We start from the raw sequence: 105,575 nt of genomic DNA, 5'->3' as shown, positions 1-105,575 counted from the left end.
GCGTCAACGTCGCCGCCCGCGCCTGCGGCATCTCGATCCGCGCCTTCGAGCTCGCCGTCGCCTACGCCCAGCAGCGCAAAACGTTCGGCAAGCAGATCGCCGACCACCAGGCCATCGCGTTCAAGCTCGCCGAGATGGCCACCAAGGTCGAGGCCGCGCACCTGATGATGGTCAACGCGGCCCGGCTGAAGGACGCTGGCGCGCGCAACGACGTCGAGGCCGGCATGGCCAAGCTGATCGCCTCGGAGTACTGCGCCGAGGTGACGCAGGATTCCTTCCGCATCCACGGCGGCTACGGCTACTCGAAGGAGTACGAGATCGAGCGGCTCATGCGCGAGGCGCCGTTCCTGCTCATCGGCGAGGGCACCTCCGAGATCCAGAAGACGATCATCAGCCGCGGCCTGCTGCGCGAGTACAAGATCGCCCAGTAGCCGCAGTGCGCGTGCCGGTCCTCGAGGTCGGCGGCACGCACGTGTCCGCCGCCCTGGTCGATCCCGACGGCTGGACGGTGTCTGGAGCGGTCCGCCGCCCGCTCGACGCCAACGCCGACGCCGACGAACTCGTGGGCGCGTTCGTGGCCGCCGCCCGGGCGGTCGCTGCTCCGCCCGGCATGCCGTGGGGCGTGGCCATGCCCGACCCGTTCGACTATCGGCGCGGGGTGGCGCTGTTCGACGCCGCGGTGGCGAAGTTCGGCGCGCTGCACGGGGTCGACGTCGGCGCGGCCTTGCGGGCCGACCTCGACGCCGACGTCTTCTTTCTCAACGATGCCGACGCGTTCACGCTCGGCGAGTGGACGGCTGGGGTCGGCCGGGGCGCGCAGCGGCTGGCCGGCATCACCCTCGGCACCGGCGTCGGCTCGGGTTGGGTGGTCGACGGGCAGGTGGTCGACCCGGGCTTCCCACCCGGCGGACGGATCCACCAGGTCGGGATCTCGGACGAGCTCCTCGGGATCTGGGACGAGCCCCTCGAGGACCTCTTTTCCCGACGTGCGATCCGCGCCTCGTTCGCCGCTGCCGGCGGCGACCCGGCCGCCGATGTCCGGGAGGTCGCCGCGCTGGCCCGTGCCGGGGACGGGCGGGCCACCCGGACGCTCACGCGCGCGCTTCGCTTCCTCGGCATGGCCGTGGGGCGTGCGGTTGCCGAGTTCCGCGCCGACGTGCTGGTGATCGGCGGCTCGATGGCGGCGTCGTGGGACCTGTTCGAACCGTGGTTTCGCACCGGCGCGGAACCGCCGGGCCGGAACGCGCGCCCCTTGCCGGAGATCCGCGTCTCGGTCGACGCCGAACGCAGCGGCTTCGTCGGCGCAGCCGTGTACGGCCAATCACCGCATGGTCCGGAGGTCGCGACCGGATGAATCTCGCTTGGCACCCCATCGGGCCGGCTACGGAGATCAACTAGCCGGTCGAACGCGGTGCCGAGCGAGCCTCAGCGGGTGCCGACCTCGCAGTAGTCCCAGAGCCGTTCGGCGTCCTCGGCGCTCGCTCGGGTGAACGGCAGGTAGGACGTCGGCCGCGGCCGGCGGTCGTGCCAGAACAGCCCGGTGCTCGCGCTGGCCGCCGGCGCGGCCACGAGCCACACGGCGGTGTCCGCGCCTTGGGCGGCGGTGCGCAGGATCGGCCCGACGGCGCGGGCGAAGCGTGGCAGTGAGTCGAGCAGGCCCGGCGTCTGCGCCCAGCCCGGGTGCATGGCGTGCACGGCGATGTGCTGCTCGGCCAGGCGCTTGGCCCACAGCTGCGCGAGCACCACCTGCATCCGTTTCGTCCGCGCGTAGGCCGCGGCGCCGCTGTAGTCGCCCTCGTGGAACTCCGGGTCGTCGACGCGCAGCGGCTGGGCGTACATGCCGCCGGAGGACACGAACGCGACGCGGGCGTCGCCGTCGGCGGCCAGGGCGTCGCGCAGCTCGCCGGTGAGCAGGTGCGGGCCGAGCACGTGGGTGGCGACGGTCAGCTCGTGGCCCTCCGACGTCTCGGCTCGCTGCGGCGGCAGCACGCCGGCGTTGTGCACGAGCGCGTGCAGGCCAGGCAGCTCGTCGCGCAGCCGGGCGGCGCAGGCGCGCACGGACTTCAGCTCGCTGAGATCGCACTGCTCGACGACGACGTGCGCGCCGGGCGTAGCGGCCCGCACCCGGGCGGCAGCCGATTCTCCGCGCGCCTCGTCGCGGCACAGCATGCGCACCGCCGCGCCGAGCCTCGCTGCGCCCATCGTGATCGCGAGGCCGAGGCCGGAGTTGGCGCCGGTGATCGCGACCGTGCGGCCGGTCAGGGCGCCGGCGGGGACGTCGTCCGACCACCAGGTCCGACGCAGCGCGTAACCGACCCGCGAGTATCCGGGCACGATCGTCCGATCCAGCAGCGTGTCGAGCGCCCGCGTGAGCGACATGAGCCGACCCTACGGGGGGACAAACTTTCGGGTGACCTGGAAGTTGTCCTCGCCAGGTCGGCGTGGGGCCCGGTAGAGCGAGGACAAGTTTCGGGCGGGGGGACGGTCAGCGGGCGGCGCGGCGGCGGCGGCGCGCCGCGGCGCCGACGAGCCAGGCCGCCGCGCCGAGGCCCAGCAGGCTGCTCATGATGATCGCCATGCGCTGCCAGGCGGCCGGCGTCGAGGCGTCTGCGGTTGCGCCGTCGGCCGCCGGGCGCGCTGCCGCGACCTTCCCGACACTCGCGCCCGCGGCGCCAGTCATCCCCGACATGCCGGACATGCCGGACAGCGCGGACCCGCTGGAGATGGCTGCCACGTCGGAGGTCGGGGTGATCGCCGCCACCGCCAACGCCACGCCCATGCCGCCTGAGTACGCGGTCGCGGGCTTCGTCCCGGCCAGGTAATAGCCGACGGGCAACTTCTTGTGCCCACGCCTGTACACGGCGAACTGCCCCATCAGGCCGTCGTCCTCGTGGTCGAGCATATGGCAGTGGAACATGAAGACGCCGGTGTAGTCGGTGAACTTCGCCGCGATCTTCACCGATTCCCCGGGCGCGAGGCGCCAGGTGTCCTCGAGCCCGCGTTCCCAGGGCGGCGGCCTCTTCCCGTCCCGGGCGAGGGTGTGCCACTCCTCTTCGTGCACGTGCACGTAGTGGACCATCGTGCTCTTGTTCCGAAGCAGCCACACGCGAGTCGAGTTCAGCGGCACCTCGATGTCGACCCGGCGCGGGTCGAAGGTGCGGCCGTTGATGGTCCACGCCGGCGAGCTACCCGTGCGCAACCTGAAGGTGAGCGTGCTCGACACCTTCTTGGGCGCCTTGATCGACGCCGGCTTGACGAGCTTCGTCCGCTCTTTCGCCTTGTCCGCGGCCCTCCGGACGACCCGGAACTGCATGATCGCGGTGCCGCCGCTGCGCAGGACCACGTTCTTGTGCAGCTCGCCGCGGAAATTGACGACGACGTCCGCGCGCTGGCCCGGGCCGAGCGGGATCGACGAGCGGCGCACGGCCTTCGGCAGCAGGGCGTCACCGGTGCCGATCTGGGTGAACTTGCGGTGGTTGGACAACTTGAAGGTGTAATTGGTGAAGTTCGAGCCATTCACCAGCCGCAGCCGGTACCGGTGCGCGCGGACCTTCGCATACGGCGCGTACCGCCCGTTGACGAGGTCCAGGTTGCCGACGGTCGCGTCATTCGGCGCCGCGTGATGCAGGCTCACCGAGCTGATCAGCTGGTTGGCGCTGTCGACGCTGCGGTTGCTGAACATCAGCGGCAGGTCGTAGCGCCCGGTCGGCAGGCCGAGCCGCTTCGCCTGCGCGGTGTTGTCGACGATGAACATGCCTTCGAGGCCGTTCCACACGTTGCGATTCGTCAGCCCCATGCGGTGGTCGTGGTAGAAGTCCGTCGCCGCCGGCGACCGGCGCTTGGCGTTCTTCAGCTTGTAGTCGTAGGTGCGCGACTTGCCGATGGCGATCAGCCCGCTGTCTGGCCGACCGTCGTTCGCCGCCGAGTGGTGGTCCCCGTGCAGGTGGACGGTGATCGCGCCGGCGGCCGCCGGCAGCCTGTTGGTGAAGGTGAGCTTGGTGTCGTGCCCGGCGGGGCGGCGGATCGTGGGGCCGGGGTAGGTCCCGTTGTAGGTCCACATCAGCGTCTTCGGGCCGGTGGGCAGCAGTCGGACGTATGCCTGCTTCACGACGATGTGCGGGTGCGCGCCGCGCAGCACCTTCGGGAAGGTCAGCCGCTGCCGGAAGCGGGTCGGCGCGGGCTTAATCCCGCCGCCCGTGCCGGTGACGACCAGCGCTCCGTGCATCGACGTGTGGATCTTGCAGTGGTACCGGTAGGTCCCGGCTGCCAATCTGGCGGCGACCGGGATCGCGACGGTCCCGCCGGCGGGCACATTGACGTCGAACAGCGGCGTGCCATTGGCGGCGGCCGCATCCGAGGTGAACGTGTGCAGCGTGGTGTCCGTGTTGTGGACGGCAAGCGTGTCGCCGTGGCCGATCGTCGTCGTGTTCGGATTGAACTTTGCGAGGAAGCCCGAGCCGGTGATCGTGATCGTGTGCGAACTCGCGGCGGTGGCTGGAGCGGCGGTGGCCGGAGCGGCGGACAGGACCGGCACGCCGACAGCCACGCCCATCGTGAGCGCGGCGACTGCCAGCAGGGCCGGGCGGCGACTGTATCGAAATACCACGGCCGAAAAGCTAACATGCCGAGCGCGTCGCGGCAGGGGTGTCTAATACTCTCCACGGCGTATTGCCAGCGGTCGCTATGGCCGCGCTAAGCTCGGCGACCGTCGAGACCGACCGTGGGGAAAGGGAACGAATGACGACAATGCGGAAGAAAACCGCGACGGCGCTGGGGCTCGCCGGCGCGCTGGTGGGGGCGTCGGCCGTCGTGGCCGCCGGTTCCGGCGCCGTGAGCGCTGCTCCGGCCGCGCGCAAAGTGATCACCTACCGGGTCGACCACGACGGCGACATTCACGGGCCGACCCACCTCCGCCCCGGCAAGGCGGTCATCAAGTTGAAGGGCTTCGCCTCCCAGGCTTTCCAGCTCATCAAGCCGCACAGCAAGAAGGACACCACGGCCGTGGCGCTGCACGACCTCGGCGAGGTCAACGCCGGCCACACGGCGGACCTGCTCCGCCACTTCTCGCTGGTGGGCGGCGCGTCCCCGCACGACAGGTTCTACGTCTCGCTGGAGAAGGGCACCTACTACGCCGTCGACTCGAACAACGCGAGCCCTACCGTCGGGCAGATTCTCACGATCACTGTCTCCGGCAAGAAGCAGGACGCGACGTTCCCGACCGCGAGCAGGATCGTCGCGAGCGGCGAGCACAACTGGAGCAAGAACCCGAAGACCATTCCGGCAAAGGGAGTGCTGAGGTTCTCGAATGAGGCGCACGACGCGCACTTCGTCAGCCTTGCGAAGCTCAAGAAGGGCAAGACGCTCGCGGACGTGAAGAAGGCGTTCGCGGGCAGCGAAGACCCGAACAAGGTGTTCGTCTCGAAGGGCAAGCACATTGCCCTCAATCTCGGCGTCGTCAGTCCGGGCCGCGGCGAGAGGGGGAGCTACACGCTGTCCAGGGGCACGTATCTCCTCGCCTGCTTCTGGCCGGACCGCAAGACCGGCATGCCGCACGCGCTCATGGGCATGATCCGGCTGCTGAAGGTCACGTAGTCCCGCGATTTTCGCGCGACCTCGAGAAAGGGGCGTCCAGCCGACCGGCTGGACGCCCCTTTCCGTGCCGCCTCATGCGCGGCTGAGGATCTCTGACCGGCCGGTCCGCACGACGCGTTTCGCGCTCACTGCAGGCTCGTGTCCCGGCGTCGCGACGAAGAGGAACACCACGCGCTTCGCTTGCCTCACGCGCGTCGTCGGCGTCATGCGGTTTGACGGACCCAAGCCACGGTCGTGCCGCGCAGCTGCTAGTCGTCGGGGCCAGTGACCGGTCCGCGTATGACCAGCAAGAGCTGGCCGTCTCGGACCTCGTGCGTCATGGTCGGCGTGCCCGCCGGTTCGTATCCACGCACTTTGGCAACGCCTTCCCATGCGGCAAGCGCGCCCTGTTGTGTGCTTTCAACTGACCCGACGATCGTGAGTTCGGAGACGACGGGCTCGCGGCGCGCGAAATAGTTGAGGGCGCCGCTGCCGTCGGTCGCGTATTGCATCGCCGTCTTCTTCCAGACAACACCCTCGCGCTCGATTGATGGAGGCGGGTTCAGCGCATCGAAGTCACTTTCGGTCCACTCCGCGATGACGTCGTCGGTGTCGTGCTCGATAAGTCGGATTTTCGTCGGGGTGCCCATTCGTTCAGTGTGGCTTGAACTACACGCTTGTAATATCTCGGTTTGGTATCGAGACCTCTCCAGCCTCAACTGTCACTTTAGAGTTTCCCCGGGCGTTGGCCCGCAGTCGCACGCCGGGAGGGTCGGTCCATGCCGCAAGCCATCGACACAGGCGTCCTGTACTGCGACGACAATTTGGCCCGCATGGCCACACTACCGAGTGAGTCCATTGATCTCGTCTACCTCGATCCGCCGTTTTTTAGCAATCGCGTTTACGAACTGATTTGGGGCGACGAGGCGGAAGTCAGGTCGTTCGAAGATCGATGGGAAGGCGGTATCCAGTGGTACGCGGAGTGGATGCGTGACCGGCTCATTGAGATCCGGCGCTTGCTGAAGCCCACTGGAACGGTATATCTGCACTGCGATTTTCACGCAAGCCACTATCTCAAAGTCATGATGGACGAGTTCTTCGGCTCGCAGTGGTTTCGAAACGAGATAGTGTGGCAGCGGACGATTGCGAAAAGCCTTAGCACCGTCCGCCTGCCGAATAACCATGACGTTATCCTCGTCTACAGCAAGAGTAAGCGCCCCACATGGAACGCTGACGAGATGTTCCAAAAGTATGACGAGCAAAACTTGGACGCGCGAACCGCCTCCAAGTACACCCATCGAGACCCAGACGGCCGGCTGTACCGTCTGGACAGTCTGATAAATCCCAACGCGGACCGCCCGAACCTGACCTACGAATTCCTAGGTGTCACGCGCGTTTGGCGCTGGACACGCGACCGGATGCAACGCGCCTACGAGGACGGCCTTGTGGTGCAGTCCCGAGATGGACGCGTACCTCAACTCAAGCGATACCTGGACGAGCAGCGTGGGCGGCCCATCGGTGACGTATGGACTGATATTCCACCACTCAACAGCAGGGCAGCCGAAAGACTGGGCTATCCGACCCAAAAGCCAGAAGCGTTGCTCGAAAGGATTATCCGGGCCAGCTCCAATCCGGGCGATGTCGTCCTGGACCCTTTCTGCGGTTGCGGAACTACCGTCACCGTTGCACAGAAGACCGGGCGGCAGTGGGTGGGGATCGATATAAGCCCGACCGCGGTCCATATAATGGACCGGCGAATCAGGCGTATTGCAGGCGTCGCGGCCCCTAAATTGATCGGCCTTCCCTCGACCGTCGAGAGTTTGCGGGCATTGAGACCGTTCGAGTTTCAAAACTGGGTCATCCAACAGTTCTACGGCGTGGGCTCGCCTCGTAAGACAGGGGACATGGGTATCGATGGGTACACCTTCCTCACCCACGACCCGATCCAGGTAAAGCAGTCCGAACATGTTGGAAGAAACGTCGTAGACAATTTCGAGACCGCGGTGAAACGCGATCGCTCATCGACGGGCTGGGTTGTGGCATTCAGCTTCACTAAGGGCGCCAGGGAAGAAGCGGCCCGCGCGCGCTGGCACGAGCATCTAGATATCAAGCTCGTGGCCGTTGACGAGCTGCTTAAGCCGAAAACGGAACGGCGCGGGCCGTTATGGCCCGAGCCGGCGACCGTGACAGAGATCCCGCTTGCCCCGCCGCGCGATCCGTCCGAATACACGGCGGACGAGCTTATTGCCAGCGACCGCGGAGCTCGGGTGTCGTGACGATCCCCCGTGTTCCGCTGATCGACCGCTAGTCGAGTGGCGGTTCGCTACTGGGAACCGGCTGATCCCGTCTCGACCGCTTACGCGCGGCGTCGCGCGCGCGTTCCGCGTCGGCGGGAGACATGCGAAGCAGCCCCCGCAATACCTCCACGGGGTCGACGCCGTCCGGGACCTCGGGCTCGGCCATGCGGCCGAGGTTACGCGGGCTCAGGCTCCGATGAGGGGTTTGTAGGCGAGACGGCGTCCGGTCATGTTGCCGAACAGCAGGCGCATCCGCTGCGAGTCGGTCGACCGGCAGTGCGTGTAGAGGAACGCGAACTGGGTGAGGTAGCGGTCCAGGTGGTCGACGCTGACGAAGTGGTGCGTGCCGTCGATCGACCGCTTCAGCTGGGAGAAAAATCCTTCCACGAGGTTCGTGGACACGTTGCCGCGCGTGTACTGCCCGGCCTTGTGGTCGACGTACTCGTGGGCGCGGAACTGGCCGGCGATGTTCTTGTAGCCGGAGCCACCGTCGGTGTGCAGGTGGGTCCGCTTGAGGTCCATGACGTGCTCGATGGCGGGCAGCAGGCTCGCGCCGGTCACGTCCGGAACCGCCACAGCGTGGACTGAGCGGGTCTCGTAGTGGACTAGCGCCGCGACGGGCTGCTTGTCGCTGGCCGAGTAGCCGTCGCGGCCCGGACGGGCCTTGCGGGCAGCTTCGCGGGGGTCGCTGGCGTGGCGGTTCTTCGGGTCGCCACCGATCCGCGTCTCATCGACCTGGACCGCGCCGCCAAGCAGACCGGCGACCGGGTCCAGCTTCATGGCCTCGCGGATGCGGTGCAGAAGGAACCACGCCGACTCGTTGTGGATGCCGTACTTGCGGCTGATTTCCCATGCGCTGACAGAGTTCTTCGAGGCGACGACCTCGAATGTCACCATCACCCACGTGCGGATGCTGAGCTTCGTGCCGTGCATGGGGGTGCCGGTCAGCACCGAGAACTTCTTGCGGCACTCGGCGCACTTCCAGAGCCGCCGCTGCGTGTTCGCGCCCGTGCGCGTCGTTCGGCCCTCGGTGCCGTCTTTCGGCGTGAGGAAGTAGAACTTCCGGGTCGACTCGCAGTGCGGGCAGGCGTCGGGGGTGCCGTCGGTCCAGCGGAGCTGCTCAAGGAAGCGGTAGGCGGATTCTTCGTCGGGGACGAGCGTCGCCAGCTTCGGAAGGCTGAACTCCTGTTGCATACGCGTAATGTATACCCCTCCCTTGACATACGTCAAGGGGTACCTTTACATGGTGACCGTGAACTCTGACGCCTACCTCGCAGCCGTCGCCTCGCAGCTGAACGACGTTGACGACGCCGTGGCCCGCGCGCGTGTCGTGAACGACGAGATCGCCGCCGTTGCGACGGTGCTGGAGAAGTTGGGCGAGCTGCGCGCCGACGCTGTCCGCGCCGCGCGCGAGACGATGAGCGTTCAGACCATCGCGGCGGCGATGGGGGTTACACGCGCGAGGGTGTACCAGCTCATCCAGTGACGGCACGCCGAACACCGGGCGCGCAAATGTCCCTGCGGCACCCGGTGTTCGGTTATCATCGAAGTGTTGTTTCGGTAGGGGGCCAGGAGAGAGAGCCGGCAAAGCTGCTCTCCTGGCCGCCCTCTTTTAAGGGACCTCCTGACGACTGTTTGCCGCAGCAGTCAGGCAGACCATGCAACTCTCCTCATAACGCACCCCCCTCAACCTCGCTGCGGAAGTTCCCCGACTCGGAATCGTCGGGGCGGTTCTGGGTGCCCGAGGCAACGAAGCCAGGCCACTTGCTGGACACGATCGCGTCGCCGTCGTTGACGCGGATCGCGTCACCCTTTGTCGTCAGACTCCACACGGCCGACCGCACACTGTTGCTGATCGCTGACGGCGCCTTATTGACCGTCAGATGTTCAGGCAACATCTCGCGCAGTTCGGTTGAGGTGTACGGGCGTCGCTCCGAGTCAAGAATGTCTTTCACGGCCGCGCGGATCGACCGCGGTTCGACGCCGCTGCTCGCGAGTTCGCTGAGGGTTGCCGATCCCACGTCCGCCAGGACCTGGGCGACAAACGCTTGGCCGTTCAGGCTGCGCAACGCCGCCGTTACGGCCTCGATCTCGTCCGTCAGCTGCTGCGCCTCAGCCGTCAGTTGGTCACGTCGCGCGGTTGCCTCAGCGAGCCGTCCCTTGAGAAGGTCAACGGCCTGCTGGATGACTGCGGGCTTACTCACTCCTTCAAGATAACACGCTCAAGCGGCGTGTGACGGTTTGTCAACACGCAGGGCGTTCAGATCGTCGGCGAGCCGAAGAACACCGATGGGATTCGTCCACGGCAGCCCGTGTCAAAGTCATCTTGGGTCCGTCATCCCGCATGACGCCGCGTCGTCCACAGGGTGTGCGGCCGATTCGCGAAGTGACTCAACTTTCTTTAAGCTTTGTTCGACTTACTCAACTTGCGCGGCCACTGGGGGGTGCCACGTGGGTCCATCTGCGCATGCCTTGGTCGAGACCGAGGTGCGCGAACTCGTCCGGCGCCGCGGCATCGATCCGATCGCGGAGCCGGAGGTGGTGGCGCGCCTGATCGAGGACGTCATCGGCGACTACCGCGATCGGTCGATCAACTCGACGTTGCCGCCGATGGGCGATGTGGCCGCGGCGAGCCGGGCGGTGCTGGACGCGGTGGCCGGCTTCGGCCCGTTGCAGCCGCTGCTCGACGATCCCGGCGTCGAGGAGATCTGGATCAACGAGCCGGGCCGGGTGTTCCTCGCCCGCAACGGCCGCTCGGAGCTGACCACGCTGATCCTCTCGGCTGAGCAGGTCGCCGAGCTGGTCGAGCGGATGCTGCGCCCGACCGGGCGCCGCATCGACCTGTCGACGCCGTTCGTGGACGCGATGCTGCCCGACGGGTCGCGGCTGCATGTCGTCATCCCGAACATCACCCGCCGGCACATGGCCGTGAACATCCGCAAGTTCGCGGTGAACCTGCGCTCGCTGGACGAGCTGAGCGCGGCCGGGTCGTTGACCGAGCACGCGGCCCGGTTCCTCGAGGCGAGCGTCGTCGCCGGGCTGAACGTCCTCGTCGCGGGCGGCACCCAGGCTGGCAAGACCACCATGCTCAACGCCCTTTGCGGCGCCATTCCCGGCCGCGAGCGGGTCGTCACCGTCGAAGAGGTCTTCGAGCTGTCGCTGCGCAGTCCGGACGTCGTCGCCATGCAGACGCGCCAGGCCAACCTCGAGGGCACCGGCGAAATCCCGCTGCGCCGGCTGGTCAAGGAGGCGCTGCGGATGCGCCCGTCCCGGCTGATCGTGGGCGAGGTCCGGCAGGAGGAGTGCCTCGACCTGCTGATCGCGCTGAACAGCGGGCTGCCGGGCATGTGCTCCCTGCACGCGAACTCTGCCCGCGAGGCGCTGGTCAAGATGTGCACGCTGCCGTTGCTCGCGGGCGAGAACGTCTCAGCGGCCTTTGTAGTCCCGACGGTCGCCGCGAGCGTCGACCTGGTCGTGCACCTCGGCATCGACGGGGACGGCCGGCGGCGCGTGCGCGAGATCGCCGGCGTCACCGGCCGGGTCGAGCGCGACGTCATCGAGACGACGGAGATCTTCACCTCGCGTCGCGGCCGGTTGGACCGGGCTGACGGCTACCCGCCGCATACCGAAAGGTACGCAGCGGCCGGCATCGATCTGGTCGAGGTGCTCGCCGCCCGTGGCGAGCGCGCCGACCGCGTCGGGGCGCACTGAGATGGGCGCGTTTCTGGGTCTGCTGCTCGGTCTCGGCCTGTTGCTGATCTGGCGCAGCGGACCGCGCGCGCCGGTCCGCACAGCGGCCGGCGCGAGTTGGTCCGCCCGCCGTCGGGACGTCCTCAAGCAGGCCGGCATCGACGGCGTCGGGCCGAATCAACTGCTCGCGACTCAGGCGTTGTGCGCGGCGATCGCGTTCGTGCTTGTCTTCGCGATCACCCGCACCGTGACCGTCGCGGCCTGCTTCGGCGTGTTCGCCCTGTTCGGGCCGGCGTTGATCGTGCGCAGCATGCGGCGCCGGCGGCAGACGGCCCTGCGCGAGCTGTGGCCCGAGGCGATCGACAACCTCGCCTCCGCTGTGCGCGCCGGCTTGTCGCTGCCCGAGGGCCTCGCCGCGCTGGCGGTGCGGGGGCCGGCGGAGCTGCGGCCGCCGTTCGCCCGGTTCGGCGCGGCGTACCGCGCCACCGGACGGTTCGCCGACTGCCTCGACGCGTTGAAGGACGACCTCGCCGACCCCGTGGGCGACCGCGTGTGCGAGACGATGCGCGTCGCCCGCGAAGTCGGCGGCAGCGACCTCGGCACGGTGCTGCGCACGCTGTCCGAGCTGTTGCGCGCCGACGCCCGCACCCGCTCGGAGCTGGAGACCAGGCAAGGCTGGGTGATCAACGCCGCGCGGCTCGCGGTGGCCGCGCCGTGGGCGGTCCTGCTGCTGCTCGGGACGCAGTCCAGCACGCTGCGCGCCTACGACTCGCCGGGCGGCACGCTGCTGCTCGCGATCGGCGCCGCGGTGTGTGTCGCGGCCTACCGGATCATGCTGTTGATCGGCCGGTTGCCCGAGGACGAACGGGTGCTGCGGTGAGCGGGGCCTGGCTGATCGGTGCGGGGGTCGGACTGCTCGGCGCCGCCGGTGTGCTGATCGCGGTCCGCGCGACGCCGCCGATGCGGCCGATCCGGCTGGCCGACCGGCTCGCGCCCTATCTGGGCGACACGCCGCAGCCCTCGAAGCTGCTGGGCCGGCCGGCCGCCACATCCGCGCCGTTCACCGTCGCCCGGCGGCTGTTCGGCCCCGCCCTCGGCGAGCTGGTGCGCGGGGTCGACCGCGTCGTCGGCGGCGCGCCGTCGGTGCGCCGCCGGCTGAACGGCCTCGGCGCGACGATGACGGTCGAGGAGTTCCGGGTCGAGCAGGTGCTCTGGTCGGTCGCGGCGGCGGGCGTCGCCGCGGTGCTGATGGTCCTCGGCGGCCTGCTGCGCGACGGCGTCGACCCCGTGCTGGTCGTGCTCGCCGCGCTGGGCGGGGCGGTGGGCGGCGTCCTGGGCCGGGACTGGCGCCTGACCCGCCAGCTCGCCAACCGGGAGCGGGCGATGCTGTCGGAGTTCCCGGTCGTGGCCGACCTGCTCGCGCTGTCGGTGGTGGCGGGGGAGTCGCCGATCGACGCGCTCGAGCGGGTGTGCCGGCTCACCCGCGGCGAGTTGGCCGCTGACCTCAGCCGGGCGCTCGCCCGGGCGCGGGCCGGCGCGCCGATGACGAGAGCGTTGTCCGACCTCGCCGACCAGACGACGCTCGACGCGTTCGCGCGATTCCTGCAGGGCCTGGTCGTCGCGATCGAGCGGGGCACCCCGCTGGCCGACGTGCTGCGCGCCCAGGCCGTCGACGTCCGCGAGGTCGGCAAACGCGCGCTGCTGGAGGCGGGCGGTCGCAAGGAGATTTCCATGATGCTGCCGGTGGTGTTTCTCATCCTGCCGGTCACCGTGCTGTTCGCGCTGTTCCCCGGGTTATTGACATTGACGTCGCTGGCCCGGTGACGACGAGTGGGGAGATACCTATGAGTATGTTCGACGCCGTGCGAGCCTGGTTGCTCGTGCGCTTGCCCGACCGCGACGACGATCGCGGCGATGTGCCCGGGTGGGTGATGGTGACCGTGATGACCGCGATCTTGGTCGTCGCCATTCTCGGCATCTTCGAGCCGCAGATCCGCAGCGCGCTGTCCGGGATCATCGACTCGGTCAGCGGCAAGTAGCCGCCGTGCGCGCCCGGCAAGCCCGGCGGCGCCTGCGTCTGGACCGGCGTCTGGACCGGCGTCTGGACCGGCGTCTGGACCGGCGTCGGCTGGTCGCGACGCGGCGGCTGCGCGCCGACGACGCGGGCGCGGCGGTCGTCGACTTCGTGCTGGTGTCGGTGCTCTTGCTCATGCTGCTGTTCGCCGTGCTGCAGGTGGCGGTCTACTTCTACGCGCGCAACGTCGCCGCGTCCTCAGCCGCGGACGCCGCGCGGTTCGCCGCCGCTGAAGGCGTCCGCCCGGGCGCCGGCGCGGCCCGCGCCGAACAGCTGATCCGCCAGGGGCTCGACGACGCCGACGCGGCGGCCGTGCACTGCGCGGCGAGCGCTGGTGTGGACGGCGCCTCAGGGCTGCCGATCACGACTGTGCGGTGCACCGGCCGGCTGCGGCTGCTGTTCTCGCCGCTCGGCCTGCCGCTGACGATCGACGTCCGCTCCTCGGTGCTCCGCGAGCAGGCGCCATGACGCCGCTGCGCGCGCGCTGCCTTCGCCGGCTTCGCGACCTGCGCCCGGCTTCGCGAGCTGCGTGAAGACGAAGGCAGCGCGATCATCGAGTTCGTCTTCGTCGCGATCGTCGTCCTGGTGCCGCTCGTCTACCTGATCGCCGCGGTGGCGACCGTCCAGCGCGCGCAGCTCGCCGTCACGCAGGCGGCGCGGGACGCCGGTCGGGCCTTCGCCACCAGCGACACCGCGGACGAGGCGAGCATCCGGGTTCGCGCCGCGGTGCGGCTCGCGCTGCGCGATCAGGGCCTGCCCGACGACGCCGCCGTGCGGTTCGTCCGGTACGGCGCTGAATGCGGCTCCCCGGCAGTCGCGCCGCGACTCGCGCCGGGCGCCGAATTCACCGTCTGCGTCTCCCGGCAGGTCGCGCTGCCCGCGGTGCCCTCCGTGGTCGCCGGCCGCGGCATCCACGTCGTCGGTCAGTACGTGGTGCACGTCGACGATTTCCGGACCGTCGGGTGATCCGCCGGCTGCGGGCTGACGACGGCTCGACCATCCCGCTGATCCTCGGCTTCTTCCTGCTGGCGCTGCTGCTCGTCGCCGGATCGGTCGCGCTCGGCCAGGCGTTCGTGCAGCAACGCGGCCTGCAGGACGTCTGCGACGGCGCGGCCGCGGCGGCCGCGGCCAGCTCGGCGGACCTCGACCGAGACGTCTCGGTCGGCGCCGCGTCCTCGCTGCGCTTCGTCGACGTGGACCGCTCGGTCGCGGACTACCTCGCCCGCGACCCCGAACGCCGCGCGGTGCAGGTGCGCGCGCAGCTGTCTCCCGACCGCGAGCGGATCACGCTGCGCTGCGCCCAGACCATGCCGCTGGCCTTCGGGGCGCTGTTCGGCCGGGCCCGGGTGCGGCACACCGCGACTGCCACCGCCCGCGCCGCCGTCGTCGTCGGCTGACCAGCGCCCGTCAGTTGAGTGGTGCGCTATCAGCTGAGTGGCGCGATATACCGCACCACGCAGGCCTTAACGCACCACTCATTGTGACGATCAGGCAGCGGGAGCAGGAAGGTCGAGGTCGACGGCCACCGGAGCGTGGTCGGACGGGCCCTTCCCCTTGCGCGCGTCGCGGTCGACGTAGGCGTCGGCCACCGCGTCGGCGACCGGCGCCGCGGCATACACCAGGTCGATCCGCATGCCCATGTTCTTGTGGAACATCCCGGCCCGGTAGTCCCAGTACGTGTACGGGGTGTCGTGCTTGAGCGCCCGCGGCAACACGTCGCGCAAACCGAGGTCGCGCAAGGCCGTCAGCGCCGCCCGCTCCGGCGCGGTCACGTGCGTCGACGTCGCGAACGCGGCCGGATCCCAGACGTCGGCGTCGCCCGGCGCGATGTTGAAGTCGCCGAGCACCGCGAACGCCGGCCACGTCGCCAGCTCGGCCGCAGCCGTCTCTCGCAGCGCGGCCAGCCACTCCAGCTTGTAGGCGTAGTGCGGGTGGCCGACCTCGCGCCCGTTCGGCACGTACACCGACCACACCCGCAGCCCGCCGCACGTGGCGCCGACCGCGCGGGCTTCGGTGGCGGCGAGCATGGCGTCCGCCGGCTGGAAGCCCGGCTCGTCGACCAGACCTCGACGGATGTCGGCGACGCCGACGCGCGACAGGATGGCCACGCCGTTCCACCGGCCGGCGCTGTGCGTGGCCACCTCGTAGCCGAGCGCCGCGACCTCGTCGACGGGGAAGTCGCCGGTCTTCAGCTCCTGCAGGCACACCACGTCCGGCTCGACGGCGCCCAGCCAGTCGATCAGGCGCGGCAGCCGGGCGACGACGGAGTTCACGTTCCAGGTGGCGATGCGCACCCGCCCAGCGTCGCAGAGCCGGCGACACGCGTCGGCACAACCCAACGGGGGCCAAACTAGCCGGCTCGAAGACGCTGGACTCGCTGTCGGCCGGCGACCGGTCGACGCTGACCGGCCACGCGTTCTGCCCGGACCTGATCTCCGGGCCGTTCCACGACGGCCTGGTGATCGTCTTCTCGATGGCGATCGCGATGTCGTTGATCGGCGCGTTCGCGTCGCTGTCGCGCGGATCGAAGTACGTCCACGTCGACTAGGACCCGCACCCGGCGGCCGCCACCCGCGAGCCCGGGGCAGCCTGACCAGCCCCTCCAGCGCAGGCCGGGCGAGCACGGCCCCCCGCGTATCCTCGAGCCTCGTGGACGTCCCCGCCGAACTCAAAGAGCTGTCCGCGACCCTGGCCAGCATCGAGGCGGTCGTGGACCTCGCGGCCCTGCGCAACGAGGCGGCCGACCTCGAGCGGCAGGCCTCCGCGGCCGACCTGTGGGACGACCTCGACAACGCGCAACGCGTGAACTCCCGGCTGTCCTTCGTGCAGGGCGAGGTGCGTCGCGTCGAGGACCTGCGCCGCCGGATCGACGACGCCGAGACGCTGTGGGGCCTTGCCGAGGAGATGGACGACGCGGCCTCGCACGCCGAGGTGGAGCGGGACCTGCCGGGCCTGCGCCGCGCCGTCGACGAGCTCGAGATCCGCACGCTGCTGTCCGGCCGCTACGACGTCCGCGAGGCGCTGGTCACGATCCGCTCCGAGGCGGGCGGCGTGGACGCGGCCGATTTCGCCGAGATGCTGATGCGGATGTACCTGCGCTGGGCCGAGCGGCACAACTACGCCGTCGACGTCCTGGACACCTCCTACGCCGAGGAGGCCGGGATCAAGTCGGCCACCTTCCAGGTCAAGGCCCCGTACGCCTACGGCACGCTGTCGGTGGAGCAAGGCACGCATCGGCTCGTCCGGATCAGCCCGTTCGACAACCAGGGCCGCCGGCAGACGAGCTTCGTCGGCGTCGAGGTGCTGCCGGTCGTCGAGTCCTCCGACCACGTCGAGATCCCGGACGACGAGATCCGGGTGGACGTCTACCGCAGCTCCGGCCCGGGCGGGCAGGGCGTGAACACGACCGACTCCGCGGTGCGAATCACGCACCTGCCCACGAACATCGTCGTCAGCTGCCAGAACGAGCGCAGCCAGATCCAGAATCGCGCGTCGGCCATGGCGGTGCTGCAGGCCAAGCTGCTCGAACGGCGCCGGCAGGAGGAGCAGGCTGCGCTCGACGCGCTGAAGGACGCCGGCAACAGCTGGGGAAACCAGATGCGCAACTACGTGCTGCATCCGTACCAGATGGTCAAGGACCTGCGCACCGACTTCGAGGTCGGCAACCCGCAGGCGGTGCTCGACGGTGAGATCGACGGCTTCATCGAGGCCGGCATCCGCTGGCGGCGCGCCGCGCAGGCGACCTGACCGGCGCCGAGGTCTGTCAAGGAGCGGATGAGAGCCGGCCGCGGTTGGTCGGCGAGCATGTAACCGATGGGTAAAGTCGGCTCCCGTGATCCGGCTCGAGAACGTCTCCAAGGTCTATCCGGCCGGCGCGCGACCTGCTCTCGACAGCGTCAGCATGGACATCACGAAGGGCGAGTTCGTCTTCCTGATCGGCCAGTCCGGCTCCGGCAAGTCCACGGTGCTCCGGCTGCTGCTGCGCGAAGAGCTGCCGACCCGAGGGATCGTCACCGTCGACAGCCGCAACGTGGGCAGGATGCGCAGCCGCAAGGTGCCCGAGCTGCGCCGCAAGATCGGCTGCGTGTTCCAGGACTTCCGGCTGCTGCCGAAGAAGAGCGTCTTCGAAAACGTCGCCTTCGCCCTCGAAGTGATCAACAAGTCGCCCAAGGCCATCCGGCGCACCGTGCCCGAGGTGCTCGACCTCGTCGGGCTGACCGGCAAGGCGCAGCGGCTGCCCGGCGAGCTGTCGGGCGGCGAGCAGCAGCGCGTCGCGATCGCCCGGGCCTTCGTCAACCGCCCGTTGGTGTTGCTCGCCGACGAGCCGACCGGCAACCTCGATCCGGACACCAGCCAGGGCATCATGAGCCTGTTGGAACGCATCAACCGCACCGGCACGACGGTGGTCATGGCCACCCACGACAACAACATCGTCGACGCCATGCGCCGACGAGTCATCGAGCTCGACGCCGGCAGGGTGGTCCGCGACCAGAACCGCGGCGTGTACGGCGCCGGTCGCTGACCGCGTCGTTCCGGCCGGCGCCGCGTCGTCCAGAACGTCGTCCAGAACCCAGTCGCACCAGCAACACCCATCGCACGAGCAGGGCCCCCAAGCAGTGAGGAACGCATGCGCGCGAACTTCGTGATCTCCGGCGTCTGGACCGGCGTCCGACGCAACCTGACGATGACGATCGCGCTGATCCTCAGCACGGCCATCGCGCTCGCCTTCGTGGGCGCCGCGTACCTGGCCAGCACCGAGATCAGCAACTTCAAGCACGACTACGAGGGCCGGCTGAACGTCTCGGTCTTCCTGTGCGCCAAGAACACGCAGAGCCCGTGCCACGGCAAGACGACGCCGGCGCAGACGGCGGCGCTCGAGGCCGCGCTGAAGGCGGACAAGCGGATCGCCTCGGTCAGCTACGTGTCCGAGCGGGCGCAGTACGCGCGCGCCGTCAAGATCGAGCCGCCGGCGTTCGCCAAGGTCGCCCGGGTGGGCGATCTCGGCGCGTCGTTCACCGTGGTGCTGAAGAACCTGCCGAAGGACTTCGACAGCTTCGCCAGCGACTACGCCAAACACGTCGGCGTGTACAGCGTGGCGAACCAGGTCGACACGCTCAAGACGCTGCTGAAGATCATCGACGGCGCCCGGCTGTTCTCGATCATGGTGGCGATCGTGGTCCTGATCGCCTCCATCCTGCTGATCGCCAACACCATTCAAGTCGCGGCGCAGCAGCGCAAGAACGAGACGTCGATCATGCGGCTGGTGGGCGCCTCGCGCTTGATGACCGAGCTGCCGTTCATGCTCGAGACGATCTTCGCGACCATCATCGGCGGCGTGATATCCATCGGCCTGCTCGCATTGGGCAAGGCGTTCGTGCTGAACGGCATTTTCAAGGCGCCCGTGGAGCGCAAGGTGATCCCGAACCTCAACGCGAACGACCTGCTGGTGGCCGGCGGGATCGGCCTGATCGCCGGCATCGTGCTCGCCGCGGCGACCGCCTTCGCCACCTTGCGCCTGTACGTCAAGGTTTAAGGCGTGAGCGCACAGGCGGCGTCGAGCAACCGGCAGTCCGGACGCAAGATCATCGCTTCGAACCGCAAGGCCCGGCACGACTACGCGATCCTCGACGTGTTCGAGGCCGGCGTGATGCTCACCGGCACCGAGGTCAAATCGCTGCGGCTGGGCCGCGCCTCGCTGCTCGACGGATTCGCCACCATCGACGACGGCGAGGTCTTCCTGCGCAACGTCCACATCCCGGAGTACGAGCAGGGCAGCTGGACGAATCACGAGCCGCGGCGCACCCGCAAGCTGTTGCTGCGCCGAGACGAGATCACCCGGCTGATCGGCAAGACGAAGGAGAGCGGGCTGACGCTCGTCCCGCTGTCGATCTACTTCTCGCACGGCCTGGTGAAGGTCGAACTCGCGCTGGCCCGCGGCAAGCGTTCGTATGACAAGCGGCAGGACCTCGCCCGGCGCGACGCCGACCGCGAGGTCGCCCGGGCGCTCGGCCGGCGCAGCAAGGGCATGGAGTGACGCCGGCGCCCTGCTTTCCGGTGAGGGATGGTGCCCACCTCGATGCGTGACGTGTCCGTCGACAGCGACGTGCCGGCCTTCTGGCAGCGGCTCGGCCGGCCGGGGCTAGTCGACGTCCACACCCACTTCATGCCGAAGCCGGTGATGGACGCCGTCTGGCGCTACTTCGCCGACGCGCAGCGGAATTTCGGCCATGCCTGGCCCGTCCACTACCAGCTGCCCGAGCCCGAGCGGCTGACGATCCTGGACCGGCTCGGCGTGCGCGCGTTCACCGCGCTCGTCTACCCGCACAAGCCCGGCATGGCCGCGTGGCTGTCCGGCTGGGCGCGCGAGTTCGCCGCCCGCACGCCCGGCTGCGCGGCGACCGGCACCTTCTACCCGGAGCCGTCCGCCGCCGGGTACGTCCGGGACGCGCTGGACGCCGGGACGCGGATCTTCAAGGCGCACGTCCAGGTCGGCGGCTACGACCCCCGCGACCCGCTGCTCGACCCGGTGTGGGGCCAGCTCGCCGAAGCCGGCACGCCCGTCGTCGTGCACTGCGGCAGCGGGCCGATCCCCGGCCGGCACACCGGGCCCGGCCCGTTCGGCGAGGTGCTCGAACGGCATCCCCGGCTCACCGCCGTCATCGCGCACGCCGGCGCCCCGGAGTACGACGCCCACCTCGACCTGCTCGAGCGCTTTCCGAACGTCTGCCTCGACACGACGATGGTCGGGACGCCGTACCTGGCCGACTTCGCGCCGCTGCCCGCCGCGGTGATCGCGCGCTACGCCGACCTCGGCGACCGGATCGTGCTCGGCTCGGATTTCCCGAACATCCCCTACGCCTACGCCGAACAGCTCGCCGCGCTGGACGGCTGGGGGCTCGGCGACGACTGGTTGCGCGCGGTGTGCTGGGACAACGGCGCCCGGCTGCTGGGCCTCGTCTGAATCGGTCGGACTGGGCGGGGCGGGCGTCGGGCTTGGTGGGGCGGCTACCCTTGACCCTGTTGCACCTAGGGGGTGAATGGTCTCGACTCCGGACGTCGAGGCAGGGGAAGCGGGCCGAGGATTGCATTGCTGACCTCGTAAAAAAAGCGATGCAAACAAAAATAAGCGCCGACAATAGTCGCGCCGACTTCGCTCTCGCTGCCTAGTACAGCCTGAGCAAGTCTGTCAGTCCGGGTTCGTCACCGGCCCGGGTACTGGCATCAGCTAGGTGACTCACCGTCCCCGCCGGCCGCGGGGGAGGACGGGACAATCCACAGCGGCTGGGCCTGTCACTGACGACTTGTGTGCGTGATCGTCGGGGCCGAGCAGAGACACAGCACACTGCGCCCGGAGAAGCCCTGCTGAAGCGACGGAGGACGCGGGTTCGATTCCCGCCACCTCCACTCAAGACTGAAGGGAAGAAGTTCGAACCAGACTTAGCTAACGATCCTGCTCGCGAGTCCGCCCTGGCTGCATTTGCACGGCGTTCCTCTTCGTAGTCGACGTTTGCAGATCGGTTCGAACTTCTTCCTGTCAGCTAGCTGACGGGATGTCGAACCACTCGGCCGCCGGGTGATGGGCAGCAGGGTCTAAGCCGAACCGTGTTTCGATCAGGCTGTTCCGATACCACCCACGTCATTCGTCCCGTCATTCGGGGACTTCTCCGGTTCTGCAGCACCATCGTCCTCCAGCCAACTGAAGGCCGCTGCGACGGCGGTGGCGTCGGTCCCCAGGATCCGCAGACTCTGTCGTACCAACGCATAGAACTGGTCCACCCACGATGTCGCGAGGTCGACATTGCCACCGGCGCTGAGCGATAGGCTTGCGATGAGGTGCCCTCCGTGCGTCACGTTGAGACAGCGCTCCATCGCATGTGTCTCGATTGACCACCACTCCGAGTGCGCGACACCGCTTGCCATGGAGTAGGCCTGCCGATACAGATCGAGCAATCCACACTCGTTCGCCATCGCCCGTATGGACTTTCCCTCGGCGAACGAGTCGCGAGTGTCGACCGACCGATGGTCGAGTGGGCCGTCGTTGTGACTGAGCCTTTCGACCTCCTTGATGGCCTTCTCGAAGTCGGGTCGGCGAGCCTCTGCGGGCAGTTCATCCATGATGCGGGCGTACAGCTTCGCTTTACCGGCGCCGTACTCCTGAAAGGATCGATAGATCGTTTCGTCTTGTGTAGCCATCCACTGGAGGTAGATGCGCACCTCGACGAGCACGCGGATGATGTGCGATCCGTGCTCCATGCACCAGAGGTCCGGCGCACCTAACGCCGTAATTAGATCGCGTCCCGCTCGGGCCACGAGCCCTGCGTGGACTTCTTGGCGTTCGTGGTCGTGTAAGCGTGCAGGTGCGCATTCGAGTGCTTCGACGTAGCTGCTCAGCAGGTCCATGGCCAGTTGGCGAAGATGGGTGCCGTCCGTTGGCACCTCGCTCGGTGCGGATGGGTCGCCGTCAGCCGAGAAGTCCGGGTCCGCGTCGTTGTCGCTGATGTGACTGACCCGGTCACGTTGTCGTACGCACCGCGTGGTCATCGAATTGGCCCCCCAGAAGACTCTGGCCCATTTGATTGCCGCGTCGTAGTGATTCGCGTCATCGTGCATGAGCATCCCTCGGTGGGCACCCCACATTGCGCGGATGGCGGAGTCTGCCTGCCGGCGCGTCGACAGGTCGCCGGGATACGGCCGGAGCAGCTCGATCGTCGTCGCGCTGCTGCTGAACGTGCCGGCCTGCAGATTGCTCCAGATGCGAAGGCATTTGATCACTGCCTCGCGGTGTCCATCTGCAATCGCCTCGCGTAGCGCGCGGGCGAGCAGATCGATGGTCGCTTGATCTGGCGGTTGAAAGTCAGGACCTACCAACCAGCCGGCGGGACGGAGCGGGTAAGAGGTCAGGGCACGTACGACAGACTCGGTCAAGAGTCCTCGCTCGCTGGCCCGTGTTCTCACGATGGCTTCCGCCTGTGAGTCCCTAGCTGCGAGCCGGTCCAGGCTCGTGAGCCGACCATCGAGGCAGTCAGCTACAAACTGCGGCTCGATGCTGTCTGCAAGGTCGTTCAGGACGTCTTGTTGCCAGCGCATGAAACGGACAGCGTCCGTCGTGTTGCGTTCAGCGAGGACGAGTGCTGGCCAGATTAGGTCCGGCAGGTCGTCTCGAAACCAGTCGCCAATCTCAAGCACGCCGGTCGCCGCCAGCGGCGACTTGAAGACCCGGCCCTTCCTGACGTGATCGCTCAAAGGGCCAGGACCAGCGTTGGGCCTCGGCATAGTCATGCCGACACCGTAGATTCAAGGTCCGACGGTGTTGATCCTTTGGTTTTGATGCGCGGCGCGACTCGCTTAGGACCTCGGACAAGCGCCGCAACTAGATAGAAAGCCGATGGGCGCCGGCGTCCGCCGTCTTGTGTCTCCCTCCTGTGTGACGCGCAGTCAGTCAGCAGTACGGTCTTGTTCGTCGTGGACTGCGCGGTCGTCTCGGCCATCGGCACCGGGATCGGTGCCGGCTTCGGAGCGTGACGCAGCGTGGGGGCGCATGGCGAGGGTCAAGGCGAACCACCAGGCGTAGACGGACTCTCGGGTCACCATGGCAGCGTCGCCGATGAGGCCGTGGGCGACGCTGTTGCGGAAGTTCGGGCCCTGCTTGTCCGTGAACGTTGCTTTCATGTCGAATAACAAGTCGGGGCCGAGGATGTCCAGAGCGGCGGGCTCTTCGAGTAGACGACTGAGTCCCTTTTCGATCTCCACTCCGTGCTCGTCGGTCACGAGGGTGTGCACGCCTGCGCGTTTGAGGAAGACGCGGACAAGGTGCTCAGTCTGGGCCGTGAGAACTGCGAGCGCGGACGCGAAGTCGCTGTTCAGGCCGTGGAGGATCCCCTGTGCCCAGGTCGCTTCGTGGCCTCTGGGGATCCAGGGGTTGGCGACGCACAGCCTGTAAAGATCTTCAAGGGTGTACTGGTGTTGCAGGTTTACGGTCTGCAGTGCGGGGATGATGAGGGCGTCGACGACAAGCCCGATGACGGTCGTGTGGTCGCGGACCATGACTGCCCAGAGCGCTGGGTCGGTTTCGGGGGAGCCGCCGCTCGCGTCGGACTGGCCGCCGGGGGTGGCGGCGACTTTCTGACCGGTTGCGCTGTAATGCTCGTTCCCGAACAGATGCGACAACGGATGTTCGCGGAGTGATTCGCGGGCGTTGTCAGCGAGTTGGTCGTAGTCGGCGGGGTGGTGGATGAGGCTGAGCGCGATGAGCGCGTCGACGGGGTCAAGCCCGGTGACGTGCCTGCGCGCAGCGGCGACGTATTCGGTGATGTCGTGGCCGTCGGTGCGGATGACGGCCATGCTTTCAAGGATGAGCGCGCGGTCATCGTCGAGTTTTGCGCGCAGTTCGATGACGCGTTGGTCGATACCGTGTTCGACGCGGTAGGAGCGGGGTAGGCCGAGCATGATCTTGAGGGCGCGTTCGACGAAGTGGCTAGCGGTGATGGCAGCGCCGCCTCTGCCGTTGCGGCGATCCTCGGCCTGCGCGGTGAGGGATTCCGCTAGGCGCTCGGTTGCCGCGTTCGCTTGGTCGCGTCGATTGTCGCGGGCGTACCAGGCGGCCGCTTCTGCTTCCCATGCTTGCTCAAGGTTGCGGTCTTCATGGTCGCGGGCGGCAGCGGCGAGCGTTTCGGCGAGGTTGGCTAGTCCGGCTCGTTTTGCACCGTCCAGGAGTCGCTGGTCGCGCGCGAATTCGGAGAGGTGGACGGCGAAGAACCGGTCGTCGAACGTGGCGGCGTGGAGCCGGTCGCTGACGGTTGCGGTGAGTTGGTCGATGAACGACCGTCCGTGTTCGCTGAGCTGTCGAATGATCTCGACGGCACGTCGCAGGGCATGCCGGCCGTCGGTGGGCCAGCTGTCCGGTTCGAGGGGTACGGCGATGTAGGCAGTTATCGCAGCGTCGCGTAGAGCGATGTCGCTTCGGTCCACGTGCCACCAGCAGAGGTCGGCCACGCGTGCGCGGAGCATCGGGTCGTCGCTATCGTTCATCGCGTCGGCGACGCGATGAAGCAGAGCAAAGTGCGCTCCGTCGATTCCCGCGGGCATGTCGTTCGGCACGAGCGGTTGGATTGGGTCGTTCCACTGCTCGGGGTGAAGCCGGGCCATGGTGGCGAGCGTCAACGCGTTCAGGGTCGACTGCGGAAGCGAGTTCGTTTCATAGCCGGCGGCGGCTTCGGCGAACGCCCGAGACAGCGCGAACAGCGACGGATGCGGGTTGTTCTTGCGGTGCTCGGTGACGACGGGCCGCCACCATGAAGGGTCGATGGCCGGTTCACTGGCCGGGTCGTTGCTGTCTTCGGTCATGCTCGATTCGGTGGTGTCCTGAAACCATGATCCAGACCCGAGCGAATCGATTCGCGCCGTGCCCGGTGCTGGGATGGATGGAAACAAGAGCTCGGGGCAGGGAAGAGCTAACGCGTTTTGTCGAGGAACCGGACGCGGACTAGCAGGGTACGACCGCCCGTCTGGATGAACCTCCCTTCCAGTCCTGCGTCGTCGATGAGTCTGTCGAGCACGTCTCGTTACCGATCGGCGCCCCAGGCCATCGTCTGCTCGTACGTCATGCGCTCCATCGACTCAGAGCGCGCCTCGTCGGCGAAGTGGGACGCCATGTCGTATGAGGTGACGCTGGATAGTGCTTCGGTGCACGCCGAACGTTGTCGCAAGCACGGTGGTGCCCTGCCCCGCCTTGTAGGCAGCCACAACGCTGTCGATCTCTTCAGACGAGAGCCGACTCTGAGTTTGGCGGGTCACCAGGTCGGCGGAGGGCCTTCGGGCCCGAAGCGATCGACGGAACAGGCTGACGAACCCCTCTCGGCGGTTCGAACTTGTTCCCGTCAGGACCACCCGCGACGGCAAGGCCAGTCATCACACACGTCGTGGTGGCTGGCCTTGCAGTGGACGACGACGCGGGCTACGGCGTTGACGAATCGGGTCCCGGTCGCCCGTGCGCGTAGAGTCCTCGCCAGCTGAGTTGGCAGCCAGCCTGGACCTCGCGGCATGCCTCATCGGCCGTCGCGGTGAGCGATCCGCTCGCAGCCAGGCACCTCTGTGCGGCATCGCCCTTAAGGTCGTCCGCACTCGCGCGCGTGATCGCAAAGGCAACAACCATGTCCACATCCACTGTCGCCCGTCCGCCCGTCAATCCCGCCACGCCGGCTGCCACGCCGAACCCCCGGCGCATGATCGACGTCGTCCTGACCGCGGGCGGGCTCCTGATGGCGGCCGTCCTGCTCGTCGCAGGCGGCCTGCTTATCTGGGCGCACACCTTCGTCGACAACCAGATCCACAACCAGCTCGCTGCGGAGAAGATCTACTTCCCGCCGGCGAACAGCGCGGCCGTTTCTGCGCCGGAGTTCGCCGCGATGCGCCAATACGGTGGCGAGCAGCTGACGACGGGGGCCCAGGCCGAGGTCTACGCCGATCACTTCATCGCCAACCACCTCAAGGTGATCGGCGGCGGGAAGACCTACGCCCAGCTCAGCGCCCAAGCCCAGGCCGACCCGACCAACACGAAGCTCGCCGCCACCGTTGCCACCGTGTTCAAGGGCGAGACGCTGCGCGGTCTGCTGCTCAACGCCTACGCCTTCGGCACCATGGCCACCATCGCGCTGGTCGCGGCGATCGGCGCGTTCGTCGCGGCGGCGCTGATGCTCGTCCTGTCCGGGCTGGGCATGCTGCACATCCGCCGCGGCCGAACAGCCGTACGCGAGTGACCAGCCGGTCGTGGCAATCGAGATCGATCAGGCATTTTCGCAGCTGATCCGTTGTTGACGCGGGCGGCGGTGCTCACGCGATTGAGCGAGGTCCGACGACCGGCTCACCGCGATACGCACTAATCCCGCGTCAGGAGACGACAGCTGTGGCTAGCAAGGCAGACGCCGACACCAAGGCGGCGCAGGCGCGCGCCGGATCATCCGACCATCGCTGGCGAGTGCTCGTGGTGGTGTCGATCGCGCAGTTGATGGTGGTTCTCGACGCCACCGTCGTCAACATCGCGCTGCCGTCCGCCCAGGCCGACCTCGGCTTCGAGAACAGCCAACGGCAGTGGGTTGTGACCGCGTATGCGCTCGCGTTCGGCAGCCTGTTGCTGTTGGGCGGCCGGATCGGCGACATCTTCGGGCGCAAGCGGACGTTCCTGATCGCGCTCGTGGCGTTCGCCGTCGCGTCGGCGATCGGCGGTGCCGCGCCGTCGTTCGCGGTGCTGGTCATCGCCCGAGCTCTGCAGGGCGTCGCCGGCGCGATGCTTGCGCCCGCCGCGCTCGGCACGCTCGTGACAACCTTCCGCGACCCCAAAGACCGCGGCAAGGCGTTCGGCGTGTTCGGCACCGTCGCCGTCGCCGGCGGCGCTGTCGGGCTCATCCTCGGCGGGGTCTTGACGCAGTACCTGTCGTGGCGTTGGTGCATGTACGTCAACGTGCTGTTCGCAGCAGCGGCCATCGTCGGCGCGCTGGTTTACATGAACGAGGCGAAGCCGCCGGTGCGACCGCGCATCGACGTGGTCGGCACCGCGCTCGCGGCGCTGGGTCTGTTCGGCCTCGTGCTGGGTTTCTCCCGCGCTGAGAGCAATGGCTGGGGGTCGGGCGTGACGATCCTGTCGCTCGCCGCCGGCGTCGTCCTGCTGGTCGCGTTCGTCCGCGTCGAGCAGCGCGTGGCGCACCCCCTCCTGCCGCTGCGGGTGGTGGCCGACCGTTCGCGCGGCATGGCGTTTGCGGCAGTGGGCATCACGGGGCTGGCCATGTTCGGTCTCTTCCTGTTCCTGACGTATTACCTGCAGGTCGTGAAGCACCTCAGCCCGGTCGACTCGGGTCTCGCCTTCCTGCCGATGATCGTCTGCGTGATGATCAGCTCGAACACCTCGAACATCGTCACGCTGCCGAGGTTCGGCCCGCGGGTGGTCATCACGATCGGCATGACGACAGGCGTCCTCGCCTTGCTCTACCTCAGCCGGCTCGACGTCGACTCCTCATATGCGACCGGCGTGCTGCCGGCGCTGATGCTCATGGGTTTCGCGATGGGCATGGTGATGGCGCCGGCGATGAACACGGCGACCGCCGGCGTGCAGCCGCAGGACTCCGGCGTCGCCGCGGCGCTCGTCAGCACGATGCAGCAGGTGGGCGGCTCGATCGGCACCGCCGTGCTGAGCACCATCGCCGCATCGGCGACGACGGCCTATGCGTCGGCGCACGCTCCGGTCCGCGGGTTCGACGCCGTGGCCGCCACACACGGGTACGTCACGGTCTTCCTCGTGTCGGCCCTGGTCTTCGCCGTCGGCGGCGTGCTGGCCGCCGCGTTCTTCCCCTCGAAGGCCCGCCTGACGGCCATGCGCGCCTCAGCCGCGAGCAGCGCCGCCACGCCGCAGGCAGAACCCGCCAGCGCGGGCGAGCCAGTCGCGGTGGACGCCTGAGACGCGGCTCGAGCCGCGCACTGCCCTGAGCACGGGCATGCGGCACGATCGTTGCGTGCCGCCGTCCGAGTTGCGCGCCGATCGGCTGATCCTGCGGCGCTGGACTGATGCCGACCGCGCCCCGTTCGCCGCGCTGAACGCCGACCGGGTCGTCATGAGGCACTTTCCGGCGCCGCTCGACCGGGCCGCGAGCGACGCGCTCGTCGACCGCATCGAAGCCGACTTCGACCGTGACGGTTTTGGCCTCTGGGCAATCGAGATCGCCGGGACGGGCGATTTCATCGGCTTCACCGGGCTGTCCCGACCGTCGTTCGAGGCGCACTTCACGCCCGCCGTCGAGGTCGGCTGGCGGCTGGCGCGCTCGGCATGGGGACACGGATACGCCACCGAGGCGGCCCACGTCGCGCTCGCGGCCGGCTTCGACGGCCACGGGCTGGGCGAGATCGTCTCGATGACCGCGGTGGCGAATGAGCGCAGCCGGGCGGTGATGCGCCGGCTCGGGATGCGTCGCGACCCCGCCGACGACTTCGACCACCCGCGGCTGCCGGACGGCCACCCGCTGCAGCGGCACGTCCTTTATCGACTGACCGCCGGGCGATGGCGCGACCTGCGCCCAGCCGTCGCGCCCGGCCTGATCGGCTGAACCTGCGTCCGCGCAGGAATCGGGCAATACGCGCGAATCCGCTTAAGTTTCGCGAAGAGCCGTCGATGGCTCAAGCGACAGCACGCCCCCCATGAATGGACGCACATGACCGCACGCAATCTTCGGGTCGGAGTGAGCGTGCTCGCCGCGGCCGCCACGCTCAGCGCCGCCGCCGTCGTCCTCGACGCCAGCCCAGCCGTCGCCGCCCCGGCGTCGCCCGCGCATGCGTCGCCCGCGCACGCATCCCCCACGCACGCATCGCCCGCGCGCGCGGCCTGGTTCCACGACCCGGTTTCGGCGAAGGCGCGGCGGGCCGAGGCGCACGTGCGCGGTCATCACTGGGGCGGCCGGCTGCGGCACACCACCGCGACTTACCGGGCGCACGACGGCAAACTGGCCGTCCCGGCCCGCTGGGCAGTCGGGCACACCCTGACGCGCGGCGAGGCGCTGGTCCTCGACGGCGCCGCGTTGTTCACGTTCAACAGCGCACACGTCACCGCCGCCGCCCGGCGCGAGATCCGCGAGTTGCGCGGCGCGTTCGCCGACGTCCGAGGCGTCCGCGTCGAGGGTTATGCGGACTTCGGCGGCCGCGCGTCCAACCAGCAGCGGCTCAGCGCCGCCCGGGCCCGGGCCATCCGGCGGCTGCTCGTGCACGTCGAGCCGAACATCAGCGCGCGGTCCATCGGCTACGGCGGCCACCGGCCGGTGGTCGTCGGCGGCACGCCGAGCCGGCGGGCTGCGAACCGACGGGTGATCATCGAGGTCACCCGCGTGCGCACCCCGGCCCCGCCCGCCCCGCTCACCGCCCCGCCCGCACCGCACATCAGCGCCGCGAGCGCGACCGACACCGTGACCTTCAGCTTCAGCGAAGCCCGGCCGCGCGGGACGAGCAAGGTCACCGGCTATCAGCTGTCGACCGACGGCGGAACGACCTGGCAGCCGCTCAGCGTGACCGGGCACAGCCCGTTCACCGTGACGCTAAGCGGCCCGCACGACGCCAACACCTATCGACTTGCGGTGCGCGCCCTGAGCGCCGCCGGCGCGAGCCCGGCCAGCAACGTCGTGACCGTCAGCTTCGCGCCGGCGACCGCGCCGGGCGCGCCCACCGTCGCCAGCGTTTCGGGCGTGTGGGACGGGGCCTTCGACAGCCAGGACGTCGCGACAGTCGACTTCAGCCCGCCGGCCTCGGACGGCGGATCGCCGATCACCGGCTATCAGCTGTCGGTCGACAGCGGCCCATACGCCAACACCATCTACGTGGCCGGCTCGCCGTACGTCACCACCACACTGGTGTACTCGAACTGCTCGACGACGACGCACACCTTCGCCGTCCGAGCGGTCAACGCGCAGGGTCCCGGCGCGGTGAGCAACACCGTGTCGCAGGACTTCGAGACCGACCTGTACTGCTAGCAGCGGCGCGGAATGCCCTCTGCGCCATCGACGCTGAACCAGGCGTGACCAAGCGCATCGGATTCCTGTCCTTCGGCCATTGGCGTGCGGCCCCCGGTTCGCAGACGCGCACCGCGGGCGACGCGCTGCTGCAGACCATCGAGCTCGCCCAGGCCGCCGAGGAGATCGGCGTGGACGGCGCGTTCGTGCGCGTCCACCACTTCGAGCGCCAGCTTGCCTCGCCGTTCCCGCTGCTGTCCGCCATCGGCGCGCGCACCTCGCGCATCGAGATCGGCACTGGCGTCATCGACATGCGCTACGAGAACCCCCTGTACATGGCCGAGGAGGCCGCGGCAGCCGACCTGATCAGCGGCGGTCGGCTGCAGCTCGGCGTCAGCCGGGGATCGCCCGAGACGGTGCTGCGCGGCGCGGAGGTCTTCGGCTACGTCCCGGGTGACGGGCAGAGCGCGGCCGACTTCGCGCGGGAGAAGACCCGGCTCTTTCTCGCGGCGATCGGCGGCGCGGCCGTCGGCCAGGTCGACCCCGAGCGGACCGGCGGATTCACCGGCGGGTTGGCGATCCAGCCGCAAGCGCCCGGCCTGGCCGACCGCATCTGGTGGGGCGCCGGCACCCGGGCCACCGCGCGGTGGGCCGCGAGCCTCGGGCTGAACCTGCAGAGCTCCACCCTGCTCAGCGAGGACACCGGAGTCCCGTTCGACGAGCTGCAGGCCGAGCAGATCCGGCTGTATCGCGCGGCCTGGGCCGAGCACGGCTGGGTACGTGAGCCGCGGGTCTCGATCTCGCGAAGCGTCCTGCCGATCACCGAGGACGTCGACCGTCGGTACTTCGGCGCCGCGGGCGAGGACGACCAGATCGGCCTGCTCGAGGGCGTGCGCTCGCGATTCGGCCGCACCTACGCCGGCGATCCGGAGCAGATCGCGAAGGAGCTGGCCGAGGACGAGGCCGTGCGCGAGGCGGACACCGTGCTGTTCACGGTTCCGAACCAGCTCGGCGTCGCCTACAACGCCCGCATCCTCGAGACGATCGCGCGCGAGATCGCGCCGGCGATCGGCTGGTCACGCGCGAACTGAGCCGGGTCAAATCCGGTGGTACTCCGCCGAACCGTGCTTGCCGAACCGTGCTTGCCGAACCGTGCTACGGCGGTAATACAGCTTGGCTGATGCCCTCCGGCACCGCGCGTGCCACGGCGCAACCGGGTCAGCGCACCCCCTGAGGACGGAACTGGACGCTGATCCGCGGGCCGACGGCGCGCGTGGTCTTGGGGACCGCGTGCTCCCAGGTGCGCTGGCAGCTGCCGCCCATCACGAAGAGATCGCCGTGGCCGAGTTCGAGCCGGATCGCCGCCCCGCCGCCGCGTGGGCGAAGCAGCAGTGGACGCGGCGCCCCGAGGACGATGATGGCGACCATCGTGTCGTGGGTGTTGCCGCGGCCGATCCGGTCGCCGTGCCAGGCGACGCTGTCCCGCCCGTCCCGATACAGGCAGAGCCCGGCGGTGGCGAACGGCTCGCCGAGTTCGGCGCGGTAATGCGCGTCGAGCGCGGCTTTCGCCTCGGCGAGCAGCGGGTCGGGCAGCGGCGCGTCGACGTCGAAGAAGCTGAGCAACCGCGGCACGTCGACCACCCGGTCGTACATCGGGCGGCGCTCGGCGTGCCAGGGCACGGTCGCCTGCAACCGCTCGAACAGCGTGTCGGCGCCGCCGACCCAGCGGGGGCGCAGGTCCACCCACGCGCCGTCGGTCAGCGCCCGCCGGCGGACGCTCGGGCCGAGCTGCCCCAACTCGGCAGCGGGGGCGGAGTCGAGCAGCGACGCCTGGAACGCGATCACATCGCGACTATATCAAACACGCATTCGATACGCTTAGCTGCGCCGCGGCGAAGTACCGTGGCGGGGTGTCGCGCAGCCTCCGGTTCGCCCTGCGCCCGGGCTGGCTGACGCTGCACGTCGTGACGGTCGCGCTTGTCGTCGCGATGGCGTTGCTGGGGCGTTGGCAGCTCGACGTCTCGAACTCGAAGCACTTCAGCCTGCAGAACTTCGGCTACGCCATCCAATGGTGGCTGTTCGCGACGTTCACGCTCGGGATGTGGGCGCGGCTGATGCGCGACGCCGCTCGCCGCGGCGGCGCGCCCCCGCCGAGCGCGGAGGCGCAGCGGATCGCAGGGGAGGCTGAGCGCGTCGCCGAGGGCGGCCGGCCGGTCGCCTACCGTCGGTACGTGATGCCCGCCGCCCAGCCTGCCGCGGCCGATTCCGTGCACTCGGCCTACAACGACTACCTGGCGCGGCTCGCCGCCGCCGACGGTGAGCCCGAGCTTGCGAGTGGCCTCGAGGAGGGGCGATGACCGACGCCGGCTTCGATCTGCGCGCGAACGTGTTCGAGGTGCGCCAGCCGCCGGTCGGGGCCGAACGGCTGCGCGCGGCGAGCAAGCATCTGACGCGTTATCGGGTGATGGCGTTCGTCACCGGCGTCGTCCTGCTGTTGGGGACGATCGCGCTCATCGTCAAGTACTCGAGCTCGACGAAGCTCGAACCGCTGACCGGCATCCTGTGGGTGGCGCACGGCTACCTGTACCTCGTCTACGTGATCGCGACCGCGATGCTCGGGTTCCGGCTGCGCTGGCCGTTGGGCCGCTACGTGCTGGTGATGTTGGCCGGCACGATCCCGACGATGTCGTTCGTCGCCGAGCATTACGTCACCCGCGCGGCCCGCGCCGCGGCGCAGCGGGATCCGGCGACCGGCGGCCAGCCGCCTGTCCAGCCGGCGCCGGTTCAACAGACGCCAGCTCAGCCGACGCCGCTGTCGGACTGAGCGCCGTCGCCCAGCTCCGCGACCAGATCGGCGCGCGCTCGCGCCACCCGGGAACGGATCGTGCCCACCGGGCAGGAGCAGACGTCCGCCGCCTCCGCGTAGGACAGCCCGAGCACCTGGGTCAGCACGAACGCCTCGCGTCGCTCCGGCTCCAGCGCGGACACCAGCGCCCGCATCGCGACTGATCCCGAGGGGTCGGCGACCTGCTCGGCGCGCTGGGCCGGTCGGCGACGCTCGCGCTGCGCGGCGCGCACCGCGTCCGCGCAGACGCGTCGGGCGATGGCGAGCAGCCAGGTCCGCGCCGACGAGCGGCCCAGGAAGCGGTGCAGCGAGGAGAACGCGCGGGCGTAGGTGTCCTGGGTGAGGTCGTCGGCTTGCTCGACGCTGCCGAGGTGCGCGCACAGCCGCCAGACGTCGGCCTGGGTGGCGCGGACGAAAGCGGCGGCCGCCGTCGCGTCGCCCCGGCGGGCCTGCAGCGCCGCCGCGGTGACGGGGTCGGCGCCGGGTCCGGAGCCGGGGTCATAGCCGGGGTCGGAGCCAGTGGCAGAGCCGGTGTCGGAGTCGTCCACTGCCGCCTTCTCCTGCCGTCGGCCGCCGGCCGGAACTGACCCTTGCGCCGGCGGGAACTTTCCGCGGCCTCGTTACGACTATTACGACGTGAGATGTGCCCGGATCCGCGAGGCCGTGTCGGCGCGGCTGGACGGCGAGCCGCTGGGCCTGCCGTCCGCCACGGTCGACCAGCACCTGGCGTCCTGCGCCGATTGTGCCCGATGGGCCGACGCGGCTGCCGACGCCACCCGGCTGGCGCGCCTCGACGTGCGGCCGGTGCCCGATCTGTCCGCTGCGATCACCGCCGAGGTGGTGCTGCCCGTCCGGCGGGTCTTGCGTCGGCGCTTCCGGTTGCGCGCGGGGCTGCTGCTGGCCGGGCTGGCCCAGCTCGCGATCGGCCTGCCGGCGGTGCTCGGCGACAGCATCGGCATGGCGATGGGCGCGCACGCGGCGCACGAGGCGGCCGCCTGGAACCTCGCGATCGGCGTCGCGTTCGCCGCCGCCGCCCTGCTCCCGCGTCGGGCGACCGGCTTGATCCCCTTGCTCGGCACGTTCCTGCTTGTCCTCGCGGCGCTGTCGATCCGCGACGTCGCCGTCGGCGAGGTGAGCGCCGGCCGGCTCTCCACGCACGTCGCGGCGGTGATCGGCCTGCTGTTGCTCATCGGGCTGGACCGCGCCGAGCGTGCGCTGCCGCCTGGGTGGGCCGGCGGCGCCGACGGCCGTCGGGCTGGCGAGGACGGCGACACCACGCTGCGGACTGTCGCGTGACGCATCGCGTGACGCGGCGTCTGAGCCGCCGTCTGCTTGTCCTTCTGCTCGGCCTCCTCGGACTGGCCGGCACGGGGCTGCTGCTCGCCGCGCCGGCGCTCGCCCACGCCTCTGTCGTCGCGTCCACGCCGGCGGACGGGTCGCGGCTGCGCGCGGCGCCGCACACCGTGACGATCACCTTCGACGAGAGCGTCGGCATCTCGAACGGCTTGGGCTACCTGCACGTCACGAACCAGAGCGGCAAGCGGGTGGATGCCCGCGCGGCGTATCACCCGGGCGGCGACGGCGCGAAGGTCGTCGACGACCTGACCGGCAACCTCGGCGACGGCACGTACACCGCGAGCTTCCGGGTGATCTCCGCCGACTCGCATCCCGTCGCCGGCACGATCCGGTTCGTCGTCGGCGACGGCGCGCTGGCGCACGGCAACGTCGCGCAGTCGGCGACGAACCGCGGCACGAGCACCGTCTTCGACATCGCCCGATGGGTGTCCTACGCCGGGCTTGCGCTCCTCGGCGGCGCCTGGCTGCCGTTGACGATCTGGCCGCAGGGCCGCACGGATCTGCGCGCCGTGCGGATCGTCTGGACCGGCTGGGGCGCGGTCTTCCTTGGCGGCATGGCCGAGCTCGTGCTGCAGGGACCGTTCACCGCTGGCTCCGGGGTCGGCGAGGCAGCCGACTGGTCGCTGCTGAACGGCACGCTGCACACCGACTTCGGCCAGCTGCACTGCGTGCGGCTGGTGCTGCTCGGCCTGCTCGCGCTGGTGCTCGGCCGCGCGTTGTCGCTGCCCGGCGGACGGGCCGGCCCCACCGAAGTCGGCGCCGCCGTGCTCGGAGTGGCGTTGGTCGCGACGTTCGCCGGGACGGGCCATGCGGCGTCGACGAACCCGACCACGCTGTCGATGCCGCTCGACGCGCTGCACCTGGTGTCGATGGCGGTGTGGATGGGCGGGCTGGTGGTGCTGCTCGCGGCGGTGCTGCCGCGTCGCGAGCCGGCCGAGCTGCGCTCGGTGCTGCCGACGTTCTCGACGGTCGCCTTCGTCTCAGTGGCGGTGTTGGGCGGCACCGGCACGTACGCGGCGTTCCGGGGCGTCGGCACGGTGGACGCGTTGTTCACCACCGTGTACGGCCTGCTCGTCTTCGCGAAGATCATGCTGTTCCTCGCCCTGCTGGCTCTGGGCAACCTGTCGCGGCTGGCCGTCCGGCGGCGCGCGGTCGCGTACGCGATGACCGCCGAGGCGATGGCAGGTGCGCTGCTCGACACGCCGCCGCCTGACCGGGACGTCGACGTCGAGCGGCTGCGCCGGTCGGTGTTCGTCGAGGTGCTCGTCGGCGTCGTCGTGCTGGCGGTGACGGCTGTGCTGGTGGCCGAGCCGCGCGGCAAGGAGGCGCTCATCGCGTCCTACCGGACGTCGGTGTCGGCCAGCGCCTCGCTCGGCGACGGCCGCTCGGTGACCGTCGAGTCGGACACCGGGCTGCACGGCTCGGTGGATCTCACCGTGCGGGTGAGCCGATCGTCGGGCGCCGAGGCCGGCACGGCTGTCACGGCTGTCACGGCGAGCGCGACGCAGCAGGCCGCGCAGCTCGGCCCGCTGCCGGTGCAGCTGACCCGCCGCGGCGCAGGCGACTACGAGGGGACGGTCACGCTGCCGGTCGCCGGCGCGTGGGACATCGACCTCGCCGTCACCGAGGGCGGGATCGCGACCACCACCGACGTGGTCCTGCGCCTGCATTAGCTCATGTCGAAGTCACTTGCACAGAAATCACTTGCACAGAAGTCACTTGCACAGAAGTCACTTGCACAGAAGTCACTTGCACAGAAGTCACTTGCACAGCTGTCACCTGTAGAGAGGAACCCGATGTCTCGTCCCGTCCGTCTGCTGGCCCTCGTCCTGGGCGCCTGCTGCGCGCTGCTCGCCTTCGCCGCGGGGGCGTCCGCGCACGTCACGATCACCTCGCCGGGCGCGGTCCGCGGCGGCAGCGACCAGGAGATCACCTTCCGGGTGCCGGTGGAGAAGGAGTTCGACACGGTGAAGCTGACGGTCACGCTGCCGACGGCGACGCCGATCGCGTCCGTCGACGTCGAGCCGGTGCCCGGCTGGACGCATGTGCAGAAGGTGGTGAAGCTCGCCAAGCCGATCGTCACCGACGACGGGGACATCACCAGCGCGGTGTCGCAGGTGACCTGGACGGCGCAGTCCGGGCAGGGCCTGAAGCCGGGGGAGTTCGGCGCGTTCACGATCATCGCCGGGCTGCTGCCGGACGTGTCGAAGCTGGTCTTCCCGGCCGTGCAGACTTACTCGGACGGCAGCGTCGTCAACTGGAACCAGGTGGCCGCGCCCGGCGCGAAGGACGAGCCGGAGGACCCGGCGCCGACGCTGGATCTCGCGCCGGCGGCGAAGTCGGATTCGTCCTCGGACGCCTCGAAGGCGACGGTCAGCGCAACGGCGTCGGCCGCGCCAGCGAAGTCGGCCAGCAACACCGGGCCGGTGGTGCTGTCGATCATCGCGCTGGTGCTCGCCGCGGCGGCGTTGGGCCTGGCGGTCGTCGGCCGGGCGCGGAGGTCGGGCCGAGCGTGAAACTGCCCCTGCCCGCGCTGGCGGCCGGCGCGATCGCGATCGCGCTGGGCGCCGCCGGGCTCGCGCGCGCGGCCGCGCCGGAATCGAGCGGGACGGCAGCCGGCACGGCGTCGGGCGCGCCGATCGTGGTCAGCGGCGCGTACGTGTATGCGCCGGTGCCGCCGGCCGACACCGCGGCCGCGTACTTCACCGTCACGAACACGACCGGCGAGCCGGACCGGCTGGACGGCGTGCTGAGCGGCGCTGGCGCGAAGGCGGTGGTGCACGCCGTCGGGGCGAACGGCGCCATGAGCGCGATGAGCCCGACCGGCGTCACGGTGCCCGCGCACGGCAGCCTGGTGCTGTCACCCGGAAAGGGACACGTGATGATCGAGCACCTGTACGGCGCCGTCAAAGCCGGCCAGTACGTCAACCTGGAGCTGGACTTCGCCGACGCCGGCTCGATCGAGGTGTCCGCGCCGGTGATCGCCTACGGGTCGACGCCGCCGGGCGGGGCGTCCTCCGGAGCCCCGTCGTGACGCGCCGCTGGCTGGTCCGGCTGTGCGCGCTGCTCGCGGCGCTGACGCTCGCCGCGTGCACGTCCTCCGCGGGCGGCGCGGCCAAGCCGTCGGAGCTAAACGACAACCCCGGCAACGGGCCGTTCCTCGGTTCGGAAGTCTCCCCGGCGCAGCCGCGCCCGCAGTTCACGCTGACCGACACCGCAGGCAAGCAGTTCGCGTTCGGCACCGCCACCAGCGGTCACCCGACGCTGCTCTACTTCGGGTACACCGAATGCCCGGACGTCTGCCCGCTGACGATGGCCAACGCGATGCTGGCGCTGAAGAAGCTGCCCAAGGCGGTCGCGGCCAAGACCTATGTCGTGTTCGTGACGACCGACGTCAAGCACGACACCGGGCCGGTCATCGCCACGTGGCTGTCGCAATTCTCCCGCAACAGCCCGGCCACGTGGGTCGGGTTGCGCGGCTCGCAGGCGCAGATCGACGCGGCGCAGGCCGCGGCGCACATCACGGTGGCCGAGGACGACGGGAAGACGCACTCCGCGCTGTTCCTGCTCTACGGGCCGGACGACTACGCGCACGTCGAGTTCCTGCAGAGCAACACCCAGCAGCAGCAGATCGAGCACGACCTGCCGCTCGTGGCGGAAGGGAAGCGCTGAGGTGGTTGCGGCACAATCGCCTTCTGTGAAGTGGACAAGCGCCCGGCCATGGGTCGGCACCGTCATCCGGCTGTTCCTCGGGGCGGTGTGGATCTGGGCCTCGCTGTCGAAGATCAGCTCGCCGCGGCAGTTCACCCAGACGGTGCGCGCCTACGACGCGACACCGGAGTGGCTGTCCAAAGCGATCGGCTACGGGCTGCCGGTGCTCGAGCTGTCCGTCGGCATCCTGCTGGTGCTGGGCGTCGCGGTGCGGCTCGCCGCGCTGCTGTCCGGCGTGCTGTTCCTGGTGTTCCTGATCGGGCTGATCCAGGCGGCCGCGCGCGACATCAAGCTCGAATGCGGCTGCTTCGGCGGCGGCGGCTCGACGGGCGGCTCGACGTCGTACACGTTGGACATCCTGCGCGACATCGGGCTGCTCGTCCTGGCGGCATACCTCGTGGTCTGGTGGCACACGCGCATTTCGGTGGACGAGTACCTGGCGCGCAACGACCACGTCGAGGCGCCGTCGGCGAAGCGGATGCGCAGCGATCAGGGGCGGCGCAAGTACAACGCGCTGCTCGAGCAGCGGCGCGCGGCGGCGCGCACCCGCGAGCTGTGGCTGAACGGCTCGCTGTTGATCCTGGTGATGCTGATCGCGCTGATCGGCGTGGGGGTGCAGTCCGGCCGCGCGAAGATCGAGGGCTCGTTGACGGCGTCACACGCGACGGTGGCCGACGGCGTGGTGTTCGGCAAGAAGGCCGCCGCGACGGTCGACACCTACGAGGACTTCCAGTGCCCGATCTGCCTGGACTTCGAGAAGTCCGCGGGCAAGACCCTCGACTCGCTGGTGCGCTCGAATCACGCGCAGCTTCGGGTGCACATGATCTCGATCCTGGACAGCTCGTCGAACGGGAACCGGTACTCCTCGCGGGCGGCGAATGCCGGGCTGTGCGCCTCGGACGTCTCGGTGGACACGTTCGTCGCCTTCCACAACCTGCTCTACGGGACGATCAACGGTAAACAGGTGCAGCCGGCGGAAGGGTCCAACGGGCGGTCGAACAAGCTGTTGGAGCTTTATGGGCAGAAGGCCGGCATCACCGGCGCGAAGCTGACGACGTTCTACACGTGCGTGCAGAAGGAGACGCACAAGGCGCTGGTGCAGGCGATTACCGAGCGGGCGAGCGAGAAGGGCATCAACGCCACGCCGACCGTGCTGGTGAACGGCAAGAGCGTGACGGCGTCGCTGGCCGCGGTGAAGAAGGCCATCGCCGCGGCGGACGCGAAGGGCCCGGCGCCGGTGCCGTCCAAGACGCCGGTCCCGTCGAAGACGCCGGCTGTCACACCGACGACCGCTCCGGCGACGACGGCGCCGAAATCGACCGGGTCGTCTGCGCCGACCACGTCCACTTCAAAGGCGCCGGCGCCGAAGACGTCGGCACCGAAGACATCGACGCCGAAGGCGGCGGCGAGCAGCGGCTGACGCCGAAGGCGGCGGCGACCAGCGGGTGACGCCGGAGGCGGCGGCGACCAGCGGGTGACGCCGGAGGCGGCGGCGAGCAGCGGGTGACGCCGGAGGCGGCGGCGAGCAGCGGGTGACGCCGGAGGCGGCGGCGAGCAGCGGCTGAGCGGGCTGTTTTTCTCCTCGGCATGACGAAGGGCCGGCTACCACGCTGATGCGCGGCGGCCGGCCCTTTCGCCGTCCGCGCTGAGGGCTACTTGTTGGCGGCGTCCTTGAGGGCGCTGCCAGCGGTGAGCTTGACGGTCTTCGCGGCGGGGATGTTGATGGTCGCGCCGGTGGCCGGGTTGCGGCCTTCGCGGGCGGCGCGGTCGCCGACCGACAGAGCGAAGAAGCCGGGGACGCTGACCTTCTCGCCCTTGGCCGCGGCGCCCTCGAGCGTGGACTGGAGGGAGCGAAGAACGGCGTCCACCGTCTTCTGCTCCAGATCGGCGCCATCGGCGACGGCTGCCACCAGTTCCTTGCGATTCACGAGGTCTCCCTTGAGTCGATTGATGTCTTCCGGTCCCCAGTATGGTCCTGAGCCCGGAAAACCCCGTAAACCGGGGGGTGTGCGGGCGTGGCGTGTCGGGATGGGCGGGCGCCTGGGCGATCGCGCGCCACGCCGCCGTGTACCGTGAGCAGGCGCGTTCGGACGGGAGTTCGGGCCGTGCAGTTGGGGCTGTGGCGCAGCTGGTAGCGCACCACACTGGCAGTGTGGGGGTCAGGGGTTCGAGTCCCCTCAGCTCCACCCAGAATCGTTGGCCTAGAGCCACCTCAGTATTCGAACGATAATCGCGTGGCAGCCATCTTGGTAGCCATTGGTGCATCCGAGCTCACGGCGGGTGTCCGAATAAGTGAGCTTCAAATGGCTCCTTAGTATCAGTTATTCAATAAGTGAGCGTATGCTCGAGGCATGGTTTCAGATGCCGGCTGGCCGCAGCTGGGCACGGAACTGCGGCCCTGGAAGCCCTCGATCGCGCCGGAGCTGGTCTCCGCGAGCGTCCGCCGCAAGCACGCGGGCTCGTACCGCGCCGCCGTCGTCCCGCTGATTGCGGACCGGACTCCTCAGCTGCCGACGGACGTCGTCACGCTGGCTGAAGAAGCCTCGGTCGAGATCGCACGCTTCGACGCAGAGCTCGGTGCAGAGGTGGCGCCGTTCGCTTCGGTGCTGCTGCGGTCGGAGTCGGCATCGTCGTCGATGATCGAGAACCTGACGTCGGGCGCGAAAGCCATCGCGCTGGCCGAGCTCGGTAGCACCGAGAAGCGCAACGCCAGCGAGATCGTCGGCAACGTCGCGGCGATGAGAGCAGCGCTAGAACTGGCCGAGCACCTCGATGCCAGTGCGATCCTGACGATGCACGCCGCGCTGCTCGGCGATCTGCACCCAGACATCGCCGGCCGGTGGCGTGGTGAGCAAGTGTGGATCGGGGGCACATCGTTCGGGCCTCACCAGGCGTTGTTCGTCCCGCCGCATCACGAGCACGTCGAGCCCCTGATCCATGATCTCGTCGCATTCATGGGTCGTACCGATATCCCGCTGCTGGCGCAGGCCGCGATCGCTCATGCGCAGTTCGAGACGATCCACCCCTTCCCGGATGGCAACGGTCGCACCGGGCGCGCGCTGATCCACTCGATGCTTCGTGGCCACGGTCTGACGCAGAACGTCACCGTTCCGGTCTCGGCCGGCCTGCTCACCGACACGAACGCCTACTTCGACGCACTCACGGCGTACCGCGAAGGGGAGCCTGCAACGATCGTCCAGCGTCTGGCCGAGGCGTCGTTCGAGGCGACGACGAACGGACGTCAGCTCGTGGCGGCGCTTCGGGAGATCCGTGCGGGCTGGGACTACACGATCAAGGCCCGCCGGGGGGCGTCGGCGTGGCGGGTCGCCGACCTCGTGCTACGCCAGCCCGTCATCGACGCCGCGACCGTCGGTGCGGAACTCGGCATCGCGCCGCAGAACGCTCAGCGCGCCATCGCCCCGCTCGCTGAGGCCGGAGTCCTAACCGAGTTCACCGGCTTGCGGCGCAACCGCATGTGGCAGTCGCGCGAAGTGCTTGCTGCCCTCGACGACTTCGCCACCCGTGCTGGCCGGCGTGCTTAGCGCCGAATATGGCTTCGAAGTGGCTTGGCGCCGCTGATCGGTTCGCGGCGGTTATGCGCTGGTCCAAACGCGCACGTCCGTGCTGGTCCGATCGTTCTGCTGCGGGTTGGTGTCAGCGCTGGTGAGTGAGGTGATCTGACTGGGTGCACCAGCCGTCGGGTACTGGCGCGGTGAGAACCGTGTGCACGAAGCGCGCAACGGCTTCGCTCGCCGCCCGTTCGGGCGCCCACTGCAACGTGTGGGGGACGAGCACTTCTGGCTGGACCGGCACGACGACGTCGGCGCGGTGGCCTTCAAGGAGGGGGCGAGCATGATCCAGTACGAAGCCGTACTGGTCGGTCCAGCGGCGGCGGCAAGGTCGGCTTCTTGTAGTGCGATCCATGGCGGCAGCAGCTGACCATCCTGCTCACCCGCTTGGCCAACGGTGTGCTCAACCAACTACCCGCCGCACTGACCCGCGATGTCTAGCTGGCTAACTTGTCAACACCCGCAGCATGAGCGCGCTCCCGCGCTCGACGTGGCATAAGAGCGCGGTAGTGCTCAACGCGGCAATTGCGGGCTTCCGACGCGTGTCAGAGTCCAGCATGAGCACTCCGCGGAGCCAGACGATCACCGTCTCCTGCTTTGAGTCCGAGTGGCCGTACCGCCTGTCCTGCTAGCCGGATGGTGCCGTTCAAGATCTGGAACCGGAAGACGTAGTGACCTTGACCTTCTTTGGAACGAAGCCGCACGGCTTCGAAATCTCGAGAGTGAACGATGGGATCGTCCTAGCCGTCACCGGCTCGTTCAGTGGATGGAGCGCGCGACGCTGACCTCTGCTCCGAATGCCGGCCGGCCCTCGCGTTGACTGGCTACCGCCTCGACGGGCTCGGTCCGCAACGTGATGAACACTCGTGTTCCCGCATCCGTTGCCGCCACGCGCAGCTCGAGCGCTCGACGGGTGTTTGGGCCACGGGTTTCGCGGATCCCTCTGTTGGACACCGAAGCTTTGCCGGTCATACGGGAGGTCGCCTCGATAGATGTCGCGGGTGTCCCTAGCATAGGGCGTTGTGTCAAGAATCGAGCGAGGGAACTGCCCGTGCCACTGCGGCTTGTGCACGTCAGCGACATTCATTTCCGTGGTTACGACGGTGGGTGGGATCTGAACCAAGATCAACGGAACGAACTGCTTCGAGACGTTGCCGAGATAGTTAAGTGCTCGGGAGACATCGACGGCATCGTAGTTGGCGGTGACATTGCCTTTCAGGCTTCTCCAGAGGAATACCGAATCGCAGACGCGTGGCTGAGCGATTTGCGAAACGCGTGCGGAGGGTTAGATACGGGCCGGATATGGACAGTGCCGGGAAATCACGACGTTCACCGTGCGACCATCAGCAGCAGCGTGACCTTGCAAGAGTTCCGGAGCAAGATTCGCGATTGTGAGCTAAACCTACTTGACGACATGCTGAACCGTTGCCTAGCACAAGACCCCGCAGCTGAGAGCTTGTCGCTGCCGCTTAAAGCCTACAATGAATTCGCTGGACAATACACCTGCTCGGTCACGAGCCACGAACCTCATTGGCACGATGACACACTTGAGTGTGACGGCCTTCGCGTCCACCTCATAGGTATCAACTCTGTACTGATTAGCGACCAGCACGATGACGACAAAGACGAGCGCTCGAAGCTTGTACTCGGTCTACATCAGTGCCAAATACCGCGGCAAAACGACACGCTCAACATCACGATGATGCATCACCCGCCATCCTGGATCCGGGACTGGGCAAACGTCGAACAGTACCTACGCCGCTCGCATGTCATGCTGTTTGGACACGAGCACGCCTTCGCCGCACGGCAGCAGAGCGACGGCGTTGTCGAAGTCTTTGCCGGAGCCGTTGGGCCTGAACGCCGCGCAGACGACGAGCATGGTGCATATGTGCCGACGTACAACGTGCTGACTCTGGAACGCCGGGGACAGGACACTGTCTCGGTCTGCATCGAGCCTCGAGTCTGGGACGAAGACAACACCTGCTTCGTTGAGCATCAAGACGGACGCGCGCTTTTCACGGTATCGACCGCGAACGCGACACCGAAGCGAGCGTCCGATGACGCCTTGGATACTGACTCGCAAACGACCGACGTTGTTCAGGCCAGGTCGGCTAACCCGCTTGACACGCCAGATTCTGGCCACGCACCTGCTTCGCGCGACCCCGTGCCGCGCACAGCAACCGAACTACGACGCTTGGGGACAGAGTACATGCGCCTGTCATGGACAGATCGCGTCCACATTGCCAGGAACCTCCAAGTTCTGGAAGATGAAGACCTTCAACTCGACGCCGTTCAACTCTTCCCGTTGTTGCTGACGAGAATTCGGGAGCGCGGTCTCATATCAAAACTCGAACAGGAGCTCGATCGTGGCTGATCGCTTAGCGGATCTTGCAGATTGGATGCGACCCTTCGCGCTCGTGCCTGACCCCGGCTTGCTCTCGGCGCGCCGTGCATGCGTGGAAATGCTCGCCACCACGACAACCTACCCAGCCAGTGCACTTGTCGCCGCGGCACACTGGGAGCTGCCTGCCGCGGCACAGCCGGCCTTCGTTGCCGTTGTTCGAGAGGCAGATGCAAGTTTCGTTTACGACCAGTCCCCAGGCCTCGGTGCGGCCCTTGCGGCAGCGGCCGTAATCGTCCGACTCGCTGAAGATGACGAATCTGCGCTGGTTGCGCTTTTGGTCGAGTCAGCGCGCTTTCTGGGCCACACCCCAGCGGTCGCCGCGGTGAGCGATGCGGCTGCCGAGACGCTTCACAGACTCGGGCGGGGACGCCGTCAGCGACTGAAGATCACCGACACACCGAAGGAAGTGCGGGCCGCGATCGCCGGCGCGCCCAAGCTCGACACCAGCATGGAAAACTGGGACAAGGTTCGCGCGATTCTGTCCGCCCGAGATTCGGCGATCAACGCCATCGCCCGCCGAACCGAGAAGCTCGCCGAACAGCTCGAGGCGCGTCTCCAGCTAGTCGAAGAGGAGCTGGATTTGCTGTGGTGGACGCGGGCAGTTCTAGCGTCAAACATAGACGACGAACCGTGGGAGTCAGTTCCTGCTCCACGACGTGCTGCCCTCGCCGCGCAGCAGGTCGCAGATCGGCTCGCGTACCAGCCTGCCCCGTCGGGCACCGAGAGTCTGCTGGGATTCGCGCTCGGGGCAGACGCGGATGACGAACACGCTCTCGGTGAGGTCGCCCAAGAGCTGCTGCCGCCTCAGGGCGCCCCGCGAGATCCGCTTCTGCCGATGAGTACCTTCAGGTCGGTTGCCGACGTTGTTGGTCCTGAAGATCGCAAGGCCATCCACGCAGCGGTCAACAACCTCGAATTTGAGGTCCCATATAAGCTGAAGGCACCGCTTGTTGACCTCGCTGAGCAAGCTCTCCGAGAGATTGAGATCTTGAGGTTAATGTGACCGTCGCCCCCGCCCGTTCATGCCTTCAGAATAATTGCCCTATCGCGACCGAGGGCGAGTGCCTGGAGGGTTTTGAGAATGGGCTGGGCTGCCCGAACTTACAAATGAACGTAGACGCGTCGGCCGGTGACAGCGCCGACCAGTCCCTCGACCGAGGTGACGGCGTCAACGAGGACGAAGACGATGCGGTACTGAGCCGCCCGCAGACGCTGGTCAATATCCGAGGCGACGCGGCGCTCACACTCCCGGAGGCAGAAGAACTGGCTTCGGCAGCCCCCTCACGGGTGATCCTCGTAGCGGGCGAGTTCGAATCCGGCAAAACTACACTCGCAGTTCAAATATATGCCCAGTTTCTTCGTGGACCATTCGCGGACTGCATCTTCGGCGGGTCGCGAACGTTACGAGCCTTCGACGTTTTTCAGCAACCGTCGCGTGCGTCGTCTGGTCGGGAACGTTCGACCACGCGAGCAACCCGCGAAGAAGGCATGCGGCTCTTGCATCTGCGCCTGCTCAGACAGGGCCGAGTGCAAAATCTGTTCATCTCGGACGTGCGGGGCGAATACTTCGAAAACGTTATCGACGGCGCAGGAGCGGACGCAGAGATACCTCTGGCAGCCCGCGCGGACCTGTGTGTTCTCGTCATCGACGGTAGAACGTTGTCCGACCTGGCAACACGCCAGAACGCCATGAGCCGAGCGCGGCTCCTCCTCGGCGGTTTAACTGAACCAGGTGGCATTCAAAGCCCGTGCAGGCTGATACTCGCCGTCACTAAGAGCGACTTGTTGGACGAGGAAACAAGCAAGTGGGTGAAGGAACAGCTCCACAAGCTACGCACGCGAGGCGAAGAACGCGGCGTACACACGTCCACCACTCTGGTCGCGGCGCGCCCGGATGACATAGGACAAGCACAAGGTCTCGAGCAGCTGTTCGACAGGATGCTTCCTGCACCCGAACCGTTCATCCAGCCGCAGTTCGACGCGGCACCGAAGGACCGCGTGTTCTGGAACTTACCCAAGGTGCTGTCATGACGCCGTTCAACGAAGCACAACCCACAGGGATCCTATTTAGTGGTTTGCCGAGCACCGGCAAGACAACCTACCTTGCCCTGTTATACCTCGCCATTGTCGAGGATCGTGCCGCCCGACTAAAGTTAGGTCGATACAGCGACGATCGCGAATACCTGAACGGCATCAGCGCCCGCCTGCAACGTTGCGAACCTGCGGTGCGTACCGAGGTCGACGAGCAGAAGACTCTCTCGTTATCTCTACTTGTCGGACCAGAGGAAAGATCGACAATCCTGCAAATTCCAGATACTAGCGGCGAATTGTGGGAAGCCGCACTCGTTGAGCGGCACATGCCAACGGAAATCGACGAACGAGCCCGGAACGCCGAGGCGGTTGTCATCTTCGTGCACTGCAAGAACGATTTCGACTCAGGAACAACAATTGAAGAGGCTGGCGCAGCGGATGCGGCTGCACACGGCGAGACTGCGCCGAGCCTCACCGGTGAGGACCACCCGCCAGGTCGCTCGCCGACACAGGTAGAGCTCGTCGAGCTGCTGCAGATTCTTCGCGAGGATCGGGGGCCACGTCCAGCTCGCGGGTGCTTGGCAGTCTCAGCATTTGATTTAGTCCCGCAGCCTATGACGCCTGACGAGTGGGTCGCCAGCAACCTCCCGTTACTAGCGCAGTACGTGCAGGTCAACCGCGACTGGCTCGAATTCACAACGTTCGGTGTCAGCGCCCAGGGAGGTCGTTTCGATCGACCAGATTTGACCGCCAGCCTGCTCGCGCAGGATGCCCTCGACCGTGCAAGTCTCGTGTGGGCGGATGGGACAGTCGGCGAAATCGGAGATCCAGTCCTGTGGGCGCTGAATATCCGTGGCTAAGGGTCAAATAGCGCAGGCTTTGTACGGATACTCAAAAGGTCACCGTCTGTTGGCGTCGAGCATGCCGATACCGACCGACGCTGGCCGGTTGTTACGTGCCGCCAGCGACACTAGCGTCGAACGGTGGGACGCGAGCTATCTCACCGTGCTGCCGATCCCGGAGCTGCGAGCGCAAGCCTTCATTCGAACTTGGGCCGCGGAACCGTGGCTACGCCCGGGGAGCGTGTGGTCGCACGTCCTGTTGGTCGATTTCGTCACCCTTGCGGCTCAACACCAGCTTTCCGGCCTACTAGCAGCTTTCCAACGTCCGACCGTTCACGACAACAGCAATAGTCACGACTTGGTTCCCTACCGGTTGCCGCTACCCATCGGACACGTCTTCGCTGTCCGTGGAGACACGGGGCCAATAAGTGTTAATTCGGGATTCGCCATCGACGTGTTCGCGGCAATCTACGGAACTGAGGAGCGGTCGAGTCTGGTTGTCCCCGACGCGGCCGCGACAGAGCAGCTGCTCCTGGAGATTTATGAACAGCAATGGCCTCGGCTCCGCCGCCAGTTCGCCTTCCGAACTAGACAGCGCGCCTCAGACGGTTCACAGCCCTTCGACCTAGAGATAGTCGAGCGTAACCGCATGGCAGACTCGCCCACGAGCGCAGCTCTCAAATCGTGGATGCCGCCCCTGGTGAAGGACCTTTCCGCGCCTCAACCTAGCGACCTACGCCAGTTCCTAAGGGTGTTTGGTACCGAAACCAAGCACGGGCGAACTGAGCTACCGAACCTTGTTGGCCTTTACCAACAGCTTGTAGATACCGAACCGCTCAAGGCGGTGGAATTCATCGCTCGCGAGTACCCGCGACCCACTGAAATGCGCATGTTGAAACGGTCGCTCTTTCAACGTGCCCATAGGGAATCTGCCTGGCAACTGCCGCCCGGCTGGCCAGCCGACGACGCGGGGAAGCTCAGCTTGCTCTTCGCTGCAAGTGGCTCTGTCGATTATGAAGAATTGCAGGTCGCAGATCGGTTGGGAGCGCTTATCGAGTCGACGCCGAACGCCGCGGTGACGGTCTTGCACGACATTGACTTGGAGCACTTACCGACCTCCGTTACTCAAACGCTAGTAGGGGCGATAACTCGCAATACCGATGACGAGGCTGTAAGTCGACTGGCGTTGGCGCACCCCGACCTAGGGTTGCTGCTAGCAGCGCAAAGACCAGCTCTACTCGGGCAGACGGCAATTTGGGCCACGCTCGACACCGACTTGCTTGTCGAGTTGTTTGAACGCGGCTCTGTCGATCTGAGAACGCGCACGTTAGTCGCCCTCGCGGACGGCGGCGGAAGCGAGCCGTTGCTGACCCTATGCAACGCCACACCCACCATCTGGTGGGACCTGCTGCTGGCCTCGGCCGATTCTGCGACCGACCGCAAGACGATCGAGCACAGAGCGTCGATGTTGAGGATCATGCTACCGAGAGTCGGCGCAGCAGCGATTGGTAATCCGCCGCGCCCGCCAGTAACCCGGGATGAACTGGTACTTCTCCTTCTGAGTGCGGAGCTGTCGGCTGGCCTCTGGCGGCACGCCGGGCCAGACGCGTGGCTCAACCTCACGCGTAGTTTAGGAAACGAGTCGGCTGCCATTCGTGACCGGGCCGCTGCAGTCGCGCTGCTGTCGGCGTCGACCAGCAATCGCGAGATACGCATACGTGGCTGGCGTCTTGTTTTCCCGCTGCTTCACTCGCTGCTCGCGAGCTCCCGCTTCGACGAGGAGGCTTGGACTGTGCTCTCTCCGGCGCTGCCTGCAGCGCCCGAGTGGGACCGATGCCTTCGCCTCAGAAGGGGTGCGATTAGCGAGATCCGACGAGACAACTGGCCGCGGCCCGAGTTCGAGCAGCTGTTCAGCGGAGCGGGGCAGTACCGCGCTGAGATGCAAAGTGAGTTCCAAGTCGAATCAGTCAAGAAGAAAAAGAAAAAGAAGCACTGGTTACGAGAGCTAGCGGAGTCGCTCCTGCCGTAGAAGTGGACACTGGTGAGTGGCGAGCCACAAACCTGAATTATTTCGTCCACATGCGATTCGTCTTGGCCCGGCAACGATTCTGTACACTCGCCGGCTCGACCGCAAAGTCGGGTGACACTGCCAGAAATGCACATTGGGCAGCAGTGCAGACCGGTGTGCCGACGGCGCGAGCCTGAACCCACAATGCTCTGTTATCGCTTCATCGGCCGCGAAGAGCTGCTTGCGGCAACCGGAGCACGTCGACGGCGGGTTGATCTACGCATTCCAACGTGCGGAGAACTTCAAGCGACCCCACTGGCCGGACCCCGCACGTCCGAAACAGTCCCATCTCGACATCGACGTGCCCGACCGCGATCAGGCGCGAGACGCTGTCCTGTCTTTGGGAGCAACGCTGCTGCACGACGACGAGCGTGGCTGGCTGGTGTTCGCCGATCCAGCAGGGCACTCATTCTGTTTGCTCTGATCTGAGACGAACGGTGGCGCTGTCATCGGCAGAGTCGGTTTGTCGATCTCGCCTGCGCGAAGAACAAATCGACTCATCTGCGCGCCGGCGAGCCCAGGAGTCGACCGCGCCTATCGACGGATATGGCGCGCCGGCCAGCGCTCGCGGAACGAGCAGATCGACGGCGTTCGGATTCAGTTGCGCTGCCGGCTGCCGGCTGCCCGCATCGGCTTCGGTGGCACCGGGCCCAAAGCTCACGACCTGAGAGGATCTTCGTGTGGACGCGATACCCGACCGCCGGTGGGCGAACATCGTTGGGCGAATGACGCCTGGCGGTGTCGAGATGATGTCGTTTGCGCGATTAGCAGACCTGGCCGCGGAATGGGAAGACATCGTTCCGCCGCAGTCGGCAGAACTCGACGGCCCGCCCCGCCTGCTCCGTATGGCGCGAAGCTTGTTCGCGCATTCCTGGTTTGACTACGAGTTCATGACTGTCGCGTGCCTCCTCGGGTTCCAAGCGATGGAAGCCAGCTTCCGCGCGCTCTACCCCGACCCTGACGGACGTCCCCTACGGAAGCTCGTGAATCAGGCCGAGCAGGATGCAATCTTGCCGGTGAACATCGCCGAACTCGCACGAAGCGGCGTGGAGCTGAGGAACTTGTATTCCCACCCTCGGACGCAGTCTGTGCTCACCGTCGGCATGGCCGCACCGATGCTGGAGAACACCCATCGTCTCGTCGCACTTGTTCTCTCGGCGGTGAGGTGATCATTCGGAGTGCAGACATCCTGGCTTAGATGGGAGGAATCGCTCGCGTCGTCGGCGACGATGGGCACGCGGGCGCCGACCACCTCGTCTGGCTGCATGTCTCGCCCGTCAAGCTGAAGGTCCGTGACGGCCTCGTGCCGCCAGGAACCTTATCGCCGATGCGTGCCGACATAGCCGGGCGTGGGCACTATCGAGCTGACCGGGATTGCATCGTTCAGGCACCGGACAGCCAGCACGTGCCATCAACCGAGTGGTCTGGGCCTGATCGGTGGTGTTACGAAGTCCAGCCGGACGGACAGATCGAACCTGACCGGGACCCGACTCATCGACATTTCGACAGCTGACTGTTCCGGTCAGGCCCTAATTATTGGGATCGCTCGGCCGCCACGTATGTGACGATGGGTATCGCGATCAAGTCCAGAGCGTCTTGGCCATGCGATCGGCCGCTTCCTGGGCGAGTGCAGGCATCACGTGGCTGTAAATGTCAGTCGTCGTGCGCATCTGGCTGTGGCCAAGTAGCTCCATCACCACCCGCGGGTGAACGCCAGCGGTGAGCAGCAGTGTCGCCGCCGTGTGGCGGCCGTCGTGCAGGCGGATGTGGCGTACGCCGGCACGCTGGAGCAGCTTGACCCAGGCCTCGTAGTCGGAGTGCTTGTCCAGCGGGCGGCCGTTTGGCTGGGCGAAAACGATGTCCCAGTCCTCCCAATCCGTACCGGCGACCAACCGTTCCGACGCCTGCGCCACGCGGTGCCTGCGCAGGGCCTCGATCAAGGGCGCCGGCACGGCAATGGTGCGGCGGCTGCGGTCGGTCTTGGGCTCGGTGAAGACGAGCCCCTGACCAGGAACCCGGTGGAGACCGCGGCGTACCGAGAGCCGCGCACCGTCGAGGTCGATGTCCTTCCACTGCAGACCCAACGCCTCGGACTGACGGAGCCCGAGTGCCAGCGCGACCGTCCAACGAGCGGCGTTGCGCTGACCCTCTGCGGCAGCGAGCACACGCTTGCACTCTTCGACATCAAGCGGCTCGGGTGTTTTCGCTCGTTCCTGGCGCGGCGGCTCGACCAGGGTGGCCACGTTGCGGGCGACCCGCTCGCGCTGCATCGCTATCTTGAGCGCCCGATGCAGCATGCGGTGCACCCGCAACACCGAGGCGGGGGAGAGGCCCTTCGCCAGAAGCTGCTTGTACGTCTGCTCGAGGTCCTCGGGCTGCAGCTGATCGAGACGCCGCTTGCCGATGTAGGGCACCACGTGCATCCGGATCAGGGCGCGATAGGTGTCGAGCGTGCGCTCCCGCACCCGGATCGCGGCAATGTTGTCGGCCCAGTAGGTCAGCCAGTCCTCAACGAGCATCGACCGTCCGGATGCGGCTGCGACGCCGGCGTCACGTTTGATCTCGAGCTCCTTGACCTTGGCGACCACGGCGGCTCGCGTTGCCGCGGACACGTGGCGGCGGTCGCGGCGGCCGTCGCCCTTGGAACCCATCGACACGAAGCCGTGCCATCGTCCGTCGGCGTTCTTGACGATCGTGGAACGTCCGTTGGCGCCTCGTCCGGCCATGGTGTTCTCCCTCCGCTGCCTGTCGATGCTCCGCCCTACCTCTGACAGGAACAATGGCGTTACGCCGCGGAATCGCCGCCGGACTCTGAGATGTCGACGGCGAACAGGGCGCGCCCGCTGGCGTCGGTCACGCGGCGCCACCTCCTTGTCGCCTTCGAGGTGGCCGGCGGCAGGTCGGGCTGGTTCGCGGCGTCGAGGCGGGTCACGTAGCGCTCGAGTTCGGCCCACGAGAGGCGGCACGCGCGTGCGACGTGCACGGGGTGCAGCTCGCCGTCCTTGATTAGCTGGTAGACGGTGGTGCGTCCGATACCGAGCATTTTGGCTGCTTGAACAATCGTGAGCAGCATCTGCTCGTCGGTGTAGTCGCCGTCGTGGTTCATCGGTGTGGTCCTCCTCGTGAGATGGGTGGGTTGCCTAGTGCGCGTGCGTAGTTCGGTGGGGGAGCCGGGTGCGTCGTCGTCACGGGGGCCGGATCCTGGGCGTGCGACGCGTCAGCTCGAACGCCTCTGGACAGACGTTGGCGAGTCGGTAGTCCAGCGACCGCCCGGCGTACGTCTCCGGCAACGGCCGCTCGGCGATCAACTCAGGCAACCGGCCTTCCACGTCGAAGCCGGCGGCGTTGGCGCGCGTAAACGCTCGCGCCAACACCGGCCAGTGCGGATCGTCCGCGAGACCGGGCGCGACTCGTTCAATCAGCTGTCGCCAACGGTCCGACTCACCGAGCAGGTGGCCGATGGCAGCCTTGACGTGCGCCTCGAGCTGACGCTGATGAGCCGCGTCATCGCGGTCGAGTGCTCCGCACGGACGGAAATCCGACACACCGACGTTGTGGGCGGCCCGCCAGACAGTGACCTGCTCGGCAAGTGTCGGTTCCTCCTGCTGCAGCGCCGCCGCCCACCGCGTGTCCGGCAGCATGTCGGTGACAGCGTCCGCACGCTCGAGAATCTGCGCGAACCGGAGCGCCAGGTACTCGTCCCAGGTCGGATCGCCGGTCATCGGCAGTGCGGGCAGCCACGGCAGCGGCGCAGCGCCGACCTCCGAGTGCGCGGGCGCCGACTCGACGGTAGATCGGTACCGCGCACAGGCCGTCCGCAGCCGGGTCGAGGGGTTCTCGTCGAGGCGGCGTTGCGTCGTCGCCGAGCGTTTGGCGCTCTCGCGAGCCAGGACCCGCTCGAGCAGCTCGATGCTCGTCGACGGGTGAAGGGCCTCGGGGGTAATGGCCGCATGACCGTCGCCGGCCGTGCTGACATCGAGGTAGACGTGGTTGCCCAGCCGACCGCGCGACATCGCTACGTACAGCGACTCACGATCCTCGTCGCCGGTGAGCACGGTGTGGCAGGTGTCGGCGGTGCTGCCCTGCGCGAGGTGGATCGTCGTCGCGTAACCGAGCTCGACGTAGCGGTGCACGTAGCGGGACGGCAGGGTGATCGAGCGGCGGGTGTCGGCATGTGTGACCCGCAGGCCGCCGTCTTCTCCTACGTTGTCGACGTGCCACCGGTCGCCGTTCTTCACCCAGTCGGTCGCGGTGATCGGCAGCCGCCGGTCGTTGTGCCGGGTGACGATCGTGTCGCCGGCGCTCACGGTGGTCCCGTCATGCAGCCGTGCCTGCTCGACCGGTGCGCCCTGCTTGAGGAGCCGGTCGGCCTGGGCGCGGATATTCAGCTCGCGGACGATCCGGTTGGTACGGGCAAGCAGGATCGAGTCCCGCCCGGTCTCTCGATCGACCCGCCATGCCGCGTAGGCCTGCTCGACCGTCGACCCGTGGTCGCCGGCATGGATGCGGTCGTGGTCGAGGTAGTAGCCGAGCCCGACGGGGTCGCCGACGCGAAGCGCCAAAGACGCACGTCCTTCGAGCGGATCGGCGAAGCGCACCAACGTCTCGAGGCTGGCCGCACCGGTCGTCTCGGCAATGTCCCGCAGCACCCCGCCGGACGCGACGTGCGCCAACTGCTTGGTGTCACCGACGAGCCGGACGCTCGCACCGCGCTCGAGCGCGAAGGCGATGACGCGATCCAGTCCTGGCGTGCCAGCGGCGCCGGCCTCGTCGACGATCAGCAGCGTCCGCTCGTCGATCGCGTCGACCCACCCGGGACGAGCGTTGTGGTCGAGAGAGTGGAGGAGCTTGTCGATCGTGTCCGTCGGCCTACCGATCGCGCGGCGCAGCTTGTCCGCGGCGCTGCCCGTCGGAGCGAGCCCGACCACTGTGCCTCCATCGTCCGTCCACGCAGCCGCGAGCACGCCGAGCGCGGTCGTCTTTCCCGACCCGGCCGGTGCGATGGCGAGCTGGACCCGCCGGCCCGACATCGCAAGATCACGGACCAGCGCGGCCTGCCCTTCGTTGAGCCGCGTGCCGTTCGCGGCTGCCTCGAGCAGGGCCACGTCGACCGTCGTCCCATCCAGCGACCGTCCATCGAGTAGGGAGGCGGCGCGAAGGATGCGTTCCTCCGCGTCGAGCACGGCCGTCGAGGTGAAGAGCTGCGCCCCGGCGACGGCGAACACGCTCGACCCGTCGCGCCGGCGCAGCGTGCCCGGCTCGGCCAGCTCATCCGGGTCGCCGAGGCGTACTGATAGCTCCTGCGACAACGCTCGCGCCAGGGTCGCCTCGACCACGACGTCCAGGTGAGCGAGCGGGACGTTCGCGTACCGGACCCGACGCTCGACCTCAGCCCGGACTACCCCGGCCCGCCAGGTGCTCGCGCTGTCGGCGACCGTCCGGACGACGTCTGCAGCGGTCCAGGTGACCCACCGGTCGTCGATGGTCGCCTCAGTCTCGATCGGCGCTGGCGTCACCCGCGCCCTGACGCGAGCGAGCATGGCCACCAGCGACTCATCGCCGCCGAGCACCGTCGACGCCTCGTCCCGCCACGCGTTGCGCTGTTCGGCCTCAGAGCGCGGAGCGTGCTTGCCCAGCCGGGTGTCAGTGTTCGCGCGTCCGAACAACCTGGTCTGTTCGGCGAAGTCCGGTGCGCGACCGTGGGCGCGGCTGAACTCCGCCGCGAGCACCTGCTGCCGTGCGGTGATGTCGGCGCGACGCTTCGACCAGAACCGGGCCAGCGCCGGGTCGACGCCCACGATCTCCCGCACCGGACGCTTGCCGCTCTCGTCCGGTCGGTCGGCGAACCGCAGACCGAGCCGCGCGGTCAGCCCTGCTTCGAGCCGGGTGTTGTACCGCTCGGACGCCGCCACCGCGGCCCGGTGCAGCGGCCGACCGTCGAGCGCGAGCCACCGACCGCCGGTCGTCTGGACCTTGTTCGAGATCGCGACGTGTGTGTGCAGGTCGGGGTCACCGGCGCGGGAGTCGCGGTGCGTGAACGCGACGGCGAGCAGGCCCCGCGCGTCGACCTGCTGCACGCCGTTCGCGCCGACCCGGGTGTAAACCGCCTCGCGCTCGAGCCAAGCGATGACGTCACGTACTGCCGCGTCGTGCGCGGCGGCGACCTCGTGCGCCAGCTCGGGGTCGGCGAGCGACCACAACGTCGAGACGCTCTTGACCGGGGAGAACGTCAGGTCGTAGCCAGCGACCGACTGCGCCCCGGGTCGCGAGGCGCCGATGACGTAGTCGGTGAGCTCCCGCACATCGGCCGGCTCGCGGCCGTGATCACGGACGAACCACTCGCGACCCAGCTCGGTCCGCAACCCGGCCCGGACATCATCCGCAATTGCCGCGCCCGGCCGCTCACCGTGGTCGCGGTTGAACTGAACAAGGCGCCGGGCCAGCTCGTGGCGGAACTCGCTGCTTGCGGACCGGACCGCGAACGGCCGGCCGAGCCCGGTCGACGGAGACGGGGTGCCATGAATGAACGCCGCCTGCTCGATCGCGTCGGCGTTCGGGTGCCGGCCCTGGCCGAACAGCGCCACCATCTGCGCCTCGTGCACCCGGTCGCCGATCTTCGGCCCGACCTCGAGACCGTCGAGCCCGCGACCCAGCCAGACCCCGGGCGACTCGCCGCGCTCGCTGTAGTACTCGCCGAGGTTGGCGTAGCCGGTGTCGCCGGCGTCGTTCGCGGCCACCTGCCGCGTCAGGTAGGTGTAGCCGTTGCCGGCGCTCAGCTTGTGCAGCGTCATCATTGCGCTGCCGCCGATCGTTTGAACGTCATGGCCTGCCTCCGGGAGTGAGATTTGCTCTCACCCGGGTAGGGCGCTTTTTTCGACCCGGACCGGACCTCCGGTTGCGAAAAAGTTTTGGGAATCTCTCGTTCGGCATGGGGACGACGATCCGCAGACGTGTACAACTATTCGTCACCCCAAGGAACGCTGAGAAGCACGTCCGGGTCGTGTCACCCCAGCAATTCCGGGCGTCACCTGCCTCCCGGGCGTCCGTGAAGATGATCTTGAAGCTGGACTTGACGGGCTCGGCGGCGGGACAGGTGACACGTGTCCAGGCAGGGGTGACACGACGAACCGCGGGAGGTGACACAGCCGGTGAGCAAAGGTGACACGACCTGTGCGCGGTCCACGGTCGGTTGAGGCGCTGAGCATTTAGCTCGTATGCGAAGTTCATGCCGAGCAGCGTCCGCAGACGTGTAGCGATCAGTGTGAGGTCGGCGAGACCTCACACGTCCCGGCAATACCTCACACGCCGTTCTGGCCCAGTCGTTTCGGGCGGTCGGTGGGGTTCGGAAGTTTCCTCGGCCAGGCGGCCGCCACGGGCCGGTAAGGGCAGACCTGACACGTCCTCGAGCCGCTTCACACGTCGACTCGGTCCGTGGTGCTACGTGGTCGGCATCCTCTTGGCTGGCAGGCGCTCCGCCAGATACCGCGCGATCTGCTCGCGCTCGGCAGCATTAAACGGACCGTCGTCGGCGACTAGCCGCGCGCATCCCTTCGGACCGCGGACACGGACGTCCCCGATGTCAATCTTCCCGGAGAAGGGGAGCTCGCCGTCGACGAAGCACAGCACGGCTCTGATCGGCACGTCGGCGAATGGCGAACCGGACAACGCGGTCCGGACGGCCGACAACTGCCACTCCATTGCCTCGACCATCTTGGTCTGGTCGCGGCCACGGACCATCAGCTGTTCGCGGTAGGGACTGAGGAACCCGCCGGATCGGTGCAGTGCGATCTTGGCGCCCGCGTAGCGCTTGGTGTCGACAACGAAGACGCCGGACGGCCCGATGACGATGTGATCGATGTTGGCCCGGCTGCGTGGGACGCAGCGATCGTGCAGGGCGATGACGGTGTCGCCCAGCTTGGAGAACCGCTCGCCGACCCGCTGCTCGCCGATGCCGCCCTTGCGCCAGGCCTGGGTCGACTGTGGATCGTCGAAGAGCGAGCAGCAGTCCGCCGATCTTTGGGTGCGCCTCGCGGACTCGATCTTCACGCTTCTGATGACGGCGTTCGAACTCGGCGCGGGCCGACCCGCCAGCCATGCCAAGATCGATCGGCGCCGGCTCAAGAACCGCGACCTCGGGTTGCCCGGTCGCAGGGAGCGTTTGTGCGCCGGCCGCGCACGACAGACACAGCACCACGCGCCTGCTCTTGTCCCATGCGGCACGCTCGCCGGCGGCGAGGGTCTGACCGCAGCTGCACACACCGGGGCGGCGCAGTGCCATGAATTTCAGCGTGGACGGGGCAGGGAGGTCGACGGACACGTAGCGCTCCAAGATCGGCCCCCGCGGCCTAACTTCACGTTGACCTCACATCGTGGCTTAGTCGCCGAGTGGCCGCAAGATCGAACGAGGGGAAAGTGTTCGCCAGGACCGGAGGCCGGAGATATCGTTTCGATATGGCCTTTGTTGTGAAGCTGAACCCGGAAGACACCGAGGCGTTGCGCGAGCAGGCCGCCCGCGAGCACCGGTCGATGCACGAGGTCGCGGTGCTGGCGATAAAGTCGCGGATCAACGGCGACCGCCGCGCCGCCGTCCTGGACGGGCTGTTCGACCAGGCCGCAACTGAGGACGCGGAGCTGCTCGATCGCCTCGCCCAGTAGTGACCCGCTACCTGAGCTTCGAGGACATTCTGCGCCAGGTCGACCGGGCAGGCTTCGTTGTGCGCGACCCGGGGCTGCTCGCCTCAGCCGTCGCCCGGCCGGAGACATCAGTCTTCGGGGAGGACGCCTACTCCACCATGTGGCTCAAGGCCGCTGCGCTTTGCCAATCGATCGACAACAATCAGGCGTTGGTGGACGGCAACAAGCGGCTGGCCTGGTTGTCCACGAAGGTGTTCCTGGCGATCAACGGCCAGCGGCTCGAGACGACGGCGGACGAGGGGGAGCCGTTCATGCTCGACCTGGTCGCCGGCCACGCCGAGCTACCGCCATCGCCCGCTGGCTCGAAGACCACTCCACCGACGCCGACGTTCCCGATTTCCCCGGCGACTCGGCAGCATGATCATCACCGAACCACACCTCACACGTGTCACCTCAGTCGACCAACACGCAAAGCCAGGCGATCACACCTCTTGCACGGCACGCATGACCGGGCCAGAACGTGCGCCTGCGCATAGTCTCCTGATCGTGAAAGATCAGAACCGATGACGATCGTTCTGCAGGACCTCGAGAAGAGTCTCTGGAACGCGGCTAATGCGTTGCGCGGTCCGGTCGACCCCGCCGACTTCAAGACCTACGTGTTCCCGATGCTGTTCTGGAAGTGGATCAGCGACACCTGGGCCTACGAGCACAACCAGGCGGCCGAGAAGTGGGGCGACGCGCTCGACGACGAGATCGAGGCCGACTTCCACCAGTTCGAGCTGCCCGACGGTACCCGCTGGGCGCAGGTCACCAATTCCTCGACGACGCTCGGCGCGAAGATCACCAAGGCGTTCGGCCGCATCGAGCAGGCCAACCCCAAGCAGCTCAACGGCATCTTCGGCGACGCGGTGTGGGCCAACGAGGACCGTCTGCCGCAGTCGGCGCTGCTCGGCCTGATCAAGGCGTTCAACGAGATCACGCTGAACCCCGACACGGTCGGCCACGACATGCTCGGCCAGGGCTACGAGTACCTGCTGAAGAACTTCGCCGACGAGTCCGGCAAGAAGGCCGGTGAGTTCTTCACCCCGCGGGGCGTGACCCACCTGCTCGCGGGCATCCTCGACCCGCAGCCCGGCGAGTCGGTCTACGACCCGACCTGCGGTTCGGGCGGCATGCTGATCGAGACGATCAACTGGGTCCGCCAGAACGACGGCGATCCACGCACCCTGAGCCTGTACGGCCAGGAGGTCAACCTCACGACCTCCTCGATCGCCAAGATGAACCTGTTCCTGCACGACATCAAGCGGTTTGAGATCGCCCGCGGCGACACGCTGCGCGACCCGAAGCTCCGCGACCCTGACGGGTCGCTGCGGACCTTCGAGGTCGTGATCGCGAACCCGCCGTTCAGTCTCCAGAATTGGGGCGCCGACCGCTGGCCGGCCGATCCGCGTGCTTTCTGTGGCGTCCCGCCGGCCAAGAACGGCGACTACGCCTTCGTCCAGCACATGATCACTTCGATGAAGGACAATGGCGGCCGGGTCGGTGTGGTCATGCCGCACGGCGTCCTGTTTCGCGGCGGCGTCGAAGGCAAGATTCGCCAGTGCCTCGTCGAGGAGGACCGGCTGGAGGCCGTCATCGGCCTGCCGTCGAACCTCTTCTACTCGACGTCGATCCCGGCCTGCCTGCTGATCTTCCGCGCCGAGAAGGACGAGGACCGCCGCAAACACGTCCTGTTCATCGACGCCTCTGCCCTCTTCGCCAAGGGCAAGAACCAGAACACGATGACCGCGGCCGACATCGACGACATCCTGACGGCGTATCGCACGGGCACGGACCCCGACGGCGAGGGCGGCATCGAGATCCGCCTTGTGCCGCTCGACGAGATCAAGACCAGCGGGTTCGACCTGAACGTCGGCCGCTACGTCAAAGGCGCTGCTGCTGCCGCCACCGACCTGCCTACGGCGATGGCCGCCTACCAAGCCGCTCGCGCTGCGCGAGCGACCTCCGAGGAACACATGTTCAAGGTGCTCGCCGCAGCCGGTATCGAGGTCGGCGATGAGTAAGTGGCCGCTGGTCGCCCTTGGTGAGGTGACCTCACAGAGTCGCGACTACGTCAGGGTGGATCGTGACACGACCTACCCGCTCCTCGGCGTTCGCTGGTACGCGCAGGGCGCATTCCACCGAGAGACGGTTACGCCGAAGGCCGGAACGATCTGCCGTGTCCGACCTGGGCAGTTCATCTACAACCGCCTCTTTGCCTGGAAGGGATCATTCGGGCTCGTCACGGAGGAGCTGGCCGGCTCGTACGTGTCGAACGAGTTCCCGCTGTTCGACTGCGACCCGGCTCGCCTCATGCCCGAGTACCTCGCTTTCGTCTTCGGGCGTCCCGAGGTCTGGTCGTGGATCGAGCGGGTTAGCACTGGCACGACGGCGAGTCGCAACAGGTGGAATGAGCCTGCGTTCAACAGCTATCGCGTCGCCCTTCCCTCACTCATTGAGCAACGTCGCATCGTGAGCGTCCTGTCGGCGGTTGACTCGCAGATCGTGGCCCTGGAGACCGAGCAGCGAACCGCAGATGAGGCGCTTGACCGCCTTCGCAATGAACTGCCAACCCTCGCACCTGTCCCGCTCGGAGACGTTCTGCTCGCGATCGACAGTGGGAAGAGTGTCCAGACCTCGGGGGAAGCTCCGCGCGTCGGAAAGCCGCGCATCCTGAAGATCAGCGCCCTGCGCCCCGGGCTCTTCCGCGCGGATGAGGCCAAAGCTCTCGACGTCGAGATGCCACATTCAAGCCTTGTCAACGAGGGCGACCTGCTGATGACCAGGTCGAATACTCCTGATCGGGTTGGCTATTGCGCTCGCGCCCGGGGCGTACCTGCGAGCACATACATGCCCGACCTCGTATGGCGCCTGCGAATCGACAGTGACCGCGTCGACGCCGACTTTCTGGAGCAGGCCCTCGCGTCTCCTGTGATGCGTGGCCGCGTAACCGCGACGGCTACTGGTACGAGTGCCTCCATGAGAAAGATCAACAAGCGCGGGATCTCGACGGTGATGCTTCCGCTCCCGCCGATCGAGGTGCAGCGAGAGTTCGCCGCCTCGTGTCTGTCGGCCGTGCATGCGGTCGACGCTCTCGCCGCCGAACTCGCCGCGCTCCGTGTCGTTCGTGCCGACCTCCTTTCCGCGCTGCTGTCGCAGGAGATCACCGTCGATGCCGCGGTCGACAAGTTCGTGAAGGCGGCCTGATCCGTGGGGTTCACCGAGGCGTCGACGATCCAGCGGTCGCTGGTGGAGTGGGCGGAGGAGGCCGGGTGGGAGTACCTGCCCGGTGTCGAGCTGCCTCGGGACGAGTCGCTGACCGATGTCGTGATCGACGTGTGGGCTCGGGAGGCGCTGCTGGCGCTGAACCCGGAGTTGGCGGGCGAGGCAGAGTCGGCCGAGGTCGTGATGGCTGAGATGCTGCGGGCGACTCTGGAGGCTCAGGACGGGCTGATTGCCGCGAACGAGGCCGTGACGGTGATGCTGCGTGGTCACCACGCTTTCAAGACCGTGGACGGCAAGCACGAGCCGCGTCGCTTCATTGACTTCGAGCATCCGGAGCGCAACCGGTTCGTGGTCGCCGACGAGGTGACGGTCAAGGGCGGCCCGAACACCCGCCGCTTCGACATCGTCTTCTACGTCAACGGCTTTCCGCTGGTCGTGGTGGAGACGAAGACGCCGGTGAACACGAAGGTGTCGTGGCTGGATGCCGCGCGGGACCTCTACGAGACCTACGAGGTCGAGTACCCGCAGTTCTTCGCCCCGAACCTGTTCGTGGTCGCTACCGAGGGGCTGACGCTGCGGATGGCGGCGGTGCGCTCGGAGCCGGACCCGGAGTCGGAGCTGTGGGCGCCGTGGGGCTCCACCGAGGACGACGCGAAGCTGACCGGCCCGGCGCGGGTGGAGCGTGCGGCGCGGCTGCTGCTGCGGCCGGAGACGGTGCTCCGGATGCTGCACGACTTCGCCATGTACCGGCACGCCCGTGACGCCTCGGAGTCGGACTTCAAGCTGTTGCCCCGCTATCCGCAGTACGAGGCCGCGCTGATCATCCACGACAAGGTGCTGGCCGGCGCGCCCGGCGGTCTGATCTGGCACCACCAGGGCTCGGGCAAGACCGAGCTGATGGCCTTCGCCTCCTCGGCCCTGCTCGGGGACCCGGGCGCGGGCGACCCGACGATCATCGTCATCGCCGACCGCAAGGATCTTGTGCGCCAGACCGCGGAGCTGTTCAACACCACCGGTATGCCTCGGGTGGAGACGCCCGACAGCAAGGCGCAGCTCCACCGGCTGCTGCGCCGGGGCGACAGCGGCGTCGTGATCACCACGGTGCATAAGTTCGCCGAGGCCGGCCACCTCAACGACCGGTCGAATATCATCGTGCTGGTCGACGAGGCCCACCGTTCGCAGGAGGGCACCTTCGGCAAGGCGTGGCGCGAGGCGGTGCCCAACGCTCGGTTCTTCGGCGCCACTGGCACGGCCATCGAGGACAGCAAGCGGAGCACGTTCAAGCTCTTCGGCGACCCGGATGACCCCGGCTTCATCATGTCCCGCTACACCCCGGAGCAGTCGATCGCCGATGGCTTCACCAAGCCGGTGATCGTCGAGCCGAGCCCGGTCGAGTTCCGCCTGAACAAGCAGGAGCTGGACGAGGCGTTCGATGAGATGGCCGAGGTCGAAGGCCTGAGCGAGGAGGATAAGGAGTTCCTCGCCGGCAAGGCGTCGCACGCCGAGACGGTGCTGTCCAACCCAGAGCGGATCTCGGAGGTCTGTCGGCACATCGTCGAGCACTACCTCACTTACGTGGAGCCGCTCGGGCAGAAGGCGCAGGTCGTCGCCTACAACCAGGACCTCGTCGTCGCCTACTCGCAGGCGATCCAGGCCGAGCTGATCCGGCGCGGCTCGAACCGCACCGTCGGCGTGGTCATGCACGTCTACCCCGGCAAGCACGGCGAGAAGGGCCACCAGCAGTACGCGCTCACCGACGAGCAGGAGGAGGCGCTGAAGCGTCGCTTCAAGTACGTCGACGACCCGCTGTCCTTCGTCGTCGTCACCGCGAAGTGGATGACCGGCTTTAACGCCCCCATCGAGGGCGTGCTCTACCTGGACAAGCCGCTGAAGGCCGCCAACCTCTTCCAGACGATCACCCGACCAAATCGGCCGTGGAAGAACCCCCGCACCGGACAACGCAAGGACTACGGCCGCGTCGTCGACTACATCGGGCTGGCGAAGGCCATCGGCGAAGCGCTGCTCGGCCCGCGCCAGGCCGACGAGGACGCCAAGGACCAGGTGAACATCGCCGACATCAGCCAGTTGGTCGGCCGGTTCTTCACCGACCTGTCGACTATCGACGCGCTGTTCGCCGGCATCGACAAGTCCGACCCGAACCTCGCCTCGCTCGCCGAGGCGCACGAGCGCATCCCCGACGGGAGCCCGTCGCGTGAGCAATTCGTCCAGACCTTCGTTGCGTTGCAGGCCATCTGGGAGTTCCTCGACCCGAACCCCCTGCTCGCCAACGTCAAGAGCACCTACCTGTGGCTGGCGAAGGTCTACCAGTCAGCGCTGCCGCGCGACCATTCCAAAGCGTTCCTCTGGGAGAAGTACGGCGCCAAGACCCAGGCACTGATCCACGCCAGCATGTCCAACGTCCAGGTCCGGCCCAAGCCCGGCCGCAGCGTCACCCTCGACGCCGCCGGCCTCGCTCTGGTCAAGCGCATCGCCGAGCAGTTGCGCCTAGCCAACATGCCCATACAGACCGACAAGCAGCCCGGCGACATCTACGAGCAGGTGCTCGACAACATCGAGGGCCGGCTGAAGCGCCGCGTCGAAGGCACCGACGAGGCCGTCTACAAGTCACTCGCCGAGCGCATCGAGAAGCTCCGCGCGCAGGCCGTCACCAACGTCGAGGAGTCCCTCGCGTTCCTGGAGGAGGCACTCCAGATCGCGCGCGACGTCGTCGCCGCTGACCGCGCTGCCGAGGCCGGTGACATCGAGCTGTATGACCCCAAGACGGGTGCCCTCACCCAGATCGTCGAGGAGAACACCCCGCCCGGCCTGCACAAGATCATCCCTGACATCGTGCACGCCATCGACCGCATCGTCGTCGAGGTGGCCTTCGTCGGCTGGCACGAGGACAGTGATGGAGACAAGACCGTCCGCCGGGAGCTGCGTACTGCTCTGAACGATTTTAGTCTTCCGCCAACAGGGCCTCTGTTCGACAAGACTTACGCGTACGTTCGTGAGAACTACTGAACGCGCGAATCCCAGTCCCCACGAAGCAGACGCTTCTGCTCCGCCTCAGGCGCGGCTCGCAGCGTCTCGATGTAGTTGCTGGAGGCGGACCCAACCGACACTTTGATCGAAAGTAGGTGCTGTGCACTTTCGAGCTCACTGACTCGTGGCCGGTTGCGCGTACACCCCCACGGTGCTTGTGCCTCGACGTTGAGCGAGTCGCCAGTGGTTCGCACTGCCCCCGTCGCGCGGGTACAGACTCGTGGGCACGGTCTTGCTAGTTGATTTAGCCTGGTTCCGCTGCTACTATTTCCTGCGTGCCCTGCAGGGCACATGCTCATACTGCCTCAAATGCGAACGCGGTTGCCCACTCCTTCGCCGATGCTACGTCGTATTCGCACACAAATTCACAGTCTGACTCTCAAGCATCCTCGTAGTCCCAGTCGCCCTCCACCTCAAAGTCGTCCATTTGACTTTGGAGCGAGAGATGAGCACTGACCTAAAGATGCTTCTCTTTGTTGCGATAGTTGCTAGCTGCGCTGTTATGGCGCAGTACGATCCGGCTGCGCTACAGGCTTTTGCCTATGCGCTTGTCGCGGCCGTGCTGGTTAGTTGGCTATCGCGAGAAGAGCAATAGGGCCTGAATCTGTACAACAAGGTTCTATGTCGCTAAGAATAGGGACTTCACCATCAAGGTGGAGTCCTTATTTCTTGTTTTCGGAGGTTCCGTGCGCGCTATTGTTGATCTGTCCAGCGCTTGGCCGGGTACGGCTGATGTCACATTGCGGGCGTTCCTCGACAGTCCGTCCGGTGTACAAATCGAACGGCCTGTGCTATGCTTGATCTCCGCATCTGCCGGCGCTGTGGGTTCAAGCTTGAACCCGTCAGACTTAACATTTCGTGTAGTGCAAGACGACAATGCTGAATTGGTCAAACTTGTGCAGGAGCAAGGTAGAGAGATTTTAGCTGAAGGCCACGGATTGTTAGTCGCGAGCTTCAGACCCGCAGTTCGAGCCGTTTGTGACCATCTAATGACTGAGTATGCAGCAGTGACGTTTGTACCTCTAGCTTTATACTCACCTCCCGCAGAAGCCGTCGAACGTCCCAAAGTGGCTTTATCTTCTGGGCAATCATCATTGATAAGCGACGCGGCCGACGCACTAATTCGCGCCCTCTCTGCGCGAGGCGGTCGTGTTCGCAAATCAGATATTCGCGGCATACTTGTGATGCAGGATGCGAAGTTTGATAAATCAAATGGCGGCGTCGCTGCGCAGACGGGCTTCATGACCATTGTCGTCAATCACTTGATTCGCAGGAATCAGGTCCGGCTTATAAACACTCAAGAGAACGATGTAAATCCTTGGGTGGAGCTCGTCTCCGACGTGTCAACCCACGTCAGAGCCGCTGCCGCCGCACAGGAAACGGACGGGAATCTAGCCCCTCGAGACTCGTATCGGCGCACCTCGGATGACCTGATAAGGGAGCTGCGCGAGGCGTCGCTGGGTCCATTCCAGGACGTACGTGCAAAGGTTTATGAAGAAATGGCATCGGTCTTGGCCGACGCAAAAGAAGAGCCGGTCTTCGTTCGGGAGCTTGTCAAGCATTCAATTTCAGCTGTACGCACTGAGATGGACGAATACCTCAACGGACGTGGGAAACCGTATCCATGGAGTAAAGTTCGAGTTCTAATAACCAAACTGCTTAGCTCCGCTAAGGTGCTTTTGGTTACGCCGGACGGCGAGGCAACAGCTTTCTCTTGGACTGATGGTGACATTGCAGTTTCCGGGTTGATAGACGAATTTCGTGAGGCGCTCGATTCGGTCTTACTGCTGCATTTGCTGCGGAACAAACAAACGCTTTGGTTGGATCAATTGGCTGAGCTTTCCGGGGCCTTATATAACAGCCGGCGTGATGACGCCATCGATCGAGGCATGGCTCTCATAAGCTACTGCACACGCGCGGGGATTGTTAGACGAACAGCTCATAGCGATGTCGAGATCGAGGCGTGTGTAGAAGCGATATAACAGGCTTCTGTGCTCATGTCAGTCCCACGCGCATCGCAAACACGCGCTCGCCACCACCGTGCAGCGACGAAGCAAGGGCGCCCCCCGGGGCAATCCGAACGGGCGCGCCTCATCCTGTTACCTGATAGCAATCCCAAAATGTCAGCTTATGGAGCATTCCGGGGACGAGCGGCGTGTTCAGCTGCCGGTCTGACATGCCCGCCGCCCGCGCCCAAGGATCTAGGGAGGTCGGTAATAGTGACCCAGCTGGTCCAGGTATGGATCGTTTTCTAAAGCTGCTCTACGCCCGCGCTTAAGATACCGGTGAGGTCCTGAACGGCGCCCCGTTCGCGGTGGCTGACGAGGTTCGCGTCACGCGTGGTGTCGTCGAAGGCCAGTCATGCACGTGGCAGATGCCGTCCCAGTCGAGTCGGTCATCGACGGGTCCCACCGATCTCCGCGCCGTCGCCCGACAGGTGCTCGGTGATCACCTGCGGCGTAAGGCGCAGATACTCGCGTTGCTCCGGCCGCAACCCGCGACGCCAGCCCCCTCGGACCGCCGGCATCCAACCGCCCTTGCCCGAGCGAGTGTTGTCCCAGCGAACCGCGTACGCGTCGGTGCGTGCGGCGAACAGCGCGGCGTAGAAGGCGACCTTGTCTGCTGGCGGCGAACCGGCGTGCACGCTCCCCGGCGCGGATTCGAAGATCGCGGTCTGAACGGGGCCTGGTGGTTGAGCGTGAGCCGGCGTGAGCTGCAGCAGTCGCAGGAGGCGCGCGTTCTCGGCTCTCAGCCGCTCAATTTCGGCTCGCAAGCCGGCCAGGTCACGGTCGAGCGAGCTTGCTGTCGGGCGATCGTCGGGCACTGCGACACTCCTCAGTCTCGTCGACCCGTCACGCGCGCTAGCCGCTGTTCGTCGAGGATCGGGCTTGCAGCGTGCTCACTCGACGAAGACCGGTAGCGCCTCGACGAGTTGTTCGGCCATCGCGTGCAGGCTTCGGACCACTGGCATTTCGGCTTCGACGTCTTCGCCCGTGATTGGCGTGATGTCGTCGTACTCGACCTGGTTGCGGGTGCGCCGCAGGCGTCCGAAGGGACGGAACGCGTCCCGTGGGGGCGGCTTTGTGAACTGGGCGGCGATGGCTTCCTGGATCGCGTAATGACCGCCCCGGCTGGTTGCCCGCAGACCTTGAGCTTGCAGCACTGCGGCGAGGCTCTTTCGTGCGGCGTCGTAGAGCAAGGTGTAGGCGCCGGTCGGGTCTGCGCAGGCGAGCCTCTGCGCGCTGTCGAGGTGTCCTGCGGCTTGGGCGAGGAACCCGCGCGCAGACTGTAGGGACGGTGCGACGTTCTGCAGGTTGCCGGCCGCGATCAACGCTTTGATCTCGTCGACACCAGTCGGCCAGCTAGCCATCGATACTGCCGATCGTCAGCTCTACGAGCGGGTTGTCCTTTGCTGTTCGGGTGAACGCGTCCTTCGCATCGCGCCACGCTGAGACGCCGCGAAAGATCACCTGACCGTCGTGGCCGACTGCGCGCAACGCCTCGGTGATCGCTTCAGCGACATCGTCACGGTTCGGCGCGCCAACCACAATGACATCGACGTCGTGGGGGAAGGCGCCAGCCTGGCCTTGATACCGGGCAGCCCAGGAGCCGCCGATGTAGGCCTGCTTGATGCCAGGGACGTCGGTGAGCGCGCGCTCGAGAGCCGGCTTCGGTCCGTAGCCGAGCAGGAGCAGGTTCGCGAGCGGACCGATCAGCGCACTGTCGCCTGCGCGCAGCAACCGTGCGCGTCCGACCCGGCGATCGGCGAGGATGCCGGCCTGGACGAGGCGCTCGACCTCGGAGTGCAGGTTCCCGGGGTCGCTTCCCGTTTCACGGGCAAGGTCGGCGATGCTGGCCTCACGGTCGGGCTGCAACAACACTGCGGCCAGCAGGCGAGCTTGGGTCTCGCTGCGCAGCAACGGCGCAAGCATTGACGCCGTTCGTGTCATACGCACACGATATCAGGTCTGGACGACACGACCGATGGTTCTGGCTGAAGTTTTTCACCGCGGTTGCGAATGATCGCCAGCAGCCATTAGTAGTCGCTGACAACCCTCCACGCGAAGATGATCTTGCGGGGCAGTTCCATGATCGTTTGGTTGCATTTTTGGTTGCAATGAAACCGGACATTTGGGGTTCGTGGACAACCGCCGTTGTCCGGTGATCTTGCTGGAGGTCAACGTTTACGGGATTTTTGGACTCTGACGGACTTTGGTGAACCCCCCGGTTTTGCGCTAGCAGTGTGGGGGTCAGGGCCAGCGAGGCAATCTGCGCTGTCGACAATCCTGGCGGTGAGCTGACCCAGGAGAGCTCACCGCGCTCGTCATCGAGTGGGCCTTCGCCCCTGGTGACCGCACGCGGTAACGCCACCGCGGAGTTGGGCACCCGCGCGCCGCGTCGATGATCCAGATCGTGCTGCTAGACGCTGGTCTCGGTAATGTCGCAACCTCCGGCCGTGGGTGTCAGAACCCTCGTCGGCGCTCTGCGAATTCACGTGACCGGTGCGCGTGTGCGCAACACGTCCAGTCGTCGCTCGACGATCGTGCCCGACGGCCACGAACTCACAAAATCAAGCATTGCGTCGACCTCGTCGATCAGTTCCGCACGGGTGAACAACCCGTAGCCGGCCGAGTCGTAGTGACCGATGAGGGCGCCGAGCAGGTCGTCGCGCGTCAACGGCAGATCGCGGACCAGGGCGGTGGTGGTGGCGCGGTGCGAGCTCATGCCGCTGAACGAGCGACCACACCCACACCCACCGTCCGGGTCGCGCCGATCCTTCGCGCACACGAGCCCGAGCCAGACCAGCTCGCCCTCGATCGTCCAGTCCAAGTCGTTGGCGCGAGCACCCTGCCCGAGCGAGGTTGCTGTCAAGATGTTCATGGCCGAAGCGTGCCAGCGGGGTCCGACAGAATCGTTACGGCTGGCGCAGCACGGGTGTCTCGGAGCCCGTCGTGTGCTCGTCCGCAGTTGATTTCCGGCCACTCGCGAACGAATAGCCGCTAGAGCACGTGGCGCTACGTCGGAGCGGTGGCCGAGCAGATCAGCCAACGGGAGTTGCGCAACGGCAGCGGCCGCATCATGCGCGCGCTCGACGACGGCACACGTTTGTGGTGACCCGCAACGGCCGGCCGGTTGGGGAACTGCGCCCCATGCGCCGTGATCGCTTCGTCGACGCGGTCACGGTGACGGAGGTGTTCCGGCAGGCCCCCCATTGGATGGGGATCGTTTCCGAGCGGACATCGATCAGTCCGTCGACCAAGAGATCGAGCCTCGTGCCTAGGCGGCTTCCGCGGGCCTTGCGGTCGCGACACCCGGGGCATGCGCGGGGCGTCGGGAAGCTGTAGTCCGAGTCCGTCGAGTCGTTGCTCGATTCGCACGGCATGATCATGCCGGATTAGCACCTACCGATCCATTCGCGCCGTGCGGTCCAGGTCAGTCGCGCGAGTGTCGACGGCTCGGCACGTTACATGTCACCGTCGGCGCTTGATGTGGTCGGACAGAGCACGCTCGATGTCGCGACGGGCGTCGCGTTCTGCGAGATCGTGTCGTCGATCCCAGGTCTTCTTGCCGCGGACGAGTGCGAGTTCGACCTTGACGCGGCCGTCGCTGAAGTACAGGGCTAGTGGCACCATCGACAGACCGCTCTCGTGGACGATCTGCTCCCACTTCACGATCTCAGCCCGGTGCAGCAAGAGCTTGCGTGTGCGTCGGACAGCATGGTTCGTCCACGTGCCGAAGGCGTACTCGGCGATGTGCAGGTTGTGCAGCCACATCTCGTGATTGTCAACGGTGGCGAACGCTTCGCTCAGGGTCGCTCGGCGTAGCCGGAGGCTCTTCACTTCGTTACCCACGAGGACGATCCCGGCCTCGACCGTGTCCAACACGACGTAGAGGTGGCGCGCTTTGCGGTTTGGGGCAACCGGAAGCCGCCCACGCTCCTTCACACCGCAGAGTGTCACAGTTCCGAGCACCTGACGTGACAAAGCCTGGACCCGGCATGGTCGCCGAAAGATGAGCTGTGTGGTGTCGCTGCCTACGCTCGAAAACCTCCTATCCGCTGAACCTCATCAAGTCGTGCTCGTCGAGCGCGCGCGGCAGATGGGCGAGCGCGCAGTTGACAGCTGTTTGGTCGGGCGCGTCGTTGCCGTGTCGGGTTGGGCCGCGGTCCTAGCGTGGGTTGGTGGCGAAGAAGGAGCGGTCGAAGGCTGAGCAGCGCCGGGCCAAACGGCGGGCGCAGCGCAAGGCCGGGCGGCGTGCCAAGGCGAAGGCCAAGCCGAAGCGGAAGCCGCGGTCGGCGAGGCGGAAGGGGCGCTCGCGGGGGCTGCTTCGCCGCACAGCGGGCGGGTTTCGGCGTGCGCTGGGCCTTGGCCGCCGTGCTACCTCGCAGGCGGTCCGGCGGGTGCCACGCCGCGATCGCGTGCGCGCCAAGCGGCGACGCGCCCGCAACCTCCTGCTCGCGGCGACGGCGCTGATCCTTGCGACGTACTTGCTCGTCGAGTCCTTCTCGGGTCTGTTCGTGGTGGTGTGGCTGGTTGTCCTCGGCGTCTGCGTATCGGTCTTTCGGGCACCGCGTGCCCCGGGCGCCGGGCCGTGATGATTGCGGGTGGCTGACTCGAGTCGGTGCTGCCGCGTCGCGCACGCCGGCTCAGCGCGGCTGCGCTTCCTGGACCGCCTGTTCGCCTCCGTGCAGCTGTTGCTGTCGGGCACTTCGATCGTGCCGCTTTGACGTAGGCCAAGGCGTCCAGCATCGCGGCCGGGCCGTCGAAGTCTGCGGCCAACCATTGGCAGCGATCGCCATTCAGCATTGGGTGCAGGCCGATCTCCTCATCGCCGGTGAGGTGGTCGGTGATCACCGTCGACGCCAGCGACAGGTACTCGCGCTGCTCAGGCGGTAGCCCACGACGCCAGCCGCCGAGACGATACGGGCCCTCGTGCCACCCGCCGGTAGCTGGCGATTGACTCGCGACGGTTAGGGCGACCCGAAGCTGGCGCGCGGCGTCGCGAATGAAGTCCTCATCCAGGTGATTGCTGCGCGAGCTGCGTTTGGGTGCGCAGCCGCAGGGGCATGTCGCTCAGAGGGTTGGTCGCACCGCGATGAGCCCTCTCATATGTCGGGGAAACGGAGTTCCCGTGGCTGGCAGCTCGCTTCGCAAGGCAGATGCGGCTCTCGCACGGATCGAGTCGGCCAATGGACTGGACGGACTCGCCGACAAGGTCGCGACCAACATGCGCCGCCTCATCCGTCCGGGGTTCATCGAGGATCAGCTGAGCGGTACAGCGGTCGGCCATCCAGTCCATCCGGCGATCGTCGCCGTGCCCATCGGCGCCTGGACGCTGGCGTCCACCCTCGACCTCACCGGCGGCGACGAGTCGGCAGCCGATGTCGCCGTCGCGATCGGCACGCTGAGCGCGCTACCGGCAGCGCTCGCGGGCTGGAGCGACTGGCTCAGCACCGAGGGGGCCGAGCGCCGCGTCGGCCTGGTGCACGGACTCGCCAACTTCGTCGGCGTCTCCCTGCAGAGCGCTAGCTGGGTCGCTCGGCGACGTGGCCGCCGCATTACCGGCGCCGGTCTCTCGCTCGCCGCCCTGGCCCTGACCGGAGCGGCGGGCTGGCTCGGTGGCCACCTCGCCTACGCGATGGGTGTCGGCGTGGACACCACCGCGTTCCAGAAGTACCCCACGGACTGGACGGACGTGCTCGCCGCGGACGACGTCCCGGCGTCCGGATCGGCGACGGGCGAGGCCGATGGGGTTCCTTTGCTGTTCGCGCGGGTGAAGGGCGACATCGTCGCGCTGGCAGATCGGTGCACGCACCGCGGCGCCCCGCTGCACGAGGGCGAGATCGCCGACGGCTGCGTCACGTGCCCGTGGCACGGCAGCGTCTTCGAGCTTTCCACTGGTGACGTGGTCTCCGGCCCCGCGACCCGTCCGCAACCCAGCCTCGAAGTCCGCGTCGTAGATGGACGGGTGCAGGTCCGACGCGACGAGCAGCGCACGCTGCGCACCAACCCAGCGGGACGCTGATCGGCAACGAGGGAGTGTGGGACTGCCCGCCGATCCGGGCCTCCGAGTCGTTCAGCGACCCGTTGAGCGTAAGAGGACGGCGTGCAGAGGTGGACGGCTGGATTGGTGAGTGAGCGCCGCGTTACGGGTACGGGCCTGCTTGGTGGAAACAGGCCGCCGTCCACATTGTCGGAGAGCCCCATGGCAGGCAAACGCAGTCAACCCCGTGTCCCCGGAGTCCCGTCGAGCGAGGCGCCGGCTTATGAGGAGCCCACCGTCCCGCGTGGACCGTTGCCGCCGAAGGCGGACCAGGGTGGCCCGGACACGGTGACTGCGACCGGCGCGGCGACCGGGCAGCCGCCGGAGAGCGTCGGGCAGCAGGGCGAGTTCCTGACCACGGCGCACGGTGCGCGGCTGCGGGACACCGATCACTCGCTGCGGGTGGGTCGTCGCGGGCCGACCTTGCTGCAGGATCATCATCTGCGGGAGAAGGTCAGCCACTTCGACCACGAACGCATCCCGGAGCGGGTGGTGCACGCCCGCGGCGCGTCCGCGCACGGCGTGTTTGAGGCCAACGGGGCCGCGGAGGGAATCTGCCGGGCGGCTTTCCTGCGATCGGGAGTCCAGACGCCGGTGTTCGTGCGGTTCTCGACCGTGCTCGGGTCACGGGGGTCGGCGGATCTGGCGCGCGACACCCGCGGGTTCGCGACCCGCTTCTACACGAGCGAGGGCAACTACGACCTCGTCGGCAACAACATCCCGGTGTTCTTCATCCAGGACGGCATCAAGTTCCCCGACGTCATCCACGCCGCCAAGCCGCATCCCGATCGAGAGATACCGCAGGCGCAGTCCGCGCACGACACGTTCTGGGATTTCGCGTCGCTGCACACCGAAGCGCAGGCGCACACGATGTGGAACATGTCCGACCGGGCCATCCCGCGCTCGTACCGCACGATGGAGGGTTTCGGCGTCCATACGTGGCGGCTCGCCAACGCCGACGGCGAGACGTGCTTGGTGAAGTTCCACTGGAAGCCCCGCCAAGGCGTGCACTCGGTGACCTGGGAAGAGGCGCAGCTGAGCAACGGCTACGACCCCGACTACCACCGGCGCGACCTGGCCGACGCCATCGAAGCCGGCGCCTACCCCGTCTGGGATCTCGGCGTGCAGGTCATGCCCGACACCGCGGAAGAGACGTTCGAGGGCATCGACCTGCTGGACCCGACCAAGTTCGTGCCCGAGGAACTCGCACCCGTCCAGCTTGTCGGCACGATGACGTTGAACGCCAACCCGACGAACTACTTCGCCGAGACCGAACAGGTGGCGTTCAACCCGTCAAACCTGGTGGGCGGCATCGACGTCACCAACGACCCGCTGCTGCAGGCCCGGCTGTTCTCCTACCTCGACACCCAGATCACCCGTCTGGGCGGGCCGAACTGGAATCAGATCCCGATCAACCGGGCGCACGCGCCGGTCAACGACATGCTGCGCGACGGGTTCCACCAGGACGCGGTGCACGGCGGCGCTGCGCCCTACCGGCCGAACAGCCTCGACGGCGGCTGCCCCTTCGTCGCAGGACACGACGACCACCCGTTCATCGACCTGCCCGCACCGGTCGACGCGGCGGTCAAGGAGCGGGCGCACCCGGCGTCCTTCGACGATCACTTCAGCCAGGTCACGCTGTTCTATCGATCGTTGGCCCCGATCGAGCAAGACCACATCGTCGCGGCGTACACCTTCGAACTGTCGAAGTGCTACGACCAGACGATCCGCGAACGTCAACTGCAAGCGCTGGCCAACATCGACGCCGACCTGTGCCAGAAGGTCGCCGACGGACTGGGCCTGCCCGCGCCGAAGCCGACGCTAGCCCCCGAGGACGGCGAGATCAGCGCGGCGCTCACCCAGCTTGGGGCTACCTGGCCGGTCGAGGGACGACAGATCGGCATCGTCATCGGGGAGACCGTCAAGCCGGCTGCCGTCGACGCCATCACGAAGGCGGCCCAGGCGGCGGGCGTCGTCCCGCTCGTAGTCGGCCCGCACGGCGGCCTTGTCGGCGGGCTGACGGTGCACCGGACCTACGCCAACGCCGCATCCATCGAATTCGACGCGCTCGTCCTCGTCGGGGAGCTGCCAGCCGCGCCAGACGCCATGGTCAGCGGCGACGCCAAAGCCGGCGCCGGCGACGGCGCCGCCGTCACCGACCCGCGAGTCGTCAAACTCCTGTCCGAGGCATGGCGACACGCCAAAGCCATCGGCGCCGTCGACAGCGACACGGCGTTGGCCGAAGCCGGCATCACCACCGAGGACGTCGGCGTCGTCGTCGGCACAGCCACGCAACTCGCACCCCTGCTGCTCGAGCTCCTCGCGGAACACCGCAGCTGGGACCGATTCGCAACCAGCCTCGACGTCTGAGCGTCTCGGTCTCGGAGCGCGTCTGAGCCTTCCTTGCGTTTATCCGGCGGTGGCTGTCTCGACGTCGTGGTCGACCTGCTGCGGGCTGGCCGCACATACGTGCGGCCACAGCAGATTTGGGTTGCGGTCGACACCGCACCGGACGGCTTGCCGCACGTTCATGCGGAAATCGGTGCCCGGATCGCGGGGTTGCTGTACTCTGAGGCCGTCGCCGCACGTACGTACGGCTGAGCAGAGAGGCCACGTGAGTGACCGACGTCAGCGGGCTGGCCGGCGAAGTTCGGGCTCGCCGCACGCAGTTGCGCCTGCGGCAGGAAGAAGTCGCAGACCTCGCCGGAGTGTCAGAGCGTTTCGTCTACGCATTGGAGAACGGCAAGCAGACCGTGCAGCTCGACAAGGTGCTCGCCGTCCTCAACGCCCTGGGGTTGCACTTGGAGCTCCATCGCGGCGCCGATCTCGAGATCCGATGACCGCACCCGCCGACGAAGGGCTCGAGCAACTCCGGGAGGTCGAACGTGCCGACGTCTACAAGAGCGGTGATCGTGCCGCGACCTTGACGAGGACGGCGGACGGGCTCGAGTTCCGCTACCTCGAGGACTGGATCGCCGCCGGCGGCCCGGCGGTAGCGACGACCTTGCCGGTGCGCGCCGAGCCGGTCCTTCGCGCGGCCGGCGCGTTGCCGTCCTACTTCGCCGGCCTGTTGCCCGAGGGCCGGCGGCTGGGCGCACTGCGACGTGCAGTCAAGACCTCCGCCGACGACGAGCTCTCGTTGCTGCTCGCGGTGGGAGCGGATGCAGTTGGTGACGTGCAGGTCGTGCCCACCGGCGTCACCCCGGCGGAGGTGCCGCCCCGGATAGCGATCGACGAGCTCGGCGAGACCAGCTTCGCCGACCTGCTCGCCGAACTGGGCATCCGCGCGCAACGGATGGCGCTGCCCGGCGTGCAGGACAAGACGAGCGCGGCGATGATCAACCTGCCGGTCGCTCGTGCGGGGGAGCGGTTCATCCTGAAGCTGAACCCGATCAGCGAATACCCGCACCTGGTCGAGAACGAGGCGTTCTTCCTCGACGCCGCCCGTGCGTCCGGCCTGACGGTGCCGCCGCACAACCTCGTCGTGGACCGGGACGCCGCGCCCGGGCTGCTGGTGCGCCGATTCGACCGCGTGACGGTGGCGGGCGAACTACGTGCGCTCGCCGTCGAAGATGGCTGCCAAGCTGCTGGCCGTCCACCGGCAGACAAGTACCGGCTCGGCACGGACCAGACCTTCGCCGCGCTCAGCGCGGTCTGCGATGCGTCGGTCCTGGCCGCGCGCGAGCTCATTCGGCAGCTCGCGTTCGCCTACCTGACCGGGAACGGCGATGGCCACGCCAAGAACTTCTCCGTCTTGCAGGAGCAGTCAGGGGAGTGGCGGGTCTCGCCGGTCTACGACGTGCCGTGCTCACACCTGTACGGCGACACCACCATGGCGATGTCGCTCGGCGGACGTACCGGCTCGGAGTTCGGCGCGAAAGACTTCGTTGGCCTGGGCGGCGCGCTCGGCGTGCCGGAGCGAGCGACGCGACGTGTCTTGGCCGAGCTGACGGATCGTGCTGATCGTTGGCTGCCGGAGCTCGACGCTCTGCCGTTCGACCGTGGCCAGGTGAGCAAGCTGCGCCGCGTGATCCAGCAGCGGCGGTCTCGCTTGGCGAAGTGAGCCAACGTGGCCTTTCCCGCGTACGCGTCGTAACCCTGGGCCGCTCATCGACGCACTTGACGCATGGCTGCGCGCCGCTGGTGTGAACGAGCCGCCGGTTGTGGATTGCCTTTTGGTCTGCAACGGCTGCTGATCTGGTGTGATCAGGCAGTCTCAGGACCAACGGTCGCGTTCCGCGCGCTCGTCGTCCAGCGCAACCTCATACGGCATCAGACCGTCGCGAAGCGAACGCGGCACCCACAGTGACTCGGTCGTGACCACGTTGTCCTCGACGTGGATGGCGTAGAGCTCTCCGCTATCGCGCTGGCTGGCCGCGATCATGCCGTCGGCCACGTGATTGAAGGAGAACGCCGCGAGCAGCGGGGTGGGGCTGTCGCGCGCCAACGCGTCCGGCGCCAGAAAATGATCGATGAGATAACGCATCCAGGCTGCGGCGCCGTAGAACTTCTCGCATCCGTTGAACGACAGGCACGCCCCGTCCAGTGCTGGCACCCACTGACACCACAATGACGGCTGCCCGTCGCCCGGGCGGTTGTAAGCGTCGTGGTCGACGCCCGTCACTGGCTCGCGGTTTTCGGCGGCTGGGTTGTCCGGCACCTCGTACGGACCGCCGGGCCTGTCGTGGCGACGGCTCTGCGCGAACGCGGTGAGGTAGGCCTGCTCGCTCGCGTTCAGCGGCGGCGAGATCTCGACGAAGCCGATGAAGTCGGTGGTGGTTCCCATGGCTGCGACGCTGCCGCATCGGCGACTGCGAAACGCGGTTATCCACAGGGTGTGGGTTGTCGGGCGTTCTGACCCGACCGACTGCCACGCTGCGAGCCATGACCTTGCGCGCCTATGACCTCACGGACCCTGGCGACGTGGTCGCCCAGGCTCTTGCCGCCCATCGGCCTGAGGATGGCGATGCCTATCTCGTTCTCGTGCACGACCCGCCCGGCGCGCAGGAGGTGGTCCACATAACCCCGGTGGCATCGAGGGAATGGGCGTCCCTGGACCAGTGCGAGCGATCGGAATTCCTGCGCTAGCGCGTGCACGAGATGCCGATCGACACCGACACGTGGAGGCGCCCGGAGCACGCGGTCGTCACCGTCATCGCCCGATCTGGGCTGGCTGTGTTCGGCGCCGACGAACGCGACTGGTTGCTCGCCTGGCGCTACAGCAACCACCTGGCGCCGGTGTTCGACGGTGGCCTCGTGCTGGTGACCGAACACGGTTGGGTCGACTTCATGAGCGAGCGCGGCGCCAGTAAGCCGAGCATCACCCGACCGTGACAACGACAAGCCGGGCGTACGCGATGTCGTCCAGGACTGCGAGGCCCGGCCTGTGGGAACGCGGTCTAGCCGTCGGCCGAGGTGGGTCTGAGTGCGGCCTGCCCGATCCGGACGGTCAGATCGTCTAGCTCATCCAATATGAGCGCGGCGCCCCAGACCTGATCGCGCTTGCGGTTGGTCAGCGGACGCAAGACCCTGGCGTCGTGCAGCCGGTTGATCGCCGCAAACACACTGCTTCGTGGGGCGTCAAGAAGGGCGGACGCGTCCTCGGATGACAAGATCGGTCGTTGGGGCAGCAGGGCGAGCAGCTGTGCCACGGCGCTGCCGGCGCGGGCCTTGACCATCGCGCGCCACTCCGTCGGAATCTCGGCTAGCCGGCGCGCGGTTTTCTGCGATTCCGCCGCCGCGATTCGTGACGATTCGGCGAAGGTCGCGATGAGCGGTCCGACGTCGCCATCGCGGTAGGCATTGAGCAGGTCGAAGTAGCGGTCGCGCCGCGCTACGAGCGCGGAAGCCAGCGGGACCACCACGCGAGTCGTAGCCCCTCGCCGGCGCAGCACTGTGTTGATCAGCGCCCGACCGATGCGGCCGTTGCCGTCGGTGAATGGATGGATCGATTCGAATTGGGCATGGGCTATGGCCGCTTGTATCAGGGCTGGCAGGTTGTCGCGATTGGCGAAGGTCAGCAAGTCGGACATGTAGTCGGGCACGGTGGCCGGCGGTGGCGGGACGTAGAGAGCTCCGCGGGGCGAGTAGTTGCTGCCGCCTATCCAGTTTTGGACGGTTCTCAGCCGTCCGGCGTCGGGGGCTTCGCCTGGGTCATCGCGCATAAGCACGTCATGGGCAGAGGTGATTGCGGCGAGCTCGATCCGGTCGTTGTGGATGTCGTTGATCATCGCGTCGAGCGCGGTCGTGGCCGCGGCCATCGAGACCGCGGACGAGTTCGTGCGGATGCCGTGCAGAGCGCGCGCGTAGTCGTCGAGGCTGGCCTCCACGGCTTCGATCTTGGATGACGCAACCGCCTCGGTCCGCAGGAGTATCACGCCCAATGCCTCCAGACCAGCGCCGGACATGGCGTCGAGCCGGGAGATCTCGCCCATCGCCGACTCAACGTCCGTGACCAGTTCGGAGTCCAGGCTGAGGGCTTGGCTTGCGATCATCGGCGGGAGCGAGACCGTGATCCTTCGCAGCATTCGATCTTCCTTGGCGCCACCCCGGTTCGCCTGCTGCCAGGGGTGGGCTTCGTGTCGATGCCGGGGCCAGCTGACGCTGGCGGGTGCGTGGCTTGTCGCCATGTTTGTGACCTCCGAACTCGGACTGAATGTAATACTAATCCGATTTGGATAAGCTAAAACGGACTTACGTCAGCGCAAGTCTCACACTGTTTCGACGTCGCCGACCGGCAGCGTCGGCGCGGCCGCCGTGGCCTAGGAACCCCGAACCTGAGTAGCGGGCGCGGCGAGGCAGGGAGATCCGGCGGGCGGACGTCGTCCAGCAGGCATCGGTCACACATCACGCTCGGCGTCCGTCACCTCGGTGACCGGACGTCGCGATGGGAGGGTGACCGCCATGGACCTGACAGCGGGCTACCAAGCCGAGCGTCCGCGGCTGCTGCGGATCGCCGGACGCGTCCTCGGTGACCCGATCGAGGCCGAGGACGTCGTCCAGCAGGCATGGCTCCGGCTGCACGGGTCGGACACCGAGATCGAGAACCTGCCGGCCTGGCTCACCACCGTCACGACGCGGCTGTGCCTGGACCGGCTGCGGTCGCACACCCCCGCACCCGAGGCGGAGGTGGTTGTTCCCGGTACGGCGCCCGACCCTGCGGACGAGGTCGCGCTGGCCGACACGGTGGGTGTGGCACTCCAGATGGTCCTCGACCGGCTGACCCCGCGGGAGCGGGTGGCGTTCGTCCTGCACGACAGCTTCGGCGTCGACTTCCCCACGATCGCGGAGATCCTCCGCACCACTCCGGCAGCGGTCCGCAAGCTCGCTTCTCGAGCTCGCGCGAAGGTCGCACTGCCCGCGGACGAGGAGCGTCAACCCGACTGGGCGCTGGTCGACGCGTTCATGGCCGCTGCGCGCGGAGGGGACCTCACTCGGCTGATGGAGCTGCTGTCGCCCGACGTGGTCGTCGCCGGCGACGCCGCGGCCGTGGCGCTCGGCACGCCTGCCCGCATCGACGGCCGGCGAGAGGTGGCCGCCTTCTTCAACGGAGCAGCGCGCGCGGCGTCGTCCGTCTTCATCGGCGACCGTCCGGGAGCGGCCTGGTTCCACCGCGGGACAGCCAAGGTCGTCTTCGACTTCACGATTACGGACGGCGTCGTGCGGCGCATCGACTTTCGCGCCGAGCCCGACGTGCTCGCCCGCGTCGGCCCGCGCCGAGGCGACGCCCCGCGTTGACGCTGCGCCCGCGCTGACGGTCACACTCGGCCGCGGCGGCTCGTCATACGAGCAGGAAGGCCCGATCGACGACAGCAACAGAAACCCGAGGAACCCTTTGAAGACCATGACCTGCCGCCAGCTGGGCGGACCGTGTGACGTCCAACTTCAGGGCGAGACCGCTGACGACGTCATCAAAGCCCAGGACCGCCATCTCAAGGACGCGGTCCAGGCCGGCGACACCGCGCACGAGCCGGCCCGCGCCGACATGAGTGGCCGGTGGAAGCACCCAGGAAAGTCCATGGGCTGGTACCGAGCGACGAAGCGAACATTCGCCGAGCTCCCTGAGGACTAGGACCTCCAGCTGCCCACCGAGACCGCTTCACCGGATGCGCGCGCGTGTGGTTCGCGCGTCGTTCGGGCGGCTCGTCGTTCAGCCACCGAGACACGCGGCCGGGCGGCTACTTGTCGGTGGGTTGTGGCAGCCTCGAGGCCATGACCCAGTTCTTCCGTCGGGATCTGTCCGGCGCCCGGTTCGAGGAAGTCGACTTCACCAGCACGTGGTTTCGCAACGTGTACTTCGTGGGCGCGACGCTGCGCGGCGCTTGGCTCGAAGACGTCGACATCGACGGCGAGCTCCGCAACGTCCGCATCAACGGCGTCGACGTCGGCCCGCTGATCGAGGCCGAGCTGGACCGCCGTAGCCCGGAACGCGCCAAGCTCCGGCCGACCGACGCCGACGGGTTCCGCGAGGCATGGGCGGTGATCGAGCAGGCGTGGCCGTCGACGCTCGACCGCGCCCGCCGGCTGCCGCCGGAGTTGTTGCATGAGCGGGTCGGTGACGAGTGGTCGTTCATCGAGACGCTGCGCCACCTGCTCTTCGCCAGCGACGCCTGGCTGCTGCGCGCCTTCCTCGGCCGCCCCGACCCGTACACGCCGCTCGACCTTCCGCACACCGAGCACGAGCCGGACCCAGCCGTGCCCAACGACCCGGACGCCCGGCCGTCGCTCGCGGAGGTGCTCGAGCTGCGCGCGGAGCGAACGGCACTCATGCGCGACGCGGTCGCCGACCTCACCGACGACGTCCTGGCCGGCGACACCGCCCCGGTCCTCGGACCCGGGTACCCGTCGGCCGGCGTCTATCCCGTCGCGCGATGCCTCAAGGCGGTGCTCAACGAAGAATGGCTGCACCGCCTCTACGCAGAGCGAGACCTCGCCGTGCTCGAGGCGCGACACGCCGAAACGGCCACTTGAGACCGAGCGATCGGGGTAGAGCACTCGGCTTTCGCGGGGCGTTCTACGGTGACGACAACGGCGGCGCTGGGGCCGCCGACGAGCGAAGGGAGACACCATGGCGGATCTCGACGCGCAGTTCGCGCAGGCGCAGGCCGACGTCAAGACGCTCACCAGCAAGCCGAGCAACGATGACCTGCTGACGCTCTACGCGCTGTTCAAGCAAAGCACTGCCGGCGAGGCGTCCGGGGCGAAGAAGCCGGGTCGTTTCGACCTCGTCGGCAAGGCCAAGTACGAGGCGTGGACGCAGGTCGCCGGCACGTCCGCCGACGAGGCGAAGACGCGCTACATCGCCGAGGTCGACCGGCTGCTCGGTCGCTGACCTGCGAGCGATCGCGTCACTTTCGTTTCATACATTGTTGCGATTCCTCCGGATTCCAGATGGTGAACGGCCATCTCGGCCCGGCGGAGGGTTTGATCGGCTTGACGTTGAGTACCTTCAGGAAGAAGTTGATCACCTTCGCGATTGATTTGGAGATCGAGTAACCGACGCCGACGACCCCGGTGACCAGCACCTTCGCGTCCGAACAACCGAGCGTGAGCGACGTCGGCGGCGGACTGCCGTCCTTGTCGAAGGCGAGCGACGCGGTGATCCCGACATACGGGCCGACGTGCAGGCCGGGCACGCCGAAGCCGATGCTCAGCGAGGCGTTGAAGGCCAGCGAAATGGCGTTGACCGACACCCCGGCCGAGAAGGCGCTCTTCGACACGCTGGTCACGGTCTTGACGGTCGGCGTGAAGGTCTTCAGGTCGCCGCCCGTGTAGGCCACGCCGATGGGCCCGTCCAACGCGTACTTGGCGTGCGATGACAACGCGGCCTGACCGGCGAGCTGAATCGACATGCTGAGGTTGAAGCTCACCGACACCGAGAAAGGCGTCACGGGGATCGTGAACTCAACCGGTAGCCGGAAGATCGTCCTCGGCTTGTTGCCGTCGACGTTCCGCGTCGCCGCCTCGAAGTCGAAGAAGACGGCTGCCGCGTCGTAGAGCTTGACCGAGGCGTCGAGCAGATGGGAGCCGCCGATCGTCACCGACGCCTTGATCTCCGGCTTGCCCACGTCGACTCCGAGATCGCCGCGCATCCTGCCGTTCTCGCCCTGGTAATTCACCAGGACGTGAATCGGCGAACAACAGCTCGGGGTCAGCGTGACATCGCCCTCTTTGATGGGCGTCGGCTGGCCGGTCGGTTGCGGCAGCGTGATGCCGGTCGAGCCGTTTGCCGACCCCTCGGACGGCAGCTCCGACGGGATCTCGGTCGGGATCTCGGTCGGGATCTTCGACAGCGGGGGTTTAGGAGGGTTCTTCCCACTGACGAGTCCGGCGCCGGTGAGGCTGCGCTCCTGGAAGGAACGCGGCCGGACCGGGGCGTCGGTGTCCACGATCTGTCGCGCGGTCGGATCCGAGGGAAAGGTGTAGGCCAGCGGATTGGCGATCGCGATCGGCGTCGTCGTCGTGAACTTTCCGTCTCTGATCACGTCGGTCAGCGCGACCGGCCCGAGGACGACCTGCCAGCCGCCGCCGGCGACGTCCTTGATCGCGAGGACCCGGCCCGTCGCAAGCGTCGTCGCCATCATGATCGAACCGACCCGCAGCTTGCTCGCGCCAGGCGCCGAGCCGTCGACGGTCCACACGTACCCGCTGCCCTCAGCCGAGCGGATCGACGACGCCCCGCCGCCGATCACGACCACGTCGGGCTGGTAGGTGACGCCCGGAATATGCCCGATGGTGGTGCCGTAGTGCAGTTGCGCGCCGGTGGGCGTGGCGGCGGATCGAAGCTGGACGACACCACCGCTGACTCCGCCGCCCGTCCCGGGAGCCGGCGAGGACGATGACTTGCTCTGGCCGCCGGTGCAGGCGCACAGCAGAACCAGCGCAACCACGATCAGCGCGAGGAGCCTGCGTGTGCGCGCAACAGCTCGGGCGCGCGACGACGGTCTCAGCACGCCGGTTTGAGAAAGGTCGTCGACCATAATCGAAAGCTAGAGCCGAACGGGGCCGCGGTGAATCGGGGGTTTCCCTACACCTGTCTCCCCGCGAGGCCCAGGGACGATTTCGACCGCCGTGCGACACTCGGCTCGTGCGCGGCACCTTGGTCGGGCGCGACGCCGTGCTCGAACTGGCCCTTGCGACGCTGCAGACCGCGGGCCGGGTGCTCATCGAAGGGCCTGCGGGCATCGGCAAGACCGCACTGCTCCAGGCGCTGGTCGACTTGGCGGGGGAGCGGGGGATGGTCGTGCTGCGCTGCTCGCCGACCGAGACCGAGGCCGCGCTCCCGCTGGCCGCCCTCGCCGACCTTCTTCATCCGGTGGCCGACGAGCTGGACAGCCTGCCTGCGCCACAACGACAGGCAGCACTGTCCGCTCTGCTCCTGCGCGACGAGTCCGGGCCGGTCGACGAACGCGCACTCGCCTCGGCCGTGCGCACGGTGCTCGACGCGGCGGCCGTCCACAGCCCGGCCGGCCTGCTCGTCGCGATCGACGACGTCCCATGGCTGGATCCGCCCAGCGAACGGGCGCTGCGATTCGCGCTGCGTCGTTCGTCTGCCCGGGTCCAGGTGGTGGCGGCACGGCGCACCGGCGAACGGCTCGATCCGCGCGTCCCCCTCGAGCTGGACGCGCGCGCCCCCGTCGAGCGGCTCAGCCTGTCGCCGTTGGGCGTCGGCCCGCTGCATCGTCTGCTCGCGCAGCGCTTCGGCGTCTCGCTGAGCCGCCCCACCACCGCGAGGCTCGCGCGGGAGTCCGGCGGCAACCCCCTGCTCGCGATCGAACTCACCCGCGCCGCGCTGCGGCTCCCGCGCATGCCCGGGCCCGGCGGCGACCTCCCCGTCCCCACGTCGATGCACGAGTTGGTCGACGCGTCGCTGGCCACGCTGCGCCCGGACAGCGTGCGGGCAGCCAGGTTGGCCGCCCTGCTTTCCGCGCCGCACCTGTCCGACCTCAAGGCGGCGGGGGTGGCGCCGGACGCGCTCGACGCGGTCGAGGAGGTCGGCCTGGTGACGATGGACGACGCCGACCACGTTCGGTGGCTGCACCCGGTGTACGCGAGCGCCGTCCGGGCCAGCATCCCGACCGGGGTTCGGCGACGTCTCCACGCGCTGCTCGCAGAGTCGAGCACGGACCGCGACGAACGGGCGCGGCACCTCGCGCAGTGCACCACCGACCCGAGCGAGGAGGTGGCCACCGAACTCGGCGAGGCGGCCGGCCGAGCCCGCGCGCGGGGCGCCCCGGACTTGGCCGCCGAGCTCTACGAGCGAGCCGGCGCGCTCACCGTCGACAGCGCCTCGGCGACGACGCTCCGGCTGCGCGCGCTGTACTGCCTGTTCGACTGCGGCAACTACCAACTCGCCGCTGAGCACGCCGACGCCATCGCCCGCGACCTCCACGGCGACCTGCTCGCCGAAGCGCTGCTGCTGCGGGCGGCGATCGCGTTCGCCGTCGACGACCTGCCGCTCGCCACGTCCACGGCGCAGCGCGCCCTCGACGCCGCGACGCCGTCGGCCCGCCTGGCCGGCAGGATCCATGCTCATCTCGCGGTCTTCGTCGACCTCCCGGCGCCGGCACGCGAACACGCCGAGGCGGCCCTAGCCCTGCTCGAGAAAGAGCCGACGGCCGGCGACCTGCGGGGCCTCGGCCCGGAGGCCGCCGACCTACGGGGCGCCGGCGTGCTCGGCCGCACCGACCGCGCGCTGCTCGCGTCCGTCCTGATGCTGGTGTTTCTCAACGAGGTGCGCACCGGTCTGCCGCCCAGGGTGGAGGTGCTGGACCGCGCCCTCGCGATGGAGGCCGGCAACCCCTCCTGGCTCGCCGGGACGATCCCGGCGATCTGGTGGAAGGGCACGGACGAGCACGAGCGGGCCCGGAACCGGCTGCAGTCGATGCTCGACGCGGCGATCGGCGCGGGCGACGAGCCGTTGCAGCACGAGCTGATGGAACACCTCGCCGAGGCCGAAACCCTCGCCGGCGACTACGAGCGGGCCGCGGCCTGGATCGCCAATGCGCGCGAGCTCGCCGCCCAGCTGGGCGCCGGCGTTGCGGCTGAGCGCTGGCTCGGCGGAACGCTCGACGCGCTGCGCGGCAGGCTGGACGAGGCCCGGGCCGCAGGCGAGGCCGGCCTGGCCGAGGCCGCCGTGTCGCAGGACCCGTGGCTGCACCGGATCAGCCTGCAGCTCACCGCGTTCGCCGCGCTCGCCGACGGTCGCGCGAACGACGCCGCTGCGGCGTACGTCGAGCTCGATGCGGCGATGAGCGCCACCGGTCTTGCCGAACCGCTGGCGTCCCGCTTCGAACCGGATTGGCTGGAGGCGTGCGTCGGCATCGGCGATCTGGCGACGGCCGAGGTCGCCCTCGACCGGCTCGCCCGTCGCCATGACCGCCTGCCCCGGCCGTGGACGACGCTCGGGCTCGCCCGTTCGCGGGTGCTCATCGCGAGCGCGGCCGGCCATGACACCTCGTCGCTCATCGAGGAGCTGCTGGCCGCTCGTGACGCGACGCCGGCCGATGTCGTGCCCTTCGACCGGGCCCGCTGCCTGCTCGTCGCGGGTCTCGCGCACCGCCGAGCCCGTCGCAAACGGGCCGCGCGCGAGGCCCTGCTCGCCGCGGCGGCCGAATTCGACGCGATCGGAGCTCCGTCCTTCGCGGCCCGGGCCCGCGCCGACGCCGACCGGACGGGCGGGCGGATCGCGACGCCGGACGAGCTCTCGACCTCCGAGCTGCGGGTCGCCGAGCTCGCCGCCACTGGCGCCACGAACCGAGAGATCGCCGACGCCCTGTTCATCAGCCCAAAGACGGTCGAGGCCAACCTTGCCCGGATCTACCGCAAGCTCGCCATCGGCCGACGGGTGGAACTCGCCGCAGCCCTCGGCGCCCGGGCACCGGGTCAAACGTAGGGAACCGACTGATTCGTCGAGGGCGCCGCTCGCCATAGCTTGGCCGAAGAACCAAGCAGCTGAGAGGACCACCCTTGATCAAGCACGCCGGATCGCTTCTGCTCGTCGGAGCGGCCGCTTTCGCACTCACCGCCTGCAGTAGCAGTTCCAACACGTCGTCATCAGCTCAGGCGCAGTTGTCGCGCATCAACGCAGCGACCAAGAACACCCCAGCCTCGTCTACCGCGTCCAGCCCATCGGGCCCCAAGATCAACCCCGCCGACGTCGACGTGTGCGCCCTGCTCAGCCAAGCTGATGCCAACAGCGTCGCCCACGCCGAGCAGTTTGACGGGTTCCAGGACAAGTCGACGTTCTACAAGCTCACAGTCACGAAGCAACCCGGTAGCGCCACGACATCGAGCTGCAAGTTCTCGATCAAGGAGGCCCAGGGGGATGCCCAGGGCACGGTCACGTTCCATGTCCGATCTGCAGCTAGTTTCGCGGTGCCCCCGGACGGGCAGACGATCAGCGGACTCGGCGACGAGGCATACGACACCGGCGTCTCCCCGGTGGTGCGGGTAGGCAGCGTGGTGATCTCGTCCGACGACAATTCGTTCCCCGACGCAATCACCGTCGCGCTGCTGCGCAAGATGGTCCCGAAGCTGAAGTAGAGCGACGTGACGGGCCAGCTGTTCGTCGTCGAACGATACGACGACACCGGAACGCCCGGCCGGCTGCTGCCGCTGCCCGCCCCGCCTGCGGACGTGCGACTCGTCTACGCCGTTCGGGTGCCGGCCGACGACGTCGTCCTCGCCCTGATCGAGGGGACGGACGAGCAGACGACCAGCGCGGCGTTGACGGCGGCCGGCTGGCGCGTGGACCGCATCACGCCCGCAGCCTGGGCGCACCCCGGCGAGGAGGGCGCGACATGAAGTTCGGCAACACGCGGGCGCCCGCTGAATCCGGGACGAAGCCACCTATGTCTCAAGCGTTAGGACGGATGTCATGAAGAAATTTCTCGCGGTCCTGCCGCTCGTGCTGCTCCTTGCCGCGTGCGGGACGTCCGGCGGCGGGGGGACCACCACGGTGACCAGAACCGTCACGGCGACGGTCACCGCTCCTGGGGGCGCCTCGACGCCGGCCGACTCGGACGCAGCGGGCGCATCCTCGGCATCCGCAGCGGCCGCCGCCGCGCCCGACGCGTGCTCGCTGCTCACCCAGGCCGAGGCCGAGAAGCTCGCCCGCACGAAGCTGATGAAGCCGGTCGGCGCCGGTGCGAACGCCGCCGGCAAATTCGTCGGATGCCAGTTCACCGGTCCGACGACCGGTCCGACGGCGCAGGTCGAGATCTACGTCGGCGACGGCCCCAAATCGCAGCTGCACATCGATCGCGACAACCTCAAGCACAAGTTCACGACGGTGCCGGGCGTCGGCGACCAGTGCCTGCAGGAGGACGGCTTCATCTTCGTGGAGAAGAACGGGCTGTGGGCCTCGATCCACCTCGTGCGATTCAACGACGCCAAGCAAAACCTCGCGCTCATGCGCACCGCGATCGCACAACTCGCCGCGCGCCTGCCCTAACCGAGCTCGCCGCGGCGGCGGGTGAGGTGGCGGACCTCGGCCGGGTTGCGGGCCAGCTCGATCGCGTGCGTGTAGGCCGCGCGCGCCTCGCGCGATCGGCCCAGGCGGCGCAGCAGCTCGGCGCGGGTCGCGTGGAACGCGTGGTATCCGGCGAGGGGCAGCCCGTCGACGGCGGCGAGGGACACCTCCGGGCCGTCCAGCTCGGCGATGACCACGGCTCGGTTGAGGGCGACGACCGGCGTCGGCGCCAGCGCGTAGAGCTGGTCGTACAACGTGGCGAGCGCGGCCCAGTCGGTGTCGCGGAACTCGCGCGCCGACGTGTGCACGGCGTTGATCGCCGCCTGCAGCTGGTACGGGCCCGGCCGGTTCACCTCGACGCAGGCGCGCACCAGGGCGTGTCCTTCCGCGATGAGCTCCGTGTTCCAGCTGGTGCGGACCTGTTGATCCAGCGTTACCAGCTCGCCGGCCTCGTCGACCCGGGCGGCGCGGCGGGCGTCAGTCAGCGACAGCAGCGCGAGCAGCCCGGCGGTCTCGGGCTCGGCCGGCAGCAGGGCGTGCAGCAGCCGGGCCAACCGAATCGCCTCGTCGGACAGGTCGATTCGCAGTTCGGCGTCGCTGCCCGGCAGGTAACCCTCGTTGAAGACTAGGTAGACGACGGCCAGGACGTCCGGTAGCCGCTCTTCGAGGCGTTCGGGGACGGCGAACGGGATGCGCGCCGCCTTGATCTTCGCCTTGGCGCGAGTGATCCGCTGCCCGATCGCCGCCTCGCTGGACAGGAACGCGCTGGCGATCTCACCGACGCTCAGCCCGGCGACCAGCCGCAGCGTGAGGGCCAGCCGCGCCTCGGGCGCGAGCGCGGGGTGGCAGCAGGTGAAGATCAGCCGGAGTTGGTCGTCTTCGACTGCGTGCGCGGCCTTCGGCTCGAGCTCCCGGTCAGGTTGCAGCATCAGCGCCTCGGCGTGCTTCGCGTCCCGCCGCGACTCGCGCCGCAGCCGGTCGATCGCTTTGCGGGTCGCAGTGGTCATCAGCCAGCCGCCCGGGTTGGGCGGCATCCGCTCGCGCCATGCGGTCACGGCGGCGAGGACGGCCTCGCCGGCCGCCTCCTCGGCGATGTCCAGGTCGCCGAAGCGGCGGGCCAGCGAGGCCACCACCCGCGGCCACTCGTCCCGGAAGACGTCCTCGATCATCCGGTCCCGATCATGCCGGTCCCGATCATGCGGGTGGCGATCAACCTGCGAACGGGCGTACCTCGACCTTGCCCCGGCACGCTTGGGAGCCCTCGGCGGCCAGCTCGAGCGCGACGTCCAGGTCCGGCGCGTCGATCACCCAGAACCCGCCGATCCACTCCTTGGTCTCCAGGTACGGCCCGTCGGTGAACACCGGCTTGTCACCGGTGCCGTCGACCACCGTCGCGGTGGACGCCGACCGCAGGCCGCCGGCGAACACGAAGTAGCCATCGGCGATCAGCTTCTCGTTGAACAGACCTGTCGCGGCCATCGCCGCCTCGGCCTCTTCCTGTGACGTGTACGAGCCGAACTTGCCCGCGGCGGGGTCGTAGTCGGAGTCCGCGCCGTGCACGGACAGCAGATACTGCGCCATCTCAGACCTCCTTCGCCGCAGCGGCCTCGGCGCCGGTAGCGGCAGCTGCGTCGGCATCGGGCGTCGGGACCTGCGCGGGAGTGCGGAAGATCCGTACCTCCTGCGGCCAGTCGCAGGCCACCGCGACCTTGCCCGCCCAGTAGCGGGCCGTGGCCTCGTCGGGCACGTCGACGGCGGCGAAACCGCCGAAGACCTCCTTGGTCTCGGCGTACGGCCCGTCCGTGAAGACCGGCTTGCCATCGCCGGGCTCCACGTGGAAGACCGGCGCGTCGTTGTCGAGGCCGCCGCTGAAGATGTAGACCCCGGCGGTCTTCATCTCCTCCATCACCGCGCGCGCGTCGCGCGCCCGCTGCTGCCAGTCCTCGTCGCTGGCATCGGTGACCCAGTCGTCGTTGAAGAAGATGAGGTACTCGGCCAACACAACTCCTCGGTTCGCGGATAGTCCCTTTGACCACCCTCCACCCTTTCCACGAAGAAGGGCCATCGAATCCGACAACGAAGCAGTGCCGCGCTCGGCCTAGCTGGGCGTCCCGCGCGCCTACGACTCGTCCCGTCGGGCTCGCCAAGACTCATAGTCCGGTTCGCCGATGTGCCGTACCCGAGCTGTGCTACTAGCGTCATATTTGTTGAGGGTGGCCAGGACGTGCTGGGCGGCGGCGTGAGTCAGGTGCAGGTCGCCGGAGGACACGGTGGCCAGCGCGCGGGCGATAGTCTCTTCGTCGGCGCCTTTGAGCAGATATCCGCGGGCGCCGGCGCGGAGCTGGACCTGATCACCGACGACGATCAACGGGTCCCGCTCAAACGCCGAGAGCGGCGGCGATCACGGCGACGACGAGAAAGACCGCCCCGTAGTAGGTGGCCAGCGCAGCGCGAGATCTGGGTCCGGTCCGTCCTGACCGACGTCCGTAGAACCAGACGGCCCCGCCGAGGACGAGTGCGACGAGCACGCCGATCACGTATGCGAAAAACGCGACGTTGTTGGCTGGGCTCGGGTGTTTGCCGTTGTTGAAGTCTGCGGGATCGACCTGGTGCCCGATAACGAGGACGGCGAAGCCGACGAAGGAGATGACGGCCGCGGCCAGTGCGATGGTCCCGAACGTGTCGTGTTCGTCGTTCGGCGACGCGGCCGGCACCGCGCTGGTGTCGGTGTGACGCATGCTCATGTCCTGGTCCTCCTGGTTGTGCGGGTAGTCGCCATGGTCGATGGACGAGCGGCTCCATCGTCGCTGGTCCGGTGCGTCGACGTCATCGGCTTGCCGGGGACAGCGCAGTCACCGGAAGTCGATCTGGAAGTCCTCCACGGAGGACGGCCCGCGGGCCGGTTCGGCACTTATGCTGCGGCCGTGCATGGCACACGCGGGTGGTCGCCGTCCTGGTGGGACGGGGCCGTCGCGGTGTGCGTCGCAACCGCCGTGGTCGCGAACAGCATCGCCGGACTGGCCACGCCTCGCGTGTCGTCGCTGGCCACCGTCTTCGGGCTGATCTGCGCAGCAATCCTGCTGGCACGTTCCCGGTTGCCGATGACGACCGCGCTGGTCATCGGCGTCTGCAGCGTCGTGCCCACTCTCGCAACTGGCGAGTTTCCGGACTTCTACGCCTCTTTCGTGCCGTCGCTGGCCGCCTATTACGCGGTGGCGCTGCACTGCTCGGTTCGGCAGGCGGCGGTCGTTCCCGTGCTCGGGGTTGCCGTCCTGGCCGCCTTCGCGCTGCGGGTGCCGGGGTTTCTGACGCCTAGTCAAACCGTCTACATCGTGGCGGGCATGGTGCTGGCCTTCGCCGCCGGACGCACGATGCAGGTGTTACGACACCGCGCCGAACTCGAGGCTGCGCGCGCCGATCTACTCGAGCGTGAGCACGACGTGCAGGCCCGCGAGGCTGTGCTCGCCGAGCGCGAACGCATCGCCCGCGAGCTGCACGACGTGATCGCCCACGACGTCGCGGTGATGGTGGTGCAGGCCGGCGCTGCGGAACGACGGCTGCCCGATCGATCGGGAGACGTCGGCGAAAGCCTGGCTCAGATCCAGTCCAGCGGGCGCAAGGCCATCGACGAGCTGCACCTGCTGCTGGGCATGCTGCGGGACGAGGACCAGGCGCTGGTCATGCAACCAGGACTGCACGCCGTCCCGCCGCTGGTCGCCGAACTCGTGCGCGTCGGACTGCCAGTGACCCTGCGCGTCACCGGTTCGGTGCGGGACGTCGGTGACGCGCTCGATCTATCGGCCTACCGGATCGTGCAAGAGGCCCTGACGAATGTGTTGAAGCACGCCAGCGGCAGCCACACCCAGGTGGTGGTCGACTACGGCCGCGCCGAGTTGACGATCGCCGTCGCCGACAACGGAGACGGCGACATCGACTTCCCGGCGAGCGGCCACGCCTCATCCGGGCACGGGCACGGGCTCGTCGGGATGCGGGAACGGGTGCGGGTGTTCGGCGGAGAGTTCGCCGCCGGCGCGCGTGCCACGGGTGGATGGGAGGTGACCGCTGTGCTGCCTATCCCGGCCACCGCCACGTGATCGACATCCTGATCGCCGACGACCAGGCCATGATCCGCCGCGGCCTGCGTCTCATCCTCGAGTCCGAGGACGACCTGCGGGTGGTCGCCGAGGCGGCAGACGGGGCAGAAGCGCTCGCCGCAGCCGCCGAAACGGGCCCGGACGTCGTGCTGATGGACCTGCGCATGCCCACGTTGGACGGGATCCAAGCGATCCGCGCGCTGCCCAGCACGACGAAGGTCCTGGTCCTCACCACGTTCAGCGAGGACGCCCTCATCTACTCCGCGCTGCGCGCAGGGGCCAGCGGATACCTGCTCAAGACGGCGCCGCCCGACCAACTCGTCACCGCGGTGCGAGCGGTCGCCGCCGGCGAGGCCCTGCTGGACACCCGCATCACCCAGCGCCTGATCGCCGAGATCGTCGCCGGCCCGTCACCCGACGCCGGACGCACCCTGAGCGGCCTGACCGAGCGCGAGCTCGAAGTCTTGGCAGGCGTCGGCCGCGGCCAGTCCAACCGCGAGATCGCGCAGACGACGCACCTGTCCGAAGCCACCGTCAAGACCTACCTCGGACGCGTCCTGACCAAGACCGGACAACGTGATCGAGCTCAACTCGTCGTCCTCGCCTACGAAACCGGACTCGTCAAACCGGGACGCCCGTGACCGAAACCGTCGACTACGACTCGTCCAGCGCGATGAGCGAGTGAATGACGGGCGGAGCGGCCAGAGCGTCGCCGGCAGTGGCGAAGGTCTTCGCGATGTGAGCCGACTGCATGTGCTGCTGGAGGTCGTCTGGCGCACGCCAGGATTCGACCGTCACGAAGACGGTTGCGTCGTCGCTCGATTGGTACAGCGAGTAGGACAGGCAGCCTGCTTCTTCTCGCGTCGGGCCGACGAGTTCGGTGAGGGCCGCGCGGACGACGTCCTCGGATCCGGATTTGGCGGTGATGACGGCTACGACAGGCAGCGGCATGGTGGTCCTCTCGGTCGCTCGGATGGTGTGCGGCCGGCGCGAGTCACCGAAGGTCGAGCTGGTCACGCGTCCACCATTGAACACGTTCGGGTGTGAAGGGTGCGCTCGAGCCGCGGAACGGGCGACGCCGAACGCGTGATCGCGGCACGGACGCCGAAGCCGACGATGTGCGATGACCGCGTACTACGTTCGGGCGGTGGCCTTTCGTGTCGGAGTGCAGCTGCCGGAAGTCGAGCGTGCGGTGCCGTGGTCTGAGATGGTCGCGATGGCGCGGACGGCCGAGAACGCGGGATTCGACTCGATCTGGCTCGGTGACCACCTGCTCTACGACCTGCCTGGCGGCGAGGCGCGCGGGCCGTGGGAGGTGTGGACGGCGCTTGCCGGGCTAGCGTCCGTGACCGAACGGGTCGAGCTGGGACCGTTCGTCGCGTCGACGAGCTTTCACGCGCCGGCCATGCTCGCCAAGCTCGCGGCAACGGTGGATGCGATCTCGGGCGGCCGGCTGATCCTCGGGCTCGGCGCAGGCTGGAATCGGCGCGAGTACACCGCGTACGGCTTCCCCTACGACCACCGGGTCTCGCGCTTCGAAGAAGCGTTCACGATCATCCGCGAGCTTGTCCGCACCGGTCGTAGTGACTTCCGCGGCACCTACTACGAAGTCGACGATTGTGTCCTCGACCCGGGTCCGGTGCGGGCGGGCGGACCGCCGCTCATGCTGGGCTCGGTCAGCCCGCGCATGCTGCGCATCGGTCTGCCGCACGTCGACGCGTGGAACGTCTGGTGGAGCGACTACGGAAACAACGCCGAGAATTTCGCAGCGCTGCGCGCACGAGTCGAGGAAGCCGCCGAACAGGCCGGCCGCGCGCCTGGCGAGGTCGAGGCGACAGCAGCGGTGTTGGTGCGGTTGCCGGGCGGGACCGGCCGGCTGACGGCGGACACCGACGACCCCGCCGTGCAGCCGGTCCTCGCATCCGACCTTGCGGAGCACCTCCGCGCGATGGCCGACGCCGGGGCCGCACACCTGCAGCTCGTCCTCGACCCCATCACGGTCGAGTCGATCGAAGCCGTCGGCGAAGCAGTACAAGAATTCCGGGATGGCTGAGCGCGGCGCCGCGCCATTCCGGGCGGGCCGCGGATTCACCTTGGCCGACCGCGCTGGGCAGGTGCGGTGGTCGACCTTGAGTCCGGGCTGTCGTGTCCGACGCGCTCCGGGCGCAGGATTCCCATGAGCACGATGTCCTCGTAGGCGCCGCGGACCCACGCGTGCTGGCGCTGCCGTCCTTCGACCAGGAAGCCGGCCTTCTCGTACGCGCGGATCGCGGCCGCGTTCGACGCGATCGCCTGCAGATGAATTCTGCGGAGGTTGCGGCGTGCGAACCCGAACTCGACAAGCAGGGCGATCGCCGCCGTTCCAATGCCACGGCCGCGCGCGCTCGGCGCCAGATTGATGCCTGCCTCGGCGTGGCGGGCGAACATGTCGAAGTTGAACAGCGAGGTGCCGCCGACGGCCGCCCCATCGACATCGACCACGAAGGACACGGAGTCCCCGGAGGCTTCGCTTTCGGCGCGCCGGGCCATCCGAGCGATGAACTGATCCCGCGTGAGGGGACCCGGCGGCTCCGGGTTCCGCTCCTCCCAGGTGTCCATGTCGGCAGCGATCTCGAACAGGATGTCGAGGTCGTCGTCGGCACGTGGTCGCAGCGATACGTCGGGCGTCTCAGGCATAGCGAGCACCTTAATTGCGAGCTGCGTCAGCGCCGCGCGCCCATCGGATCGGTCACGTCTGACAGTGCGTCGCGCCTGGACCGGGCGCGCCGGCAATGACCGCGCAGTAAGTCAGGAGGGGGATCCCGGCAGATCAGGGCAGCAGGATGATCTTGCCGTTCGTGTGGCCGGCCATCACCTCGCGCGTGGCCTCGGCTGCCCGCGCCAGCGGGTAGGTCGCGGCGATCGTGACTTTCAGAGATCCGTTGGCGACCGCCGCGAGCAGCGGACCTCGGGCGCCCTGGCGGATCTCGGTGCCCGGGTCGGCGCCAGGGCCGCCGCCGATCAATTGGACGCCGGTGTCCGCACGCCCGAAGGCGGCAATCGACACGAACCGAGTGACGTCCGGCAGGATCTGCAACGTGACGTCGACCGCCTCGTCGGTGCCCACCAGGTCGAGCGCGGCGTCGATGCCGCCCGGGGCCGCCTGCTCGATACGCTCGCGCAGGCCTTCGCCGTAGACGATCGGGTGCGCGCCGAGTGCGCGCAGCTGTTCGTGGCGAGCCTCGCTGGCTGTCGCGATCACGGTCGCGCCGCGGCTTTTCGCGAGCTGCACGGCGAGCAAGCCGACGCCGCCGGCCGCACCGTGGATCAGCACCGTGTCACCGGCCGTGACGTGCACCTTCTCGAGCGCGTGCACCGCGGTGCCACCAGTGAGCAACAGACCCGCTGCCGCCTCCCACGAAACGCTGTCGGGCTTGAGTGTCACGGAGTCGGCGGCGACCACGATCTCCGCGGCGTAGGTGCCGGAGGCGGGGTAGACGGCGACCTCGTCGCCGACGGCCACCGACGCGACGCCCGCGCCGACTGCGGTGACGACACCGGCTGCCTCCGCGCCCACCGGCCGCGGCAGAGTGCTTTCGTCGGCGCCCATGGCGCCGCTGAACAGCTTCCAATCGACTGGGTTCATTCCTGCGGCGCGAACCGCGACCCGCACCTCGCCAGCGCCGGGCTCGGGGGTGGGGCGGTCGATGACGGACAGGACCTCGGGGCCACCGAATGCGGTAGCGACCACAGCTGCGCTCACGTCGGGCCAAACGTACCCCGGGATGCCGTTCATTCCAGATTGCAGTGGAGCGCGCGGCCGGCAAGCCGCGGGTCGGACCGCGGGACCAGCGCTTCGGCCCGCGGTCTGGGCTGACGGCGGACGAAGCCGGATATCCTGTGGTCGCTGACCGCGCCGGAGCTGGCCGACCGGCTCGTGAATCGTCGACGGTGGGGTTGGGACCGGTTCGAACGGTGGCTGGGCGACGCGATGGCCGAGTCGCTGACCGGAGCGGCCGGCACCGACGTCACACCGCCGGCCACCGCCCTATCCTGAGCCGATGACGCGGCCGAAGTCGTCCCGCATCGACGATCCGGCCCGGCTCGCCGCTGTGGTTGCGACCGGATTGCTCGACACCGACCCCGAGCCGGCGTTCGACGACTTGGCGAGCCTGGCGAGCGCGCTGCTGCACGCGCCATTCGCCTTCCTCACCCTGATGGACTCCCGCCGCTCCTATTGGAAGTCGCGCATCGGGCTGCCGCTGGACGGTCCGGTGCAGAATTCCGTCGACGAGTCGTTCTGCCAATACGTCGTCGCTTCCGGCCAGCCGCTGATCGAAGGCGACACGGCGGCGAATCCGCTCACCGCCGACAACCCCTCGATCGAGGCGATGGGAGTGCGGGCCTGGGCGGGGTTCCCCGTCATGTCGCCGGATGGTCATCCGCTGGGCTCGTTTTGCGTCGTGGACACGCGCGCTCGGCAGTGGAGCGACGCCGATGTCGACGTCCTGCGCATCCTGTCCGCCGCGGCAGGGCGGGAGCTCGCGCTGCGCGCCGCAGCGCGGCGTGCCAGCGCTGCGAACGAGCAATTGGCGTTGTTGGCGCGCGTCAGCCAGGCGCTGACCGAGACCTTGGATGCCGAGATCGCGGTTGGCCGGCTGGCCCGACTGGTGATCCCGGTCCTCGGGGATTGGTCGCTGGTGGCTCTCGCCGAGGACGGGGACATGCTTCGCGACGTCGGCTGGTGGCACGCACGGGCTGAGGCCAAGCCGGTGCTGGACGACCTCGCCAATGAGCGATGGGTCGGCGTCCGGAGCCCGGGCGGAGCGACCTTTCAGGCGATGAGTTCCCGCGAACCAAGAGTGGTGTACTCCGGCGCGCTCGAGACCGGACTCGCCGCGCTGCGGTCACCAAGGGCCAAGAACGCCTTCCGCGCACTGGCGCCACAGTGCTACGGGGCCTGGCCGCTCGTATTCAGCGACACCGTCCATGGCGTGTTGCTCATCGCTCGCGACGCTGGCCGCGAGCCGTTCACCCGGGCCGAGATCGACCTCGCGAACAACATCGCGCAGCGGGCCGGCACGGTGCTTGACAACGCCCGGCTGTACGCGTTGCAGCAAGCGATGACCGCCGATCTCGCGCGCGCCAATGAGCGGCTGCGCGAGGCCGCGCGACACGACCATGCCGTCGCCCGCGCGCTGCAGGACGCGATGCTCACCCGGCTACCCGAGCCCGATCACCTGCACATCGCGGCCCGGTACCGGGCGGCCGAGTCCCATGATCAGGTGGGCGGCGACTGGTACGACGCCCTGCTGCCGCCCGACGGCGCGACCACGCTGATGATCGGCGACGTCGCCGGGCATGACATCGCCGCCGCCACCGTCATGGGTCAGTTGCGGAACCTTCTCCGCGGGATGGCGTGGGAGCACGATGACGACCCGCCGTCAGCGCTGATCACCCGGCTGGACAGGGCGATGAGAGACCTGGGCATCTCGACGATGACCACATTGATCGTCGCCCGGATCGAGCAGGACGACGCCGCCAAATCCGCCGGCTTGCGGCGCCTGCGCTGGTCCTGCGCAGGCCACCCGACCCCGGTCCGGATCGACGCCGACGGCGTGCCCACGCTGTTGACGAGCCGGGTAGACCCGCCGCTCGCGACGCTGCGCAACGTGACGCGACGCGACGAAGCCGTCGACCTGGGCGCCGGCGAGACGCTGCTGCTCTACACCGACGGGCTCATCGAGACCCGAAACCACGAGCTGGATGAGCGGCAGGCCCAACTGCTCGCGGTGCTAGAAGGCTGCCGTGAGCTCGGTCTGGAGGATCTGCTCGACGCGGTGGTCACGGGCATGGTCGGCGATCAGCCGGACGACGATGTGGCCTTGCTGGCAGTCCGGTTTCATCCCGAAGACCGGCCCCGTCCGGCCGAAGCAGGCCCGGTGCGCGACTGAGGCTGTCCAGCGCGAGCGGTGCTGTCGACAAGCCGGCTGCGTTTCCCGATGCGACGGTCCGGTCCGGCCACGGCGCCGCCTACGCGTTCGTCCCGGCCGCCCTGCCACTGCTGGCGTTGGAAAACGCGTTGCCAGGAGCGACCGGCTTCGGCATTCTCGGTTGCTTGTCCTCGATCCAGGAAGAGACCATGTTCAGCCAGCCGACAGCCGACCTCGACGGCTCGCTTGCGGGCCTGCGGCGTGAATCGCCGCAGGCCCGCGACGCGCTGTCCGCGTTAGGTCGTCTGCTCGGCGCGGCCTTGAGCGAACCGCCGCACAACCTCACCTCGTTCATCGGCCACCACTTGCGCACGACGCCGAGTGGCGTCGCCTCGGTGGCAGCTGCGTTGCGCGGCGTCGACGAAGCTCTGGTCGAGGTCGCCGCGGCCCGTCTGCTGGCGGGCGCGCCGTCGGCGGTGCTCGCCGACGACGCCGGCAGCGGCTCGCCCGGTTACCAGCTGGTGACCGTCGACATCGGCGAGCAGCTGTCCGCTCCCGACGACCTGGCCGCGTATCTGCCGGCCGGCGAGGCTTTCGAGTTCGACGGGGTGCTCGTGCTGACGTGGGAACACGGCGCGGCCAAGATCGCGCTGCACGTGCGCCGCGCGGACCACCAAGCGGCCAATGCGGCGCTGGCAGCTCTGCTCGCGCGGGCGCGCGGGGCCGACAACTTCTACCGGGGCAAAACGCTGCGTGTGAACGCCGTCGACCACGGCGTCCGGTTGACGCCCATGGCGCCGGCGCTCGCCGACCGTTCGGAGATCGTGCTGCCGGCGCCTGTGTGGGCCGAAGTGGACGCGAACGTCGGCGGGCTCGTCAAGCACGGCGAGGTGCTCGCGACAGCCGGCCTCGGCGCGTCGCGCGGGCTGTTGATCGTCGGCAGCCCGGGCGTCGGCAAGACGGCGCTCTGTCGAGTGATCGCATCCGAGCTGCCGCCCGGCACGACGATTCTGGTGGTCGACGCGCAGGTCTCGTCGGACGGGCTCGGTCAGTTGTACGAGTCGATGGTTCTGCTGGCGCCGGCGGCGGTATTCCTCGACGACATCGACTTGATGGCCGGCGACCGCCGACGAGGGACGGCCCGCGGCGCTCTACGAGAGCTGCTCACCCAGCTGGACGGCTTCGCGCCGACGGCGGCTGTGCTCACCGTCGCGACGACGAACGAGGTCGCGGCGATCGATCCCGCGCTGATCCGCGCCGGCCGTTTCGACAGCGTCGTCGAGATCGGCCGGCCCGACCGCGAGGCTCGGGCGCAGATTCTGCGTCGGTACCTCGCGCCGTTCGGTGACATCGCCGTCGACCGGCTCGCCAGCCGAACTGACGGCGCCTCCGGGTCGGACCTGCGGGAGGTTGTCCGCCGCGCGGTGCTTGAGCACGGCACCGAGGTGACCGAAGCTCACCTGTTGGATGTCGTCATCACCGGCCGTTGGCAGCCCACCGCGCCGACCGGCCAGTACCTCTAGCAGTCAGGCGAGTTGGACAAGCGCGGTCACGTCGTCGGTCGGCAGGTCACCCGCGACGGTGGCGGTCACCGTCAGCTTCTGCAACTCGATCGAGGCGCCATAGTTGGACAAGAACGCGGTGTCGGCTGCGTCGCGGCCGGTCGCGATGCGCACCAGCGAGGCGCGCGGGGCGAGCAGCGTCGCATCGATCACGTGCCAGGTGTCGTCGATGAGCGCCTCGGCGACGGCGTGGAAGTCCATCGGTTCCAGCCCGGGCGCGTAGACCGCGACGAGACGGGCGGGCACCCCCTTCGCCCGCAGCAACGCCACTGCGAGATGCGCGAAATCCCGGCAGACGCCCCGACCCGCCAGCAGGGTTTCGACGGCCCCGTCGGTGGGCCCGCTGCTGCCGCTGACGTAGTCGAGCTGCGTTCCGACCCAGGACGAGACGGCCGCGAGGACGTCGGCCGGCTCGGTGATGTCGTGGAACAGCCGCGCTGCGAACCCGATCAGCCGATCAGCCTCGCAGTAGCGGCTCGGCCGCAGGTAGAGCAGCTCGTCGGCGACGTCGTACTCCGGCGGCGGCGCCGTGGCCGGCAGCTCGGCCCGGTAGGTCAGCAGCAGATCGCCGGGCTGCGCGTCGACGATCCACAGCCGCCCGGCGGCGGGCGCGGCGACTTCGCGCCAGGACTGCCGGGCTCCGTTCAGAGTCAGCGAGATATCTTCCTCGGCCCGGTGCGCCGCCGGGTCCGCGACGGCCAGCTGCAACGCGAGCCGGCACGGTCCCTGCACCGCAAGCTGCAGCTCAGCGCTGACGGTGCGAACGAGCGTCATGGTGTCCGAATCTCGAGCGGGCCGAGCCGGTGCGTCGCGATCGTCGCCCAGCCATCGTCAGCGTAGGCCGCTCGCGGGAGGGCTGTGCCCCCTTCGTCGCGCTCGCCGGGCGTGTCAGTCGCGGGCCGCCGCCGGCGCCCGAGCGAGCCGATCGTGTCTGGACGCGTTACTTGGGCTGACGGTCGTCCGAGCGTGCGCCTGAGCAACGACGGTTAATAGCGTCGGTTGCCAGGTAGAAGATCGCCGAATCTCCTACCGTGTAAGGGTTCAGGTGCTGGACGGCTTGACTTCCCACGACGTTCGACTAATATAGAACACGTGAGTCTGGACCTCGAGGATCGTCCGGCGGGGACGGTTCTGTGCTGCCGCAGGCAGGCTCGCCGGCCGCGTCGCTGGCGGCGATGCACGCCGAGCTCGACACGCTGTTGGGCGCGGATCTGTCCGTATCCAGCGACGCCGACATCCTTGACGGCCTGCGCGAGGCGGAGCGGTTGCGCCGGCGGCTGGCCGCGTTGGACCACCGGGTGGTGACGCAGTTGGAGCGCCGCGGGGTGGCGCAGGCGAAGGGCTATCGGGATCCGCAGACCCTGCTGGTCGAGACGTTGCGGGTCTCGCGGCGGGAGGCGCGGGCCCGGGTGACGGCGGCGCGGGACCTGGGGCCGCGGGTGTCGCTGACCGGGGAGGTGTTGCCGCCGGTCTATCCGGAGGTCGCGGCCGGGCAGGCCGCGGGGACGGTGTCGGTCGAGCAGTCCCGGATCATCGTGAAGACGTTGAACACCCTGCCCGGGCATGTCACGGTCGAGGCCGGGGACGCGATCCGGGACGCGTTGCTCACGTTGGCGGGGGTGTGCGGGCCGGAGTCGGTGGGGACGGCGGCGCGGCACGCGCTGGTCACAGTGGAGCAGGACTGCGCGCCGCCGGAGGCCGACGAGCGCCGCGAGGCCCGTCGCGGGGTGCACGTGTTCGAACGTCCGGACGGGTCGTCTCGGCTCGGCGGGGAGCTGACCTGCGAGTTGACCGAGGCGCTGTTGACGGTGTTCGACTCCCTCGCCGCCCCGAAACCAGCGTCAGAGGGAGTGAAGGACTTGCGCTCGGGTGGGCAGCGGCGCCACGACGCGCTGCTCGACGCCCTGAAACTGCTGCTGCGGTCCGAGCAGCTGCCCGACGTCGGCGGGGTGTCGACCACGGTGTTGATCACCCATCGACCATCAGGCGTGGCTGTCCGGGGTCGGCTGCGCGCAGGCCGGGCACGGCGGGGTGCTCACGGCGAGGGAGGCGGTCCGGCAGGCCGGCGGCGACGCCGCGGTCGTGACCGTCGCGCTGGACGACATGCGCGCCGTGACCGCGCTGTCCGGTGAGCATCGGATCTTCACCCGCCGGCAACGCCGCGCGCTGGCTGCCCGTGATCTCGGCTGCACGTTCCCCGGCTGCCCCGCCCCGCCGGGCTGGTGCGAAGCGCACCACGCGACCGACTACGCGATCACCGGCCAGACCAGCGTCGACGACGGCGGACTGGTCTGCGGCTACGACCACCGCGAACGCGTCCGTCAAGGCTGGACCACCCGCATGATCAACGGCCGGATGTGGTGGATCCCGCCACCCTGGATCGATCCAAACCAGACACCCGTCCGCAATAGCTACCACGACAAAAACTGACGCGCGAGCACGTGGTCAGCACGCGCCAACGCTATCCGGCGAATCGACATCGGACCGCAGCACCGACCGGTTGTCACCTAGCAGCGAGATGGTCGACGGGTGGACGTCACCCATCTCGGTCATGCCTGCCTGCTCGTCGACACCGGCCGCGCCCGGCTGTTGATCGACCCCGGCACGCTTTCCGACGTCGGCACACCGGACGGCCTGGACGCCGTGCTGATCACCCACCAGCACCCGGACCACCTCGACCTGGACGCGCTCGAGCGGGTGCTCGCAGCCAATCCCGCCGCCGCCCTCGTCGTCGACGCGGATACCGCCAGCGCCGTCGCCGGACTGCCCGAACATTCGGTCGCCCGGCCGGGGGAGCGGTTGACGTTCGGCGGCGCCGTCGTGGACGTGCTCGGCGGCATCCACGCGCCGGTGTATGGGGACGTCCCGGGCTGCACGAACTCCGCCTACCTGGTCGACGACGGCGCGCTGCTGCACCCGGGCGACTCGTTCTTCGTGCCCGAGCAGGACGTCGACGTGCTGGCGGTGGCGATCGACGGCCCGTGGCTGAAGCTCGCCGAGGCGATCGACTACCTGACCACCGTGCGACCGCGACTCGCGCTGCCGGTGTACGAGGGCGAGACGACAGATCCGGCCAAGTACGCCGGGATGCTTGACGGCCTGAGCGGCGGCGGGATCGTCCGCCCGCTCGACCGCGGGCAGCCGACTTCGCTGTAGCCGGCACAGCGGCCGACCTCGTGGCAGTCGGCAGGGCGCCGGCGCGCTCAGGACCTCGTCGAAACCGGCTCGTCCGCGGCTGGCCGCACCACCGGGTCGAAGGCGTCATAGGCGCTTGCCCGCCGCTCGATCTCGGCGCGCTGCCCGGCATGACGCGCGGCGGTCTCCTGGATCTCCACCGAATGCGCCTGCCGGTCGGCCATGCCGATCACCGAGGTCGTCAGGTCCGTCCAGGACACCGCACCGTCCGCGCCGGCCAATCGCCCGCGCGCGCCGCAGGTGGCGCACTCGACGTCCGTCCCGCGCAGCACCACGACGTCGAGATGGCACATCGGGCACAGTCCCGCGTCGCCGAGGTACTCGGCGTCGTCGAGCCCCCGGCCGAGTTGGCCGGCCACGCGCTCGCCTAGCAGTTTTGCGCGGGTCAGCGCGTCCGCGTCCAGCACGATCGAGCGCGGCGTGCCGGCCCCGCCGAACAGCGCCTGGTCGACCACCGCCGTCGACATCGAGAACGTCAGCGTATGCAGCAGCGGCAGCGCCAGCGCGCGCCACTGCGAGGTCAGCGCGCCGCCCACCGCGAGGAAGCCGGCGACCCGCGGCCGGAGGACCCGCTCGTCCAGTCGGAACGGCACCGTCGGCTCGTGCCCGGCGCGGCGCACCTCGAGCAGCTGTTCGATGATCGCGGCGTCGGCGTTGGGACCGAGCAGCCGGTCGCCGAGCAGCTTCAACCGGCCGGTGACCGACCGCGAGATGATCGGCGTGCTGACGATCAGCCCGGCGCACTCGACGAGCCGCTCCCAGAACCACCAGGCGTCATCGGGCTCGGACGGGTCGGGTCCGGACGGGATGCGCAGCTCTTCCAGACGCACCAGCTGCACGTCCGCGCCGGCCGCTGCCGCCGCCTGCAGCGCCTCCTTCAGCAGGATCTCCGCGCTGCCGCGCGGCTGCCCGCAGGACAGCCCGAGGACCCGCGCAGCGCCGGCCCCGGTGGTGTTCGCGTCCGTCGTCAAGGCTTGCGTCGTCATGGCCTCAGACCGTCGTCTCCTGCGCGCCTCTCGAGGCGAGCGCGCCGCCGCCGAACTGCCGGTCGTGCTGCATGGTCATCTCGATGAACGGATAGACGAGCTCGCGCATCTGCTCCTCGAACGCGCCGATCGCGGGCACGAGCTCCGCCTCGCCGCGGGACACCGCGGACAGCCGGTCGAGCAGCATGCGCGCGTCGTTCAGCGCGAGGTTCGCGCCCATGCCGAGGGTCGGCAGCATGGCGTGCGCGGCGTCGCCGATCACCGTGACCCGCGACGGCGCCCACACCGCGCCGGGTTCGACGTGCCCGAACGGGATGCCGAAGATCGACGGCAGGTCGAGGCCGGCGACGATCGCCCGCAGCGCCGGGTGCCAGCCGTCGATGGCCTCGAGCATCGCGTCGCGCACCATCGCCGGGGTCTCGGCCGTCCACTCCGCGGCCGGCGGGATGACCGTGCCGGGCGGCACGCTGCAGCTGACCATCAGGTAGTCCTCGACCGGGTCCAGGCGGACGTCCGGCGCGGTGGCCGCCGCAGCAGCGGCCACCGGTTGGCGCGGCTGGAACGCGCCGAGCAGCACCCGGGCGCCCTTCGTGTCCGCGGCGATGATCACGCCTTGCAGCAGCAGCGTCGGGATCTGCTCGAGCAGCTCGGGGGTGAGGATCGTCCGGCCGTAGAGCCCCAGGCCGCGGATCCCCGCGTCGACGACGCGCACCTCCGGCAGCCGCTGGGCGCGCACCGCGGACCGGATGCCGTCGGCGCCGACCAACACGTCGCCCTCGGCGGTGCTGCCGTCGGCGAGCTGCACGCGCACGCCGTCGGCCGTCTCCGAATACGACACGACCGCCGCGCCCGGCCGGAAGGAGTCGCCGAGACGGGACAGCAGGATCTGCCGCAAGGTCTTGCGGTGCACGCCGGTGTGCCGCCGCTCGCCCTCGTTCGGCGGGCCGAGGTGCGGCTGCGCGCTGAGCTCGTCGAGCTGGTCGGTGAGCACGATCGACTCGCCGCGCTCGGGCGGCTTGCGCGATGTGTCGAGGTAGAGCTCGAACAGGTCCGCCGGCAGGCAGCGGCGCAGGGCCTCGCCGCCGAAGGCGTTCATGTGCAGCATGTAGCCGGTCTTGCGGCTGAGGTCGGCGTCGCGCTCGAACACCTCGCAGGTCAGCCCGTCCTTGAGCAGGCCGTGGGCGAGCGCGAGCCCGCTCAGGCCGCCGCCGGCGATGAGGACGTGCAGCGGTCGGGATGCGCTCATGAGATCTCCTGCGATTCGTTGGTCGGTCAGTGGGCAACGGGAGACGCGGCGGCGTCCCACGAGGATTCGAGGCCGCGCACCAGTGCGGCCATCGCGTCGTGCAATGGCGTCGGGACGCCGACGCGCGCGCCCACCGCGGCGATTCCGCCGTTGAGCACGTCGATCTCGGTGCGCCGCCGGGCGAGGACGTCCTGCAGCATGCTCGGCTTGTGCCAGAAGGCCTCGTCGATCGCCTCCTGCACCGATGCGGCCGGGTCGCGGGTGAGTTCGACGCCCTCGGCAGCGCACACTGCGAGCGCCTCGTCAATCAGGTGCTGCACCTGCGCGCGCAGTCCCGGGTCGACGCACACCTGCCCGACGGTCAGGCCGGTCAGCGCGGCGAGTGGGCTGGTCGCCGCGTTGAACACGACCTTCGTCCACTGCGGCCCGCGGGCGTCGGCCAGCGCGTGCGTGACCAGACCGCCCTCGGTGAGCAACCGCGCCAGCGTGCTGATCGCGTCGGAGCCGGCCGGGCTCGGCTCGAACGGCCCGAACCACGAGTCGCCCGGCGCGTCGTAGCGCACCACGCCGGGCTCGGGCACGGCGCCGGCGGTGATGATGCTGCCGCGGATCACGTGCGGCACGATCTCGGCGACGACCTCTTCGTTGCCCAGGCCGTTCTGCACGCTGACGACCGCGGCGTCGGCGAGCGCCGCGCGCGCCGCGGTGACCGCCGCGCTGGTGTGCAGCGCTTTCGTGGCCACGACGCCGAAGTCGCAGGGCGGCAGCTCGGCGGCGTCGACGAGTGCGTGCACCGGCGCGGTGAAGTCGGCCAGCCCGGTCACCCGCAGGCCGTGCTCGGCGATCGCGGCGACGTGCTCGGCCCACGGGTCGACGGCCCACACCTCGACGCCGTCGACCCGGGCGAGGTGCGCCGCGTAGAGGCTGCCGATGGCGCCGCACCCCAGCACCGCCACCCGCACCGGGCCGCCCGCGGTGGCGCCTCTGGCGCCGTTTGCCTCGGCGGTCATGAGAGGGCGGCCGCGACGAGCTCGGCCGCCTGCTGCGGCGGCACGCCGCCGACACCGACGCCGCCGACGACCCTGCCGTCGACCAGCACGGGAGCGCCGCCGGGCGCGAACAGCATCGGGTCGGGGTGCAACGCGGCGAGCTGGGTCAGCGAGTCGGGGTAGCGCGTGGCGATTTC

General features: G+C 68.2%; 104 protein-coding genes, 1 tRNA gene, 1 other RNA gene and 1 pseudogene (1 of these 107 cut by a window edge). 70 read left to right on the top strand and 37 right to left on the bottom strand.

Features of this window, described 5'->3' with window-relative positions; genetic code table 11:
• Both ACFFBG_RS12765 and ACFFBG_RS12760 read left to right on the top strand, forming a co-directional pair.
• The coding region (locus ACFFBG_RS12765) for an acyl-CoA dehydrogenase family protein (RefSeq protein ID WP_375479223.1) at nt 1-431 on the top strand (431 nt) is incomplete at its 5' end.
• An 11-nt stretch (nt 432-442) separates the two neighbouring features.
• Entirely contained in the window at nt 443-1,354 is a 912-nt protein-coding gene (locus ACFFBG_RS12760) for an ROK family protein (RefSeq protein ID WP_375479221.1), read from the top strand.
• Nucleotides 1,355-1,425: 71 nt separating this feature from the next.
• Here the strand turns inward: ACFFBG_RS12760 and ACFFBG_RS12755 are convergent, their stop codons facing one another.
• Together ACFFBG_RS12755 and ACFFBG_RS12750 are read right to left on the bottom strand one after the other, a co-directional pair.
• On the bottom strand, nt 1,426-2,379 hold the full coding sequence (locus tag ACFFBG_RS12755; RefSeq protein ID WP_375479219.1) for an SDR family NAD(P)-dependent oxidoreductase: 954 nt from the start codon (nt 2,377-2,379) through the stop codon (nt 1,426-1,428).
• Nucleotides 2,380-2,485: 106 nt separating this feature from the next.
• Nucleotides 2,486-4,606: a multicopper oxidase domain-containing protein gene (locus tag ACFFBG_RS12750; protein ID WP_375479217.1), complete on the bottom strand. Its 2,121-nt coding sequence runs from the start codon at nt 4,604-4,606 to the stop codon at nt 2,486-2,488.
• Nucleotides 4,607-4,737: 131 nt separating this feature from the next.
• Here ACFFBG_RS12750 and ACFFBG_RS12745 point away from each other — a divergent pair, with 131 nt between their 5' ends.
• Nucleotides 4,738-5,592, top strand: a complete 855-nt coding sequence (locus ACFFBG_RS12745; RefSeq protein ID WP_375479215.1) for a hypothetical protein — start codon at nt 4,738-4,740, stop codon at nt 5,590-5,592.
• Between the two features lie 248 nt (nt 5,593-5,840).
• Here the strand turns inward: ACFFBG_RS12745 and ACFFBG_RS12740 are convergent, their stop codons facing one another.
• On the bottom strand, nt 5,841-6,221 hold the full coding sequence (locus ACFFBG_RS12740) for a hypothetical protein (protein WP_375479213.1): 381 nt from the start codon (nt 6,219-6,221) through the stop codon (nt 5,841-5,843).
• Between the two features lie 129 nt (nt 6,222-6,350).
• Between ACFFBG_RS12740 and ACFFBG_RS12735 the strand changes: the two genes are divergently transcribed.
• The gene (locus tag ACFFBG_RS12735) at nt 6,351-7,847 is read left to right on the top strand and encodes a DNA methyltransferase (RefSeq protein ID WP_375479211.1); all 1,497 of its coding nucleotides are present in this window, start codon (nt 6,351-6,353) and stop codon (nt 7,845-7,847) included.
• 207 nt (nt 7,848-8,054) lie between these two features.
• Here ACFFBG_RS12735 and ACFFBG_RS12730 read toward each other — a convergent pair whose 3' ends face one another.
• Entirely contained in the window at nt 8,055-9,062 is a 1,008-nt protein-coding gene (locus ACFFBG_RS12730) for an IS1595 family transposase (protein ID WP_375479209.1), read from the bottom strand.
• Between the two features lie 52 nt (nt 9,063-9,114).
• Between ACFFBG_RS12730 and ACFFBG_RS12725 the strand changes: the two genes are divergently transcribed.
• Nucleotides 9,115-9,354, top strand: a complete 240-nt coding sequence (locus ACFFBG_RS12725; protein ID WP_375479207.1) for a helix-turn-helix domain-containing protein — start codon at nt 9,115-9,117, stop codon at nt 9,352-9,354.
• Nucleotides 9,355-9,538: 184 nt separating this feature from the next.
• Here ACFFBG_RS12725 and ACFFBG_RS12720 read toward each other — a convergent pair whose 3' ends face one another.
• A complete protein-coding gene (locus ACFFBG_RS12720; protein WP_375479205.1) occupies nt 9,539-10,072 on the bottom strand; it encodes a hypothetical protein in 534 nt (177 codons plus the stop codon).
• 247 nt (nt 10,073-10,319) lie between these two features.
• Here ACFFBG_RS12720 and ACFFBG_RS12715 point away from each other — a divergent pair, with 247 nt between their 5' ends.
• From ACFFBG_RS12715 to ACFFBG_RS12685, 7 genes are read left to right on the top strand one after another with little or no spacing between them, the layout of a single operon-like run.
• Nucleotides 10,320-11,579: a CpaF family protein gene (locus tag ACFFBG_RS12715; RefSeq protein ID WP_375479203.1), complete on the top strand. Its 1,260-nt coding sequence runs from the start codon at nt 10,320-10,322 to the stop codon at nt 11,577-11,579.
• 1 nt (nt 11,580) lies between these two features.
• Nucleotides 11,581-12,438, top strand: coding sequence for a type II secretion system F family protein (locus ACFFBG_RS12710; protein ID WP_375479201.1), 858 nt, complete (start codon nt 11,581-11,583; stop codon nt 12,436-12,438).
• Nucleotides 12,435-13,382 carry a type II secretion system F family protein gene (locus tag ACFFBG_RS12705; protein ID WP_375479199.1) on the top strand — a complete coding sequence of 316 codons (948 nt, stop codon included), beginning with the start codon at nt 12,435-12,437 and terminating at the stop codon, nt 13,380-13,382. The genes ACFFBG_RS12710 and ACFFBG_RS12705 overlap by 4 nt, the downstream gene beginning before the upstream one ends.
• Nucleotides 13,383-13,402: 20 nt before the next feature.
• Entirely contained in the window at nt 13,403-13,597 is a 195-nt protein-coding gene (locus tag ACFFBG_RS12700; protein ID WP_375479197.1) for a hypothetical protein, read from the top strand.
• 5 nt (nt 13,598-13,602) lie between these two features.
• Entirely contained in the window at nt 13,603-14,100 is a 498-nt protein-coding gene (locus ACFFBG_RS12695) for a TadE/TadG family type IV pilus assembly protein (RefSeq protein WP_375479195.1), read from the top strand.
• A gap of 57 nt (nt 14,101-14,157) precedes the next feature.
• Nucleotides 14,158-14,598: a TadE/TadG family type IV pilus assembly protein gene (locus tag ACFFBG_RS12690; RefSeq protein WP_375479241.1), complete on the top strand. Its 441-nt coding sequence runs from the start codon at nt 14,158-14,160 to the stop codon at nt 14,596-14,598.
• The gene (locus ACFFBG_RS12685; protein ID WP_375479193.1) at nt 14,595-15,029 is read left to right on the top strand and encodes a pilus assembly protein TadG-related protein; all 435 of its coding nucleotides are present in this window, start codon (nt 14,595-14,597) and stop codon (nt 15,027-15,029) included. The genes ACFFBG_RS12690 and ACFFBG_RS12685 overlap by 4 nt, the downstream gene beginning before the upstream one ends.
• 90 nt (nt 15,030-15,119) lie before the next feature.
• Here ACFFBG_RS12685 and ACFFBG_RS12680 read toward each other — a convergent pair whose 3' ends face one another.
• Nucleotides 15,120-15,926 carry an exodeoxyribonuclease III gene (locus ACFFBG_RS12680; protein ID WP_375479191.1) on the bottom strand — a complete coding sequence of 269 codons (807 nt, stop codon included), beginning with the start codon at nt 15,924-15,926 and terminating at the stop codon, nt 15,120-15,122.
• A gap of 355 nt (nt 15,927-16,281) precedes the next feature.
• Here ACFFBG_RS12680 and prfB point away from each other — a divergent pair, with 355 nt between their 5' ends.
• From prfB to ssrA, 6 genes are all read left to right on the top strand, one after another.
• Nucleotides 16,282-17,379 carry a peptide chain release factor 2 gene (gene prfB, locus ACFFBG_RS12675; protein WP_375479189.1) on the top strand — a complete coding sequence of 366 codons (1,098 nt, stop codon included), beginning with the start codon at nt 16,282-16,284 and terminating at the stop codon, nt 17,377-17,379.
• Between the two features lie 85 nt (nt 17,380-17,464).
• The gene (gene ftsE / locus ACFFBG_RS12670) at nt 17,465-18,154 is read left to right on the top strand and encodes a cell division ATP-binding protein FtsE (protein ID WP_375479187.1); all 690 of its coding nucleotides are present in this window, start codon (nt 17,465-17,467) and stop codon (nt 18,152-18,154) included.
• A gap of 105 nt (nt 18,155-18,259) precedes the next feature.
• On the top strand, nt 18,260-19,165 hold the full coding sequence (gene ftsX / locus ACFFBG_RS12665) for a permease-like cell division protein FtsX (protein WP_375479185.1): 906 nt from the start codon (nt 18,260-18,262) through the stop codon (nt 19,163-19,165).
• A gap of 3 nt (nt 19,166-19,168) precedes the next feature.
• The gene (gene smpB / locus ACFFBG_RS12660) at nt 19,169-19,666 is read left to right on the top strand and encodes an SsrA-binding protein SmpB (protein ID WP_375479183.1); all 498 of its coding nucleotides are present in this window, start codon (nt 19,169-19,171) and stop codon (nt 19,664-19,666) included.
• Nucleotides 19,667-19,708: 42 nt separating this feature from the next.
• Nucleotides 19,709-20,593, top strand: a complete 885-nt coding sequence (locus tag ACFFBG_RS12655; protein WP_375479181.1) for an amidohydrolase family protein — start codon at nt 19,709-19,711, stop codon at nt 20,591-20,593.
• 68 nt (nt 20,594-20,661) lie between these two features.
• Nucleotides 20,662-21,039, top strand: a transfer-messenger RNA (tmRNA) gene (gene ssrA / locus ACFFBG_RS12650).
• Nucleotides 21,040-21,243: 204 nt separating this feature from the next.
• On the opposite strand, the gene ACFFBG_RS12645 is transcribed toward ssrA, so the two are convergent.
• Complete coding sequence (locus ACFFBG_RS12645; RefSeq protein ID WP_375479179.1) at nt 21,244-22,875, bottom strand: DUF5677 domain-containing protein; 1,632 nt, start codon at nt 22,873-22,875, stop codon at nt 21,244-21,246.
• 192 nt (nt 22,876-23,067) lie between these two features.
• On the bottom strand, nt 23,068-24,975 hold the full coding sequence (locus tag ACFFBG_RS12640) for a DUF4209 domain-containing protein (protein ID WP_375479177.1): 1,908 nt from the start codon (nt 24,973-24,975) through the stop codon (nt 23,068-23,070).
• A gap of 806 nt (nt 24,976-25,781) precedes the next feature.
• Here ACFFBG_RS12640 and ACFFBG_RS12635 point away from each other — a divergent pair.
• From ACFFBG_RS12635 to ACFFBG_RS12615, 5 genes are all read left to right on the top strand, one after another.
• A complete protein-coding gene (locus ACFFBG_RS12635; RefSeq protein ID WP_375479175.1) occupies nt 25,782-26,387 on the top strand; it encodes a hypothetical protein in 606 nt (201 codons plus the stop codon).
• Nucleotides 26,388-26,533: 146 nt separating this feature from the next.
• Nucleotides 26,534-28,078 (top strand): DHA2 family efflux MFS transporter permease subunit, encoded by a 1,545-nt coding sequence (locus ACFFBG_RS12630; protein ID WP_375479173.1) that lies wholly within the window; start codon nt 26,534-26,536, stop codon nt 28,076-28,078.
• 55 nt (nt 28,079-28,133) lie between these two features.
• Nucleotides 28,134-28,721, top strand: coding sequence for a GNAT family N-acetyltransferase (locus tag ACFFBG_RS12625; protein ID WP_375479171.1), 588 nt, complete (start codon nt 28,134-28,136; stop codon nt 28,719-28,721).
• Between the two features lie 105 nt (nt 28,722-28,826).
• The gene (locus ACFFBG_RS12620) at nt 28,827-30,131 is read left to right on the top strand and encodes an OmpA family protein (protein ID WP_375479169.1); all 1,305 of its coding nucleotides are present in this window, start codon (nt 28,827-28,829) and stop codon (nt 30,129-30,131) included.
• A gap of 44 nt (nt 30,132-30,175) precedes the next feature.
• Nucleotides 30,176-31,201 carry an LLM class flavin-dependent oxidoreductase gene (locus ACFFBG_RS12615; RefSeq protein WP_375479167.1) on the top strand — a complete coding sequence of 342 codons (1,026 nt, stop codon included), beginning with the start codon at nt 30,176-30,178 and terminating at the stop codon, nt 31,199-31,201.
• A 127-nt stretch (nt 31,202-31,328) separates the two neighbouring features.
• Here ACFFBG_RS12615 and ACFFBG_RS12610 read toward each other — a convergent pair whose 3' ends face one another.
• On the bottom strand, nt 31,329-31,955 hold the full coding sequence (locus tag ACFFBG_RS12610) for an alpha-ketoglutarate-dependent dioxygenase AlkB (protein ID WP_375479165.1): 627 nt from the start codon (nt 31,953-31,955) through the stop codon (nt 31,329-31,331).
• A 65-nt stretch (nt 31,956-32,020) separates the two neighbouring features.
• Between ACFFBG_RS12610 and ACFFBG_RS12605 the strand changes: the two genes are divergently transcribed.
• Nucleotides 32,021-32,467, top strand: coding sequence for a hypothetical protein (locus ACFFBG_RS12605; RefSeq protein WP_375479163.1), 447 nt, complete (start codon nt 32,021-32,023; stop codon nt 32,465-32,467).
• Nucleotides 32,464-32,934, top strand: coding sequence for a DUF3817 domain-containing protein (locus tag ACFFBG_RS12600; RefSeq protein ID WP_375479161.1), 471 nt, complete (start codon nt 32,464-32,466; stop codon nt 32,932-32,934). Before ACFFBG_RS12605 ends, ACFFBG_RS12600 begins: the two co-directional genes overlap by 4 nt.
• Here ACFFBG_RS12600 and ACFFBG_RS12595 read toward each other — a convergent pair.
• On the bottom strand, nt 32,910-33,410 hold the full coding sequence (locus ACFFBG_RS12595) for a sigma-70 family RNA polymerase sigma factor (protein ID WP_375479239.1): 501 nt from the start codon (nt 33,408-33,410) through the stop codon (nt 32,910-32,912). The two genes, ACFFBG_RS12600 and ACFFBG_RS12595, sit on opposite strands and share 25 nt — an antisense overlap.
• A gap of 181 nt (nt 33,411-33,591) precedes the next feature.
• Here ACFFBG_RS12595 and ACFFBG_RS12590 point away from each other — a divergent pair, with 181 nt between their 5' ends.
• The 6 genes from ACFFBG_RS12590 (at nt 33,592) to ACFFBG_RS12565 (ending at nt 39,442) form a co-directional block, all read left to right on the top strand.
• On the top strand, nt 33,592-34,251 hold the full coding sequence (locus ACFFBG_RS12590; protein WP_375479158.1) for a zf-HC2 domain-containing protein: 660 nt from the start codon (nt 33,592-33,594) through the stop codon (nt 34,249-34,251).
• A complete protein-coding gene (locus tag ACFFBG_RS12585) occupies nt 34,248-35,984 on the top strand; it encodes a copper resistance protein CopC (RefSeq protein WP_375479156.1) in 1,737 nt (578 codons plus the stop codon). The genes ACFFBG_RS12590 and ACFFBG_RS12585 overlap by 4 nt, the downstream gene beginning before the upstream one ends.
• Nucleotides 35,985-36,107: 123 nt before the next feature.
• Nucleotides 36,108-36,827 (top strand): YcnI family protein, encoded by a 720-nt coding sequence (locus ACFFBG_RS12580; protein ID WP_375479154.1) that lies wholly within the window; start codon nt 36,108-36,110, stop codon nt 36,825-36,827.
• Entirely contained in the window at nt 36,824-37,345 is a 522-nt protein-coding gene (locus ACFFBG_RS12575; protein WP_375479152.1) for a copper chaperone PCu(A)C, read from the top strand. The genes ACFFBG_RS12580 and ACFFBG_RS12575 overlap by 4 nt, the downstream gene beginning before the upstream one ends.
• Nucleotides 37,342-37,983, top strand: coding sequence for an SCO family protein (locus tag ACFFBG_RS12570; RefSeq protein WP_375479150.1), 642 nt, complete (start codon nt 37,342-37,344; stop codon nt 37,981-37,983). The genes ACFFBG_RS12575 and ACFFBG_RS12570 overlap by 4 nt, the downstream gene beginning before the upstream one ends.
• Before the next feature lie 25 nt (nt 37,984-38,008).
• Nucleotides 38,009-39,442 carry a MauE/DoxX family redox-associated membrane protein gene (locus ACFFBG_RS12565; protein WP_375479148.1) on the top strand — a complete coding sequence of 478 codons (1,434 nt, stop codon included), beginning with the start codon at nt 38,009-38,011 and terminating at the stop codon, nt 39,440-39,442.
• Nucleotides 39,443-39,674: 232 nt separating this feature from the next.
• On the opposite strand, the gene ACFFBG_RS12560 is transcribed toward ACFFBG_RS12565, so the two are convergent.
• On the bottom strand, nt 39,675-39,950 hold the full coding sequence (locus ACFFBG_RS12560) for an HU family DNA-binding protein (protein WP_375479146.1): 276 nt from the start codon (nt 39,948-39,950) through the stop codon (nt 39,675-39,677).
• Between the two features lie 185 nt (nt 39,951-40,135).
• Between ACFFBG_RS12560 and ACFFBG_RS12555 the strand changes: the two genes are divergently transcribed.
• From ACFFBG_RS12555 to ACFFBG_RS12510, 10 genes are all read left to right on the top strand, one after another.
• Nucleotides 40,136-40,208: transfer RNA gene (locus ACFFBG_RS12555), tRNA-Ala, on the top strand.
• Nucleotides 40,209-40,373: 165 nt separating this feature from the next.
• A complete protein-coding gene (locus ACFFBG_RS12550; protein ID WP_375479144.1) occupies nt 40,374-41,564 on the top strand; it encodes a Fic family protein in 1,191 nt (396 codons plus the stop codon).
• Nucleotides 41,565-41,745: 181 nt separating this feature from the next.
• Nucleotides 41,746-41,961, top strand: coding sequence for a hypothetical protein (locus ACFFBG_RS12545; RefSeq protein WP_375479143.1), 216 nt, complete (start codon nt 41,746-41,748; stop codon nt 41,959-41,961).
• Between the two features lie 681 nt (nt 41,962-42,642).
• Nucleotides 42,643-43,965, top strand: a complete 1,323-nt coding sequence (locus ACFFBG_RS12540) for a metallophosphoesterase (protein WP_375479141.1) — start codon at nt 42,643-42,645, stop codon at nt 43,963-43,965.
• On the top strand, nt 43,958-44,998 hold the full coding sequence (locus ACFFBG_RS12535; RefSeq protein WP_375479139.1) for a GTPase-associated system all-helical protein GASH: 1,041 nt from the start codon (nt 43,958-43,960) through the stop codon (nt 44,996-44,998). Before ACFFBG_RS12540 ends, ACFFBG_RS12535 begins: the two co-directional genes overlap by 8 nt.
• The gene (locus ACFFBG_RS12530) at nt 44,995-46,026 is read left to right on the top strand and encodes a hypothetical protein (RefSeq protein ID WP_375479137.1); all 1,032 of its coding nucleotides are present in this window, start codon (nt 44,995-44,997) and stop codon (nt 46,024-46,026) included. The genes ACFFBG_RS12535 and ACFFBG_RS12530 overlap by 4 nt, the downstream gene beginning before the upstream one ends.
• Complete coding sequence (locus ACFFBG_RS12525) at nt 46,023-46,886, top strand: hypothetical protein (protein WP_375479135.1); 864 nt, start codon at nt 46,023-46,025, stop codon at nt 46,884-46,886. Before ACFFBG_RS12530 ends, ACFFBG_RS12525 begins: the two co-directional genes overlap by 4 nt.
• Nucleotides 46,879-48,897 (top strand): hypothetical protein, encoded by a 2,019-nt coding sequence (locus ACFFBG_RS12520; RefSeq protein ID WP_375479133.1) that lies wholly within the window; start codon nt 46,879-46,881, stop codon nt 48,895-48,897. The genes ACFFBG_RS12525 and ACFFBG_RS12520 overlap by 8 nt, the downstream gene beginning before the upstream one ends.
• Nucleotides 48,898-49,117: 220 nt before the next feature.
• Nucleotides 49,118-49,360 carry a VOC family protein gene (locus ACFFBG_RS12515; RefSeq protein WP_375479131.1) on the top strand — a complete coding sequence of 81 codons (243 nt, stop codon included), beginning with the start codon at nt 49,118-49,120 and terminating at the stop codon, nt 49,358-49,360.
• Nucleotides 49,361-49,616: 256 nt separating this feature from the next.
• On the top strand, nt 49,617-50,105 hold the full coding sequence (locus ACFFBG_RS12510) for a hypothetical protein (protein ID WP_375479130.1): 489 nt from the start codon (nt 49,617-49,619) through the stop codon (nt 50,103-50,105).
• A gap of 411 nt (nt 50,106-50,516) precedes the next feature.
• On the opposite strand, the gene ACFFBG_RS12505 is transcribed toward ACFFBG_RS12510, so the two are convergent.
• The 4 genes from ACFFBG_RS12505 to ACFFBG_RS12490 all read right to left on the bottom strand — a co-directional run bounded on the left by ACFFBG_RS12505 (nt 50,517) and on the right by ACFFBG_RS12490 (nt 56,982).
• A complete protein-coding gene (locus ACFFBG_RS12505; protein ID WP_375479128.1) occupies nt 50,517-51,662 on the bottom strand; it encodes a tyrosine-type recombinase/integrase in 1,146 nt (381 codons plus the stop codon).
• A 59-nt stretch (nt 51,663-51,721) separates the two neighbouring features.
• Complete coding sequence (locus tag ACFFBG_RS12500) at nt 51,722-52,042, bottom strand: helix-turn-helix domain-containing protein (protein ID WP_375479126.1); 321 nt, start codon at nt 52,040-52,042, stop codon at nt 51,722-51,724.
• Nucleotides 52,043-52,121: 79 nt separating this feature from the next.
• Nucleotides 52,122-55,727: a MobF family relaxase gene (mobF, locus tag ACFFBG_RS12495; RefSeq protein WP_375479124.1), complete on the bottom strand. Its 3,606-nt coding sequence runs from the start codon at nt 55,725-55,727 to the stop codon at nt 52,122-52,124.
• Between the two features lie 646 nt (nt 55,728-56,373).
• Nucleotides 56,374-56,982 (bottom strand): nuclease-related domain-containing protein, encoded by a 609-nt coding sequence (locus ACFFBG_RS12490; RefSeq protein WP_375479122.1) that lies wholly within the window; start codon nt 56,980-56,982, stop codon nt 56,374-56,376.
• A gap of 405 nt (nt 56,983-57,387) precedes the next feature.
• Here ACFFBG_RS12490 and ACFFBG_RS12485 point away from each other — a divergent pair, with 405 nt between their 5' ends.
• The 6 genes from ACFFBG_RS12485 to ACFFBG_RS12460 all read left to right on the top strand — a co-directional run bounded on the left by ACFFBG_RS12485 (nt 57,388) and on the right by ACFFBG_RS12460 (nt 65,861).
• On the top strand, nt 57,388-57,591 hold the full coding sequence (locus ACFFBG_RS12485; protein WP_375479120.1) for a hypothetical protein: 204 nt from the start codon (nt 57,388-57,390) through the stop codon (nt 57,589-57,591).
• Complete coding sequence (locus ACFFBG_RS12480) at nt 57,591-58,106, top strand: type II toxin-antitoxin system death-on-curing family toxin (RefSeq protein WP_375479118.1); 516 nt, start codon at nt 57,591-57,593, stop codon at nt 58,104-58,106. The genes ACFFBG_RS12485 and ACFFBG_RS12480 overlap by 1 nt, the downstream gene beginning before the upstream one ends.
• Before the next feature lie 27 nt (nt 58,107-58,133).
• Nucleotides 58,134-59,633, top strand: a complete 1,500-nt coding sequence (locus tag ACFFBG_RS12475; protein WP_375479116.1) for an N-6 DNA methylase — start codon at nt 58,134-58,136, stop codon at nt 59,631-59,633.
• Nucleotides 59,626-60,816: a hypothetical protein gene (locus ACFFBG_RS12470; protein WP_375479114.1), complete on the top strand. Its 1,191-nt coding sequence runs from the start codon at nt 59,626-59,628 to the stop codon at nt 60,814-60,816. The genes ACFFBG_RS12475 and ACFFBG_RS12470 overlap by 8 nt, the downstream gene beginning before the upstream one ends.
• Nucleotides 60,817-60,819: 3 nt before the next feature.
• Nucleotides 60,820-63,858: a type I restriction endonuclease subunit R gene (locus tag ACFFBG_RS12465; RefSeq protein WP_375479112.1), complete on the top strand. Its 3,039-nt coding sequence runs from the start codon at nt 60,820-60,822 to the stop codon at nt 63,856-63,858.
• Between the two features lie 884 nt (nt 63,859-64,742).
• A complete protein-coding gene (locus ACFFBG_RS12460; RefSeq protein WP_375479110.1) occupies nt 64,743-65,861 on the top strand; it encodes a hypothetical protein in 1,119 nt (372 codons plus the stop codon).
• Between the two features lie 413 nt (nt 65,862-66,274).
• Here the strand turns inward: ACFFBG_RS12460 and ACFFBG_RS12455 are convergent, their stop codons facing one another.
• The 5 genes from ACFFBG_RS12455 to smpB (ACFFBG_RS12435) all read right to left on the bottom strand — a co-directional run bounded on the left by ACFFBG_RS12455 (nt 66,275) and on the right by smpB (ACFFBG_RS12435) (nt 69,863).
• Complete coding sequence (locus tag ACFFBG_RS12455; RefSeq protein ID WP_375479108.1) at nt 66,275-66,523, bottom strand: hypothetical protein; 249 nt, start codon at nt 66,521-66,523, stop codon at nt 66,275-66,277.
• A gap of 255 nt (nt 66,524-66,778) precedes the next feature.
• Nucleotides 66,779-67,210 (bottom strand): hypothetical protein, encoded by a 432-nt coding sequence (locus ACFFBG_RS12450; protein ID WP_375479106.1) that lies wholly within the window; start codon nt 67,208-67,210, stop codon nt 66,779-66,781.
• 31 nt (nt 67,211-67,241) lie between these two features.
• Nucleotides 67,242-67,811, bottom strand: coding sequence for a MarR family transcriptional regulator (locus tag ACFFBG_RS12445; protein WP_375479104.1), 570 nt, complete (start codon nt 67,809-67,811; stop codon nt 67,242-67,244).
• Between the two features lie 559 nt (nt 67,812-68,370).
• Nucleotides 68,371-68,709, bottom strand: coding sequence for a hypothetical protein (locus ACFFBG_RS12440; protein ID WP_375479102.1), 339 nt, complete (start codon nt 68,707-68,709; stop codon nt 68,371-68,373).
• 641 nt (nt 68,710-69,350) lie between these two features.
• Nucleotides 69,351-69,863 carry an SsrA-binding protein SmpB gene (gene smpB / locus ACFFBG_RS12435; protein ID WP_375479100.1) on the bottom strand — a complete coding sequence of 171 codons (513 nt, stop codon included), beginning with the start codon at nt 69,861-69,863 and terminating at the stop codon, nt 69,351-69,353.
• A 197-nt stretch (nt 69,864-70,060) separates the two neighbouring features.
• Here smpB (ACFFBG_RS12435) and ACFFBG_RS12430 point away from each other — a divergent pair, with 197 nt between their 5' ends.
• Entirely contained in the window at nt 70,061-70,474 is a 414-nt protein-coding gene (locus tag ACFFBG_RS12430) for a hypothetical protein (RefSeq protein ID WP_375479098.1), read from the top strand.
• 88 nt (nt 70,475-70,562) lie between these two features.
• Here ACFFBG_RS12430 and ACFFBG_RS12425 read toward each other — a convergent pair.
• Nucleotides 70,563-70,886, bottom strand: a pseudogene (locus ACFFBG_RS12425) (hypothetical protein); the annotation flags it as partial.
• Nucleotides 70,887-71,010: 124 nt separating this feature from the next.
• On the opposite strand from ACFFBG_RS12425, the gene ACFFBG_RS12420 reads away from it, so the two are divergent.
• The 4 genes from ACFFBG_RS12420 (at nt 71,011) to ACFFBG_RS12405 (ending at nt 75,985) form a co-directional block, all read left to right on the top strand.
• Nucleotides 71,011-71,904 (top strand): Rieske 2Fe-2S domain-containing protein, encoded by an 894-nt coding sequence (locus ACFFBG_RS12420; protein WP_375479096.1) that lies wholly within the window; start codon nt 71,011-71,013, stop codon nt 71,902-71,904.
• A gap of 180 nt (nt 71,905-72,084) precedes the next feature.
• Nucleotides 72,085-74,292: a catalase gene (locus tag ACFFBG_RS12415; RefSeq protein ID WP_375479094.1), complete on the top strand. Its 2,208-nt coding sequence runs from the start codon at nt 72,085-72,087 to the stop codon at nt 74,290-74,292.
• A gap of 248 nt (nt 74,293-74,540) precedes the next feature.
• The gene (locus ACFFBG_RS12410) at nt 74,541-74,762 is read left to right on the top strand and encodes a type II toxin-antitoxin system Y4mF family antitoxin (protein ID WP_375479092.1); all 222 of its coding nucleotides are present in this window, start codon (nt 74,541-74,543) and stop codon (nt 74,760-74,762) included.
• A complete protein-coding gene (locus ACFFBG_RS12405) occupies nt 74,759-75,985 on the top strand; it encodes a type II toxin-antitoxin system HipA family toxin (protein WP_375479091.1) in 1,227 nt (408 codons plus the stop codon). The genes ACFFBG_RS12410 and ACFFBG_RS12405 overlap by 4 nt, the downstream gene beginning before the upstream one ends.
• Nucleotides 75,986-76,138: 153 nt before the next feature.
• On the opposite strand, the gene ACFFBG_RS12400 is transcribed toward ACFFBG_RS12405, so the two are convergent.
• On the bottom strand, nt 76,139-76,708 hold the full coding sequence (locus ACFFBG_RS12400) for a hypothetical protein (protein WP_375479089.1): 570 nt from the start codon (nt 76,706-76,708) through the stop codon (nt 76,139-76,141).
• Between the two features lie 98 nt (nt 76,709-76,806).
• Here ACFFBG_RS12400 and ACFFBG_RS12395 point away from each other — a divergent pair, with 98 nt between their 5' ends.
• Complete coding sequence (locus ACFFBG_RS12395) at nt 76,807-77,010, top strand: hypothetical protein (RefSeq protein WP_375479087.1); 204 nt, start codon at nt 76,807-76,809, stop codon at nt 77,008-77,010.
• A gap of 12 nt (nt 77,011-77,022) precedes the next feature.
• Nucleotides 77,023-77,256 (top strand): hypothetical protein, encoded by a 234-nt coding sequence (locus ACFFBG_RS12390; RefSeq protein ID WP_375479085.1) that lies wholly within the window; start codon nt 77,023-77,025, stop codon nt 77,254-77,256.
• A gap of 65 nt (nt 77,257-77,321) precedes the next feature.
• Here ACFFBG_RS12390 and ACFFBG_RS12385 read toward each other — a convergent pair whose 3' ends face one another.
• Nucleotides 77,322-78,551 carry a Fic family protein gene (locus ACFFBG_RS12385; protein ID WP_375479083.1) on the bottom strand — a complete coding sequence of 410 codons (1,230 nt, stop codon included), beginning with the start codon at nt 78,549-78,551 and terminating at the stop codon, nt 77,322-77,324.
• A gap of 274 nt (nt 78,552-78,825) precedes the next feature.
• On the opposite strand from ACFFBG_RS12385, the gene ACFFBG_RS12380 reads away from it, so the two are divergent.
• The 4 genes from ACFFBG_RS12380 (at nt 78,826) to ACFFBG_RS12365 (ending at nt 81,253) form a co-directional block, all read left to right on the top strand.
• Nucleotides 78,826-79,659 carry a sigma-70 family RNA polymerase sigma factor gene (locus tag ACFFBG_RS12380; protein WP_375479081.1) on the top strand — a complete coding sequence of 278 codons (834 nt, stop codon included), beginning with the start codon at nt 78,826-78,828 and terminating at the stop codon, nt 79,657-79,659.
• Nucleotides 79,660-79,756: 97 nt separating this feature from the next.
• Nucleotides 79,757-79,993: a DUF1059 domain-containing protein gene (locus ACFFBG_RS12375; protein WP_375479079.1), complete on the top strand. Its 237-nt coding sequence runs from the start codon at nt 79,757-79,759 to the stop codon at nt 79,991-79,993.
• A gap of 140 nt (nt 79,994-80,133) precedes the next feature.
• Nucleotides 80,134-80,892, top strand: a complete 759-nt coding sequence (locus ACFFBG_RS12370) for a DinB family protein (RefSeq protein WP_375479077.1) — start codon at nt 80,134-80,136, stop codon at nt 80,890-80,892.
• 97 nt (nt 80,893-80,989) lie between these two features.
• On the top strand, nt 80,990-81,253 hold the full coding sequence (locus ACFFBG_RS12365) for an acyl-CoA-binding protein (RefSeq protein WP_375479075.1): 264 nt from the start codon (nt 80,990-80,992) through the stop codon (nt 81,251-81,253).
• Nucleotides 81,254-81,269: 16 nt separating this feature from the next.
• Here ACFFBG_RS12365 and ACFFBG_RS12360 read toward each other — a convergent pair whose 3' ends face one another.
• On the bottom strand, nt 81,270-82,811 hold the full coding sequence (locus tag ACFFBG_RS12360; RefSeq protein WP_375479073.1) for a hypothetical protein: 1,542 nt from the start codon (nt 82,809-82,811) through the stop codon (nt 81,270-81,272).
• Nucleotides 82,812-83,008: 197 nt separating this feature from the next.
• On the opposite strand from ACFFBG_RS12360, the gene ACFFBG_RS12355 reads away from it, so the two are divergent.
• The 4 genes from ACFFBG_RS12355 to ACFFBG_RS12340 all read left to right on the top strand — a co-directional run bounded on the left by ACFFBG_RS12355 (nt 83,009) and on the right by ACFFBG_RS12340 (nt 87,376).
• Nucleotides 83,009-85,816: an AAA family ATPase gene (locus ACFFBG_RS12355; protein WP_375479071.1), complete on the top strand. Its 2,808-nt coding sequence runs from the start codon at nt 83,009-83,011 to the stop codon at nt 85,814-85,816.
• 74 nt (nt 85,817-85,890) lie between these two features.
• The gene (locus ACFFBG_RS12350) at nt 85,891-86,466 is read left to right on the top strand and encodes a hypothetical protein (protein ID WP_375479069.1); all 576 of its coding nucleotides are present in this window, start codon (nt 85,891-85,893) and stop codon (nt 86,464-86,466) included.
• A 6-nt stretch (nt 86,467-86,472) separates the two neighbouring features.
• A complete protein-coding gene (locus tag ACFFBG_RS12345) occupies nt 86,473-86,727 on the top strand; it encodes a hypothetical protein (protein ID WP_375479068.1) in 255 nt (84 codons plus the stop codon).
• Between the two features lie 73 nt (nt 86,728-86,800).
• On the top strand, nt 86,801-87,376 hold the full coding sequence (locus ACFFBG_RS12340) for a DUF3558 domain-containing protein (RefSeq protein ID WP_375479066.1): 576 nt from the start codon (nt 86,801-86,803) through the stop codon (nt 87,374-87,376).
• Here ACFFBG_RS12340 and ACFFBG_RS12335 read toward each other — a convergent pair.
• The 5 genes from ACFFBG_RS12335 to ACFFBG_RS12315 form a co-directional block, all read right to left on the bottom strand.
• Complete coding sequence (locus ACFFBG_RS12335; protein WP_375479064.1) at nt 87,373-88,563, bottom strand: RNA polymerase sigma factor; 1,191 nt, start codon at nt 88,561-88,563, stop codon at nt 87,373-87,375. The genes ACFFBG_RS12340 and ACFFBG_RS12335 overlap by 4 nt on opposite strands.
• A 40-nt stretch (nt 88,564-88,603) precedes the next feature.
• Nucleotides 88,604-88,975 carry a YciI family protein gene (locus tag ACFFBG_RS12330; protein WP_375479062.1) on the bottom strand — a complete coding sequence of 124 codons (372 nt, stop codon included), beginning with the start codon at nt 88,973-88,975 and terminating at the stop codon, nt 88,604-88,606.
• A gap of 1 nt (nt 88,976) precedes the next feature.
• On the bottom strand, nt 88,977-89,396 hold the full coding sequence (locus tag ACFFBG_RS12325; protein ID WP_375479060.1) for a YciI family protein: 420 nt from the start codon (nt 89,394-89,396) through the stop codon (nt 88,977-88,979).
• Between the two features lie 117 nt (nt 89,397-89,513).
• On the bottom strand, nt 89,514-89,762 hold the full coding sequence (locus tag ACFFBG_RS12320; RefSeq protein WP_375479058.1) for a hypothetical protein: 249 nt from the start codon (nt 89,760-89,762) through the stop codon (nt 89,514-89,516).
• A gap of 10 nt (nt 89,763-89,772) precedes the next feature.
• A complete protein-coding gene (locus tag ACFFBG_RS12315; protein WP_375479056.1) occupies nt 89,773-90,138 on the bottom strand; it encodes a hypothetical protein in 366 nt (121 codons plus the stop codon).
• A 180-nt stretch (nt 90,139-90,318) separates the two neighbouring features.
• On the opposite strand from ACFFBG_RS12315, the gene ACFFBG_RS12310 reads away from it, so the two are divergent.
• Nucleotides 90,319-91,488 (top strand): sensor histidine kinase, encoded by a 1,170-nt coding sequence (locus ACFFBG_RS12310; protein WP_375479054.1) that lies wholly within the window; start codon nt 90,319-90,321, stop codon nt 91,486-91,488.
• Nucleotides 91,485-92,129, top strand: a complete 645-nt coding sequence (locus ACFFBG_RS12305; protein WP_375479052.1) for a response regulator — start codon at nt 91,485-91,487, stop codon at nt 92,127-92,129. The genes ACFFBG_RS12310 and ACFFBG_RS12305 overlap by 4 nt, the downstream gene beginning before the upstream one ends.
• A 13-nt stretch (nt 92,130-92,142) precedes the next feature.
• On the opposite strand, the gene ACFFBG_RS12300 is transcribed toward ACFFBG_RS12305, so the two are convergent.
• The gene (locus tag ACFFBG_RS12300) at nt 92,143-92,439 is read right to left on the bottom strand and encodes a putative quinol monooxygenase (protein ID WP_375479050.1); all 297 of its coding nucleotides are present in this window, start codon (nt 92,437-92,439) and stop codon (nt 92,143-92,145) included.
• Between the two features lie 172 nt (nt 92,440-92,611).
• Here ACFFBG_RS12300 and ACFFBG_RS12295 point away from each other — a divergent pair, with 172 nt between their 5' ends.
• Nucleotides 92,612-93,541, top strand: a complete 930-nt coding sequence (locus ACFFBG_RS12295) for an LLM class flavin-dependent oxidoreductase (RefSeq protein ID WP_375479048.1) — start codon at nt 92,612-92,614, stop codon at nt 93,539-93,541.
• 35 nt (nt 93,542-93,576) lie between these two features.
• On the opposite strand, the gene ACFFBG_RS12290 is transcribed toward ACFFBG_RS12295, so the two are convergent.
• Nucleotides 93,577-94,260 carry a GNAT family N-acetyltransferase gene (locus ACFFBG_RS12290; RefSeq protein WP_375479047.1) on the bottom strand — a complete coding sequence of 228 codons (684 nt, stop codon included), beginning with the start codon at nt 94,258-94,260 and terminating at the stop codon, nt 93,577-93,579.
• A 37-nt stretch (nt 94,261-94,297) separates the two neighbouring features.
• A complete protein-coding gene (locus tag ACFFBG_RS12285; RefSeq protein ID WP_375479045.1) occupies nt 94,298-95,263 on the bottom strand; it encodes a zinc-binding alcohol dehydrogenase family protein in 966 nt (321 codons plus the stop codon).
• 265 nt (nt 95,264-95,528) lie between these two features.
• Here ACFFBG_RS12285 and ACFFBG_RS12280 point away from each other — a divergent pair, with 265 nt between their 5' ends.
• Entirely contained in the window at nt 95,529-97,421 is a 1,893-nt protein-coding gene (locus ACFFBG_RS12280) for a GAF domain-containing SpoIIE family protein phosphatase (RefSeq protein WP_375479043.1), read from the top strand.
• 164 nt (nt 97,422-97,585) lie between these two features.
• Nucleotides 97,586-98,923, top strand: coding sequence for an AAA family ATPase (locus ACFFBG_RS12275; RefSeq protein WP_375479041.1), 1,338 nt, complete (start codon nt 97,586-97,588; stop codon nt 98,921-98,923).
• Between the two features lie 3 nt (nt 98,924-98,926).
• Here ACFFBG_RS12275 and ACFFBG_RS12270 read toward each other — a convergent pair whose 3' ends face one another.
• The gene (locus ACFFBG_RS12270; protein WP_375479039.1) at nt 98,927-99,736 is read right to left on the bottom strand and encodes a transglutaminase family protein; all 810 of its coding nucleotides are present in this window, start codon (nt 99,734-99,736) and stop codon (nt 98,927-98,929) included.
• A gap of 359 nt (nt 99,737-100,095) precedes the next feature.
• Here ACFFBG_RS12270 and ACFFBG_RS12265 point away from each other — a divergent pair, with 359 nt between their 5' ends.
• The 3 genes from ACFFBG_RS12265 (at nt 100,096) to ACFFBG_RS12255 (ending at nt 102,118) form a co-directional block, all read left to right on the top strand.
• Complete coding sequence (locus ACFFBG_RS12265; RefSeq protein ID WP_375479037.1) at nt 100,096-101,094, top strand: DUF222 domain-containing protein; 999 nt, start codon at nt 100,096-100,098, stop codon at nt 101,092-101,094.
• Nucleotides 101,045-101,392 (top strand): HNH endonuclease signature motif containing protein, encoded by a 348-nt coding sequence (locus tag ACFFBG_RS12260; RefSeq protein WP_375479035.1) that lies wholly within the window; start codon nt 101,045-101,047, stop codon nt 101,390-101,392. The genes ACFFBG_RS12265 and ACFFBG_RS12260 overlap by 50 nt, the downstream gene beginning before the upstream one ends.
• A gap of 99 nt (nt 101,393-101,491) precedes the next feature.
• On the top strand, nt 101,492-102,118 hold the full coding sequence (locus ACFFBG_RS12255) for an MBL fold metallo-hydrolase (RefSeq protein ID WP_375479033.1): 627 nt from the start codon (nt 101,492-101,494) through the stop codon (nt 102,116-102,118).
• A 47-nt stretch (nt 102,119-102,165) separates the two neighbouring features.
• Here ACFFBG_RS12255 and ACFFBG_RS12250 read toward each other — a convergent pair whose 3' ends face one another.
• The 4 genes in view from ACFFBG_RS12250 to ACFFBG_RS12235 are tightly spaced (at most 26 nt apart) and all read right to left on the bottom strand, a layout consistent with a single transcriptional unit that may run on beyond the window.
• Nucleotides 102,166-103,143, bottom strand: coding sequence for an NAD(P)H-dependent oxidoreductase (locus ACFFBG_RS12250; RefSeq protein WP_375479032.1), 978 nt, complete (start codon nt 103,141-103,143; stop codon nt 102,166-102,168).
• Nucleotides 103,144-103,147: 4 nt separating this feature from the next.
• Entirely contained in the window at nt 103,148-104,389 is a 1,242-nt protein-coding gene (locus ACFFBG_RS12245; protein ID WP_375479030.1) for an FAD-dependent oxidoreductase, read from the bottom strand.
• Nucleotides 104,390-104,415: 26 nt separating this feature from the next.
• The gene (locus ACFFBG_RS12240; protein ID WP_375479028.1) at nt 104,416-105,399 is read right to left on the bottom strand and encodes a ketopantoate reductase family protein; all 984 of its coding nucleotides are present in this window, start codon (nt 105,397-105,399) and stop codon (nt 104,416-104,418) included.
• Nucleotides 105,396-105,575, bottom strand: the end of a protein-coding gene (locus ACFFBG_RS12235) for a heme-binding protein (RefSeq protein WP_375479026.1). 795 nt of this gene lie beyond the right edge of the window; only the last 180 of its 975 coding nucleotides appear in the window; its start codon lies beyond the right edge, outside the window; the stop codon is at nt 105,396-105,398. The genes ACFFBG_RS12240 and ACFFBG_RS12235 overlap by 4 nt, the downstream gene beginning before the upstream one ends.

It is taken from the genome of uncultured Jatrophihabitans sp. (assembly GCF_964251945.1).
GTDB lineage: Bacteria > Actinomycetota > Actinomycetes > Mycobacteriales > Jatrophihabitantaceae > Jatrophihabitans.
The sequence above is the reverse complement of the archived record's forward strand: the minus strand, read 5'-3'. Positions and strand labels throughout refer to the sequence as shown.

Coding starts and splice junctions, on each gene's coding strand:
- ACFFBG_RS12445 (WP_375479104.1), bottom strand. CDS start 67,811: ATGCTTGCGCCGTTGCTGCGCAGCGAGACCCAAGCTCGCCTGCTGGCC.
- ACFFBG_RS12300 (WP_375479050.1), bottom strand. CDS start 92,439: ATGCCGCTGCCTGTCGTAGCCGTCATCACCGCCAAATCCGGATCCGAG.
- ACFFBG_RS12600 (WP_375479161.1), top strand. CDS start 32,464: ATGACCGACGCCGGCTTCGATCTGCGCGCGAACGTGTTCGAGGTGCGC.
- ACFFBG_RS12400 (WP_375479089.1), bottom strand. CDS start 76,708: ATGGGAACCACCACCGACTTCATCGGCTTCGTCGAGATCTCGCCGCCG.
- ACFFBG_RS12285 (WP_375479045.1), bottom strand. CDS start 95,263: ATGAACGGCATCCCGGGGTACGTTTGGCCCGACGTGAGCGCAGCTGTG.
- ACFFBG_RS12470 (WP_375479114.1), top strand. CDS start 59,626: ATGAGTAAGTGGCCGCTGGTCGCCCTTGGTGAGGTGACCTCACAGAGT.
- ACFFBG_RS12390 (WP_375479085.1), top strand. CDS start 77,023: ATGCCGATCGACACCGACACGTGGAGGCGCCCGGAGCACGCGGTCGTC.
- ACFFBG_RS12620 (WP_375479169.1), top strand. CDS start 28,827: ATGACCGCACGCAATCTTCGGGTCGGAGTGAGCGTGCTCGCCGCGGCC.
- ACFFBG_RS12640 (WP_375479177.1), bottom strand. CDS start 24,975: ATGACCGAAGACAGCAACGACCCGGCCAGTGAACCGGCCATCGACCCT.
- ACFFBG_RS12280 (WP_375479043.1), top strand. CDS start 95,529: ATGACGCGGCCGAAGTCGTCCCGCATCGACGATCCGGCCCGGCTCGCC.
- ACFFBG_RS12505 (WP_375479128.1), bottom strand. CDS start 51,662: ATGGCCGGACGAGGCGCCAACGGACGTTCCACGATCGTCAAGAACGCC.
- ftsX (WP_375479185.1), top strand. CDS start 18,260: ATGCGCGCGAACTTCGTGATCTCCGGCGTCTGGACCGGCGTCCGACGC.
- ACFFBG_RS12315 (WP_375479056.1), bottom strand. CDS start 90,138: ATGAGCATGCGTCACACCGACACCAGCGCGGTGCCGGCCGCGTCGCCG.
- ACFFBG_RS12635 (WP_375479175.1), top strand. CDS start 25,782: ATGTCCACATCCACTGTCGCCCGTCCGCCCGTCAATCCCGCCACGCCG.
- ACFFBG_RS12415 (WP_375479094.1), top strand. CDS start 72,085: ATGGCAGGCAAACGCAGTCAACCCCGTGTCCCCGGAGTCCCGTCGAGC.
- ACFFBG_RS12730 (WP_375479209.1), bottom strand. CDS start 9,062: ATGCAACAGGAGTTCAGCCTTCCGAAGCTGGCGACGCTCGTCCCCGAC.
- ACFFBG_RS12395 (WP_375479087.1), top strand. CDS start 76,807: ATGACCTTGCGCGCCTATGACCTCACGGACCCTGGCGACGTGGTCGCC.
- ACFFBG_RS12340 (WP_375479066.1), top strand. CDS start 86,801: ATGAAGAAATTTCTCGCGGTCCTGCCGCTCGTGCTGCTCCTTGCCGCG.
- ACFFBG_RS12500 (WP_375479126.1), bottom strand. CDS start 52,042: ATGAACCACGACGGCGACTACACCGACGAGCAGATGCTGCTCACGATT.
- ACFFBG_RS12740 (WP_375479213.1), bottom strand. CDS start 6,221: ATGGGCACCCCGACGAAAATCCGACTTATCGAGCACGACACCGACGAC.
- ACFFBG_RS12475 (WP_375479116.1), top strand. CDS start 58,134: ATGACGATCGTTCTGCAGGACCTCGAGAAGAGTCTCTGGAACGCGGCT.
- ACFFBG_RS12710 (WP_375479201.1), top strand. CDS start 11,581: ATGGGCGCGTTTCTGGGTCTGCTGCTCGGTCTCGGCCTGTTGCTGATC.
- ACFFBG_RS12485 (WP_375479120.1), top strand. CDS start 57,388: ATGGCCTTTGTTGTGAAGCTGAACCCGGAAGACACCGAGGCGTTGCGC.
- ACFFBG_RS12580 (WP_375479154.1), top strand. CDS start 36,108: ATGTCTCGTCCCGTCCGTCTGCTGGCCCTCGTCCTGGGCGCCTGCTGC.
- ACFFBG_RS12525 (WP_375479135.1), top strand. CDS start 46,023: ATGACGCCGTTCAACGAAGCACAACCCACAGGGATCCTATTTAGTGGT.
- ACFFBG_RS12380 (WP_375479081.1), top strand. CDS start 78,826: ATGGACCTGACAGCGGGCTACCAAGCCGAGCGTCCGCGGCTGCTGCGG.
- mobF (WP_375479124.1), bottom strand. CDS start 55,727: ATGACGCTGCACAAGCTGAGCGCCGGCAACGGCTACACCTACCTGACG.
- ACFFBG_RS12335 (WP_375479064.1), bottom strand. CDS start 88,563: ATGATCGAGGACGTCTTCCGGGACGAGTGGCCGCGGGTGGTGGCCTCG.
- ACFFBG_RS12250 (WP_375479032.1), bottom strand. CDS start 103,143: ATGACGACGCAAGCCTTGACGACGGACGCGAACACCACCGGGGCCGGC.
- ACFFBG_RS12735 (WP_375479211.1), top strand. CDS start 6,351: ATGCCGCAAGCCATCGACACAGGCGTCCTGTACTGCGACGACAATTTG.
- ACFFBG_RS12655 (WP_375479181.1), top strand. CDS start 19,709: ATGCGTGACGTGTCCGTCGACAGCGACGTGCCGGCCTTCTGGCAGCGG.
- ACFFBG_RS12700 (WP_375479197.1), top strand. CDS start 13,403: ATGAGTATGTTCGACGCCGTGCGAGCCTGGTTGCTCGTGCGCTTGCCC.
- ACFFBG_RS12370 (WP_375479077.1), top strand. CDS start 80,134: ATGACCCAGTTCTTCCGTCGGGATCTGTCCGGCGCCCGGTTCGAGGAA.
- ACFFBG_RS12245 (WP_375479030.1), bottom strand. CDS start 104,389: ATGAGCGCATCCCGACCGCTGCACGTCCTCATCGCCGGCGGCGGCCTG.
- ACFFBG_RS12385 (WP_375479083.1), bottom strand. CDS start 78,551: ATGGCGACAAGCCACGCACCCGCCAGCGTCAGCTGGCCCCGGCATCGA.
- ACFFBG_RS12330 (WP_375479062.1), bottom strand. CDS start 88,975: ATGGCGCAGTATCTGCTGTCCGTGCACGGCGCGGACTCCGACTACGAC.
- ACFFBG_RS12405 (WP_375479091.1), top strand. CDS start 74,759: ATGACCGCACCCGCCGACGAAGGGCTCGAGCAACTCCGGGAGGTCGAA.
- ACFFBG_RS12550 (WP_375479144.1), top strand. CDS start 40,374: ATGGTTTCAGATGCCGGCTGGCCGCAGCTGGGCACGGAACTGCGGCCC.
- ACFFBG_RS12745 (WP_375479215.1), top strand. CDS start 4,738: ATGACGACAATGCGGAAGAAAACCGCGACGGCGCTGGGGCTCGCCGGC.
- ACFFBG_RS12755 (WP_375479219.1), bottom strand. CDS start 2,379: ATGTCGCTCACGCGGGCGCTCGACACGCTGCTGGATCGGACGATCGTG.
- ACFFBG_RS12240 (WP_375479028.1), bottom strand. CDS start 105,399: ATGACCGCCGAGGCAAACGGCGCCAGAGGCGCCACCGCGGGCGGCCCG.
- ACFFBG_RS12295 (WP_375479048.1), top strand. CDS start 92,612: ATGACCGCGTACTACGTTCGGGCGGTGGCCTTTCGTGTCGGAGTGCAG.
- ACFFBG_RS12365 (WP_375479075.1), top strand. CDS start 80,990: ATGGCGGATCTCGACGCGCAGTTCGCGCAGGCGCAGGCCGACGTCAAG.
- ACFFBG_RS12270 (WP_375479039.1), bottom strand. CDS start 99,736: ATGACGCTCGTTCGCACCGTCAGCGCTGAGCTGCAGCTTGCGGTGCAG.